Source organism: Salinimonas chungwhensis DSM 16280, from assembly GCF_000378185.1.
Lineage (GTDB): Bacteria > Pseudomonadota > Gammaproteobacteria > Enterobacterales > Alteromonadaceae > Alteromonas > Alteromonas chungwhensis.
The window spans coordinates 1-115343 of the sequence record NZ_KB899383.1; the positions used below are offsets into that span (position 1 = coordinate 1).

General features: G+C 46.9%; 96 protein-coding genes and 1 rRNA gene (1 of these 97 running past the window's edge). 37 read left to right on the top strand and 60 right to left on the bottom strand.

Going from position 1 to position 115343, the window contains the following annotated elements; translation table 11 throughout:
• Nucleotides 1-155 (bottom strand): 16S ribosomal RNA (locus tag F458_RS0112135); the annotation flags it as partial.
• 513 nt (nt 156-668) lie between these two features.
• Between F458_RS0112135 and F458_RS0112140 the strand changes: the two genes are divergently transcribed.
• Together F458_RS0112140 and trmA are read left to right on the top strand one after the other, a co-directional pair.
• Nucleotides 669-1136, top strand: coding sequence for an RNA recognition motif domain-containing protein (locus F458_RS0112140; protein WP_018983699.1), 468 nt, complete (start codon nt 669-671; stop codon nt 1134-1136).
• A gap of 190 nt (nt 1137-1326) precedes the next feature.
• Nucleotides 1327-2430: a tRNA (uridine(54)-C5)-methyltransferase TrmA gene (trmA, locus tag F458_RS0112145; RefSeq protein ID WP_018983700.1), complete on the top strand. Its 1104-nt coding sequence runs from the start codon at nt 1327-1329 to the stop codon at nt 2428-2430.
• 1 nt (nt 2431) lies between these two features.
• On the opposite strand, the gene fabR is transcribed toward trmA, so the two are convergent.
• Complete coding sequence (gene fabR, locus F458_RS0112150) at nt 2432-3031, bottom strand: HTH-type transcriptional repressor FabR (protein WP_026294658.1); 600 nt, start codon at nt 3029-3031, stop codon at nt 2432-2434.
• A gap of 201 nt (nt 3032-3232) precedes the next feature.
• Here fabR and F458_RS0112155 point away from each other — a divergent pair, with 201 nt between their 5' ends.
• The 4 genes from F458_RS0112155 to sthA all read left to right on the top strand — a co-directional run bounded on the left by F458_RS0112155 (nt 3233) and on the right by sthA (nt 10202).
• Complete coding sequence (locus tag F458_RS0112155; RefSeq protein ID WP_018983702.1) at nt 3233-4360, top strand: acyl-CoA desaturase; 1128 nt, start codon at nt 3233-3235, stop codon at nt 4358-4360.
• Nucleotides 4361-4580: 220 nt separating this feature from the next.
• Complete coding sequence (locus tag F458_RS0112160; protein WP_018983703.1) at nt 4581-6830, top strand: EAL domain-containing protein; 2250 nt, start codon at nt 4581-4583, stop codon at nt 6828-6830.
• Between the two features lie 9 nt (nt 6831-6839).
• Nucleotides 6840-8714 carry a sensor histidine kinase gene (locus F458_RS0112165; RefSeq protein ID WP_018983704.1) on the top strand — a complete coding sequence of 625 codons (1875 nt, stop codon included), beginning with the start codon at nt 6840-6842 and terminating at the stop codon, nt 8712-8714.
• Nucleotides 8715-8771: 57 nt separating this feature from the next.
• A complete protein-coding gene (sthA, locus tag F458_RS0112170) occupies nt 8772-10202 on the top strand; it encodes a Si-specific NAD(P)(+) transhydrogenase (protein WP_018983705.1) in 1431 nt (476 codons plus the stop codon).
• A 52-nt stretch (nt 10203-10254) separates the two neighbouring features.
• On the opposite strand, the gene F458_RS0112175 is transcribed toward sthA, so the two are convergent.
• On the bottom strand, nt 10255-10566 hold the full coding sequence (locus F458_RS0112175) for a hypothetical protein (RefSeq protein WP_018983706.1): 312 nt from the start codon (nt 10564-10566) through the stop codon (nt 10255-10257).
• A gap of 133 nt (nt 10567-10699) precedes the next feature.
• Between F458_RS0112175 and F458_RS0112180 the strand changes: the two genes are divergently transcribed.
• Nucleotides 10700-11302 carry a uracil-DNA glycosylase family protein gene (locus tag F458_RS0112180; protein WP_018983707.1) on the top strand — a complete coding sequence of 201 codons (603 nt, stop codon included), beginning with the start codon at nt 10700-10702 and terminating at the stop codon, nt 11300-11302.
• Here F458_RS0112180 and F458_RS0112185 read toward each other — a convergent pair.
• From F458_RS0112185 to F458_RS0112260, 16 genes are all read right to left on the bottom strand, one after another.
• Nucleotides 11280-13505, bottom strand: a complete 2226-nt coding sequence (locus F458_RS0112185) for a two-component system response regulator (protein ID WP_018983708.1) — start codon at nt 13503-13505, stop codon at nt 11280-11282. The two genes, F458_RS0112180 and F458_RS0112185, sit on opposite strands and share 23 nt — an antisense overlap.
• 556 nt (nt 13506-14061) lie before the next feature.
• Entirely contained in the window at nt 14062-14808 is a 747-nt protein-coding gene (locus F458_RS0112190) for a phosphoadenylyl-sulfate reductase (RefSeq protein ID WP_018983709.1), read from the bottom strand.
• Entirely contained in the window at nt 14801-16519 is a 1719-nt protein-coding gene (cysI, locus tag F458_RS0112195) for an assimilatory sulfite reductase (NADPH) hemoprotein subunit (RefSeq protein WP_018983710.1), read from the bottom strand. Before cysI ends, F458_RS0112190 begins: the two co-directional genes overlap by 8 nt.
• A complete protein-coding gene (locus F458_RS0112200; protein ID WP_018983711.1) occupies nt 16519-18336 on the bottom strand; it encodes an assimilatory sulfite reductase (NADPH) flavoprotein subunit in 1818 nt (605 codons plus the stop codon). The genes cysI and F458_RS0112200 overlap by 1 nt, the downstream gene beginning before the upstream one ends.
• Nucleotides 18337-18447: 111 nt before the next feature.
• Nucleotides 18448-19203: a TIGR04219 family outer membrane beta-barrel protein gene (locus F458_RS0112205; protein WP_018983712.1), complete on the bottom strand. Its 756-nt coding sequence runs from the start codon at nt 19201-19203 to the stop codon at nt 18448-18450.
• Nucleotides 19204-19206: 3 nt separating this feature from the next.
• Nucleotides 19207-20199 carry a DUF2333 family protein gene (locus F458_RS0112210; RefSeq protein WP_026294659.1) on the bottom strand — a complete coding sequence of 331 codons (993 nt, stop codon included), beginning with the start codon at nt 20197-20199 and terminating at the stop codon, nt 19207-19209.
• Nucleotides 20200-20288: 89 nt separating this feature from the next.
• Complete coding sequence (locus F458_RS0112215) at nt 20289-20654, bottom strand: hypothetical protein (protein ID WP_018983714.1); 366 nt, start codon at nt 20652-20654, stop codon at nt 20289-20291.
• Nucleotides 20651-20857: a PspC domain-containing protein gene (locus F458_RS0112220; RefSeq protein WP_018983715.1), complete on the bottom strand. Its 207-nt coding sequence runs from the start codon at nt 20855-20857 to the stop codon at nt 20651-20653. The genes F458_RS0112215 and F458_RS0112220 overlap by 4 nt, the downstream gene beginning before the upstream one ends.
• Before the next feature lie 34 nt (nt 20858-20891).
• Nucleotides 20892-21554, bottom strand: coding sequence for a phage shock protein PspA (gene pspA, locus F458_RS0112225; RefSeq protein WP_018983716.1), 663 nt, complete (start codon nt 21552-21554; stop codon nt 20892-20894).
• Between the two features lie 240 nt (nt 21555-21794).
• Complete coding sequence (locus F458_RS0112230; protein WP_018983717.1) at nt 21795-22082, bottom strand: hypothetical protein; 288 nt, start codon at nt 22080-22082, stop codon at nt 21795-21797.
• A gap of 191 nt (nt 22083-22273) precedes the next feature.
• A complete protein-coding gene (dusA, locus tag F458_RS0112235) occupies nt 22274-23290 on the bottom strand; it encodes a tRNA dihydrouridine(20/20a) synthase DusA (RefSeq protein ID WP_083928629.1) in 1017 nt (338 codons plus the stop codon).
• A 324-nt stretch (nt 23291-23614) separates the two neighbouring features.
• Entirely contained in the window at nt 23615-26833 is a 3219-nt protein-coding gene (locus F458_RS19520) for a glycoside hydrolase family 88 protein (protein WP_018983719.1), read from the bottom strand.
• A gap of 121 nt (nt 26834-26954) precedes the next feature.
• The gene (locus tag F458_RS0112245) at nt 26955-27854 is read right to left on the bottom strand and encodes an SMP-30/gluconolactonase/LRE family protein (RefSeq protein ID WP_018983720.1); all 900 of its coding nucleotides are present in this window, start codon (nt 27852-27854) and stop codon (nt 26955-26957) included.
• A 13-nt stretch (nt 27855-27867) separates the two neighbouring features.
• Nucleotides 27868-28554, bottom strand: coding sequence for a sulfite exporter TauE/SafE family protein (locus F458_RS0112250; RefSeq protein ID WP_232362664.1), 687 nt, complete (start codon nt 28552-28554; stop codon nt 27868-27870).
• 169 nt (nt 28555-28723) lie between these two features.
• Entirely contained in the window at nt 28724-29494 is a 771-nt protein-coding gene (locus tag F458_RS0112255; protein WP_018983722.1) for an SDR family NAD(P)-dependent oxidoreductase, read from the bottom strand.
• 50 nt (nt 29495-29544) lie between these two features.
• Nucleotides 29545-30255 (bottom strand): FadR/GntR family transcriptional regulator, encoded by a 711-nt coding sequence (locus F458_RS0112260; protein WP_018983723.1) that lies wholly within the window; start codon nt 30253-30255, stop codon nt 29545-29547.
• Nucleotides 30256-30474: 219 nt separating this feature from the next.
• Between F458_RS0112260 and F458_RS0112265 the strand changes: the two genes are divergently transcribed.
• A complete protein-coding gene (locus F458_RS0112265) occupies nt 30475-32103 on the top strand; it encodes a sodium:solute symporter (protein WP_018983724.1) in 1629 nt (542 codons plus the stop codon).
• Nucleotides 32104-32184: 81 nt separating this feature from the next.
• On the opposite strand, the gene F458_RS0112270 is transcribed toward F458_RS0112265, so the two are convergent.
• On the bottom strand, nt 32185-33222 hold the full coding sequence (locus tag F458_RS0112270; protein ID WP_018983725.1) for a glycoside hydrolase family 43 protein: 1038 nt from the start codon (nt 33220-33222) through the stop codon (nt 32185-32187).
• A gap of 129 nt (nt 33223-33351) precedes the next feature.
• Between F458_RS0112270 and F458_RS0112275 the strand changes: the two genes are divergently transcribed.
• Nucleotides 33352-34377, top strand: a complete 1026-nt coding sequence (locus F458_RS0112275) for an arabinan endo-1,5-alpha-L-arabinosidase (RefSeq protein ID WP_018983726.1) — start codon at nt 33352-33354, stop codon at nt 34375-34377.
• Nucleotides 34378-34609: 232 nt separating this feature from the next.
• Here F458_RS0112275 and F458_RS0112280 read toward each other — a convergent pair whose 3' ends face one another.
• From F458_RS0112280 to F458_RS0112295, 4 genes are all read right to left on the bottom strand, one after another.
• Nucleotides 34610-35044 (bottom strand): FKBP-type peptidyl-prolyl cis-trans isomerase, encoded by a 435-nt coding sequence (locus F458_RS0112280; RefSeq protein ID WP_018983727.1) that lies wholly within the window; start codon nt 35042-35044, stop codon nt 34610-34612.
• Nucleotides 35045-35120: 76 nt separating this feature from the next.
• A complete protein-coding gene (locus F458_RS0112285) occupies nt 35121-37619 on the bottom strand; it encodes a glycoside hydrolase family 127 protein (protein ID WP_018983728.1) in 2499 nt (832 codons plus the stop codon).
• Nucleotides 37616-39022, bottom strand: coding sequence for an MFS transporter (locus tag F458_RS0112290; protein WP_018983729.1), 1407 nt, complete (start codon nt 39020-39022; stop codon nt 37616-37618). Before F458_RS0112290 ends, F458_RS0112285 begins: the two co-directional genes overlap by 4 nt.
• Before the next feature lie 270 nt (nt 39023-39292).
• Nucleotides 39293-42109 carry a TonB-dependent receptor gene (locus tag F458_RS0112295; protein WP_018983730.1) on the bottom strand — a complete coding sequence of 939 codons (2817 nt, stop codon included), beginning with the start codon at nt 42107-42109 and terminating at the stop codon, nt 39293-39295.
• Between the two features lie 696 nt (nt 42110-42805).
• Between F458_RS0112295 and F458_RS0112300 the strand changes: the two genes are divergently transcribed.
• From F458_RS0112300 to F458_RS0112320, 4 genes are all read left to right on the top strand, one after another.
• Complete coding sequence (locus F458_RS0112300; RefSeq protein ID WP_018983731.1) at nt 42806-43771, top strand: glycoside hydrolase family 43 protein; 966 nt, start codon at nt 42806-42808, stop codon at nt 43769-43771.
• Nucleotide 43772: 1 nt separating this feature from the next.
• Nucleotides 43773-45311, top strand: a complete 1539-nt coding sequence (locus F458_RS0112305; RefSeq protein ID WP_018983732.1) for an alpha-N-arabinofuranosidase — start codon at nt 43773-43775, stop codon at nt 45309-45311.
• 721 nt (nt 45312-46032) lie between these two features.
• Nucleotides 46033-46221, top strand: a complete 189-nt coding sequence (locus tag F458_RS0112315; protein ID WP_018983734.1) for a hypothetical protein — start codon at nt 46033-46035, stop codon at nt 46219-46221.
• A 1039-nt stretch (nt 46222-47260) separates the two neighbouring features.
• Complete coding sequence (locus F458_RS0112320; protein WP_018983735.1) at nt 47261-47593, top strand: YnfA family protein; 333 nt, start codon at nt 47261-47263, stop codon at nt 47591-47593.
• Nucleotides 47594-47946: 353 nt separating this feature from the next.
• Here the strand turns inward: F458_RS0112320 and F458_RS21160 are convergent, their stop codons facing one another.
• From F458_RS21160 to F458_RS0112355, 7 genes are all read right to left on the bottom strand, one after another.
• On the bottom strand, nt 47947-49254 hold the full coding sequence (locus F458_RS21160; protein WP_018983736.1) for a methyl-accepting chemotaxis protein: 1308 nt from the start codon (nt 49252-49254) through the stop codon (nt 47947-47949).
• Nucleotides 49255-49659: 405 nt separating this feature from the next.
• Nucleotides 49660-51570, bottom strand: a complete 1911-nt coding sequence (locus F458_RS0112330) for an RICIN domain-containing protein (RefSeq protein ID WP_018983737.1) — start codon at nt 51568-51570, stop codon at nt 49660-49662.
• A gap of 68 nt (nt 51571-51638) precedes the next feature.
• Nucleotides 51639-52814: an aldose epimerase family protein gene (locus tag F458_RS0112335; protein WP_018983738.1), complete on the bottom strand. Its 1176-nt coding sequence runs from the start codon at nt 52812-52814 to the stop codon at nt 51639-51641.
• A 62-nt stretch (nt 52815-52876) separates the two neighbouring features.
• On the bottom strand, nt 52877-53482 hold the full coding sequence (locus tag F458_RS0112340; protein ID WP_018983739.1) for an HAD family hydrolase: 606 nt from the start codon (nt 53480-53482) through the stop codon (nt 52877-52879).
• Between the two features lie 152 nt (nt 53483-53634).
• Complete coding sequence (gene araA, locus F458_RS0112345) at nt 53635-55134, bottom strand: L-arabinose isomerase (protein WP_018983740.1); 1500 nt, start codon at nt 55132-55134, stop codon at nt 53635-53637.
• Nucleotides 55135-55163: 29 nt separating this feature from the next.
• The gene (locus F458_RS0112350; protein WP_018983741.1) at nt 55164-55856 is read right to left on the bottom strand and encodes an L-ribulose-5-phosphate 4-epimerase; all 693 of its coding nucleotides are present in this window, start codon (nt 55854-55856) and stop codon (nt 55164-55166) included.
• Complete coding sequence (locus F458_RS0112355) at nt 55853-57511, bottom strand: ribulokinase (protein WP_026294662.1); 1659 nt, start codon at nt 57509-57511, stop codon at nt 55853-55855. Before F458_RS0112355 ends, F458_RS0112350 begins: the two co-directional genes overlap by 4 nt.
• A gap of 225 nt (nt 57512-57736) precedes the next feature.
• Here F458_RS0112355 and tal point away from each other — a divergent pair, with 225 nt between their 5' ends.
• The gene (tal, locus tag F458_RS0112360) at nt 57737-58690 is read left to right on the top strand and encodes a transaldolase (protein ID WP_018983743.1); all 954 of its coding nucleotides are present in this window, start codon (nt 57737-57739) and stop codon (nt 58688-58690) included.
• A 78-nt stretch (nt 58691-58768) separates the two neighbouring features.
• Here the strand turns inward: tal and tkt are convergent, their stop codons facing one another.
• Nucleotides 58769-60760, bottom strand: a complete 1992-nt coding sequence (tkt, locus tag F458_RS0112365) for a transketolase (RefSeq protein WP_018983744.1) — start codon at nt 60758-60760, stop codon at nt 58769-58771.
• Nucleotides 60761-61166: 406 nt separating this feature from the next.
• On the opposite strand from tkt, the gene F458_RS0112370 reads away from it, so the two are divergent.
• The 8 genes from F458_RS0112370 to F458_RS0112410 all read left to right on the top strand — a co-directional run bounded on the left by F458_RS0112370 (nt 61167) and on the right by F458_RS0112410 (nt 70023).
• Nucleotides 61167-61691, top strand: coding sequence for a hypothetical protein (locus F458_RS0112370; protein ID WP_156824241.1), 525 nt, complete (start codon nt 61167-61169; stop codon nt 61689-61691).
• Between the two features lie 21 nt (nt 61692-61712).
• The gene (locus F458_RS0112375; RefSeq protein WP_232362662.1) at nt 61713-62996 is read left to right on the top strand and encodes a hypothetical protein; all 1284 of its coding nucleotides are present in this window, start codon (nt 61713-61715) and stop codon (nt 62994-62996) included.
• A 21-nt stretch (nt 62997-63017) separates the two neighbouring features.
• Complete coding sequence (locus F458_RS0112380; protein ID WP_018983747.1) at nt 63018-64448, top strand: hypothetical protein; 1431 nt, start codon at nt 63018-63020, stop codon at nt 64446-64448.
• A gap of 36 nt (nt 64449-64484) precedes the next feature.
• A complete protein-coding gene (locus tag F458_RS0112385) occupies nt 64485-66470 on the top strand; it encodes an SUMF1/EgtB/PvdO family nonheme iron enzyme (protein WP_018983748.1) in 1986 nt (661 codons plus the stop codon).
• Nucleotides 66471-66610: 140 nt separating this feature from the next.
• The gene (locus tag F458_RS0112395; protein WP_018983750.1) at nt 66611-67381 is read left to right on the top strand and encodes a MotA/TolQ/ExbB proton channel family protein; all 771 of its coding nucleotides are present in this window, start codon (nt 66611-66613) and stop codon (nt 67379-67381) included.
• Between the two features lie 9 nt (nt 67382-67390).
• Nucleotides 67391-68449 carry a vWA domain-containing protein gene (locus tag F458_RS0112400; RefSeq protein WP_018983751.1) on the top strand — a complete coding sequence of 353 codons (1059 nt, stop codon included), beginning with the start codon at nt 67391-67393 and terminating at the stop codon, nt 68447-68449.
• Nucleotides 68449-69402, top strand: a complete 954-nt coding sequence (locus tag F458_RS0112405; RefSeq protein WP_018983752.1) for a hypothetical protein — start codon at nt 68449-68451, stop codon at nt 69400-69402. Before F458_RS0112400 ends, F458_RS0112405 begins: the two co-directional genes overlap by 1 nt.
• 114 nt (nt 69403-69516) lie before the next feature.
• On the top strand, nt 69517-70023 hold the full coding sequence (locus F458_RS0112410) for a hypothetical protein (protein ID WP_018983753.1): 507 nt from the start codon (nt 69517-69519) through the stop codon (nt 70021-70023).
• A gap of 65 nt (nt 70024-70088) precedes the next feature.
• Here the strand turns inward: F458_RS0112410 and fghA are convergent, their stop codons facing one another.
• Complete coding sequence (gene fghA, locus F458_RS0112415) at nt 70089-70931, bottom strand: S-formylglutathione hydrolase (protein WP_018983754.1); 843 nt, start codon at nt 70929-70931, stop codon at nt 70089-70091.
• Nucleotides 70931-72073, bottom strand: coding sequence for an S-(hydroxymethyl)glutathione dehydrogenase/class III alcohol dehydrogenase (locus F458_RS0112420; RefSeq protein ID WP_018983755.1), 1143 nt, complete (start codon nt 72071-72073; stop codon nt 70931-70933). Before F458_RS0112420 ends, fghA begins: the two co-directional genes overlap by 1 nt.
• 104 nt (nt 72074-72177) lie before the next feature.
• Here F458_RS0112420 and F458_RS0112425 point away from each other — a divergent pair, with 104 nt between their 5' ends.
• From F458_RS0112425 to F458_RS0112435, 3 genes are read left to right on the top strand one after another with little or no spacing between them, the layout of a single operon-like run.
• Complete coding sequence (locus F458_RS0112425; RefSeq protein ID WP_026294665.1) at nt 72178-73077, top strand: acyltransferase; 900 nt, start codon at nt 72178-72180, stop codon at nt 73075-73077.
• Nucleotides 73078-73082: 5 nt separating this feature from the next.
• Nucleotides 73083-73976: an acyltransferase gene (locus tag F458_RS0112430; protein ID WP_018983757.1), complete on the top strand. Its 894-nt coding sequence runs from the start codon at nt 73083-73085 to the stop codon at nt 73974-73976.
• A 1-nt stretch (nt 73977) separates the two neighbouring features.
• Nucleotides 73978-75309 carry a mechanosensitive ion channel family protein gene (locus tag F458_RS0112435; protein WP_018983758.1) on the top strand — a complete coding sequence of 444 codons (1332 nt, stop codon included), beginning with the start codon at nt 73978-73980 and terminating at the stop codon, nt 75307-75309.
• A 17-nt stretch (nt 75310-75326) separates the two neighbouring features.
• On the opposite strand, the gene F458_RS0112440 is transcribed toward F458_RS0112435, so the two are convergent.
• On the bottom strand, nt 75327-75518 hold the full coding sequence (locus F458_RS0112440) for a hypothetical protein (RefSeq protein WP_018983759.1): 192 nt from the start codon (nt 75516-75518) through the stop codon (nt 75327-75329).
• A gap of 287 nt (nt 75519-75805) precedes the next feature.
• Here F458_RS0112440 and F458_RS0112445 point away from each other — a divergent pair, with 287 nt between their 5' ends.
• Nucleotides 75806-76597, top strand: a complete 792-nt coding sequence (locus tag F458_RS0112445; RefSeq protein WP_018983760.1) for a DUF2884 family protein — start codon at nt 75806-75808, stop codon at nt 76595-76597.
• Nucleotides 76598-76651: 54 nt separating this feature from the next.
• The gene (locus tag F458_RS0112450; protein WP_018983761.1) at nt 76652-77461 is read left to right on the top strand and encodes an NAD-dependent epimerase/dehydratase family protein; all 810 of its coding nucleotides are present in this window, start codon (nt 76652-76654) and stop codon (nt 77459-77461) included.
• Here the strand turns inward: F458_RS0112450 and F458_RS0112455 are convergent.
• The 3 genes from F458_RS0112455 to F458_RS0112465 form a co-directional block, all read right to left on the bottom strand.
• Complete coding sequence (locus F458_RS0112455) at nt 77458-78900, bottom strand: sodium-dependent transporter (protein ID WP_018983762.1); 1443 nt, start codon at nt 78898-78900, stop codon at nt 77458-77460. The two genes, F458_RS0112450 and F458_RS0112455, sit on opposite strands and share 4 nt — an antisense overlap.
• A gap of 187 nt (nt 78901-79087) precedes the next feature.
• Nucleotides 79088-79822, bottom strand: a complete 735-nt coding sequence (locus tag F458_RS0112460; protein ID WP_018983763.1) for an SDR family NAD(P)-dependent oxidoreductase — start codon at nt 79820-79822, stop codon at nt 79088-79090.
• A complete protein-coding gene (locus F458_RS0112465; protein ID WP_026294666.1) occupies nt 79815-80198 on the bottom strand; it encodes a thiol-disulfide oxidoreductase DCC family protein in 384 nt (127 codons plus the stop codon). The genes F458_RS0112460 and F458_RS0112465 overlap by 8 nt, the downstream gene beginning before the upstream one ends.
• 117 nt (nt 80199-80315) lie before the next feature.
• On the opposite strand from F458_RS0112465, the gene msrA reads away from it, so the two are divergent.
• On the top strand, nt 80316-80855 hold the full coding sequence (gene msrA / locus F458_RS0112470) for a peptide-methionine (S)-S-oxide reductase MsrA (RefSeq protein ID WP_018983765.1): 540 nt from the start codon (nt 80316-80318) through the stop codon (nt 80853-80855).
• A gap of 2 nt (nt 80856-80857) precedes the next feature.
• Here msrA and F458_RS0112475 read toward each other — a convergent pair whose 3' ends face one another.
• Nucleotides 80858-82051, bottom strand: a complete 1194-nt coding sequence (locus F458_RS0112475) for a hypothetical protein (RefSeq protein ID WP_018983766.1) — start codon at nt 82049-82051, stop codon at nt 80858-80860.
• A 184-nt stretch (nt 82052-82235) separates the two neighbouring features.
• On the opposite strand from F458_RS0112475, the gene F458_RS0112480 reads away from it, so the two are divergent.
• The 5 genes from F458_RS0112480 to F458_RS0112500 all read left to right on the top strand — a co-directional run bounded on the left by F458_RS0112480 (nt 82236) and on the right by F458_RS0112500 (nt 87170).
• Nucleotides 82236-84116, top strand: a complete 1881-nt coding sequence (locus F458_RS0112480) for a DUF7800 domain-containing protein (protein WP_040610443.1) — start codon at nt 82236-82238, stop codon at nt 84114-84116.
• A gap of 20 nt (nt 84117-84136) precedes the next feature.
• Nucleotides 84137-84676, top strand: coding sequence for a flavodoxin FldB (gene fldB / locus F458_RS0112485; RefSeq protein WP_018983768.1), 540 nt, complete (start codon nt 84137-84139; stop codon nt 84674-84676).
• Nucleotides 84676-85464, top strand: coding sequence for a CLCA_X family protein (locus tag F458_RS0112490; protein ID WP_018983769.1), 789 nt, complete (start codon nt 84676-84678; stop codon nt 85462-85464). The genes fldB and F458_RS0112490 overlap by 1 nt, the downstream gene beginning before the upstream one ends.
• A 130-nt stretch (nt 85465-85594) precedes the next feature.
• Nucleotides 85595-86002 carry an ExbD/TolR family protein gene (locus tag F458_RS0112495; protein ID WP_018983770.1) on the top strand — a complete coding sequence of 136 codons (408 nt, stop codon included), beginning with the start codon at nt 85595-85597 and terminating at the stop codon, nt 86000-86002.
• Between the two features lie 157 nt (nt 86003-86159).
• The gene (locus F458_RS0112500) at nt 86160-87170 is read left to right on the top strand and encodes a choice-of-anchor A family protein (RefSeq protein WP_018983771.1); all 1011 of its coding nucleotides are present in this window, start codon (nt 86160-86162) and stop codon (nt 87168-87170) included.
• 12 nt (nt 87171-87182) lie between these two features.
• Here the strand turns inward: F458_RS0112500 and F458_RS0112505 are convergent, their stop codons facing one another.
• The 7 genes from F458_RS0112505 to F458_RS0112540 all read right to left on the bottom strand — a co-directional run bounded on the left by F458_RS0112505 (nt 87183) and on the right by F458_RS0112540 (nt 97156).
• Nucleotides 87183-89540, bottom strand: a complete 2358-nt coding sequence (locus F458_RS0112505; protein ID WP_018983772.1) for a cellulose synthase subunit BcsC-related outer membrane protein — start codon at nt 89538-89540, stop codon at nt 87183-87185.
• Nucleotides 89537-90565, bottom strand: coding sequence for a glycosyl hydrolase family 8 (locus F458_RS0112510; protein ID WP_018983773.1), 1029 nt, complete (start codon nt 90563-90565; stop codon nt 89537-89539). Before F458_RS0112510 ends, F458_RS0112505 begins: the two co-directional genes overlap by 4 nt.
• Entirely contained in the window at nt 90565-92835 is a 2271-nt protein-coding gene (locus tag F458_RS0112515) for a cellulose biosynthesis cyclic di-GMP-binding regulatory protein BcsB (RefSeq protein WP_018983774.1), read from the bottom strand. Before F458_RS0112515 ends, F458_RS0112510 begins: the two co-directional genes overlap by 1 nt.
• Nucleotides 92832-95000, bottom strand: coding sequence for a UDP-forming cellulose synthase catalytic subunit (gene bcsA / locus F458_RS0112520; RefSeq protein WP_269745207.1), 2169 nt, complete (start codon nt 94998-95000; stop codon nt 92832-92834). The genes F458_RS0112515 and bcsA overlap by 4 nt, the downstream gene beginning before the upstream one ends.
• A gap of 46 nt (nt 95001-95046) precedes the next feature.
• Complete coding sequence (locus F458_RS19530; protein ID WP_018983776.1) at nt 95047-95532, bottom strand: hypothetical protein; 486 nt, start codon at nt 95530-95532, stop codon at nt 95047-95049.
• A 265-nt stretch (nt 95533-95797) separates the two neighbouring features.
• On the bottom strand, nt 95798-96469 hold the full coding sequence (locus F458_RS20170; protein ID WP_018983778.1) for a tRNA1(Val) (adenine(37)-N6)-methyltransferase: 672 nt from the start codon (nt 96467-96469) through the stop codon (nt 95798-95800).
• Between the two features lie 57 nt (nt 96470-96526).
• A complete protein-coding gene (locus tag F458_RS0112540; protein WP_018983779.1) occupies nt 96527-97156 on the bottom strand; it encodes an NAD-dependent epimerase/dehydratase family protein in 630 nt (209 codons plus the stop codon).
• Between the two features lie 56 nt (nt 97157-97212).
• On the opposite strand from F458_RS0112540, the gene F458_RS0112545 reads away from it, so the two are divergent.
• Nucleotides 97213-99420: a S9 family peptidase gene (locus tag F458_RS0112545; protein WP_018983780.1), complete on the top strand. Its 2208-nt coding sequence runs from the start codon at nt 97213-97215 to the stop codon at nt 99418-99420.
• 228 nt (nt 99421-99648) lie between these two features.
• Nucleotides 99649-101499 carry a S8 family serine peptidase gene (locus F458_RS0112550; RefSeq protein WP_018983781.1) on the top strand — a complete coding sequence of 617 codons (1851 nt, stop codon included), beginning with the start codon at nt 99649-99651 and terminating at the stop codon, nt 101497-101499.
• A gap of 49 nt (nt 101500-101548) precedes the next feature.
• Here F458_RS0112550 and F458_RS0112555 read toward each other — a convergent pair whose 3' ends face one another.
• Nucleotides 101549-101923, bottom strand: coding sequence for a PH domain-containing protein (locus F458_RS0112555; protein WP_018983782.1), 375 nt, complete (start codon nt 101921-101923; stop codon nt 101549-101551).
• A gap of 345 nt (nt 101924-102268) precedes the next feature.
• Here F458_RS0112555 and F458_RS0112560 point away from each other — a divergent pair, with 345 nt between their 5' ends.
• Together F458_RS0112560 and F458_RS0112565 are read left to right on the top strand one after the other, a co-directional pair.
• Nucleotides 102269-103270 carry a serine/threonine dehydratase gene (locus F458_RS0112560; RefSeq protein WP_018983783.1) on the top strand — a complete coding sequence of 334 codons (1002 nt, stop codon included), beginning with the start codon at nt 102269-102271 and terminating at the stop codon, nt 103268-103270.
• A 7-nt stretch (nt 103271-103277) separates the two neighbouring features.
• Nucleotides 103278-104930 carry an amidohydrolase gene (locus tag F458_RS0112565; protein ID WP_018983784.1) on the top strand — a complete coding sequence of 551 codons (1653 nt, stop codon included), beginning with the start codon at nt 103278-103280 and terminating at the stop codon, nt 104928-104930.
• Nucleotides 104931-104936: 6 nt separating this feature from the next.
• Here F458_RS0112565 and F458_RS0112570 read toward each other — a convergent pair whose 3' ends face one another.
• The 13 genes from F458_RS0112570 to F458_RS0112630 form a co-directional block, all read right to left on the bottom strand.
• Complete coding sequence (locus F458_RS0112570; RefSeq protein ID WP_232362663.1) at nt 104937-106013, bottom strand: MBL fold metallo-hydrolase; 1077 nt, start codon at nt 106011-106013, stop codon at nt 104937-104939.
• An 82-nt stretch (nt 106014-106095) separates the two neighbouring features.
• Entirely contained in the window at nt 106096-106959 is an 864-nt protein-coding gene (locus F458_RS0112575; protein ID WP_018983786.1) for an MBL fold metallo-hydrolase, read from the bottom strand.
• A gap of 66 nt (nt 106960-107025) precedes the next feature.
• Nucleotides 107026-107253 (bottom strand): DUF1653 domain-containing protein, encoded by a 228-nt coding sequence (locus F458_RS0112580; RefSeq protein ID WP_018983787.1) that lies wholly within the window; start codon nt 107251-107253, stop codon nt 107026-107028.
• A 1-nt stretch (nt 107254) separates the two neighbouring features.
• Complete coding sequence (dinB, locus tag F458_RS0112585) at nt 107255-108331, bottom strand: DNA polymerase IV (protein ID WP_018983788.1); 1077 nt, start codon at nt 108329-108331, stop codon at nt 107255-107257.
• A gap of 175 nt (nt 108332-108506) precedes the next feature.
• Nucleotides 108507-109010 carry a GAF domain-containing protein gene (locus tag F458_RS0112590; RefSeq protein ID WP_018983789.1) on the bottom strand — a complete coding sequence of 168 codons (504 nt, stop codon included), beginning with the start codon at nt 109008-109010 and terminating at the stop codon, nt 108507-108509.
• A 181-nt stretch (nt 109011-109191) separates the two neighbouring features.
• Nucleotides 109192-109425: a (Na+)-NQR maturation NqrM gene (nqrM, locus tag F458_RS0112595; protein WP_018983790.1), complete on the bottom strand. Its 234-nt coding sequence runs from the start codon at nt 109423-109425 to the stop codon at nt 109192-109194.
• Between the two features lie 21 nt (nt 109426-109446).
• The gene (locus F458_RS0112600) at nt 109447-110445 is read right to left on the bottom strand and encodes an FAD:protein FMN transferase (protein ID WP_018983791.1); all 999 of its coding nucleotides are present in this window, start codon (nt 110443-110445) and stop codon (nt 109447-109449) included.
• A gap of 84 nt (nt 110446-110529) precedes the next feature.
• Nucleotides 110530-111759, bottom strand: a complete 1230-nt coding sequence (nqrF, locus tag F458_RS0112605; protein ID WP_018983792.1) for an NADH:ubiquinone reductase (Na(+)-transporting) subunit F — start codon at nt 111757-111759, stop codon at nt 110530-110532.
• Between the two features lie 19 nt (nt 111760-111778).
• Nucleotides 111779-112387: an NADH:ubiquinone reductase (Na(+)-transporting) subunit E gene (nqrE, locus tag F458_RS0112610; protein WP_018983793.1), complete on the bottom strand. Its 609-nt coding sequence runs from the start codon at nt 112385-112387 to the stop codon at nt 111779-111781.
• Nucleotides 112388-112390: 3 nt separating this feature from the next.
• The gene (locus F458_RS0112615) at nt 112391-113023 is read right to left on the bottom strand and encodes an NADH:ubiquinone reductase (Na(+)-transporting) subunit D (RefSeq protein ID WP_018983794.1); all 633 of its coding nucleotides are present in this window, start codon (nt 113021-113023) and stop codon (nt 112391-112393) included.
• 11 nt (nt 113024-113034) lie between these two features.
• Nucleotides 113035-113799, bottom strand: coding sequence for a Na(+)-translocating NADH-quinone reductase subunit C (locus F458_RS0112620; RefSeq protein ID WP_018983795.1), 765 nt, complete (start codon nt 113797-113799; stop codon nt 113035-113037).
• The gene (locus F458_RS0112625) at nt 113789-114994 is read right to left on the bottom strand and encodes an NADH:ubiquinone reductase (Na(+)-transporting) subunit B (RefSeq protein ID WP_018983796.1); all 1206 of its coding nucleotides are present in this window, start codon (nt 114992-114994) and stop codon (nt 113789-113791) included. The genes F458_RS0112620 and F458_RS0112625 overlap by 11 nt, the downstream gene beginning before the upstream one ends.
• 3 nt (nt 114995-114997) lie before the next feature.
• Nucleotides 114998-115343, bottom strand: the 3' portion of a protein-coding gene (locus F458_RS0112630) for a Na(+)-translocating NADH-quinone reductase subunit A (RefSeq protein ID WP_018983797.1). 995 nt of this gene lie beyond the right edge of the window; only the last 346 of its 1341 coding nucleotides appear in the window; the start codon falls outside the window, past its right edge; it ends in the stop codon at nt 114998-115000.

Below are 115343 nucleotides of genomic sequence, written 5' to 3' on the forward strand. Positions count from 1 at the left end.
AGTGGTTATCCCCCTCGCAAAGGCAAGTTCCCAAGCATTACTCACCCGTCCGCCGCTCGTCATCTTCTAGCAAGCTAGAAATGCTACCGCTCGACTTGCATGTGTTAGGCCTGCCGCCAGCGTTCAATCTGAGCCATGATCAAACTCTTCAATTAAAAATCGAAAATCTATCTATGAATCGTCGGTTGACACTCTTAACGAGTGCCCACACAGATTGTCTTGTTATAAATTGTTAAAGAGCAATTTGTCAGTCAACACTGTTGCCTGACACGCTTTTCAGTACTTGCTAAAAGCAACCTTACTTCGCGTTTGCTTCAGGCTTTACCCCGAAGCGGATGCGCATTTTACGCATTTCACTTTCTACGTCAACACTTTTTTGAAATCTTTTTCTAAAAGGTAACTGCTTGAAAGCTATGTTCCGAATGTGCTGTTGCCCTCTCGAAACGTGGGGCGCATTCTACATGAGAAAATGTTCCCGTCAACACCTTTCTTACGATTATAGGACACTTCTTTGCAATCTTCGCTGAACGGCCTATTTTATCCACATAACTATTCACAATGTTACGTCTTTAGTCTACCTGTTAAACATAAAGTTGTTCTAATTGTTTCAAGTGAGTAAACTATGAGCAGCCTCCAAGTACTATCAATAAAAATTTTAAGGAAGGTTTATGAAAGTTGGCTTTATCCATTGCGTTGTTATCAGCGTGGTATTAGCTGCAGCCGGGTACTTTGTTTTCTCGTCTTCTGGTATGAATATGAGTTTACCTTTGTCTGTTGCAGCATCATTACTTATTGGTGGCATTGTTACGCCATGGTTGGCATCACTATTAAGTAATACATCTGATTCTCAGGAAGATACTGATATGGTTGCGAATGAAACCGCAACGTTATATGTCGGAAATCTGCCTTATAAGGCGAATGAAGAAGCAGTTAAGGATTACTTTAAAAGTTATATCAATGTGCAGTCAGTCCGACTTATGAAGGACCGCCGCACCGGTAAACGAAAAGGTTATGGCTTTATAGAAGTTTTAACCGATGATGTTGATTCAGCTATTACTCAACTGAATGACAAAGTTTTTCTTGAGCGTACATTGAAAGTTCGGCCTGCCAAGGAAAAAGGCGAAACTGAGCAATAATAACAAAACCCGGCAACTGCCGGGTTTTTACTTTCTGACACGCTTACCGTACCTCATTATCACAGCTGCACCATAAAACAACATTGGTTAAATACTTAACCCAACTCCGGTAAACTGATTGCAGCGCAAGATAATCCATCTACAATGCGTTGCTTCGAATTCTTACCCAAAAAATGATGTGGAGACATTCATGGCTGATCAGTCGCAACGACCAACAGAAGAAGCCTACCGAAAACAGCTAAGTGAAAAGGTTAAGCGTCTAGATGACCTCTTAGCGCCTTTTAATGCGCCTGAATTAACGATATATCCCTCCGCCACAGAGCATTATCGGATGCGTGCCGAATTCAGAGTCTGGCATGACGGCGATGATCTCTACCACATCATGTTTGATCAGCAAACAAAAGAAAAATACCGGGTAGATACATTCCCGCCGGCCAGTGAAACGATTAATACAGCTATGGCTGTGCTCATAGAAAAATTGCGCAGCAATACAGTACTCAGAAACAAACTCTTTCAAATTGATTATTTAAGTGGTCTTAGCAACGAGCTGGTGATCAGCCTGCTTTACCATAAGCCGCTTAGTGATGAGTGGCAGCATGAAGCCACCAAACTCAGACAGGAACTGGCAGACATTTTGCCCGTGAATATTATTGGTCGCGCCCGCAAACAGAAACAGGTTATTGGTAATGACTTCATCATTGAAGCGCTTCCTGTGAAAGAAACCACCTATTACTTTAAACATATAGAAAATAGTTTTACCCAGCCAAATGCCCACGTTAACTGTGGAATGATTGAATGGGCAATGGGTGTATGTGAAAAAAATCAACGTGATCTTCTGGAGCTTTATTGTGGGTCGGGCAATTTTTCAATTCCGTTAGCACAGCAATTTCGGCGTGTGATCGGCACTGAAATCGCAAAGCCGTCTGTCGCAGCGGCGCAATACAATATCGATGTGAATAAAATTAATAATGTAGATATCGTCAGGCTTTCTGCAGAGGAATTTACGTGCGCTATGCGTAAAGAGCGCGCCTTTAGTCGTCTACAAGACATTGACCTGGACAGTTATGATTTTGGAACAGTGTTGGTAGATCCGCCCCGGGCTGGGTTAGACGACGATTCACTCGCTATGATTCAGCAATATGAGCATATTATCTACATTTCCTGTAACCCGGAAACGCTCAGCAAAAACCTTGAAACATTAAGCAAAACCCATGATATAAGTCATGCAGCGTTGTTTGATCAGTTTCCTTTCACCCATCATATTGAAGCCGGTGTAAGGCTGGTAAAAAAATAAGTTACTCTGCACTATAAACTGAGGCCCCCAGCTGCACAAACCGCAGCTGGGCCTTTACTCGTTCGCCGATTTCGGCTCTAGAGCTGCGTTCTGCTTCGAGCGTTTCAGCACCAGCGCTAAACACCAGCCTTACCATGGCCTCTGCTTGCAGGCTGGCAATACTGTGTTCGGTTTTTTGCTGTTCAGCAATATAGTCCGTCAGTTCCTCAACAAAATGCTGGATTTCACGCAACACAGCTAAGCGATACGCAGCAGACGTTCCCGTATGCTCGCGTAATAACAAGCGAAAAACATTGCTATTGGCACAGATAAATTCAATAAACGTATCAACGGAGGTGTCAATGACTCCGCCGCCAGAGGCGATACGGCTTCTGGCCTGACGCATTAATTGTCGTAACGCTAATCCCGCTTCATCGACCAGGGTAAGTCCCAATTCATCCATATCTTTAAAATGGCGGTAAAATGAGGTAGGCGCAATACCCGCTGCCCGGGCGACTTCTCTAAGGCTAATAGCAGACAAGCTTCTGTTTTCATCAAGCAGTGAAAATGCGGCCTGGATAATACTTTGCCGGGTTTTTTGTTTCTGCTCCTGACGACTCAACATTCTCTCCCACTTGTTTATACTTCTCTATTCTAATTGAAACAGCATCTTTCGTCGCTGTAACTTTCACATCGTTAACTGCAAATTCGGTGAGTGCAATATTAAATTTCTTATACTTTTTCATTAAAATGCTGTCTGTAGCTTTACTAACCAGCCTCTAGCATATAAATTAGCGAACAGTTGTAAGCTGAGTTATGTTGAATGAAAAAACCACCTTTAATCCTCACAAATTTACTTGTCTTTATCATCACTGGCGCTATCGCGTTCGTGGGAGTCCCCCTGTGGGCTGCTTACATTGGTTTTGATACAGCAGAAATTGTGACCGCTATTGTTCTGTTTTATTTTACAGGCATGTCTATTACCGCTGGGTATCATAGACTCTGGTCGCACAAAACCTATGACGCCAATATTGTTGTGCGCGTTGTGCTTGCTATTGGAGGCGCAATGGCATTGCAAAACAGTATTTTACACTGGTGCTCTGATCATCGGATTCATCATCGTCACGTTGATGATACCGAAAATGACCCCTATTCGGCGAAGCGCGGGCTGTGGTTTGCTCACATAGGCTGGATGTTAAGAGAGTACCAGGCTCATCGCTATGGTGATTACCGTAATTGCAAAGATTTGCAAAAAGATTCAGTGGTAATGTGGCAGCATAAGTATTATTTACCTCTGGTATTGGCTACTAATTTGGGTATTCCTGCTTTTCTGGGCTGGTTAAACGGGGATATATTAGGAATGATGCTCATTGCCGGCGTTTTTCGGTTGGTTATGGTTCATCATGTAACATTCTTTATCAATTCTCTTGCTCATTTTTGGGGCCATCAGCCCTATACAGATGGTAATACTGCCCGTGACAACGGCATTTTAGCCTTTTTCACCTTTGGCGAGGGTTATCACAACTACCATCATATTTTTGAGTACGATTACAGAAATGGTATCCATTGGTGGCAGTTCGATCCTACTAAGTGGCTGATTCGCGGGTTATCGTTTGTTGGCTTGACTCGTAACTTACGTAAGGTCCCAGAAGAGCGTATTCAAAAAGCACGTGCAGCGATGCAATTGCAAAAAGCCAGTGCCAAGATATCTCATTTACCTAATGCCGATGAACTTATGCAAAAAATTCAATCGGAGTATGATGTACTGATGCAGAAAATGTCTGACTATTACGCTGCTAAGAAACGTCTGATGCGGGTACGTCAGGAATGTCTTAAACGTAGCGTTGAGCGACTTGAGTTAGATTATAGTTACAAGGAGCTTAAAACCGCTCTTGCCTTACAACAGGAAAAATGGGTAAGGCTACTTCAGCTAAACTTTTCAATGGTATGAAGAGAAAGCAGCCAAATGGCTGCTTTTTTTGTGCTAAAAATTATCCCTTTGCACTTTTTTTGTATAAAGTTAAACTCATAAATGCTTAAAGCCTGCATTAAACAATCATAATTTGAAAAATTGTTTTCTTGAATAATACTTTACTCAACAGCAGATTTTACGAGGTGGACCATTTAACGATGGCCGGCTTGCAAGGAAGAATCTAGAACACAGGGTTGATATGAATGATAATGAACTGTTTCAGTTTGCAGACGAGGAAAATGTCAGCTCGTACGCTGAGGATAAAAAACCCTGGATTGTTCTTAGCGTCGAAGACGATCCCGGCTATCAGCAATCATTATTAATTGGTTTAAAATCACTTATTGTTACATCCCGTCCGATTCGGTGTATAACGGCCTCTTCGGCCACAGAGGCAGCTGCCATTATCGCTGATCGCGCTGACATTGCGGTTATTTTGCTTGACGTTGTAATGGAACATGACGATGCCGGTCTATTTTTAGTTAATACGGTTCGCAACATATTGGGTAACAGTGAAGTTCGTATCATTTTGTTAACCGGGCAACCCGGAATGGCGCCGCGCCTGGATACTATGCGCGACTTCGATATCGACGAATACTGGAACAAAGTCGACCTTACTCAGGACAAACTGAGAACGGTGGTCGCCAGCAACATCCGCACCTGGCACTCTTTAACTCAGTTAACCAATGCCCGCCGTGGTCTGCAAATGATTGTCGATGCTTCCAGGGCAATCACATCCCGTCACGATGTTAATAGCTTCACACACACAGTACTTTTTGAGATTTCACGCTTGATTGGTGTGCCAGATAGTGGTGGCCTTGTCTGTGCTTACCTGTCCGGCAAGCAGCAATTGGAAGAGGGAAAGCTCATCGCTGCCACCGGTAGATTCAGCCGCCCTTCGCAGAGGTCTGTTAAAGCGCTTTTAAACAGCTTTCCAGAGGAAAAAGAAGAAATAACATTACTTTTTCAAAAAGCTGTAGCATCAGGTGAACATCAGTTTGATGGCACCTGGTCAGCGCTCTATTTCTCTACTGAAGATATTAATGAGCATCATTATCTGTTCTTAGTAAAATCCCCCTGCCCATTGAAGCCGAATGACGTCTCATTGCTCACAGTATTTAGTGAGAACATTGACCACGGCTTTACCAATATTGCTCTGATGGATAAGCTTTCTTCTGTGGCTTACAAAGATTCGGATTTAAATATTGCGAACCGCAACTGGTTGAAGCGAGAATTCCAGAATTCAGCTAACTTCGATCGGCAAAATACTGCACTTGTACTGGTAAAGGTCGCCGATTTTTCGACCTGTGAAATTCTACTTGGTGAAGGCTATGCTATCGGCATGCTTAATGAAGCTCTCACTCAATTGCGACAGCGTCTGTCGCCGTGTTTTGCCATTGCCAGATTGGAAGAGGACACGTTTGCATTTTTAATCCATCATTCTCAACTACCTGTTTATAGTGAGCTCGAGGAACTTACTAGCCTGTCGATAACCCTCGAAGGCATCACCCACAAGTCTGAGTGCTTTATCGCGGTACTGAATATGGCAGATATTGACAATAATGAACCCGAGCGTGCAGTGAAGCTGGCCGAAGCAACATTACGCGCGGGGCATGCTGCCGGTGTAACAGTCCGTTATTATTCACCAAGTCTGCGCACTGACCTCGCCGCCCGCTACTTGCTGTTAAAAGAACTTCATTGTGCACTAAAAGACAACGCCGGTTTAATAGTTAGGTATCAACCCAAACATGACATGCTAACGGGTAAAATCGTAGGCGCAGAAGCGTTAGTTCGTTGGCAGCACCCGTTAAGAGGAGAGCTTTCTCCAGGTATATTCATGCCCGTTGCAGAAACATCAGGCCTTATCAACAAAATTGATATTCTGGTAATGCAGCAGGTTGTTAAGGATATTCAGAGTCTTACCATGGACAACTTGTCTATTCCAATATCGTTTAATGTATCAATTAAAGATTTTGATACGCCGCTATTTATGGACTCATTTCAAGCCCTCATTAATAAGGGCGATATTGATCCTGCGTTATTAGAGATTGAAATTACTGAAACGCAGGCCATAGAAAATTACGAAAATATGGCAGAAATTTTAAAGGTTATATGTGCCAGTAAAGTACGCATCAGTATCGATGACTTTGGGACCGGTTACTCATCGCTGGCGCATATCTCTAAATTATCGGCACACACGTTTAAAGTTGATAAAACCTTTATCGACCAGTTAACAGGGGATAAACCCAACACGGGTTTAGCCGTCATCAGGATGATGAAAAAACTGGGTGAAGAATTGAGCATCGGTCTTGTGGCAGAGGGCGTAGAAACAGAAGCTCAAAAAGCTATTTTGGTTGACGCCGGGTATGAAGTTGCACAGGGCTTTTTGTTTTCAAAACCGATGCCGTTGTCAGAGTTGATAATGCTTTTAAAACACCAGCGACACCATTAGACAAAGTCAATGCCATCTTTAAAAAGCGTGCTGTTCACTCACTCCCGAATTTTATGGTGGGTTATATCCTTTGTCATTTTAGCATTTCTGGCCGGCTTGATACGATACGAAAGAAAAATTGATTCACAGCTTGCGCTACTAAACAACGAGCACCTTAATTTGCTTGCATTGGGCAATACTGAATTTAATCGTCAGCTAGGTGATATTCGAAACAGTACCCGTTTGCTTAATTCACATGTACACGATCTGTTAATACAAAACAAAAATTTGCAGGCAGAGAAAGTTTTTCTCAGAGTTGGTGCAACGCTGGACAATTTGTCTCAATTGCGCTGGCTTGACCTACAGGGAAACGAAGTCATACGGATAAACTATTCGGGTTTTACAGCCAAAAGCGTACCGCAAAAAAAACTGCAAAATAAAGCACACAGACCCTATGTAAATGCAATACGGTCAACGCTACCCGGCTCACTGCTGCTTTCTGAATTAAGCTTAAATAGGGAAAGTGGTCAGGTTTTTTTACCCTACCAGCCAACCATCAGAGCCATGCTTCATGTGCCCGCTACTCACCCGCTTGGAGAGGGATTTTTGATTGTTAATTACCGTCTCACTGAATTGATGGAATACATAAAGGATTTGAGATCCCCCCATGCTGCTCTGTATATGGCAGATGACACACCGCAGTGGCTGGTCTATAGCGACCCCGCAAAAGAGTGGTCTGGAACAGCAGGCGGGCCCCCAGTCGATATTCCTGATACCTGGCAACAGTTGGATAAAACCAATGCCGTATCGATTTATGTGGCAAGGAACCTGGAAATTTTCAGTATCAGCAAACTGTCCATCCAGCTCAGTGAGCGTGCTTCAGATATAAAAACGCTTTATTTTATCGCCAGAACCCCGGCAGATTTTTATCAAAACTTGCGCAAAGAGGCGTTGTTGCCCGCCCTGCTTACTGCTTTACTAATTCTGATGGTCGGCGCTGTTGTAGTTTATCGTGAGCTTCGCGCTAGTCAGCGAATACAAAGATTGAGCCACAGGCTTGCCGCAGAGAAACAAGAGCTACAGGCCGCATTAGCCATACAGAAAAAATTACAAAATGAGCTGGTCGAAATAGAAAAGATGGCCTCTCTGGGGATGCTTGTGGCGGGGGTTGCCCATGAACTGAACACACCTTTGGGCGCTGCAATAATGTCTATAAGTAGTCAGCAGCATCGTTTGTATGAACTAAAAGAGCAGCTCGAAAATGGATTACGTAAATCACAATTAGACCAATTCATCATGGATAATGATGCCTCATTGCAATTGGCCTTATCTAACTTGCAACGAGCCAGCGGCCTTATCAAGCGATTTAAGCGGCTCTCTGTAGATCGCGGCAGCGAACAGCTTACTCGCTTTCATCTTCGGCAGAACGTCAACGATATTGTCAGTGCTATGGCCCCCCAGATAAAGCATTCATTGGTCGATATTCGTATTGATATTTCGAATAGTATCTACCTGACTAGTTACCCGGGAATCTTGTCTCAGGTATTGCAGAATCTTTTAAATAACGGGCTAAGTCATGCGTTTTCAGCAGGCCAACACGGTATAATCACTATTCGCGCAGAACGGAGTCCTCAAAGAGTAAAATTGATGGTTGAGGATAATGGCAACGGTATTAGCAGCGAGGTGGCTGACACGTTATTCGATCCATTTGTGACATCTGGACGCGGTAAAGGCAACTCAGGTCTGGGACTACATCTTGTTTATCAATGGGTAACTCAAATATTGGACGGCCATATCGATGTAGTTGAGACGTCAGGAGGAGGAACCACATTTATCTTAGACCTGGCGCTAACAGCCAGCAGCTCCAATACTGTCAATACGCCGGTCGAGGACGATATGATCTGAGGTGTTCTGAGCCCGTAGATTTAGCAACAAGGTTAAATTCAACAAGAGTGAACAGGCATGACAAAAAAAGCGTCCGGTACGAGCAAAAAAACCGCCGACTATAATTTCGACGCTGTGGTGGTTGGAACAGGTCCTGGGGGTGAAGGTGCAGCGATGCAGCTGGCCAAGGCCGGCAAGAAAGTTGCCGTTGTAGAACGTTATAAGTCGGTTGGTGGTGGCTGCACGCACTGGGGCACCATTCCATCAAAAGCATTACGCCATTCAGTCAGCCGGTTAATTGAATATAATAACACTCCCCTCTTTTCACAAAACAATCTGAATCAGAGTGTCGAATTTCAGGATATTATGCGCCATGCCAGTGGTGTTATTCAAAGCCAAACAAAACTACGTGCTTCTTTCTATGATAGAAATCGTGTAGATATGTTTTACGGTATTGCCAGCTTCGTTGATAAAAATACACTTAAAATAGCCAATAATGACGGCTCTGAAGAAACAATCACCACTGCCCAGGTTTTGCTAGCCACCGGATCACGCCCCTATTGCCCGGACGATATCGATTTTACCCATCCGCGAATTTATAACTCCGATAGCATTCTTGCACTGAAACACCAACCCCGTTCTATCATCATTTACGGCGCGGGAGTGGTAGGTTCTGAATATGCCAGTATATTCAGAGGAATGGGGGTTAAAGTCGATTTGGTAAATATGCGCGACCGGCTGTTATCATTTCTTGATGCGGAGATTTCCGATGCGTTGAGTTACCACCTTTGGAATAATGGTGTGGTTATCCGCAATAACGAAATTTATAAGTCTGTTGAGGGTAAGGACGATAGTGTCATCTTAAACCTGGAATCAGGTAAGCGGATGCGAGCAGACTGCTTACTGTTCGCAAACGGACGCACCGGCAACACTGATTTGCTTAACCTGGATGCCGTGGGCTTAAAAGCTAACTCTCGGGGCCAGTTGAATGTGAATGAAAACTATCAAAGCGATGTAGATAATATTTTTGCTGTTGGAGATGTTATTGGTTACCCCAGCCTGGCTTCTGCTGCCTACAATCAGGGACGGTTCGCCGCTGAAGCGATGCTGCACGGCAAGGCAAATGCAGGCCTGGTGGAAGATATCCCTACCGGTATTTATACTATTCCGGAAATAAGTTCGGTAGGCAAAACGGAACAAGAACTGACCGAGCAAAAAGTACCCTATGAAGTTGGCCGGGCTCAGTTTAAACATCTGGCGCGAGCGCAAATTGCCTCTACGACGGTAGGAAGTCTCAAGATACTCTTTCACAGAGAAACAAAGAAAATCCTGGGTATCCATTGCTTTGGAGAGCGAGCTTCAGAAATCGTGCATATCGGCCAGGCGATTATGCAACAAAAAGGCGATGGTAATACGCTAGATTACTTTGTTAATACTACATTTAATTACCCGACGATGGCGGAAGCCTACCGTGTTGCAGCATTGAATGGTTTAAACCGAATTTTTTAAAGCTCAGAGACAAAAAAACCGGTCACTGACCGGTTTTTTTATGGGGAGCAATCTAATTTTTGCTGGTGACCCGATTCATTGCCTGCAATGCATCACGATGGGCAACGATATCAATCTGCATCTTACGGGGGTCAAACGTCATCGTTGCTATTGCATAATCACCCTGCGCTTCATTTGCGTGATTGATGACCTTTTGTTCGGCTTCTTTAAAACGCATGTTGCTGGTGATCTTACTGGACATACATTCGCTATTTACTTCAAACGTCGAACGATCCATACAATCAAAAAGCTGATTCTCGTTGGATTCCGCATGCGCAATGCCAGTAATTGTCAGCAGTGCAAGACCTAAAATTGATTTACGCATGTTCATCTCCTTACTCACTAATAGCTAAAGTAATAACTATTTATTACTGTATAAAATAGCATACGGTATTAACGAGAGAAGATCAATTAGAGATCATGCTTTTGTGACAACTTTGTGACAAAGGACGCAATTTTTGAAAAAAGAAAAAGAAAATTTCTCAAGTCTCATGGAGCGGGTACGTCAATGCACGCTATGTGCTGCTGATCTCCCACAAACGCCAAGGCCTGTGCTTGCAGCCTCTGAACAAAGCCGTATCGTTGTCGTGGGGCAGGCGCCTGGTATTCTGGCTCACGACAGTGCTACCCCGTGGAATGACAGAAGTGGAGATCGACTGCGAAAATGGATGGGTATTGACAAAAATACGTTCTACAATGAACAACTTATCTCACTTATTCCCATGGGATTCTGCTTCCCCGGTTATAAAAATGGTGCAGATGCGCCCCCACGCAAAGAATGTGCGCCGACATGGCACCATCAGCTTATGCACCGGATAAAACCATCTCTTACTCTGTTGGTGGGGCGTTACGCCCAGCAATATTATTGCCCGGGCTATAAGACGCTTACCCGTGCAGTTGAAGAAGAATCAATGAATCAGAGTCATTTAATAATTACTCCCCACCCGTCTGGACGCAACAACCGATGGCTGGTTAAAAACCCCTGGTTCGAACAGTCGGTTGTGCCGAAATTACAAAGCCGTGTGGCTGAAATTCTGGCTACTGAGTATCATCCTGCCTAAGATAGTCCAACAACTGAGGATAAGGCATGGGATGAGCAAAAAAGTACCCTTGTGCCTCATCGCACCCAAGTTTCATCATATAATCTGCCTGAATACGGTTTTCAACACCTTCTGCAATAGTTATCAGACCAAGCTTGTTACCTAAACCAACAATGGTTTCTGCAATCACGGCATTTTTGCCTGGTGCGATATCCCCGATAAAAGAACGATCCACCTTAAGTCTGTCCAATGGCAAACGCTGTAAATAACTCATTGATGAAAAGCCTGTACCAAAATCATCAATCGCTATAGCGACCCCATGAGCCTTTAGTGCGGCCAGAGCATCAATAACAATTTGCGGTTCATCCATTACTACGCTTTCGGTAATTTCAAGCTCCAGACTGCCCGGCGGACACGAAAAGCGATCTAACGCTGCTTTTACCTTTTCCACAAAGTATCTGTCTCGAAACTGAGGAATGGAAATATTGATCGCTACCCGCAAGTGTCCATAACCTTCGGCACGAAGCTGATTTATACGCCGACATGCCTCTTCCAGTACCCAGTGACCGACTTCAACAATCAATCCTGAATATTCCGCCAGGGGAATAAATTCTGAAGGCGGTATATATCCCCCATTCCCATCTGGCCAGCGCAATAGTCCTTCCAGACCGACTGCTTGCTCCGTTATTAATTCCACCTGTGGCTGGAACCATAGCTGTAATTTACTATCCGCAAAATCATTGCGTAATTTACGAATCATCCCTAGTTGCGTTGTGGTGCTCTCTTCTATCTCAGGCGCATAAAACGCGAAGTTTTCTATGTGATGTCGCTTGGCTCTATTGAGCGCAATGTTGGTCCGCTTGAGAACTTCAAGACCGTGGAAACATTCCTCTTTTACTTCACACATTCCGATACTGACGTTTAAAGGTATCGTGTGGTCAAGCGCCTGGAATGACGCACTGAAAATACTATTGATAATCTCAGGATTTACTTCCTTTGAAGGACCTACCAACGCAAATACATCACCACCAATTCGCGCCTTGATAACCTGCTCACTGGTCATCGTGTCCAACCGGCTGGCCACGGCCTGTAAAACCGCGTTACCGGTTTCCTGACCCAGCCCGTCATTAATATCTGAAAAATGGCTAATATCAATCAGTGCAGCACTTGCCCCCTGATGTTCCGGTCTTTTCTGATCCAGTACATTGATCAGCTCATTTCGGTTAGGCAACCTTGTTAGCCAGTCACGAAAAGCGGCATTTCTTAATTGATGGAATAGATGCACATTTTCATAGCCCACTGAAATGCTGGATAAGAAAACTTCCAGTAACTGACGATCTATATCACTGAGCTCTTTCTCCATGTTGATATACACAGCGGCTTCAAAGCCGGCTCGATGCAGATAGAGAACAGAAGTACCATTTTCGAATATATGCTGTTTCTGTCTCAAACATCTGGCAATATTTTCGCTGATTGCCGGATTGTTAAGATGGCTTACAGGCTGATTGATAAGGCGTGCGAATTCGCCAGCCGCCCCTATAACGTAAATTTCATCGCTATCTTTATCCAGCATAGAGCCGGCTTTTGCGCACACCAAGCCTTCTTCGTTTAAGCCAATCAGTGAACCCAGCTGGATAACAACACCCTCGCAAAAAGAATTTACAGAGTGTTCCTCCAGCAAATTTGATGCGGAATCAATGATTTTCTGTAGCCCCAAACGGCTTTGATTAATGGTGAGGATTTGCTGATAACAACGAATCGACGCAATCACAGTGGTGACCAGTTTGCTGCGAGTCAGCTCGGTTTTGGTCTTGTAATCGTTAATGTCGTAATCTTTGATAATAGTTTCTTCAGGCGCATAGCCAGGCTGGCCAGTACGTAAAACAATTCTTGGCTCTTGCAGCGCCATTGCTTCACGAAGATGCTTTACCAGGTTTAAACCCGCATCATCTGTCTCCATAACGACATCCAGCAAAATAATGGCGATGCGTGAACCGTATTCTGTTAATACGTCTTTCGCCTGCTCGGCTGTGTATGCGTGTAGAAAATTAAGTTTCCTATCGTTTACCACCAAGTCGGCCAACGCTAAACGTGTGACCGTATGTATTTCCTCATCGTCATCGACAACAAGAATATTCCAGTATTGATAGTTTTTTACCGGCGTATCGTTCTGAGTATCTTCGTCCAGAAAGACCAGCTCGTCATTTTCGTAAGATTGCGTCATTGTCGGAGGAGTCCTTACTACCGCATTTTTCAATCCTACTCCTTGCAGGTTAAATTGCAAAGCCTTGTTGAATCAGGAATTAACGAAAGCATTTAGCAGGTTTCTACTTGACGAGGCATCTACACCCTAATCCCTTCACATATCAATAAAAATTTATTTATAAGCCATTTTTTTGTGCACGAAGAGAAAATCTGATAAGACCAGTTACAAAAACACACTAGCCTAAAAATCAATCAAAACAGGTAGTTTGAACATTTTGCGCTTGAGCAAAATGCTGCTTGCGAACTAAATTAATTAGAATGATAGCGTCAAGGGGTGCTGGCGAGGTGAATGCCCAACTGTCTCACCTGAGTAATGACTCTGGCTCAGAGCAGAAAGGGCCGGGGTTAAAAACAAATAAAAACCGAAGTTTTTATGCTGGCTACGTCCACAACATAAAGAAGAATATCGGAAACATTTGCGTTTTAGTAAGACAGGGTTGTCGTGCAATAAAAAACCAGTGACGTCCGGGACATTCACTGGTTTTGCATTTGTACAGCGTGAAAGGAGCGTTAGCTCAGATCCCATCACCAAATTCATGGAGGCCACATTCACGTTTAAGGCCGAAAAAGCGTGTATCCTGTTCGCTCATTCCTTCCTGCAGCGATTGAGTGGTGTGCCAGTCGCCGATAGAAACATAGCCTTTCTCCCATAACGGATGGTAGGGCAAGTCATGTTCTTTGAGATAGTAGTGCAAATCCTTGTTAGTCCAGTCGATGATTGGATACAACTTAAACTGGCCCCCTGCTTTTTGCAGCACCGGCAGCTTTTCCCGACTGTCGGACTGATTGCGGCGTAACCCGGCAAACCAGGTTCCTGCCTGCAGTTGTTTAAGAGCCCGCTGCATCGGCTCAACTTTATTTATCTGATTATATTTTTCCAAACCTTCCAGCCCCTGCTCCCAAAGGCGGCCGTAACGGGCTTCCTGCCAGGCAGAAGATAAAGCAGCACTGTAAATCTGCAAATTGAGATTTAGCCGCTCGGTCATCTGATCAATAAATTGATAGGTTTCCGGAAATAGATAACCGGTGTCAGTTAACACCACCGGAATATCCGGTTTTTGGCTAGTGAGCAAATGCAGCATTACAGCAGACTGAGCGCCAAAACTGGACGAAACCACAGGATCATCTGGCAGATTTTCCAACGCCCATGCCACCCTTTCGACAGCCGTCATTGACTCCAGCTGGGCATTTATCGCTTCTATCTGTGAATCGCTGGCATCCAGCGGCAACGGCTGTTCGGTTGTAATATCTGCGTTAGTCATAAAAGTCTCTCGCTGAGTCAACCACGGGTTTTACCACGCCGGTGCGAATGACAAAGTCGCCAAATGCCTCCTCCGGCTGGCGCTCGTCTGCCCACTGCCCGACCAGGCTATCAATTTCAGCAAAAATCTCGTCCTCGCCGATATTTTCCCGGTACATTCTAGGAATACGTGTCCCTTCACGATCGCCGCCCAGATGCAAGTTGTACTTACCGGGGCCCTTACCGACCAGTCCGATTTCTGACAGCATGGCGCGCCCGCAACCATTCGGGCAACCCGTTATACGAAATATAATGCTTTCATCTGCCAAATCATGTTCTGTGAGAATATCTTCCATACGCCGTACAGCCTCAGGCAAATATCGCTCTGCTTCGGCCATTGCCAGCGGACAGGTTGGTAGCGACACACAGGCCATGGAGTCTAACATCTGTTGTGAGGTATCAGCCTCGATCAACCCATGCTCGCGCGCCAGACTTTCAATTACCTCTTTCTGGTCAGCAGGTACGCCTGCAATAATCAGGTTTTGATTAGCAGTCAGCCTGAAGTCACCCTGGTGGACTTTTGCAATTTCCAGACAACCGGTTTTTAAAGTACGATTTGGAAAATCAAGGATCCGGCCATTTTCTATAAAAACAGTAAGATGGTGCTTACCATCAATGCCTTCCACCCAGCCGAACCGGTCGCCGCGGGTGGTAAATGTATAAGGACGACTTTCTGCAAAAGTAACGCCCGCTCGCTTTTCAACCTCGGCTTTAAAGTTATCCACGCCAACACGCTCAAGCGTATATTTGGTCTTGGCATTTTTGCGATTGACCCGATTCCCCCAGTCACGCTGCGTCGTTACCACTCCCTCGGCAACAGCCAGCGTATCCTGTAATTTGATAAATCCGAAATCATCAGCTTTGCGCGGATAGGTTGACGTATCACCGTGGGTCATCGCTAACCCGCCGCCCACCAGCACATTGAAGCCGATAAGCTTGCCACCTTCTTCAATGGCAACAAAGTTCAGGTCATTGGCATGAACGTCTACGTCATTGTGAGGTGGGATAACGACTGTAGTTTTAAACTTCCGGGGCAAATAATTGTCACCCAGAATTGGCTCCACATCGTCTTCTGTACTTTCTACTTTTTCCCCGTCCAGCCATATTTCAGCATAAGCACGTGTTTTAGGCAGCAAATGTTCACTAATTTTTTTCGCCCATTCGTAGGCTTCCAGATGAAGCGATGATTCTACGGGGTTAGAGGTACACAAAACATTGCGGTTCACGTCACCAGCGGTGGCAATTGAATCGATACCTGCTTTGTTCAGCGTCTGGTGCATTGCCTTTATCTCAGGCTTCAGCACGCCATGAAACTGAAAAGTTTGGCGCGTGGTCAGCCGGATACTGCCATAGAGGGTATGATCTTCGGCAAACTTATCAATTACCTGCCATTGATCCGGCGTGATAATACCACCAGGCAGACGGGCTCTTAGCATAACATTATGCAAAGGCTCCAACTTCTGTTTAGTGCGTTCAGGACGAATATCTCTGTCGTCCTGCTGGTACATGCCGTGAAATCGAATTAACTGAAAATTATCAGCGGTGAAACCACCGGTCAGATCGTCTTTAAGATCTTGCTCAATAGTCCCGCGCAAGTGGCGGCTTTCAGCTTTCAATCGCTCGTTGTCAGACAGTTTGCCTTCAACGATGAATGGTTTTTTCTCATTACTCATTAATAGACATCCTTCTGATAACGTTTTGCTTTGCGCAAAGCCACCAAATAGGCTTTAGCGTCTTGCTCTGATTTGCCACCGTACTCCTGGATGATACTCAGCAACGCAGCTTCAACATCTTTTGCCATGTAAGTCGCATCGCCACAAACGTAAAAGTGCGCGCCTTGCTCAAGCCACTCATACACCTGCGCCCCCTGCTCCAGTAAGCGGTGCTGTACATAAACTTTTTCCTTCTGATCACGGGAAAACGCCAATGTAATCTTATCCAGCAAACCACTTTTCACATAACTCTGCCACTCAACCTGATACAAGAAATCCTGAGTGAAATGTGGATTGCCGAAAAACAGCCAGTTCTTACCCTCTGCACCCTGCGCATCTCGTTCTTGCATAAACGCTCTGAAAGGTGCAATACCTGTACCCGGCCCTACCATGATAACCGGGGTGTCCGGAGAATCAGGTAAGCGGAAGTTATCATTTTTTTCTACAAATACACGTACCTCACCGCCTTCTGCAACACGCTCGCATAAAAAGCCGGATGCGCCTCCCTGGTGTCGGGTACCAAAGGCTTCATAATCAACATGAGCAACCGTCAGATGGACTTCATCTTCCACCTCACTTTGACTCGAGGCAATTGAATAGAGTCTTGGGGTCAAAGGGCGCAGAGCATCAACCAGAACCTGCGCAGATAGCTGACCCGGATGATCGCGGACAATATCGACAATCTGCCGTTCTGCCATATATGTTCGCAGCGTTGCCTTGTCTTCCATCAACCCGGCCAGTGTTTTTGAACCTATTGCAGCTTGATATGCTTTGATGAAGTTAGGATAGCTTAGTGTTAATTCAAGCTTGTTCAGCAGTGCTTCTCGCAAAATCATCGTGTCGTCTGCCACTTTGACCTCTTCGGTGCCCGCTAATCCGGTCAACGACAAAAGTTCATCCACCAGCACTTCACTGTTGGCAAACCACACGCCAAGCGCATCACCGGGTGCGTAGGTAATACCCGAATCTTCCAGACTAATCTCGATATGACGAATATCTTTGGTTGAATCACGTCCGGTAATCTTCTGCGCCTCTAACAATGTTGCCGTAAAGGGCGCCTTTTTCGTATAGGCTGATTTTTCTGGCTGAGCGGCACTGCCAGTTTGTGAGGCCAGTGCCTGAGCAGGCGCAGCGGAGATAAGCTCATCTTGCAACGATGCCACTATTTTGTCAGCAAAACTTTCTGCCTGGGCATCGTAATCCACATCACAATCTTCTCGCGGAATAATTGCGGTGGCCCCCTGCGCAGCAAGACGGCTGTCGAAATCTTTTCCTGTCTGGCAGAAAAACTCGTAACTACTATCGCCAAGGCTTAGCACGGCATATTTTAAATCTGCAAGCTTAGGTGCCTTTTTGCTGCCCAAAAATTCATGCAACTCGATTGCATCATCAGGCGCATCACCTTCACCGTGTGTACTGACAAAAATAACCAGATGTGTTTCATTTTTCAGCTGACGAGGCTTATAGTCGCTCATACTGACTAATTTGCTAGTAAAGCCTGCTGTCTCTGCTTTGCCCTGAAAGCTTTCAGCCAGTCCTTTTGCATTGCCGGTTTGCGAACCATAAAGAATTGTCAGCGTAGGCGTGGGTGATGAGCCCACTGGCGCTGCGGGCGCAGCCGCTGAACCAGCGGGGGCTCCTGCCATGCCGGCAAAATAACCGCTCAACCAGGTAAGTTGATCCCGGTTCAGGCCAGACACAGCCTGGGTGATTGCATTGACTTGTTGCTCACTGAGCACCGCTGGCGGCGTAAAATTTTGATTGGAATTGTTTGACATAACTCGTTAGCCTCAATTTGATATGCTAAGGCTAACGAGTCTTGGGCAGAAGAGAAAAGAATTATTCTTACTTTTTTATTACTGAATGTGCTTAAAACCTTAGATTTTAATCTAGAAGTGTAATTCCAGCCCTACAAATGCACCGTCATAGGACATATCAGCATAGACATCGTCCAGGTCTTCAATGTCCATTTCCACCGCCCGATAACCCAGTTGCAAAGTCATATCTAACGCCAGACTCTCAATAAATGAGTAGGTAAGTGCCAGTTGATAATCGCTTAGCGTATGGTCATCAAAGGATAGGTAGCTACCTTCGGCATAAGCACCAAGACCAGAGAAAGGCAGACCAAACTGGACTTTTGAATAGGCCATGGGAACGACGCCGGAAAAGTCGGCATTGCCCTGAGTATTACTGGCCGGATCATTCACCAACAAGCTGCCATCAACATACTTGCCATTAACGCCGAGATCAAAGCTGACAATGTCGTTATCGAAAAGCTCGTAGTAAAGAATGAAGTCAGTTGTCGTCAAATCGACGCTGGTAAAGACATTACTTTGAGCGGTGTACAAATTTCCATCAAAGGTAAAGTTTGACTGAAGCTGCGTATTACCCTGAGTATCTAAAGTAGTATGCCCTACTTTGATGTTAGGAATGAAGGGAACCGGATGTTCAACAGCAATATAAGCCGCCCCCTGGGCGTCATTGTCAAAATTGAAATCAGCCGTAGCACTGGAATCAGCAAAACCACCATCCGGGTTAGCCTGCCATCCCTGTGCACCAACGTAAACACCGGCAATGGTGTCGCCATATACCGGAGTTACTGCAAATGCGCCTATCACTGCTAAGGCCGACATGCATTTTTTCATGGATTATCCTTGATTCATTAATTCGTTGAGTTCAATAAGAGCTGCGTTAGCGCGTGATATATAGTTTGCCATGACCAGCGAGTGGTTGGCCAGCATTCCAAACCCGTCGCCATTTAAAATCATCGGACTCCATACGGTTTGCTGTGTCGCTTCCAGCTCACGGATGATCTGACGCAGACTAACTAACGCATTTTTGTCTTCCAGTACATCAGCGAACTCTATCTCTACAGCACGAAGATAATGCAGCAATGCCCAGCTGGCACCTCTGGATTCATAGAAAACATTGTCAAGCTTCCACCAGCTGGTACGAACGTGCTTTTCTTGTCTTTCGGGCGATGTCTGACGCGCCTTGCGCTGGCCCGCCAGATCAGTATTAATACGCGAGGAGCCAACACTGGCACTTAATCGTTGCGAGTAGCTACCCAGTCGCTTTTCAACAAGCTTCAGCCATTCCCGCAGATTATCCGCACGGGTGAAAAACTGACTTTGGCCGTCAGCAGAATCGACCAGCTCGGCGCGATACTTATACAGCAAATCGATACCCTTCTGGTAGCTGGATTCTGCGGCAGGAAACATCCAGGCCTGATTGTCCATATTTAACTGGGGCACCGCTTTAGCGATATGCGGATTTTCGATTGACTGGGATTGCGAGCGGGAAAAATCTTTGCGCATAGCCAGCGCCAGGTCCCGGGTCATTTCAAGCACACCAAATTCCCAGCTCGGCATATTATCCATTAGTACACCCGGGGGTAACATGTCATTAGAAAGATAACCGCCGGGCTTGTTTAGCAGTGCCTCGCCGACCATAATCATGCTGGTGGTCATGGTGTACCCTGGCACATCTAAATGCGCGGCTTGATCAGCCTGCGCCGTGACGCGTTTTTTCACACTGAATGTGTTGGGCGTCATGCTCCAGTACCAACCTACCAGACAGAAAACAATAAGCAGCAGGCCAACTGCTGCTCCAATCCACTTTGCGTTGAGAGACTGTTTTATACTCAATGTTGTATTCCTTTTGATGGTCAGTTGTGCCCGTCAACCTGGCGGCTCACAATGGGTTATTACGGACATTCTGACGGTATTGATTACTCCTGCATGTAAGGCGAGTTACCGTAGTTACTGCGTTCAGCAGAGCGCTTATGATGGTGCCGCCATGCGATTACAAGAGCCGCCACCACCAGTACAGGCCAGAACATACTTATGCCAAAGACCAACAGCCCGGCTGCGCCTGCCATTAAACTGATAACTACTGCTCCGACCACACTAACTGCCACTATAAAGCCTACAACTACAAACACAACGGCCAGGACTAAAAATAACAACAGGTTTTCCAGTGGAGACAGTAATGATTCACTAAAATAAACGGAGATATCCAACCACTCCCACAATGCGCTTCCCAGGCCACTAACTAACACTAATGCAATTAAAATTGCTAACAGTAACTGCCTCATAAAGAGAGTCTCGGTAGCAGAACCACCGCGGCCAGATAAGCAATCACTGTGATGCCCGGTAACATGAACAGACTAATAACTGCTGCCACACGTACCCACATTGCATCTATACTAAGCCAGCGAGCCAGACCGGCACAAACACCACTGATGACAGATTCATGCATAATACGGTAGATGCGTTTTTCTGAATTAATTGTTTTCATTGTATATCTCCTGCCCAATATTTTAAGACGATAGCTACGCTACCTGTGCTTTTTTCATTCGAGCCAACTCTTGCTCTATATCGGCATCTTGCTCAAGCTGCGCAAATTGTGCGTTCAATGAGCAATTACCGCGGCCCAGTTCATAAGATTCCACTTCCGCTTCCAGGCGTTCGACCTTTTGTTGATAGGACTCAAACCGCGCCATAGCATGTTGTACCTGAATATGATGCCCCTGGTTTCTGACTTTAAGCTGGGTTGACAGGGCAGACTCACGCTGCGCCAGTGCTCTGGCTTTTTGTCGTGCATCACTGAGTTTTTGATAAAGTCGTTCGATATCATCAGTCAGCTTCGCCAGCTGTTCATCAATCACACTTACTTGATCATTGATTTGCTCACGTTCACGCACAACACGTTGCTTTTCACTCAGCGCTGCCCGCGCTAATTCGTCACTGTTTTTTGTCACGGCGAGCTGGGCTTTTTGGTGCCAGCGTTGCTCACTTTTCTGTAATTCCTGCGCTTTTCGGTTTAACTGTTTCTTCTGCGCAATGTACTGAGCAGAAATACATCTGGCCTGGGCCAATGCTTCTTCCATTTCCTGGACCATCAGACGGATCATTTTCTGCGGATCTTCCGCTTTGTCTAACATGGCGTTGATATTGGCATTAATAATATCGGTCACTCTTGAAAACATGCCCATGGCACTCTCCTTTTAAGTCAACATTCATTGTTTCACCTAAATATATTTCAATTGCCATACCAACTTAATAACGTACTGATTAAAAACAGGTTTTCATAAAACACCAGGTCCTGACGTCAGTAGTATTCATAAGTGACGTTAAAATTTCGTCAATTTAACTATTTACATGGTGTTTTTAACCAAAACTAAACGGCAGATACAAAAAAAGCAGCGTTCGCTGCTTTTTTCTCGCATGATTATTTACTGCACTTGTTCGTCTTCAGGGTCTTTCTCAGACTGTTTTGAAGCGGTCAATTCTGTAACTTTAACCGCACCTCCAGGCGCCATTGACGCATCAGGTTCGAAAAGATAAATAGCATTGGCAACAGCCTCATTGACCTCTGTTTTGATTTCATTGGCAGTGGTCGCAACCAGCTGATCTACCATTTGACTAACAGCGTCCTGAACAGACATAGTGTTGGCAGAAGCAGGCGTACTGACAAGTGCTGCGGTCATAAGGGTTGATACTAGAATGGCTGGGGCTTTCATGATAATTTCCTTGGCTTTGCTATCAATAATTAAGTGAAACTCGGTGAACACTTGTATGATAGCGAAAGCCGTGCCATGCTAATAAACCCCTTAATAATCAAAAACTTAAAATAAAACCCGTGATTATTGTCGAACTAAAGCCACTGCTTTGAAATAATATTTAGTTAATTTAACCATTAATAATAGTCATTTTAGCCAACTTTATTTTCGTTAAATAAAGCGATGTCTGATTGCGCGATCTCTACTTTTTCCAGTGCGTTTTTCAATAGATTTGGGTCCGGGGCTTTCCCCGTCCCGTTTTCACTAAGATATCGACGCCAGATTTTGCCGCCACCCTGACCGGAAAACAGCCCTAACATATGTCTTGCTACATGCCAGGGTTTAAAACCTGGCTCATCGATGGTCTCAATATAAGCCTGCATTTTCAGCACGACTTCCTGGCGCGTAAGCGGGGTATTCTGCTGACCAAAAATGAGTTTATCGACAGAAGCCAGCAGATAAGGGTTCGCATAGACCTCTCTGCCCATCATGACCCCGTCTACTAAAGCTAATTGCTCTGTCACCTGCTCCAGTGTTTTAAGACCACCATTTATACTGATATTCAATTCCGGGTAAGTGGCCTTCAATTGGTGAACCCGCGGATAGTTAAGAGGCGGTACTTCACGATTTTGCTTAGGACTAAGCCCCTGCAACCAGGCTTTACGGGCATGCACAATAAACGTATCGCAACCGGCCTGGGCAACGGTGTCTATAAACCTAGAGAAATCTTCGTATTCATCCATATCGTCGATACCGATGCGACATTTCACCGTCACCGGTATATCTACTGCCGCCTGCATCGCTTTTACCGATTCCGCAACAACATTTGGCTGAGCCATCAAACAGGCACCAAAACTGCCATTCTTTACCCGGTCAGAAGGACAACCTACATTGATATTGACTTCATCATAACCACGTTCCTGCGCCATAACTGCGCAGCGCGCCATGTCCGCCGCATTAGAACCTCCAAGCTGAAGGGCCACCGGATGCTCTTCTTCATTAAACGCTAAATAATCACCTTTACCGTAAATCAGGGCGCCAGTTGTTACCATTTCTGTATATAGCAGAGTGTTTTTGGATAATAAGCGCAAAAAATAACGGCAATGGCGATCAGTCCAATCCAGCATTGGCGCGACTGAAAATTTTCGGTGTATGGCAAGAGATTGCATAATGTATGAGGCCTGTTGAATACTTCTTTGATTGTTTTGCGGGAAATCATCCACGTCATTAAAGATTACTGCTGCAAGTAAGAGTTGGGGAGTTTATCACATATAAGACGAATATAACTAAACCCTGATATGGGTGTTGAGGCGGAAAGTGTGGCGCTGCCTTAGTGGTTTGTGTTGACGGTATACAGTGTAATCGTCATATGCATAATATTTATACATATCCCGCCGGTCTGGATGCATTATCCACAAACGAAGTCAGTGATCACGCGCTATACGGGATGAGCTCGTAGAAACAGCGCGTGATAATGGCTCTCGCTAATTTAATCAGTAAACAATACCGGTAGCATCCAGATCATAATCGGTATAAGTGTTGTATTCACCGGATAGCCAGAGAATCGCGTCTTTGTCCTCGCCGTGTACAATCAGCGGTCGGATATTGTCGCTTTCTTTATCGTGTGACAGCCGTGTCCACTGGATGCTCTCAATATCATCGGATAAGGTCATGTCTGCTCGATATATTTGAAAAGTCCCGTCTTTTTTCTCACCAGTGGTGGGATCTACGTTAGTGGCGATAACTACATGACCAGGATCTGACGGATCCAGAGTAATCAGTCCGGTATAACTTGCTTCTCTGGGATATAGGTGCTCACCAGCATGAGCAACTTCCCGGTCATGCCATTTTTCACCATCCCATGAGGCGATGCGATAGCGCTGGTCCTGATTATTTAGGTAAACGGAGTACGCAATGTGAGGAAGCCCGTTCTCATCCACAACCATAGAGCTGGTCCAGGCACTGTTCTTGGCGCTTAAATCCATGCCTCTGAACTCACCGCCGCTACCAGTAAAGATCTTTTCAGCCTCTGACGGTTTTAAGGGACCATCCTTGCTAAGATTTTTAATTAACTTTCCACCGGCAGTGTAGAAATTCCCATTGCGAAATGCCGCGTAATAAAGACTATTACCAAAATCTCTGGGATGCGCATCAGTAAATGAAATCCCAATGGTATCGACATTGTCTGATGCGTAGCGTGCATATGGGCGCTGTGTACCATTTAATTCATCCTGAATGAGATGAACCGTATCACCCCATGTCTTGCCGTTGTCGGCAGAAGCCACGAAGCTAGGATTCCACTGAATCCCCCGATAGAGATTGTAAAGTAAACCCTCTTCTTTAAGATGAAACAAATTCATGTAAGTGACAGGCTCGGACGCCTCAATTTTTTGTTCCTCACCCCATTCTAGGTAATCTGTGGTGTCTGAAATCCGAAAATAATGATGATTTTCAGTGCTATGACGAGCGTACACAGTAAGCAGGGAACCATCTGGTCTGGCATAAAAAACCGGCGAATTATGGTCATCATGATCAAAGTTAGTATGAAGTACTGAGGTACCTTGTATTTTCTGAGCCTCGGTATCAAATACACTGACCACCGCATCGCCGGTTCCGTTACCCTGTACACCACCGATGATGAGTTTACCGTTGTGCATAATCGCTCTGGGATCCTGAAACCAGCACCAGCCTGTATTTTCCATCATAGTTACCGGCGAAGCGGCTGCGATGGCGTCATTCCTTTCTGCTTTAAGCATTTTATAAAGTTCACTGCCTGCGGCCAAAAATGCACCGACACCGTAAACCTCAGTGTAATCGGGATAAGAATCGCCCGGTGCGGCGCCCACAGGCTGAACATAAGTAAGCATTCCCTCATGGTTCACGGCGAGCTTTAGCGCACGCCACGCTTTTTCAATCACAGGGCGATACTCTTCTTTGTCTAACAGACCATTATTAACGCCCCACGCCAGTCCAAATGTAAAGAATGCAGTGCCGCTGGTTTCTACTTCCGGATAGCCTTCCGTGCCACCCAGCAAGCCCATCGACCACGTACCATCGTCACGCTGAATCGTTTTTACTCTGGCTGCCATGTCTTTATACAGGTCAACATAAAACTCACGTCCCTCCCAGTCTTTAGGCAAATCAGGGATCATAAGCGCCAAACCGCCAAACACCCAGCCGTTGCCGCGGGACCAGAAAATATCTTCGCCGTTTTGCTCACTTTTACTGAAATAGCTCGAATCACGCCAGAATAGCTGGTCTTCTTCACTCCATAGTAAATCGTAGGTGGCGTGATATTCCTGATCCATGAACTCGAGGTATTTGTCTTCGCCGGTTAATTTGGCCAGCCTCGCCCAGACGGGAGGCGCCATAAAAAGTGCATCACTCCAGCCCCAGCGGTCATGAGCGTGTGTGTTTTCAGCTTCCCATTCCAATGTACCTTCTTTCGGATTTTGCAAAATCCAGTCAAAACGCTCCTTTGTAGGCATCAGCATGGATGAATCTTGAAATTCGCTGTACAAGGAAAGGTAAAACTGTCCGACAGTATGATCATCAGCATGATAAGGACGTTTGTGCAGTTGCCACTGATTTTTCTCGCCAATATCTTTTAACCAGCGGGTGTATTTAGCATCGTCCGATACCTTACGCCACTCATTCATTCCTGCGTATAGCGCGCCGTGATGCCACTCAAGATCGTGGTAACGCTCTCGGGTCGCCCAGTCTGGCGGATCGGTCGGTATCGCCCTGTATTCGCCCTGCTCTTCGTGATGCGCTATCTGCCAGTCAGCAACCTGCTTAGTTAACTGTTTAACCGACTGCATAGTGATGGCCGACGGCGCCTCATCCAGATAATTGGCAAGATATTGCTTCCACTGGAAATAAGTTGTTATATCCTGCGCTTTTTCCCACGCAAATCCGGCGTAATAGGTCAGTTTCCCGTCATCGTCGGTGGAGGTGACCAACACCGCGTTAGAGCGATCCTGCTGGTCGCTTTGTTGTTCGTGAAAGGTAGCAATATAGGCCTGAGGAAGGACAACCGCAGTGCCCACATGACTATCGTCTATTTTCTCCCAGGTACTGACTACGCTTCTATCATCGTTGACATCTACCAGTGCTTTACCATCATGTGTAGATACCCCCACCGCTACATCCAGCTTTATGGGTTTACCATTTTTGGTAAACTGACTTTGTGCCTGGTACAACTGGCTACCACGGCGCAGCGTGATCTGTTTGACTTCCTGAATTCCCTGATCTTCCCAGCGGTATGTCAGCTCAAAAGAGACTTGTTCATCTGATTTTTCAAGCACTTTAAAAGACTGATAAACATTGGGTTGAACCAGCTTATCGTCCTGCCCGGGTTGCCAAAGCGCGACAGCGCCGCAGCCTAATGAACTTCCAACATGGTAGGGGTCATACCCCTCGCCATGGTCCTCATGATAAGACTTTCCCTGAAAATGTGCTGCATACCACCTGTTGACCACCGGCTTATCGGTTCGTTTAAACCAACAATCTGTCCCGTTGTTCTCATTTGCCCTGGCTAATGCAGGCCCATAAACGCGAAATGCCACTTTGTCGTTCTCAAAAGCAAAATCATCTTTTCGCTCGGGAATCTGTCTTGCCTCGTAATTGTCCTTAATCGCTGCTCCCTGATTCGTACACCCTGCGATAACAACTGCCAGTGCAAGAGAAGGTAATAAGGTATGTCTGCGCATAGCTATTCCTTAAGAAAATACTGATATTATTGTAATACAATTAACGCAAACTTTACATTGTCTGCATTCTGTTCACAACCATAAATTAAAATTTTCAATGAGGGCGAAGCGAGGGACTAGGTTAGGCAATTCTGAGGTTTGCAGGCTTATCTATTATTCCATTTGTGTTCGTTTTAAATAAAAACGTATCGCCGCTTAACGGAAAAGCGAGTAAGTCCGACGGTGACAAGCCGGTTCGCGCTGAGGTAATAACGAGAAAATCCAATTCTGGGCCGGCAAAAGTGACACTGGTAATTCGTGGCACCGGCAGTGAATAACTTTGCACCAGGCTACCTTCCGTTGAATAGCATAACACCGCACTGCCATCCCAGGCACATACCCATAAATACCCGTTAGCATCCACAGTAACTCCATCCGGATGCCCCTGAGATTCGCTGAGTCGGATAAATGGTATTTTGGAAGAGGGTTGTTTATTGCACCCCAGATGCAGGGCGTACACTATGCGTGGTTTAGAGGAAACCGAGTAAATGATGTTCCCATCAGGACTAAATGCAGGGCCATTGCTCACTACATAGCCTGTATCTATTGGGATCGCGTTGTTGGGCTCATGAAGTTGGTAGAGTTTACCCGAGGCGTTTTTTTCTGAAATATCCATTGTGCCAAAATACAAATTGCCGTGGCGGTCGACTTTGGCATCGTTAAGGCGGTTACCAGCGGCGTCCCCTGGCAACTGCCATAATTTGTGTTGGGGTCTGCACTTTTCGTCGAGTATGAAAATTCCCGTTACGAATCCGGCAATCAGCTGTCCGGAGACAATTTCTTTTACCCAGCAAACGGGCTCTGGGGTAGAAAAGGTTTCAACACTATGTGAGTGCCAGTCCATTACGTGAATTTTGCAGCCATAGATGTCTACCCAGTATACTTTTGCCCGAGCCTGACTGTAAAAAACGCCCTCGCCCAGCTCGGCCTGGCTTGAAAAACTTTTTACTAACTTAATATCGACCATTTCTGTATTTGCCACTTACACGAAATTGCTACTTAGTAACACTAAAAGTGGCCGCCATGATGAGCACAAGTGCTGAGCAGCTGGCCACTAGCAAAATAAGTTGTCTGATTCGATTCTCGTTAATGTTTTGACTGACAAAATAAGACAATCCCCATCCGATGAGGATGGCAGGAATACATTTTAAAAAAAGCGTAAAGTCCTTTTCCGTAGCACGCCCGGTCCACCACAAGACAAAAATGCCGAAAAGATTAATATAAACAAAAAAGACGCTCAGATTAGCTTTAATCCGGCTTTGCTCCGCCGATTGATACAACAGGCCCATGGGTGCACCACCGGCTGATGTAGTAGTGCCCAAAAAACCAGACAACGACGACGCAATAATATTGGTAAACGCGGAAACTTTGGGGGTCATCCCCATGACAGAAAGGCCCACCGCAATCAGAATAGAAACCCCGAAAAGAAGCTGGTATTGCGCTGAATCGAGATAAAACATCACCGTCCCGGCGATAAGAACGCCAATCGTGCCACCAAACACTGAAAACCCTGTGTGGCGAATATCAATCTCTGCCCGGTGCTTAACCGATAGCAGTGAGGTAAGCAGTAATGCATTAAGAATCATTGGCGCTGGAACCAGTTCGGGCATCAGGAAATACACTAAAGGCGCTGATAACAACCCCAATCCAAACCCAATCACACCTTGCAGACATGCACCCACTATAAGTATGAGGTAAATAAAAAAAAGACTCAGCAACGCCTGCGGTTCCTCTAAAGTAAAATCATCGCCAACACCCCAAATAAAATATTATATTACCAAAGGGTTATAATATCGTTAACGAAATCTACCAATGCGTCAATGAAAATTACCATTGCGATGATTAAGAGGATCAGGTCCAGCCCGCATCAATCGTCAATGTTTGGGCTGTCATCATGCTGCTGTCATCAGAAGCAAGAAATAAAACTGCGTTAACAATGTGTCCAGGTTCCAGGGTTTGATGGATACATTGTTGTTGTTTTACTGTTTCTACAATATCCGGATCAAGCCAATGGCTCATCTGCCGCTCGGTCATGACCCAGCCGGGGACCAGGGTATTAACGCGAATATTGTATTTGCCGTAAGCACTTGCAAGGGAGCGAGACATACCTTCAATAGCAGCTTTAGCAGATGTGTAAGCCGGCATACAGCTTTGCTTAATACGCCAGCTGGCCGACCCCATATTGATAATCGATCCGCCATTAATTTTTTTCATTTGCTCACTTACAGCCTGTGCTGCAAAAAAGCCCGGTCGCAGATTTACGGCAAGTCTGTCATCCCAATATTCTACCGTGACCTCATCAATATTGTGACGCGTGTCGTCAGCCGCATTATTGATCAAAATACTGATAGGCCCCTGGGTTTCACCGGTTTTAGCAATGATTGTTTGCAGATGAGCAATGTCTCGCAAATCACAATATTTAAATGTTACATTATTATTGGCCAAATCCGCGACGAGCTGTTCGCTTGGTGTTGAGGCCTTATCCACAAATGTGACTCGCGCACCTTGTTCAGCAAAACGCTTGACCATAGCTGCACCGATTCCAGTGCCACCGCCGGTAATAAATACGCTTTTATCCCGTAGACTTGGATAGCATGCACTGTACTGATAATTTTCAGTCATTGATTACCTCTCGCCTCACTTCTCACACCGCCAGGAAAGAACCTGACGTATCATGCCTCGGCTATTTCTTTTTCAATCACAGTCATTGCCTCATCAATTAGATACATCATCATATTTTTGGCGCGCTCGGCCTGTCCCTGAGCAATAGCGTTATAGACTTTTTCATGCTCTTCAACAATGGCACTGTTATTACTTTTGGCGGGAGTCGTATGCTGAATACTGACATTTAAAGCGGTTGTGATAAATTCACGGAGCTGATAAAAGAAACGGTTGCCGGAGGCGTGTAAAATGGCTGTGTGAAACTGCAAATCGGCGTCATGTAAGCTACCTTGGCCCTCTTCCACCGCACGTCGCATTCCTTCAAGAGCAATGCCGATCCCTGCTATCGCCTCTTCATTTTGCGCGTTAGCAGCAAGTGCTGCAGCCTGGGGTTCAATGGCCAGGCGCATCTGCAAAAACTCTTTTAACACAAGTAAAGATGGGCTACTTTCCAGCATCCAGCTAAGGACGCTCGTGTCATATAGATTCCAATTTTCTGGCAATTCAACCCGAATTCCCTGGCGCGGACGAGAAGAAATAAGTCCTTTCGCTGCCAGCATTTTAACCGCTTCCCGCACTGCAGTGCGGCTGATACCATACTCTTCACACAACTTTGCTTCGGTTGGGAATGCTGCTTCGGGGCTATACCTGCCTTTGACGATTGCTTTGCCCAACTCATTAGTCATTCGTTGTGAAAGATTTAGATTTTCAATTCGAGCCATATTTTTCCCCTGCCGCCTCTGGCATCACTATACTACGATAATACCAGTGCGTCATTGATTCAGTTTGCGATGACGATTAACCTAATCAGATTGATTTTACTATACTTTCCCTTTTGAGTTTAACTATCTGTTAACACCCCCTTTTCTTTCTCACTTTTGTAATATAATATTTCAATAACAATTCACTGCTGCTAAGCCACAAAATTTAGTTGAGAAGAAATGGTTGATTTAAGCACTTTGGACTGGCTGGTTTTAGCCGGTTTTTTTGTTCTGCTGTTGGGCGTTGTAGTTATGTCCATGCGCCAGAAAGAAGAAGATACTGCAGACTACTTTCTGGCAGGTCGCAACGCGAGCTGGCTCGTAATAGGCGCTTCTATTTTTGCCTCAAATATCGGCTCTGAGCATTTAGTTGGTCTCTCTGGGTCGGGCGCACAGTCTGGTATGGCGCTGGCACACTGGGAGTTACAGTCATGGATAATACTGTTGCTAGGGTGGGTATTTGTACCTTTTTACTGGAGCAGTAAAGTGTATACCATGCCTGAGTTTCTGGAGCGCAGGTATAATTCTTCCTCACGTACATTCCTGTCGGTAATATCGCTGGTCAGCTACGTGCTAACAAAAGTTGCTGTGACCGTATATGCCGGGGGGGTCGCTTTCAAAACAATCCTGGGTATTGAAAGTATCTGGGGCATCGATTTCTTCTGGATTTCAGCACTGGGACTGGTGATTATCACCGGTATTTATACGGTACTTGGGGGGATGAAAGCTATCATGTGGACATCGGTGTTACAGACACCGGTACTGATTATCGGCTCGCTGGTCATTCTTGTGGTAGGCCTCGATAAGGTCGGTGGCTGGTCGGAAGTCGAGCGGCTCAACGCAGAGCAAATGCATCTGATCAGGTCAGCGTCTGACTCTGAATTCCCCTGGCCGGGGATCATCTTCGGGTCATTTATTATCGGTTTTTGGTATTGGTGTACCGACCAATATATTGTACAGCGTGTCTTGTCAGCTAAAGGGATAAAGGAAGCGCGTCGGGGCACTATGTTTGCCGGTTATCTTAAGCTTTTACCGGTATTTATCTTCCTGGTACCAGGTATGATTGCTTACGCGCTTAATGCCAAAGGTATCATTACTTACGATAGCCCTGATCAGGCTTTCCCCATGCTGGTTTCTGAGTTACTTCCTTCCGGTGTCAAAGGTATCGTAATCGGCGGTCTGGTCGCTGCCCTCATGAGCTCACTGGCTTCGCTGTTTAACTCATCTGCCACCCTGTTCACTATCGACTTTTACAAAAAGTTTAAACCTGAATCAAGTGAAAAGCATTTGCTTCGGGTTGGTCGTATCGCAACCATCGTGATTGTTGTGCTCGGTATTCTGTGGATTCCGGTTATGAGCTTGATTGCTGATGTGCTTTATGAATATCTGCAAAGTGTACAATCATTAATTGCACCGGGCATTGCTGCTGTTTTCCTGCTGGGTCTGGTAAGTACCCGTATCACGCCGGCAGCAGGTTTTACTGGTTTGGTCTCCGGTTTCGTGCTGGGTATGATCCGGCTGGTGTTACTGCCGTTCAGAGACAGTCTGGCCGGTACACCTTTTGAGTGGATCGTTACAATGAATTGGCTGTACTACTGCATGCTATTGTTTGCTTTGGTTGTCATTATCATGATTGTTACCAGCATGTTCACCAAAGCGCATTCTCGTGAGCGTCTTAGCGGTCTGACCTTTTCTACGCTTAGCAATGATACATTCAAAGAGGTCGTAGCAGGCCTTGATAAATGGGATTATATTCACACCGTCGGTATTTTGGGTATCACAGCTTTGATCTACATGCGGTTCTGGTAATAATCTACGCGCTTCTTTGTAAGCAAAAGGCCGCCTGCACTGGCGGCCTTTTTTATTCACTAAGCAGTAACGCTGCGAAACTTAGTCTGCAACAGAAGGGTTAAAAACCGGGAATCCTTCTGCATCCCACTGGAGGATCCGTGCGCGGGTATGGCGATTAGGATCGGTAAGTGGTGAGCCCTGTAACTCTTTGTAGTCCCGGCTATGATAAATCAGCAAATCGGTTTCTCCGTCGCTGGCCTTTACAAAGCTGTTATGACCGGGACCAAACCGACCAAGACTGGGGGCAGACTTAAATACCGGTTCCTCTTTTTTATGCCAGGAATCAGGGTCGAGCAAATCCGCATCTGCGTCCGCCCAGAGCAAGCCCATCGCATAACGATGATCAGTGGCACTGGCTGAGTAGGTCAGAAACACCTTATCATCACCTTCAATAAACGCCGCCCCTTCATTAACCTTATAGCCGCGAACTTCCCAGTCTAGCTTAGGCTCAGTTAATAGTGTGGCAGGTAGTTCAAGTGTTGTTGGCGATGTCATCCGGGCTATCCACAATGCTGAATTGTAGGTTTTCTCTTTATCCTGCTGCGCCCAGACATAATAGCGCTTGCCGTTGTGCTCAAAGGTTGTCCCGTCAAGAGCAAAGGAGTCCCACCCGCTATCAATTTTTCCAACCTCTTCCCACTTGCCCTGCATGGGGTCATCATGGGTGTTTTTGAGGGCGTACATTCGAATACTAAACGGTGTATCAGCCTCACCGGCAGCAAAATAAATGTACCAGTCACCATCTACCTCATGCAGTTCTGGGGCCCAGATATTTGCACTCATTGGGCCGTTCTTTTTTTTCTGCCAAATCACTTTTGGCTTTGCCAACTTGAGATCATTAAGCCGGCATGCCTGACGCAGCTCTATTTGGTGAAATTTGGGCGAAGTTCCGATAAAGGTATAGCAGCCTGTGTCTTTGTGCCGTACCAGCATAGGATCTGCTCTTTGTAGGACAAGAGGATTATCGATGGGAACCAATGAGTCATTGGCGTTAGCATCGGCGGCGTGCGCTTCAATAGTAGCTGCACTGCCAAGCAGTGCGGTTGTAAACAAGGCGATTATTGAACACTTTTGCATAAATTTATTTCCTTTACTGAATTATACTGACAGCACAATTGCCAATATATTGTTAATATTGTATTACATATTTAACACGATCCCTGATAAACTGTGCAATTGAAATCGAATGAAAAAGAGAGAATGACAATGGTCAACAAATTAAAACAACTTGCCTGGTCATCTGTTGTCATGAGTATAGTCGCGTGTAGTCCGTCTATCGCCAGGCAAGTAGAAGTGCATGACCCGGTAATGACTAAAGAAAATGATACTTATTATGTCTTTAGTACCGGCCCTGGTATTACTTACTATGAATCTACCGACCTGAAGAACTGGCAGCTTACCGGGCGGGTGTTTGCTGATGAACCAAGCTGGGCAAGACGCGTAGCACCGGGTTTTGGTGGCCATCTCTGGGCGCCGGACGTGTATGAAAAAAACGGTAAATTTTATCTTTACTATTCTGTTTCTGCCTTTGGTAAAAATACGTCGGGCATCGGTGTGACAGTCAACGAAACCCTCGACCCGGATTCAGACAATTATCGCTGGGTAGATCAGGGTATCGTTTTACAGTCAGTCCCGAATCGCGATTTCTGGAATGCTATTGATCCGGCCATTGTTGAAGATGACGACGGCACACCATGGATGAGCTTTGGGTCGTTCTGGGGTGGCCTCAAACTGGTCAAGCTCGATGACGACATGACGCGCCTTGCCGAGCCGCAGGAATGGTACACAATCGCTAAACGTCCTGGGCGGGATACTAATGATGATGCCAACCCAGGTGAAGGTGCGATAGAAGCACCGTATATCTTTAAGAAAAACGGTTATTACTATCTGTTTGTGTCTTTCGACAAGTGCTGCCGTGGCATGGATAGTACCTATAACATTCGGGTTGGCCGCAGTAAAAATGTGGAAGGTCCGTATGTAGATCGTGATGGTAAGTCATTGAATGAAGGGGGCGGGACACTTGTTTTAGAAGGCAATGAGAATTGGGTAGCGTTGGGCCATAACGCCGCTTATACCTTCGATGGCAAAGACTATCTGGTATTCCATGCCTATGAAACAGCGGATAATGCTGTTCAGAAGTTACGGATTTTGCCCATGCATTGGGAAAATGACTGGCCTCAGGTAAACGCTGAAGATCTCGACCGATTAACCACTAATTTAATCGAAAAATAGCCAGGCTCCGGAGTCCGTCTGAATAAGCAGACGGACTTTATGTCACAAAAGTTATTTTTAAACAGTTATCAAGCGCTTTTAAGCGGTGCACTGAGCAAGCTAATTACCCTTTCACAGTTGGTCCAACACCACCACATCCGTATGACCAGGCATATCCACAAGAGAGGCTTGTACACAGTTTGAGAGAACAATAATAGTTAACGCAGTTAAAAATGAAAATGGAGATTGAGATTTATGCTGTGTCAGTATCTATTAACCTGACATCAACAACCATCACTGCGTGAGGGCCGATTTTTTCGCCATTGCCCTTCTTTCCCCAGGCCAGTTCAGGCGGTATGACAAACTCATAGCGCGCCCCAATGGGCATCAGCATCAATCCTTCCTGCAACCCTTCTATTGCCTCGTTAAGTGCAAAGTTTTCGGGCGGCCCTTTTTTATAGGTATCATCAATAACACTACCGTCGGCCAGTAAAATACGCTGATGAACTTTTACAACATCATCGGCTGAGGGATGCGCACCCTCAGCATTTTCGATAATTCGGTACATGAGCCCAGAGTTTGTTATTCTGACATCGTCCTGCGTCAAATACCGTTCAATGAAGGCAGCAGTTGTATTTCGATTCTGCCCCGCCGAGCCTTTCGCCTGCTTGCGTTTATTTTTCGCCATAAGTTATCATTTTTTAGCCAGTTTCTGTTAGCCATCGATGCTATCAGCACCACACTACTGCAGCACCGTCTGACAATTATTCCGAAAGCAATCTGACGCCGTAGAGTCCGCCGGCAACCGAGCCCGCTTGCGCTTCAAACCTTATCGTAAGGGATTCAGATTTACGCATACTGTCAGTAAGCGGATAATCAACCGTGTAAAACCCCTCGGCATTTTCTTTAGCAGGCAAAGTTTCATTACTTAGTACTTCACCATTGATGTAAATAGTGAAGGTTCTGTCCTTATCACCACTGAAATAGGTTAACCGTATGGTTTGTCCGCGGCGCTCGTTATTATTCAACACGTAGCTAAACCATCCGGATGCATCTCGCCAATGATGCCCATCGTTAACACCAGCCTGGGTCTGTTCACCTTTAAAGTTGTGTTCAACTTCCGGCTGTTGTTCGCCCGGGCTTACAGCGTCCACGGTCATTTGCCGTAATTGCGTCTCACGCGCTGCTTTTTGCTGCGCATTGCTAACAAAGTCTTTAAAACCTGCCTCGCTAAGCTGTGGCCAGTACACTTCATACCGACTATCATGCAGACGGAAAAATGGAATAAGTGTCACACTTTCCAAATCAGGCTGATTGGCGATAGCAACGTTCGAGGAAGCTTTAAAAGCCAGCTGATCACCCTTTACCCTGGATAACCCTGCTAAAAACTTCTCAGGCTCGCCCAGCATCACGGGGAGCGCTTCGGGTGGACAGACAGGACCAGCTGCAATATGCCCCATGCGACTGTCATCGGCGACAAAATCCAGCGACTCGTTATTAAATGCCTGTACCTTTGTAGCCAACACAACCGGCCCGTATATCACCGAGTAGTAATCCTGCCCGTCAGGTAGCTGTTCAACCGTAGGGCGTGCAGGCAGTGAAAACTGAATCTTATCACCATCTTGCCAGGTGTGATTCAGTGTAACAAAACCATCATCGTTATCTTGTGCATTTACAGCCTTGCCGTTAATCCTTAGCTGCATATCACCAGCTAACCACGATGGCTTTCTCAGGTGCAGCGTGAAAGGCCTGGCTTTACCTGTAGTACTTAAGTTGATCGTAACTTTACTGTCATCAGGAAATTGCGTTTGCGCCTCTAACTGCCAGCCTTTTTCCGGCCATTCTAATTCAGAAGGAATGAACAGGTTGACCCAAAGTTCATCACCTTTGCGCGTATAAGCAAGCTCACCATACTTACTGTGATTTTCAATACCCGATCCGACACAACACCACATTGAGTGCTGGATAGAGGAATACATCCGGTAATGGCCCGGTCTCATCGATGTGAAATAAACCAGTCCACCATGGTCAGGGTGCTGCGAGGACAGGATATGGTTGTACATCGCGCGTTCATAAAACTCGAGATAACGTACTTCACCGGTGTGCAGATAAAGCATTTTGCTTAGCTTCATCATATTATAGGTATTGCAGGTTTCCGGCCCTTCAACATCTTCTACCATGGCCGTGAAATCATCTTTTTCATGAAAATGTTCACGTACACTGTTGCCGCCTATTGATACGCTTCGCTCCTGAGAAACCGTTTTCCAAAAGAATTCTGCGGCCTCTTCCCAGGCTTTATCATCAGCAGTCTCAGCAACTTTCAAAAAGCCGATAACCTTGGGTATCTGAGTATTAGCATGCAAACCAGTAAGTTTATCTTGCCGCTTTTTGAGTGGGTCTAAAAGAGTTCGGTGTGAAAATTGCCGGGCAAGATGCAAATAACGCTTGTCCTGACTAATCAACGCCATATCTGCAAATATTTCGTTAAGGCCACCATGTTCAGAGTAAAGCATTTGCTGTATCTGCTCATCACTGAGGTTTTCAGTGATACCCAGCATCCACTCACCCAAGGTAAGTAGCATGGTTTTTGCCTGGGTCATACCTGCTATTTCATAGGCGTCTCGCAGACCATGGAAAAGTTTATCGATATTGTATAGCGGTACCCAGCGATCGTTTAGCGAGAATAAATCAGCATTAATCTTTCCGTTTTCAATTTCCTCCCACATGGCTTGACCATCCGGAATGCCACCCAGATACCCGCCGTTAGCGTTCTGTGCACGGGCAAGTTCATCGAGCATGTAAGATAAACGTTCTTTAAGCTCAGTTTGGCCGGTTGCCGCCCAGGCTAAGGCAAGCGCTGACAAGTAGTGCCCGCCTATATGCCCATCCAGGCCAGAGTCTTCCCAGTTACCGTAATTATCAGCTTTAGGGGTTAGACCGGCTTCCCGTAAATAGGGAGCGAGCAGGCGGTCAGGCTTCATAGCCAGTAAATAATCTACATTTTTTTTCTGAGCATGGGCAAAGGGACCATGGGTTAAAGACACTTGATCCCGACTAAACATATTTTGCTGGTTTACAGTGGGGTTAATTTCATCGTGATGCCCCGCCGCATTCGTCTCAGACGAGCCACTGACTGATTGTGACTGCGCCTGATTACAACCACTAAGCAACACGGTGCTCATCGCAACATACAAAAGCGTGCGTCGAAGGCTTATCAAAGCGTTATTACTGCCCTTTCCCGCTGCTTTGTTTACTGAATTCATCGCTGCGTTCCCTCTGCCACACCCCCGCTATGTTTGAGATCATCGACCATGTCGGGATGTTCATTTACCGCATCCAGCGTTAATGCAAGACGCTGGTACTCTTCATCGGTGATGCGATAACGCTTCATCAGTAAACCCACGAGAAAATGAAATAGTCCCGGAATAACAGTAAGCATCAGCGCAAGACCAGTAAGGGTGAATTCGCTTTGAACCTGGTCAGCCTCATAGTTGAAGTAAGTCAGTAGCCAGCCAACCATCGCGCCAGCCAGTCCCATGCCGGCTTTCTGACAAAATGAAATGCCGCCAAACGATAAGCCAGCAACCCGCTTGCCTGATTGGCTCTGTCCGTAATCTACTGCCTCAGCAATCGCTGACCAGAAAATCGGTGCATGCAAATCGACCACAAATGAAATAAGAAAGTAGAGCACAAATGCCAGTAAGATATCGCTTTGACCGACACTGAAAAACATTATTGCGCTTAACAGCCCTACCGCCATCTGACTAAAACGGAATAACTTCACTTTGCACCAGCGTTTGGTGATCCAGGTGGATGCCACCATCGCCAGGATAGCAGCTACCACACCAGTAGCCATGAAATTGGCCTGCATATCGGGGCCGCCACCCAGGTAGTATTTAGCGTAATAAATAGCGACCGAACCACGCACAACGTAACCAATAGTGCCCAGGACACAGACACCACATAATGTCATCCACTGATCATTTTTTAACAGCAATTTGAGTTGTTCTTTAAAAGGCTTCTCGTCAACCTTATGTTCTAGCCTTTCCGTGGTGGTGAAAAAGCAAAAAAGAAGCATAAAAACCGCTAGTACAGCCATCAGTCCCATCGCGGCCCGATAGCCCTCAGCCATATTTCCATCCCAGTAATCTGCACCGGCCAGTTTAGGCACAATAATGGTTACCAAAAATGCAGCAACCTTAGCAAAAAACAGACGATAACCATTGGCGGACAGCTTTTCTTTAGGGTCAGCGGTCATCACGCCGATTAATGAAATATAAGGGATAGTCACTGCGGTGAACATCAATGTAACAAAGATATAAGTTGAGTAAGCCCAGACCAGCTTAGCGTTATAATCAACATCTGGAGTGCTGAATGTCAGAAAGACTGAAATACCGAACGGAACACATAAAAACAGAAAGTAAGGCCGGTACCGTCCCCAACGGGTAGTAAATTTGTCCGTAATGGTGCCCATCAGAGGATCGCTGACGGCATCAATAAAGCGTACCAACAAGAACATAATAGCGAGGTCAGAAGGTTCGAGCCCGAAAATGTCGGTGTAGAAAAACGTGATGATCAGCATCATCGATGAAATCACGACATTTACCGCCATATCTCCTGCGCCGAATCCGATTTTTTCTAATGTAGATAACTTATTTGAGGTCATACAGCCTGTTCCGGTTTGCGAACCACTCGCGCCAGGCAATGAGGTTCGAATAAAAGTTTTGACGATGGTCTCCTGACTCGACAGTCAGTGACGGCGGAATACAACAATTTGCAAACCAAATGTTAATTTTTAAATATACTATTATCATACCATTAGATGCGCAACCTTTGTCTTACATTTATCCGTTATCCCGCCCGAAGAATAAGCGTTAGTTCCTGAAAGGCCAACAAAAAAACCCGGCGTATAGCCGGGTTTTTTATAACATTGCAATTACATCCGATACCGGAAGCCTAGGGCAAAGGTCCGGCTGTAAAGCGCGCTACCAAAGTTATGGGTAGTTGGGTACTCATAATAGCTTTGATAAATTTCTTCTGTCAGGTTGGTTGCATCAAACGTAATTGTCAGATCTTCTGTTGCATCATAGCTTAACTGGAAGTCCATGGACTTTTCAGCCTCCCTATATACGCCAAGCGGGTTCGCGAACAGACGATCTTCGTAATTATTCAGGAAGTCGTCACGCCATACGTAGGATAAACGCATGCTCAGTTCTTCATTATCGTAGATAAGTACCGCTGAATAAGATGAATCAGACACACCAAAAATTGGCCGGGTATCATATTCGTCAATTCCACCGTCTTCATTGAATAGCGGAATGTCCTGCTCAGAGTCCAGGATGGTATAGCTAGCCTGTATACCTAAGCCATCAAGTATACCTGGCAGATTTTCGGGGAAGTAAACGGTACCAAACTCCCAACCATCCAGCTTACCATTTGAGGTATTCGCCGGTTTAGAAACAATATAAGTACCGGGTGCATCATCAGTTGGCGCCTGATATTGCTCTGCGACAATTGAATCAAAGACGATGCCTTCAATGTCCCGGGTAAAGTATGTTGCATATAGTGAGCTTTCCGGCGCAAAGTACCATTCAAGGGCAAAATCCCAGTTTTGCGATTCCACTGGCTCCAGGTCTGGATTTCCCCCAGTACCTGTACCATAACCAACATCGGTTATATCAGGGAAATACTGCGTATAGGCATTCAATTGATCAAACGCCGGGCGACGGATTGTTTCCGTGTAAGCAACGCGTGCCAGTAAATCTTCAGTAAGATGATACCGGGCCACTAAACTAGGCAACAATGTATTATCGTCACGTTCGGCAGTACTTTGTGGGGCGAGTGAAGCGTCTCTGGTAAAGAATGTCATATCCGCTTCGTTCATTTCGTAACGCAGACCAATTTGCCCATCCAACACTTTACCGAACAACTCAGTGTTGTATTCCGCCTCAGCGTATAGAGCGATGGTGGTTTCCTCGATATCGAAATTGGTTCTGTTTCGAGGCGCATCCTGACCAAATTGTTCCTGGTAGGTTCCGGTCAATCCGGATAGCTCACGATACCGGTCACGATTAGCAAACGCATAATAGCCATCTGCTGCTACCCAGGATTCAGGGAACGTGGCATTGCCGTCGAAGAAATCGCTGTTACGATATTGCAGGTTTTCATCGTAGTCACTCAACAAGCCACCGATTGCAGCGCCGGTAAAATCGTAGTTGCCCTGCTCGGCTGTACGACGGTCAACAAAACTACCAAACTGTACTTTGGTAAAAAACGCATTATCGACAAAATACTCTGCATCAATTGTCCAGGTAATCGAGTCACCTTCGGAGGTTGAACCATTTTCAAATGTTTCACCTACATTATAAATGGAAGCATTTGTTGGATCTGAATTCTCATACACCAGTGAAGGGATATCGTTGCCGTCGTTTGCTTCCATAAACAGACGCGACTGCGATGTCGTACCACGAACTGCAAAAAACTCCGTAGTGAATTCAGACTGTTGATAATAAACTTCTGATTTTACGTTAAAGAAGTCATTGATCTGCCAGTCACCGCCTAACGAGAACAAATAGCTGTCCGTTTCACCTTTCGTCACATCACCGGATGTGAAGTTGAACGCGTTGTTTACAAACCGCGACTCAATAATATTGGTGCCGTCAATCAGGCCGACTGGATCGTTCGGATCGACATTGCCCCAGGCATCGACGAATTGAAAGAATAATGAGTTGAAAGACTCCTGCTCATAACCATTATAAAATGCTTCAAAGGTATAGTTAGAATAGTCATTTGGCGCCCATTGCAGCGACAAGTTGACCGCAGGACGTTCGCGCTCACCCTGAAAATCAGAGCCAAAGATAGCATCACGACTCAGATAATAAGGTTCGTCTGTACCATTGAGATTCAATGTTGAACCGGCCGCAAACGGCAGGCCGTTTTCCATACCCGGTGTCCAACATTCTGGTGAACACTGGTCCGGAAAAATACGCTGCAAAGGCGTGTAGTCCGCACCACTTAACATTTGCGCAGAGGGATTTTCCGTTACAAACGGCAGCATTGCGCCCGCTGTAATACTTTGGTCACGGAAATTAGTCCGGGTATAAGCAACGTTCAGCAGCGCGCCAACATCACCGCCACCAACTTCCCAGGTGTCCGTAGCAAGGAAACTAAACTGTGGATCTGTTTTATCCGCCTGTTCCTGATGGATAGCACGACCTGCTAGTACAAATGTACGTTCGTCAAAATCAAACGGTCGTTGAGTTTTCACATCAATCTGACCGGCAATACCGCTACCAATTTGAGACGCCGAACGTGTTTTATAAACATTTACTGCTTTTAACAGCGCTGCTGGAATATCAGCCAGGGCAACTGCACGGCCAGATGCGGTAAACACGTTACGGCCATTAATTGTCGTTGTTACATCTGTCAAACCACGGACAGTAACAGTATTGACTTCACCTGAAGCACGATCGGTAACCTGTACACCTGTAACGCGTTGAAGTGCTTCAACCACGTTGTTGTCAGGAAATTCGCCAATATCTTCTGCAACAATTGAGTCAACAATCTGAACATTCTGACGTTTAACATCTATCGCTTTACTTAAGCTGGCACGTACACCAGATACCTCAATTATTTCAACATCTGAACCGTCCTGGGTCGATGTGGTCTGGTCATCCTGATTTTCTTGCGCAATCGCAAACTGGCAGGACATAGCAACGAGGACAGCACTGGCAAGGTGTGTTCGTTTAAACATACGTTTCTACTCCGGTTCTTATGGTCCTAGTCAACAACGTTCCGAACTGCTGATCAAGGCTACAGTTGTGAACTGACATTGAGTGTGTGAGGCCTGAGCCTCTCTGTTAATTATTTGTTATTCTCACTTGATATTATTGTATTACATTTGATGTGTCAATAATAAACCGTTAACGATTATTATTAATTTTTTACAGCGTAAGCCGGAGAGAAAATACGTTTTTGGCGGCGGTCCGTTGGTGCAAGGGTAAACAATCAACACTCCAAATGACAGCTTGAAAGTATTGCTAAACGGTGAAATCTTGCAGAGATTGCGGCAATGAGGCTCCCAAACCTCTTGCTAGTACGCAGCCAGACTGGGTGGTAGTCAAATTATTCGCATATAGCAAAAGTAATATTTCTTCTCTGCAATTTATACAAGTGTTGACGACGTGCCAAGACAACACCTTCATTAGAAGTGGAATATTGAGATTCATAATAGAACAGGATCCACTACCATTATTAATACAATATTACTCTAAACTGGTTTACATTCTGGCTGGCATTACAATAGTATTAAAGATCTGTTTACATTTTTGTGCTTTTTGGGCTGCAACAAATTCGCGTTGACTGATGAACTTCGTCAACAACAGAGCCTCGGGTGAGGCGATGATGGCAGCTTTGGACGTACATCAACATTTTGTGGGAAGAAACTAGCATGAAAAAACTATTGTTATCTTCTGCGGCGCTTTTATTAAGCGGGCAGGCTTTTGCAAAAAACCCAATTATCACCGATGTGTTTACTGCAGATCCAGCCGCCTTGGTACATAACGATACCGTCTATCTTTATACTGGACACGATGAAGCACCCAATAATGATGTGTTTTTTGAAATGCATGACTGGCTGGCTTTTTCATCTACCGACATGGTGAACTGGAAATCCCACGGCCCGATTATGAAGGCGACTGACTTCAAGTGGGCAAAAGGTGATGCGTGGGCCTCGCACATGATTGAAAGAGATGGCAAATTTTACTTTTTCACCACCGTTCGTCATAACGAGAAGAAACCCGGGTTTGCTATTGGTGTAGCGGTTTCCGACTCCCCAACAGGCCCTTTTAAAGATGCTATCGGCCACGCGCTTGTTACCAACGACATGACCACCCAAACGCCTAACGACTGGGACGATATCGATCCTGCCATTTTTGTCGAAGAAAATGGCGATACGTATATGTTTTTCGGAAATCTTGTACCTAAGTACGTCAAGCTGAAAGATAACCTCACAGAGCTAGATGGTGAGATCAGGGTCATAGATGTACCTAAATTTACCGAAGCGGCCTGGGTACACAAAAAAGGTGAAAACTATTATTTCACGTACGCCTGCGAGTTTCCCGAAAAAATCTGCTATGCCATGAGTAAAAGCATTCATGGACCTTGGGAATATAAGGGCATTCTCAATGAAGTGGCCGGCAATTCGGAAACCAACCATCAGTCCATTATTGAATACAAGGGTAAGGACTATTTTATTTATCATACCGGCGCGCTCCCCCCACAGGGCGATGAGCCAAGTGGCGGCCGCTTTCGTCGCTCGGTGGCCATTGACCCGCTTATTTATAACGATGATGGTACGCTCAAGCGCGTTGTCATGAGTACGGAAGGTATTACAGAAGCCGCACAGGAGAAATAGCATGAACTACAGGTTTATTAAAGCATCTTTGCTGAGCGTGGCGTTGTCGACCGGGATGGCCTCGGCAGCCCCCCATCAGGTCACAGTAACTGCAGACTTAGAGCAACAGGGTCCAGTCATCAACAAAGACATTTACGGGCAGTTTGCCGAGCATCTGGGCCGGGGTATTTATGAAGGACTCTGGGTTGGGCCCGACTCATCTATTCCCAACACCAAAGGCTTTCGCAACGATGTAATTGACGCGCTCAAAGAAATGAGCGTGCCTCTGGTGCGCTGGCCTGGTGGCTGTTTTGCCGATGAATATCATTGGCGCGACGGTATCGGTGCAAAGAATGAACGTCCTGTAAAGGTTAATACCCACTGGGGTGGCGTTGAAGAAACTAATGCCGTGGGGACCCATGAATTTTTTGATTTAGCTGAGCTGTTAGGGGCGGAGGTTTACATCAACGGTAATCTCGGTAGCGGCAGCGTTCAGGAGATGGCCGAATGGATGGAGTACATGACCTCGGACAAAAACTCTACCCTGGCTAACCTGCGTCGCGAGAATGGCCGCGAAGACCCCTGGGACATCAAATATTTTGGGATTGGCAATGAATCCTGGGGCTGTGGCGGTCATATGGAGCCAGATTATTACGTCGATCTTTATCGTCAATACGCCACGTTCCTGAAAACACCTCCGGGGAAAAAACCCCTATTAGTAGGAAGTGGCGGCCATACGGAAGATACGCAATGGACAGACGTACTGAGCAAAAACATTGAACGTAACATGGATGGTATCAGTTACCACTTTTATACGCTTCCCACCAGTGAGTGGGAGACTAAGGGGCATGCTACCGAGTTTGGTAAAGACATGTGGTTTGCGACCCTTGAGCGTACATACAGAATGGATGAATATCTGCAAAATAACATCGCCATTCTGGATAAAAATGACCCTGAGGGCGAGCTTGGCTTCTATGTCGATGAGTGGGGTACCTGGTATGATGCAGAAGAAGACCGCGAGCCCGGTTTTTTATATCAGCAAAATACCTTGCGCGATGCTGTAGTGACTGCCATCAACCTTAACCTTTTTCACAAGTACGCTGAACGCGTGCACATGACTAACATTGCACAAATGGTGAATGTGCTGCAGGCCATGATTCTGACCGATGGTCCGGATATGCTGAAAACGCCTACATACCACGTTTATGATATGTACAGTGTCTTTCAGGATGCCACTGCTATCCCTGTAGAGTTAGATACATCTGACTATACAATGGATGATAAAGCGCTCCCCGCCGTAACCGGCTCGCTGGCCAAGAGCAAAGATGGCAGTACTTATCTTGCGCTGGTCAATCTTGATCCTGAAAACGTAGCGGCCATTACACTGGACCTGGAGGGTGATTCGAATAAAACGCTCAAAGGCGAAATTCTTACTGCTAAAAATATCACTGACAAAAACACGTTTGAACAAAAGGATGTTGTTGCACCAAAGCCTTTTGAAACTAAAGCCAGCAATTTTCAATTGCCAGCTAAATCAATTGTTGTGGTAAAAGTTAACTAGTTTTTCCCGCAGGGCTGGGATGGTTTTTCATGTGGCCATTTCAGCCTTTTTATTTCACACTGCTGATACGCTCTAACAAATCCTTTTTTCTTTATTTCAAACATTATTATGATACTCCCCACCGGGTCAGCACCTAACGGCCTATAACGTCGAAACGGTTCCCCTGAACAACGTTAATAGTCCGTGGAGCGGTCTAATAAAGCAAAATCGCCACTAATTCAATTCATAACAGCCTTCACTCATTATTATCAATAACGACTAATAGCCCACAGTACAGTTGATAGCATCACGTGGCGCGATAAAGTATTTATGTCTTTAACCGACCCAAGACATAAATTAGTTACCATTATATAAGGAAGTGATATGCAAGTTATTGAACTATAAAGTAAAGACATGGATTTAGTAAGTGGCGCCGTTTTGCAAGGAGCTGCGTTAGGAGCAGGTGTTTACCTGTTAGGTTCGGCCTTTAATGGCAGCTTTTCGTGAGGCGGACTTGCAAGAGCGACTGCAACCGGGCTGGTTACAGGCGGGTTTTCCGCTTTAGCCGGTGGCGCCAGCGCGCCAGGAGCTTTGGGCAGAGGCGTTGTCGCCATTAATGGCGCGGCTATAGGCGGAACCACACAGCAAATCATAGACGGGACTTTGACTAAAGCGAAGTAACGTCTGAGTAGCCCGTTTATAGATTTGTCGGGCAGGCTTCATCAAATTTTAAGAGACTATAATGAAGACTAATTACGTTAAGTTTGTGGTGTCACTTCTGGCACTTTCTACTTTAATGTTCATTATATGGCTATTCGTGGCGGGTATTGAAAATGCCAGAGAAATGCTTTTTGTTATTACCGTATTTGCTGCCTGCATTTCAGCAAAAAGCGCTATCTATGAGGCATTTGAGCGTGGAAGAAATAAGTAATTTAGCGAATAAAGAAGACAGATTACGCCTGAACACTTCTCAGCACTGTTGAGTGTGGGCATAAACCTTGCCCATGTTGGAAAAAAGAGGCCAGAAAAAGGTACAGAAGATCCGCTTAAGTGTTGGGCTACTGTCCTGCTGTATTTTTCACCACTATCAGCTGCGTGGTACTTGCCCTTAAACGTTGATCATTTCTGTGCCACAAAGCGCGGCTAATTCCTGTAGCGTTTAAATATGAATAAACATGTTTAAGTAGGTGAGCTATCTAAGGTTGGTCACCCGATTTTCTCCCCCCGTGCGTAGTATATCGATAATTATTACGTCAAAACTTAATTTCAATCTATGTACACACCACCAAAATATACTATAGTATTACATTATAATGTTAGTGTGGCATTGGTTAGAGTGACCTTAGACGATAAGGTTGTTCAGATATGACTCCCACGGGGCAATGTGCACAGAGATGTGATCGCTTAAAAGTAGCAGAGAGGTCGCTCACTAGACTGGTTAATGACTAAGTCGGACGCTAATACCGAGCTTATTGGGTCACATATAGACGTTAACCATGAAGCTTTTGTTTAATCGATAAGAATAGCCACGCTTTGAAGCGTGCGAAGTAGTCCTGATTATCGACTATAAAATTTTATACAGTTTCTTGCGTAGCTGGAATGGTTTTTCATGTGGCCATTCCAGCTTTTTTATTGTTGATCAAAACTGATTCTGTCGAAGATAGAACCAAACTTCCCCATCCTGACTTGTGACACTTTCAGTTGTGTACTGACTGAACGGGTATAGTGTGACCTTCCTATGAGTAGCAATGATATCCCAGAACGAAGGTCTGCTTTTGAATTGATGGTAAGACGTCTTGTTTAACAGAGAAAAGAAGACATCTCTCGGTTATAGTGCTTAGCTATTAAATGTGCAGCGTGCAAACGGTGTGATAATCAAAACCCCGAAACATTTCTCAAAGAAAGAAAACTATGGATAGACTGCAAACTGCATTTTTTTATTGTCTGATTAATCTTCAGGGGGAAGGATTTTGCCGGAAATTAAATTAGTCGGGCTGTTTTTTCTTACCGCACTGGCCGAGATTGTGGGCTGTTATTTGCCCTATCTATGGCTTCGGGAAGACAAGTCGGCTTGGCTTTTACTCCCTGCGGCACTCAGTTTGGCCCTGTTTGCCTGGTTACTCACATTACATCCCACAGCTGCCGGTCGTGTCTACGCAGCGTATGGTGGGGTCTATATATTTACCGCTATCTTATGGCTCTGGTTTATCGACGGTGTTCGCCCAACATTCTGGGATCTCGTTGGATCTGGACTGGCGCTATTGGGCATGGCCATAATTATGTTCGCGCCGCGGGATGTTTAGCGTAAATAATTCAGATGCCGCTATCTCCCTATCTGTTTAGAAAACAACGGGCAGATTCGTCACAACGCAATCAGATCTTGGCTTGCCTAAAGCCAACGTCACGCACCCCTCCTGTAGTTTTATTCATTGGCTAACAATCACACAGCACATCATAGTTGGCGCGTCCTTCTCGAAAACGCAATGGTACTCGTCGGTGGTAGCTGTGCGTCCCCGGGAGCTTGCGTGTAAGTGAAAATCACTTAAGTAAATGTGAAGTCATTAGCGTTCGCAGCTCGCTCATACGCTCATTTCTCCACGAACAGCCTTTGCCCACCACGGTAAAAATAACAGTTTCATATCTGTTGCAACGCATCTTACTCAAGACGGTTCGAAAGCTGAGAAACCGCCTCTCCCACTTTTTGTGCCCCTTCATGAATATTGTTAATTGTCTGGCTGGTTTCCTGAATATGGTTCATCACATTCTCTGCGGTTTTCAAACTCTCTTGTATAGAGAGCACGGACTCACCGGTTAGCTTATCAGTTTGAGCAAAAACCCGAATAATTTCTTCGGTAGAGCGTGATGTACGCGAGGCCAGTTCGCGCACCTCGTCAGCCACCACCGCGAATCCTCTGCCCTGATCACCTGCCCGGGCCGCCTCAATAGCAGCATTTAACGCCAACAGATTGGTTTGGTCTGCAATGCCGCCAATAGAATTAACCATACTGCTTACTGATTTTGACTGTTCTTCCAACGAATTAATTTGCTGCGAAGCTCGCTCCATTTGTGAGGCTAATCCAGCCATCGCAGCTTCGGTATTTTTCATAAGCTGCTGAGCGTGAGACGCAAAGTCTCCGGTTTCAGACGATGTCTGAGCCGCAAATTCTGCCGCGTCATTGACAAGCATCTCACGTTGAACTTGCGCTGTAATATCAGTGGCAAACTTAACCATTTTATAGAGCTTGCCGTATGCATCGAAAATAGGGTTATACGAAGCCTCAAGCCAGATTGTCTGACCACTTTTGTTGACCCGCTTAAACCTGGATGCCACAAACTGTCCCTGGTTAAGACGGTGCCAGAAATCCTGATATTGCTGACTATTTTTCTCCTCTTCGGTACAAAAAATCCGATGATGCTTTCCTTTTATTTCATCGAGCTTGTAGCCCACTGTATTTAAAAACAGATCGTTGGCATGAGTTATATAACCATCGGGAGTGAATTCAATAACGGCCATTGAACGTGTAAGCGCCGAAATCATATTTTCGTTCTCACGGGAAGTTTCGATGGTCCGGGTTAGGTTACTACCAAAAATATCGATGGACAGGCATTTCCCACTGACATCAAATACCGGCTGCAGAATGATCCGAACCCAGTGGTTTTTGCCATTATCTATTTCAACGGCACCCGACCAATGTTCTTGCCTGTTGATTGCATCACACATTTGCTGATAATGATTGGTAGAGCGGGAACGTTCTGGCACCAATTGCGTGAATGTCTTACCGAGAAGCTCATTCTTTGAAAAGTTCAGCTCATTGCAAACCCATTCGTTTACTGCATTTATCTCACCGTGTGGCGATAACGTGAGATGAAGCATTTCACTTTTCAGGCTATCTATTATTTGACGGTACATGGCATTTTCATTCTGACTTGAAAACAATGCCTCTTTGAGTTTCTGATTGAACATAGGGGATCCCAACTTCATAAGTAATATAATTTATCGGCACCATATCTAGAGGCTTTAGTTGTAGAAACCTGTATGTGATACGTTTTCAGCATGATCGGGGTCGAGACTAAGTAATTTTACTTAACAATAAAAGCTAGTATTGTAAAACTTATATTTTGGCTGGTTATTACCATTGACGATGATTCTAGGTTTGCTAAATGGTCTTATTATCACTAGGTGTCATGCAATGTCGTTTTGTGCTTATGCATTGTTTTATTTTGTTTGTCGCTTATTTACCCGCCGGAATATTAGGCAAACTTTTTTGCCTTACATCCGTTAAGCAGGCGTCATCACCGAACTAGGCTGCACTTATAAGCCAAAAAGCCCGCTTTTTATGCGGGCTTGGTGATTACATGCTACTGACAGTTAGCGAGGCTCCCTGAAATGAAAGACTTGGCACTTTGTTTCCATGTCAGGTTGTTGGGCGATATTAGTTCCATTCGCCAGGCCACAGTCTGAGACGCCCATTGCCTGATTGTTGTAACGATTCAATAGCATAACTCCACCACCCTGCGCGGGACGTATCTTCCATTGCGCGGTAGACTGTGAGCATTCAACCATAGACAGGTTAGCGCCGGGCACTACTGCATTGTCATCGGTGCCAATACACATTTCATCGCCGGCATTAAGCTTCAGACTGACATAGCCGGTATTGGTAGGAGTTATCTGCCACTGCTGGTTTTGCGCATAGTTGAATGCCTGTTGCTCAACGTTACGATCTTCGTCTGCCACACTAACGGCCTTACCGCTTTGCTGGCTAAGTATAACCACCTCGCCTGTGGGGCGTAGTTGCCATTGTGTACAGGCACTGTCAGCATTCTGTTGCAAAACGGCCTGATTGGCAGAGGAGGAACATCCGGCTATCGCAATAGGCTTCTGTGAATAGCGGTTAGTGATGGTGATATTACCGTCACTGCCACTTTCCAGTTTCCATTGTTGGCAGAAGTTGTTGCGCCAGGCCGCTGACTGAACACGAGCATTATCTGCGGTGGCACAATCAGCAACTTCTAAAAACTTGCTGTCTTCCCGGTTGGCTAATCTGACGAATCCGTCAGTAGTAGGGTCGAGCACCCACTGCCCGTTAGTACCAGTACACTGACGCTGCATTGCCCGGTTATCCTGAGGATCAGAAGAGATATCCAGACACAGTTCACTGGTTGCATTGACCAACTGATAGCGCTGCCCCTGCACGCGGGTTACCAGCGGGCCATGTTCACCTGACGGTGGCGGCACTTCTACGCCTGGCGTTAGTGGTTTGCCAAAATCTGGCGTGCCATCCTCATTCCATTCAAACTTTTGCGCGCGAAGTGAGCGTGTGGCAGAACAGCCATGTTCGACAGAATCGTTGCCATGATAAACCAACCAGTCTTCTGAACCGTCTGGTGAGGTGAAAAAGCCGTTATGACCAGGGCCAAATACTTCTTCTGTACGTTCAAAAACAGGTTCATCAAATTTTTTCCAGGCGTTGGCGTCCATTGGGTCGTCGCCCACCAACTCCAGCAGCCCAAGTTTGTAATCAGGTGTATTACAAAAACTTGCTGAATACGTCATGAAGGTGCGCCCGTTATGCTGTAAAATTTCAGCGCCCTCTGTCACTTTACGACCACTGATTTCCCAGTCGAGCTCAGGACGTGTAATAACTGTATGCTCCTGCCCTTTTTTAAGGGTCCAGGGGTTCTCCATTTCTGCAATGATATTTAGTTGCTGATCGCCCTGCCATTGAGAGTAAATTACATAGAGTTTATCGTCATACTCCAGATAATTCCCATCAATGTTCCATACATCCGGCATTAACGCGCCTTTATACTGGTATGGGCCCATAGGATCATCGCCGGCGCTTTCCAGCACATTTAAATGTTGATTATCTAACGTACCATCCTTTCCGGCGGTATACATCATATACCAGCGGTACCCATTAGGGCCTTTAAGACGATGAAATTCAAACGCCCAAAAGTTACAGCACCGCTCCGGATCCGTTGATGACCATACATTCACGGGTGTCGCATCAGCGAGTCCGGCTAGTGTAGGCGCTTTGCGCATGACGAGCTCTGAAGTCCATGTGGTTGTGGTCAGGTAGTAATTCCCATCCCAGTACTCAAGCCAGGGATCTGCGCCATTGGGAAATAACGGGTTGCTAAAAGTGCCACTTTTACTAATGTCGCTTTGTGCCTGTAAATCAGAGGCTTGCTGGCGGCTTGCTGATGAGGACTGACAAGCTGCCAGCCCAAAAGACAACAGCACTACGGTAGCCATTGTCTGAATAGTTTTTATATTCATTTTCTTTCTCTTGATAACAGTAAATGGCTGGCCCCGCCGCAGACGTCGGCAGAGCCAGTTTTGCTGTATTAACGAGTTCCGAACTCGTAAACAATGCGGGTTGAGTAAACTTCACCCGGATTAAGCGTGGTGCTGGCAAAATCGGGCTGGTTTGGTGAGTCGGGATTATGCTGAGGCTCCAGGCAGAACGCGCTGCGCTTCTCGTGCACCATACCGCTTTGACGTGTATTTCCATCCAGGAAGTTGCCCGAATAGAACTGCACAGCAGGCTCTTCGGTCAAAACTGTCAGAGTTCGGCCTGAATCCGGCTCGTAGACATTTGCCGCTTCAACAAGCTCATTGTTCGGTGATGACTTAATAACAAAGTTATGATCGTAACCTTTGCCTCGAGCCAGCTGGGTATTATCGGCATCAATATCTTTACCCATTGCTTTGGGTTGCGTGAAATCAAACGGTGTACCTTTAACAGACTTGACTTCACCAGTAGGAATAAGCCCCTCGTCTACCGGCGTAAACGTGTCGCCATTAATTTGCAGAACATGGTCAAGAATACTGCCCTCACCCTGCAGATTGAAATAGGTATGCTGGGTTAGATTCACGATAGTCGGCTTATCAGTGGTCGCCATAAACGCCATATCAAGCGTATTATCTTTGGTTAGCGTGTAAGTTACCTGGGTGTCTAGCTGACCAGGATAGCCCTGATCGCCGTCCGGACTGATAAGCGATAACTTAACGCCGGCCGATGTTTTGGTCACAAAAGGTTCCATCTGCCAGACTTTTTTATCAAAACCCTGGATACCACCGTGCAAATGGTTGTCGCCGTCATTGGTTGCCAATTGGTACTCTGTACCATTTAAAGAAAATTTACCCTGGGCGATACGGTTGCCATAGCGGCCAATAATGGCGCCAAAATATGGATTAGCGTCGACGTAATCCTGCAGATTATCCATACCCAGCACAATGTTGCCAGCGCGACCATTAGCGTCCGGAGTAACCAGTCGGGTAATGATGCCGCCATAGCTAATTACATCAGCTTCAATACCATGGCCATTATTAAGGGTAACTTTATAAACTGGTGTGCTGTCAGGCATATCACCGTAGTGTGTCATTTTAGCTGACGGTTGATTATTCATATTATCGGCTCCGTGAGCGTGGGTCTGGCTGGAAAAGAACAGTAAAGAAAACGCCGCGGCAACGAGACTACCGGTAACGCGATATTGGGGGGCGAGTGCTGAAACAGGCATAACTTACAATTCCCTAATAAAATTTATACTTTTATATTACAAAGAGACTGTGTATTGCAAGCTTAGTCGCCCTGCCGCTTTACTTTACCGTCGATTACCAGGTAGCAATCCATACCTGCCCGCTCTGCAGCCTGACGGCCTATCTCTGTATCTTCAAACACGACACAGTCCTCTGGTGCAACATTCATCAGTTTAGCGGCGGTTAGAAAGGTTTCAGGATGTGGTTTGCCATGGGTCACGTCTGACGCCGTCACCATCGCATCCAGCTTAGACATCAAATCATGATGATTGAGTAAATGCTCAGCATGAGGACGCTCAGAACCCGTGCCTATCGCAACTTTCATGCTCGGTCGATAATGATGAAAGATATCCGCTGTCTCAGCGATAAGCGCCGGAATAAAATCCATGGTTTCCCAAACCTCTCGTTTGCGCATCGCAACATCAGCAGGTTCATGATTCATTGCGTACTTTTCATTAAGCATTTCAACGGTTTTTTTGGTGGGTACACCGCCCAGTCCGTGCATGTATTGCCGATCGAATGGGATCCCAAAACTGTCACAGGTTTGTTTCCATGCCTCCATATGTGCGCCCATGGAGTCTATGAGAGTGCCATCCATATCAAAGATAATGGCTTTGTACGCGCTCAGATCTATTCTATTTGCTGTCATTCTCCAGCCCTTCTTTCGCTGCTTCTACATCAGACTGTCACATCTTACACGGGGTAAAAACAACAAAACTGATCACATGGGATCAGTTTTGCAATATTCGGCAGACTGGACTGTAATTTATCAAAAGCCCGCTGCCTTAATTACTGCGCCTTTTACAAGCCTTGCTTAAGCATATAATAAGCGGCATTGTTGCGTAGCTCTGACTTAAAGTGGCGAATCGATGTATCGTCATCAATGATGACAGTCTCAACACCGGCCATCTCCGCAAAGTCGACCATCATGTCAGTAGTTACGGCCTGGCTGTAGGAAGTATGATGGGCGCCACCAGCATGGATCCATGCCGCCGCAGCCACAGAAAGATTTGGCTTAGGTTCCCACAGCGCTGAGGCAACGGGCAGATGCGGCAGATCTGCAGGAGGTGCCACGGTGTCGACCTCATTAATCAGCATCCGGAAACGATTACCCATATCAATTGGCGACACGTTGATTGCCGGGCCAGGTGCGGCAGTAAACAGCAAGCGGCCAACGTCACAGTTCACCCCGATTGTATGATTGTGAACTTCCAGCGTTGGCTTAGAGGCTGCGATACTCGGGCAAACCTCGAGCATGTGTGCGCCTAAAACCTGATCACGCTCGCCAAGGTTATAGGTGTAATCTTCCATAAATGAGCAGCCGCCTTTGCGACCTTCACCCATGACTTTCATTACACGCACCAGGGCGGAGGTTTTCCAGTCGCCTTCGGCACCATAGCCGTAGCCTTTAGCCATCAAACGCTGCGTGGCCAAACCCGGTAACCCGCTAAGGCCTGCCAAATTTTCAAAGCAGTTGGTAAATGCTTTGAAGTTGCCGTCATCTAAAAAGCGTTGCATGCCAAGCTCAAGACGTGCCTCGTTTTCAAGCATCGCTTTATTGTGGCTGTCCTGCCAGGTTGCGTCGCTGATAATGTAATCATTGTGATAGGCATCAAGCTGTGCAGCAACATCTGCATCGGACACCGAGTCAACACGCTCAGCTAACTCAGCTGTACCAAACGCATGCACTTCATAACCAAACTGGATTTGCGCTGCAACCTTATCGCCTTCCGTCACAGCTACTTGACGCATATTATCGCCGAAACGCGCCACTTTAAGGTTCTGACTTTCGTTCCAGCCAATCGCTGCACGACACCAGTCATCAATTTGCGCCTGAACATCCGCACGCTCCCAATGGCCTACAACCACTTTACGTTCTTTGCGCATGCGCGTGCCGATAAAACCAAATTCACGATCGCCATGAGCACTTTGATGCGTGTTCATGTAGTTCATGTTGATTGAGTCCCATGGCAACGCTGCATTAAATTGCGTATGCAAATGCATCCATGGTTTATTCAGCTCATTAAGTCCTGCAATCCACATCTTAGCTGGCGAGAATGTGTGCATCCATAAAATCAAACCAACACAATTGGCATCGTTGTTTGCCTGACGGCAAACATTATGAATTTCATCGGCTGATTTAACAATTGGCTTAAAAACAATCTCGGCGGGCAGTTTGCCGGCGCTGTTAAGACCTTTAACAATACCTTCGCTGTCCTGGGCAACATTCTCAAGCACCTTAGGACCATAAAGATGTTGTGAGCCTGTGACAAACCAAACTTCTTTCGTCATCGTGGTCATAAATAATTCCTCTTAGTTCTGCACGGTGCTTAGCTTTGCCCGTAGTAGGCATTTTTACCGTGTTTGCGTAAATAATGTTTGTCCATGACAGCCTGCTTTAGCGGGGCTGCTTGTGGATCTAACGTTCTGGTTAGATACGCCATCCGGGCAATTTCTTCTAGTAGCGCTGCGTGATAAACGGACTGAGCAGCATCTTTTCCCCACGTAAATGGCGCATGACCCGCCACGATAACCATTGGCGCTGCGTTAGGGTCTCGCTCAGCATAGGCATCTGTAATCTGTACACCGGTTTCTTCTTCGTAATCACCGTTAACCTGATCATCGGTTAAATCCCGGGTGCAGGTAATGTCACCGTGTACATAATCAGCATGTGTTGTGCCAAGACACGGGATACTCTGGCGTGCTTGCGCCCACGCAGTGGCATAGGTACTGTGGGTGTGGGTCACACCACCAATGCTGTCAAATGCGCGATAAAGGTGAGTATGCGTTTTGGTATCCGATGAGGGGCGCATTTCGCCTTCGACAATGGTATTTTCAAGATCTACCACAACAATGTCGTCGACCTTCATATCCTCGTACGCTACGCCACTGGGCTTAATTGCAACCACGCCCTTGTCTCTGTCGATTTGCGACACATTACCAAAGGTGTAAATCACCAGATTACGACGCTGAAGCTCCATATTGGCTTCAAATACTTCTCGCTTTAATTCCTTGTAGCTCATGGGTTTCCTCCATCTACAAATGCACCAAGCGTTTTGTATTTTTGATACAGCACATCGTACGTCGATGCGCGCTCAGCATCAGGTAAATATTGCTTACACACTGGGGAAGCCATCACCGTCTGCGCAGCTTCAACTGTATCGAATTCGCCAGCAGCTACTGCCGCCATAATAGCAGCGCCCAGTGCGCAGCTTTGTTCACTCTCCAGTACGTCAATCGGGCAATTCCAAACGTCTGCACAGGTTTGCATGACATAATCAGACTTTTTAGAAATACCGCCGATAGTGACCACCGAGTTGATAGGAACACCTTCATCTTCAAATCGCTCAGTTATGGCACGCGCACCGAAGGCAGTCGCCTCTACCAACGCTTTGAAAAGTTGCGGCGCATCAGTTCCCATTTTGATACCAGCCATTGCCATCGCAACACTTTGGTCGGCATCCGGTGTACGCCGGCCGTTGACCCAGTCAAGCGCCACCGCGTCGGATTCTTTAACCGGTAGCAATGAGGCTGCATCAGATAAGCGTACCAAGGCACTTTCTTCAATTTTTTCAACCAGTTCGCGCTGACCTGATTCGGTTAATTCGCTAAGTAACTGACGGGTGGGCCAGAGCACCACGTTTTTAAACCAGGCATAAAGGTCACCAAATGCAGATTGACCGGCCTCTAGACCAATCATTCCAGGCACCACTGACCCATCAACCTGACCACATATTCCTTTAACGCAGGTATCGCCTAATTGTGACTGAGAAGTCACCGTAATATCACAGGTTGATGTACCCATAACTTTGGTAAGCACACCCTGACGAACGTTGGCAGCAACCGCCCCCATATGACAATCAAAAGCGCCATACCCAATTGCGATACCCTCAGGCAGCCCCAATTTTTCAGCCCATTCGCCGGTCAGGTCACCTGCTTTTTCATGACTTGAATACGTATTAGGATTGATATGCTCGACTAATCCATCCAGCAGTGGATCAATTTGTGTGAAGAATTCGTTAGGCGGAAAGCCGCCCCATTGCTCATTCCACATCATCTTATGGCCTGTAGCACAGCGACCAAAGGTAAGCTCGGATGGATGTGTTTTGCCGCACATCAATGCTGTCATCCAGTCACAATGTTCAACCCACGCATGCGTCGCTGCTTTGACTGCTGCATCATTACGAAAGATATGCAGTGCTTTGGCCCAGTACCACTCGGATGAATAGATCCCGCCCATATAGGCCAGGTAATTAACATCATTATTGGTTGCCGCCTGGGTAATTTCATTTGCTTCGTGAAGTGCTGTATGGTCTTTCCACAATACAAACATTGCATTGGGGTTTTCAGCAAACTCTGCAGTCAATGCCAGGGGCGTTCCCTGGTCATTTATGGCTACCGGCGTTGAGCCAGTAGTATCAAAGCTCATGCCGATGACATTTTCAGCGGTGCCGGCAGGAACTTTTTCCCACAGCCCCCTGACAACGGCAATTAAACTATCAATATAATCCTGCGGATGCTGACGATACTGATCATTAGAAGGCTCACAGAAGCGGCCTTCTGTCCAGCGAGGATAATTTATTTGATGACTGGCGAGTTCGGCGCCCGTGCTTACGTCTACCAGAAGAGCACGTACCGAGTCCGAACCATAATCCAATCCCAGCGTGTAGCGAGACATAGAGACCCTTTTCGATAAACTGTTAACAAAAATAGTTACAACATTTATTTGTATGATAATATCAACAATACCGAATTGTAAAGGTAATATAAAAAGATTATTAACAGGATGGTCTATCCAGCTCGACATGAACTGAGAAAAACCCACCTTCAGTTCGGCTCCTCGGCTGTTATCTGTAGATAAAAGTCAGCGTTTAACCTGAGTAAATTATTTTGTGGAATGCGTATGCCTACTCAATTAGATCAACTTAAAACAATGACCACAGTGGTTGCTGATACGGGAGACTTTAATGCTATAGAGCGTTATCAGCCCCAGGACGCCACCACTAATCCATCCCTGCTACTTAAAGCAATGCAGTCTGATACATTCCGCCCTTTAGGCATCGATGCAATAAACTGGGCAAAGTCACAGACAAATACTCAGCATGCTATCGCCCTGGCGGCAGACAAACTTTCTGTATTAATCGGCTGCAAGCTGATGGGACAAGTGCCCGGTCTGGTCTCTACAGAAGTCGATGCACGCCTTTCTTTTGACACGATGGCGACGTTAGAAAAAGCCCTTTCCCTGATTGCCATGTATGAAGACGCGGGCGTTGACAGCTCCCGGGTCCTGATAAAAATCGCCGCGACCTGGGAAGGTATTCAGGCTGCTCATATTCTTGAATCCAAAGGCATTCACTGCAACGTCACATTATTGTTCTCTTTTGCTCAGGCCAGAGCCTGCGCAGAAGCGGGGGTCTACTTAATCTCACCTTTTGTCGGGCGCATACTGGACTGGTATAAGGCAAATGAGCCAGAAGGCGATTATACCGGCGCGAATGATCCCGGCGTCATGTCAGTAAAAGCAATATACAACTACTTTAAGAAACATGACTTTTCGACCATTGTTATGGGCGCAAGTTTTAGAAATATCAGCGAAATTCAGGAGCTGGCAGGCTGTGACAGGCTGACCATCAGCCCTGTTCTGCTGGAAGAACTGGCTCAGTCCGAGGCACCGCTGGAACAAAAATTATCGGATTCGGCCAGTGTTTCAGCCAGAGAACCCGTGTTGGATGAACAAACATTCCGGTGGCAGATGAACCAGAATAAAATGGCCAGCGACAAACTCGCTGAAGGTATCCGACAGTTTGCTATTGATCAGGAAAAACTGGAAAGCCTGCTTAAAAAATTGAGTGGCTAAAGGCGAAAATATCAGATTGCCAGAAACAACAAAGCCGGCAAAAGCCGGCTTTGTTGTTTCTGGCGGAATGTCATTTTATTACTTTAACAGAGCTTTTGCTTTTTTGACCACATTGTCTGTGGTAAAGCCGAAGTGCTCCATTAAGACGGCACCGGGTGCTGACTCGCCAAATGTAGTCATCCCCAGGATATCGCCTTCACTACCCACATATTTGTACCAAAAATCAGTGTGCGCAGCTTCAACGGCTAGCTTAGGTACACCCGCTGGAAGTACAGATTTTTTATACGCCTCGTCCTGCTGATCGAAGTAAGAAGTAGAAGGCATTGATACAACACGTACTGCTATACCCTCTTTTTCCAGTGCATCAGCGGCATCAACTATCAGGTTAACTTCCGAACCGGTGGCGATTAGTATGACCTGCGGGTTATCGCTGTCTTTTAGTATGTATCCACCTTTGGCAATGTCACGAACCTGGGTTTCGTTGCGTGAAATTGCTTTCGTTCCCTGGCGGGTAAACACCAGTGCGCTCGGGCCACTTTTGCTCAGAGCCTGACGCCATGCCTGGGCTGTTTCCGTCGCATCACAAGGGCGCCAGGTGGATAAATTGGGCGTCATGCGCAGATTAGCCAATTGCTCGACAGGCTGATGTGTGGGTCCATCCTCACCCTGCCCGATTGAATCGTGGGTGTACACAAAGATATCTTTTGCATTCATCAGTGATGCCATGCGCACAGCGTTCCGGGCATATTCCATGAACATCAGGAACGTGGCACCGTAGGGAACAAACCCACCATGCAGCGCAATACCATTCATGATGGCACTCATCCCAAACTCACGTACTCCGTAGTAGATATAATTACCGGCAGGATCGTCCTGTAACCCTTTCGCATCCGGCCACAATGTCAGGTTCGACCCGGCCAGGTCGGCTGAACCGCCTAATAGCTCGGGTAGCTCGCCGGCAAAAAACTCAATGGTATTTTGGGAGGCTTTACGCGTGGCAATATCTGCCATGTCATTTTGACAAGACTGTACAAAGGCATCAGATTTTTGCTCAAAGTCGTCAGGTAGCTTGCGGTCGATTACGCGACGCTGAAATTCTTTAGCTTGTTCCGGGTAAGCATCCTGATAGCGTGAAAATAAGCTGTTCCAACTTTCTTCTTTCTCTTTACCCGCGGCTTTGGCATCCCACTGCTCATAGACATCATCGGGGATCGCAAATGCTTCGTCTTTCCAGTTCAGAAATTCACGCATCTGTCTGATTTCATCAGCACCTAACGGTGCACCGTGACAGGAGTGACTCCCCGATTTAGTAGGAGAACCAAAACCAATGACAGTTTTACAGCTGATCAGTGTCGGTTTGTCAGACTGAGATTTTGCTTGTTCAATTGCCGTGGCAATTGCCTGGCTGTCATGGCCATCCACATTGTGAATGACGTGCCATCCGTAAGATTCAAATCGTTTAGCGGTATCGTCGGTAAACCAGCCTTCCACCTCACCATCTATAGAGATGCCGTTATCGTCATAAAACGCGATAAGCTTACCCAGCCCCAGTGTGCCTGCCAGTGAGCAACATTCATGGGAAATACCTTCCATCAGACACCCATCTCCAAGGAAGCAGTAGGTGTAATGATCGACTAGCGAAAAGTCCGGTTTATTGAACTGCGCCGCCAGTGTTTTCTCAGCAATGGCCATGCCTACTGCGTTGGCCACACCTGCACCTAACGGCCCGGTCGTAGTCTCTACCCCCGGTGTGTAGCCATACTCTGGATGGCCAGGTGTTTTTGAGTGCAGTTGACGAAAATTACTCAACTCTTCAATGGGTAAGTCGTAACCAGATAAGTGCAACAGCGCATACTGGAGCATTGAGCCATGGCCGTTGGAAAGTACGAAACGGTCTCGGTTTGGCCATTCAGGATTGGCCGGATTATGATTCAAATATTGCTGCCATAATACAGCCGCAATGTCAGCCATGCCCATCGGGGCCCCTGGATGCCCGGACTTTGCTTTCTCTACCGCGTCAGCAGCCAATACGCGAATGGCGGCCGCTGCTTTAGTACCTGTATATTTCATGAAGAACCTTATACGTAGTATTGTATTATAATTAATTGGGCCAGAATTTGGCCGCTTATTCAAGCTTTAAGATCGGAATTTGTAATATTTATGTGAATATTGCAGAAAGCAAAGCCAGCCACGTCGGTAACTCCAGACCTAAACATACTGATTTATAACTTTAATTTTATCTTAAGCTCGTGTATAAAAACGCACTGTATCAGGGTTTCACAAATCCAGATAACATTAACAATACGCCCTTTTTATTCTCGCTTTATGGAAGAAGCTTTTTGCCCGCATTTGTTCAGGTCAGGTTAAGCTGTAAGACGGCACGCTATTATCCGGTGACAATACCAGGAAAGTCTCGGTGTTGTAATTATGCGTTTATACTGTCGAGATATGTCGTCAGGACGGAAACAGGAATCGAATGATGCAAAGGTTTATCAAACATTCAATAATCCTCATTCTTTCATTAAGTACTGCTGTGGCGGGTTTGCCTGCCTTTTCCACAGAAGCGGAGCCCATTTATTACAGCGACTGCGCATATATCGAGTTTGAAGATATCGACAGTTCGACCATGACCCGCGAAGAACAATTGGCTGCGCTGGATGCAGACTTTGAAGATAGCCTGAACGCCAGCGAAACCTGTATGACCGACGCCGTTTCCAGCAACGCCGAAAAGCTGGCTAACGCTGGTGGAAATAGTGGTAGTAACGGGCAAGGTAGCAATACCGGTGCTGGCCAGGCAACGCAGACAGCCACAGCTTCACAAACCACTCAATCGGCGCAAGACCAGTCCACGACACCACCCTCGCGTGAGCACGTGACAGGTGGAGGTCAACAGGGTAGTTCAGCAGTTTGTGATGCGGTAAAACAGGGCTATGAATCAGCCACCACGGAAAATGAGAAAAAGCATTTTCAGGAACTTATGACTGAATATGGATGTCGTTAACTCGTTATGGGAGACAAATACGTGAAACGCAATGAAACTATCAAGGGACTGACACGCAAAGCAGGCGTTGCAATCATAACCGCGGCTATCGCCCTGGCCGGCTGCCAGAGTACCCAGACCAATGTTACCAGTGTGGGACCAACGTTGGGCGGTCCGCAAACTGGCAGTGAGCTTGGCAATGCCAAGAAGAGTTACAACTACACCTCTAATATTTATTTAGATGTGGCGGTACCGGTATTTGATCCAGGTCTGCCAATGGATGAATATGGCAATATTGATGATGAAGAAGTGGTTGAACAGGATATCTGGCCCCAGGTACGTCGTTTGGAAGCGAATCGATTTGCCATTAATACCAAAAGAGCCTTGCAGGAGACTAAGGCATTTGGGTCGGTAAATGTGACGCCTGATGCTAATGCCAGTGCTGACGTTTATATACTCGGTAAAATCAATTATTCGGACACTGAGACTGTAGAAATCGGTGTGCGCATCATGGATGCATCAAACAAGGTCTGGAGCGAAGAGGAATTTGAATATCGCGTTAGTGAAGGTTTCTACCGTGATGCATTTCGCAAAGATGGTAATCCTTATGCGCCGGTATTCGATCAGATCGCTGCCCATGTATACGATGTCTTAATGGAAAAATCTGAACGAGAAAAACGGCAGATCGAGCAAATTGCTGATTTACGGTATGCCGCTATGTATTCACCTGAAGCTTTTGCACCGTTCCTGGAAAAAGAAAAAAGCTGGGGATCTTCTCAGCCCCACTTTGAGCTAACGGGCGCACCCTCCCAGCAAGACCCTATGTATCAACGCGTTCAGCGCATACAGGCAAAAGACAATCAGTTTGTCGATTCGCTGCAGGACAGCTACGAGACGTTTTATGCCGAAACACAGGATGTTTATCGCACCTACCAGAAAGAAACGCTGCCTATCGCAGCAGACATTCGGCGTAAGAAAGAAAAACGTACCCAGGCTCAGGCGCTGGCAGGCATTGGTTTAGTCGCTTCTGTGCTGTTGGGGAAAAATTCCGGCTCGACGGTTGGTCAGGTAGGAGCAGCGGTTGCAGGGGTTGCAGCGGCGGTCTCGTTGGCAGAGGCCGTAAAAACCAATAAAGAACTGCACGCGGTAAGGGACATTCTGGAAGAAAAAGGCGAAAATCTGGATATAAAAATTACCCCTCAGGTGGTTGAGTTCAATGACCAGAATATAGAACTTACTGGCACCGCGTCAGAGCAACATACACAACTTCGGCAGCGCCTGTACGAAATTTATCAGGTCGAGTCCACGCCTGATCAGCAGTTGTAAAGCAACAGTAAGGACTTTCTTGTGAGCAGTATCGACAAGGAAATTGATCAGGACAAAAAAACGCACAAATCCACGCTGATAAAAGTCAGCGTGGGATTGGTGTTAGCGGTAGTAACTGCGCTTCTTCTGTATTGGATAACACCCTTGCTGCTAAGCGGAACATCCCAAACCACTTCCGCCCTGCCAGCCTCTAACGGTCAAACGGCTGAATCTGCTAAAAGGATGAGTGAACAAGCCAGAAGCGTATTACAACAGGATTTAACCGCGGTTAAACAACAGTTATCCGCCATGCAGCCTCATCAGCGGGACTGGCAGCCTGCAACGGTGAAAGCATTAGATGAGAGCCTGGAAACTGCCTATTCTCTATACGGTCAGGGCAAATTTCAAAATGCACGATCTGAGGTTGATTCACTCAGTGAAAACCTGACAGCCTACGAAACAGCATTTAAAAACGCCTACCAGGCAGCCTATGAGCGTGCTGAACTTGCCTTCAATAAAGGGGAAATCCACCCAGCGCGGGCAGCCATAGCGGCTTCTTTGCAGGTAAAACCTAATTTTGATAAGGCGCTGGCGCTGAAAAAGCGTATCGATGTTTTTGCGCAGGTACAGGCTCTGTACGAAACAGCACGTATCGGTAAAACAGAAAACAATTTGCAGAAACAGTACCAGGCACTGTCGCGGTTAGTGACGCTGGATCCTGAACAGGAGACAGCGCAAAAACAACTGGTCGCTATTGAGCAAGCCATCGCCAGTGCGGATTTTAGCAAAACCATCAGCCAGGCTCTCAGCGCAGTAGAGGCAAAACAATATGATGCGGCCAGACAATTACTGAAACAAGCCTCAGCCCTTAAACCACAAAGCCCTGAAATCCTTACCCTGCAAACACGTATTGAGCAAGAACAACAGGCCCAGGGGCAGGCAGGCCTCGAGGCACAGGTAAAAGTGTTTGCCCAGGCCGATGAATGGCGCACTGTTAAGATGTTGGCCGATAAAGGCCTGAACACTTACCCGGCCAGTCAGGTACTGCAGCTGGCAGCCAAAAATGCGGCAAAATTAATTGCCGCTGAAACAACGCTTAATGATTACCTCAAGCGCCCTGAAAGGCTATCTGATAGCCGCATTCATGATAATGCCCGCCTGGCGATAGAGAGCACCAAAGCACTCGCGCCGCTAAGTGCAACATTGCAGGCCACCATAAGTCAGTTACAACATGCGCTGGCGGACTACAGCTCTCCCTTACCAGTGACTGTTTATTCTGATGGCAAAACACTGATAAAAGTACTCGGTGTGGGGGTCGTCGGTAAAGTGGATGAAAAAACCATTTCGCTAAAGCCCGGGAATTACCGGTTTGAGGCGAGTCGCGAAGGCTATCGGTCGAAAATTGTATCGATAACCGTGAGTCAAAATGCGTTGCCCGTTTCAGTTCGACTGGTATGCGACCAAAAGGTGTAACACAGACATGAATAATCAACACAAGGAATACAAGCGGTGAGTCGCATCGATGCATCCATAGAATCTGACCGCAGCAAAAATCGCGTTGTTGTGCTATCCAGTGCCGTATTGCTGATTATTGCGTTAAGTAGCTATCTCGTCTGGCTTTTTTTGATTGAAGGCTTTACCGTCGCAGTGACTCCTGAGCAGGCTGGCAAAAGTGCCCACTATCAGGTCGACAACGGCACTGGCTTTTTTATTGATAACAAGCTTTATGTGTTAAGCCTGCCGGTCAAAATCACCGTCGGCGCGCCTAAATATCAATCTGAGTCAGTTATAATTAATAGCGATGCGCCATCGACTATTGCTGTTGGACTCACGCCTAAGCCAGCAACCGTGAGACTGAGTACCTCTGAAAATGAAGAGCAGATTGAGTGGCTGGTTAATGACACCCCCTATGCTACGGCTGAGTCTATCGAAATTTCTCTGCCACCGGGTACGCACTCGGTTACCGCAAGGCATCCGTCATACGAGACAGCAAGATTACGTTTGGAAACTGAGATTGCTCAGAAAATAGAAAAAATTATCACGCTTACGCCCATCAGTGGAACCCTGGACCTGCGCTCTGCGCCCAATGGTGCAGACGTGCTGGTAAATGGGAAGTCTGTGGGTAAAACGCCGATTAATCTGGCGTACGCAGGCGGTTCGCATGATGTGAAGATCCAGTTAGAAAGTTATGAGCCTGTCAACGACAGCATTAGTCTTACCGCTAATCAGCCTGTCGCCAGGCGCGATTACCAGCTTATACCGGTTCAGGCGACACTAAACATACAGACTCAACCCGCCCAGGGGTTATTGACAGTCAATAGTAAAACTGTCAGTGGCACCACCATGAGCATTGACGCTAATACTGAGCACGTCATTAGTTTCAGTGCCCCGGGGTACCAGACTCAGCGTAAAACTATAACTGTGGCACCGGGTAAATCAGCCACGCTGATGTTTGATTTGGCGCCCCAAACCGGCAAGGTAAATATCAGGGCAAATCTACCGGCTGAAGTATACATCGACGGCCAAAAAGCCGGTGAAACGCCGCTGACAACAGACCTACAGACGCTAGCTCATACCATTGAGGTGAAAAAGGCCGGCTACCGAACGATAAGCCAGAAGGTCACGCCAACTGTCGACCGGCTGACCTCAGTAAATGCAAAATTGCTTACCGAATTTGCTGCCAGACGCAAAGAAGGCCGGCCTTTATTTGCCGAAACCATAGGCATCTCACTTTTAATGCTTAACCCGGATACAGTCCAGGTAGGCTCAGCGCCGAATGAAGTTGGCCGCCAGCGCAATGAGCATCAGTATACGGTGCAATTCACCCGGCCATTCTGGTTATCCCGACATGAGATTACAGAAGCGCAATTTGCTCGTTTTAGTGGCCAGAATGGCGGCTCTGAAAAACCCGTAACCGGGGTCAGCTGGCTGGACGCTGCCAGGTTCACTAACTGGTTGAGCGAGCAGGAAGGATTACCTTCATTTTATATTATTGAGAATGGTCGGTTACGCGGTATTGATCCCGCGTCAAACGGCTACCGGCTGCCGACTGAAGCGGAGTGGGAGTTCGCCGCGAAACAAAACCGGCGGGCAGCGGCAACGAAGTACGTGTGGGGCAGCCAGGACAGGCTACGCGATAAACAAGGAAATTTTGCCGATGAATCTCTCAAGGGCAAGCAAACCTTCATATTAAAAGATTACAAAGACGGATTCACCGGTAAAGCACCCGTGGGTAGCTTTAAAGCCGAACGTGGTGGTTTTTTTGATTTAGATGGCAATGTCAGAGAATGGGTTCACGATTTTTATACCGTGCTGCCTCCTGAAAGTGATTCGATATCACCCGACTATCGCGGCAGTACCCCCACCTCATCCCACGTGGTAAAAGGTGCATCTTTTAAAACCGGACGTCTGAAACGACTGCGCGCAAGCATTAGAACTGGCGAATCCGAGCCTCAGGATGATATCGGCTTTCGCATCGCGCGATACCAGAACTAAGGACATAGCTGATGAAAAAGAAAATAATTCTCGCCGCCTTGCTGCTTGTGCTGACCGGCTCAGCAGCTGCGTATTTTGTGTCGCTTGATGCGCCGCAAGATTTTCCTATCAATATTTGATTGCACATAACGGCAGCCACTATGATTAAAAATACCAATGCATCAATGAACCCCGGCCTGCTTCCCAGCATAATTGTTCTGGTAGCGAGCTTCACCCTGGTTCATCTTTTTTACGCTGGCGTGGTGAGACCAGCCGCAGACAATATTCTGGCGAGTCAGGGTACCTCTTCACTCAGTTCCATATGGATTATTCTTAAAGATCTTGAGCAGCAAATTTGTATATCTTTATTGTTCTTCTGTATTTTTCTGATGGTCTTCAAGCTGTGGCGGCTGGTTGACGAAGAGCCCTTGTATACCCGCGATTTTCTAAAGGATCATGATAAGTCACAACCGCTGGATGTGGACGAAGCGTTGCGCGAGCTCAATGCTTCGTCCTACAGTGAAAATCCCGCCATGGCAACGTGGATAAACTGCATCCGTCGCTTTCGCAATACTCAGAATGTTCAGCACGCCGCGGATGCGATTGAGTCGTCGGTGGATAGCCTGGCCGCGCAGCTGGAAAGTGGCAACAATATGATTCGTTATATCATCTGGGCCATTCCCTCTATTGGCTTTGTTGGTACCGTTCGGGGTATCGGTCAGGCTTTAGCGCAGGCAGATGCTGCGCTTGCCGGTGATATCTCAGGTATGACGGCCTCATTGGGTGTGGCTTTCAACTCTACCCTGGTAGCCTTATTTATCTCTTTAATTCTTATGTTTTTCATGCACTTGCTCAATGCACGCCAGGATGCCATGGTGCTGCGGACGCAAGAGTCGTGTGAAAGACATTTGTTGTCTCACTTGCATAACTAAGTCAGCCCCATGAAGCTTAAACGTCGCACCGAAGATGGCTTTAACATGTCCTTTCTGGATGTTATGGCCTGTGGCTTGGGTGCCGTTATCCTGATTTTCATCCTGGTGGATTTTCAGGCGTTTACACAAACGCCTGCACCTGAACAACAAAAGCTGGAACAAGAATTGGCCGCGGCTGAAAACGCGGCTCAACAGTTGCAACAGTCTATCGATGAAATTAATCAAAAAATTGCTATGGAAGCTGGCAAACAGCAGGAATCAGAAGAAAACCAGGATGAAACAACCCAACAACAAGAGCAACTTTTGCAGGCTATCTCTGATCAGCTTGCGGTGGTTGCCGATCTGGAAAATCAACTGGCGGCAGTAGCCAGTGTGCCTACTCCTGATGCCAACATTGCATTAAGCGGCACCGGTGAACAAAACTACATCACGGGCATGCGGGTAGAAGGAAAGCACATCGGTATATTGATCGATAAAAGCGCGTCTATGATGGGCGACAATTTAGTGGATGTGCTGGGCAAACTTGCTCTACCGGACAATCAGAAAATCGCCGCAGCCAAATGGCGACGCACCCGACGTGTGGCTAACTGGCTGCTGGCCAGACTTCCACAAACCTCGAAAGTCTCGGTGGTCGCTTTTTCTGAGCAAGCCCGTGTATTAGGGATGCGGCCGGTCAACAGTGCTGGTGCAAGCGGGTCTTTGAAGGCTATTGCTAAAGATTTGGGTGGGATTGTCCCGGAAGGAGGAACAAACCTTCAGGAAGGGCTCTCGGCTATAATGACAGCAAACCCTGATCTGACGGATCTTTATCTGATTACTGATGGTCTTCCTACTCTTGGCAAAGGATTACCGCTCAAGTGTCGAAATTTTATCAGCAGTAAAAAATCCATATCCTCGGAATGCCGTCAGTTATTATTTCTGGAAACAGTTAAGCGAGGCCCACGAGGCGTCAGTGTGAATGTTATTTTGCTGCCTATAGAAGGTGATCCCTTCGCGCCTGCTCTGTACTGGAGCTGGACCAATAGTAACGGTGGCACCTTTTTATCCCCGGCTCCGGAGTGGCCCTGATGCGTCGCCTCAAACGTCCACCTATAGAAGTGTTCAATCTTTCTTTTCTGGATATCATTTCCTGCGCATTCGGCGCGGTCGTGATGCTGGTTTTGTTAGCCAAAAATGGTGAGCAGGAAACTGAAAAAGGCGCTGCAGATTTATCCGTGCTGATTGAAAATGTATTGGCTGCCCGTCAGTCAGTTGACAATCTGCAGGGCGCCTTATCAGACAAACAAAAACAATTACAGGCAGCAAAAGCACAATCAGCATCTGTCACGCAACAACAAAAAAACTTAGAGACCTCCATCCCGCGCGCTCAGCAGACCCTGGTTCAGTTACAGGATAAGGCCCAGTCTCTGCGAGAACAAGTTCGTCAGGAAAATGCCCGGCTGAATGTGCCTGACACTACAGATACGCCTGACGACGATGTAGGCGGTATACCAACCGATGCCGATTACGTGGTGTTTGTCATTGATAATTCCGGCTCTATGTCGTCAGGCAGTAGCTGGCGAAAAGTGATGCAGGTGGTTAAGGATATCATTCAGTCTCACCCGCAAATGAAGGGGTTTCAGATTATGGCAGCTGATGGTACGCACATGTATCAATCACAGCGTGGGCAGTGGCTCAGCGACAGTCAGTCAATGCGTGATAAAGCAGTAACCCGGCTGGCCGGGTTTCGTGGTGGTGCCAGCGCGCCTGAATTAGGGATCAATGAGGCGCTTGATCTCTACAGCAATACACAGGGAAAGGTCAGCTTATATGTTTTTGGCGACGATTACCGCCCCGCTAACCTGGACACCATTGTCGGCCAAATTACCGGCAAAAACACCGGTACCGATGGCAAGCCGAAGGTTCGGATACATGGCATCGGATTTAATCGCCCCCGTAACGGCAATGCCCAGCAGTTTGCGGCGTTTATGCAGGCTGTTGCCAAACGCAACCGCGGTGCATTCGTAGGGTTGTATTTTTAATTATTTTAGCCTGCGGCTCAGGGGCCAGCCATCGCAGGAGTGTGACGACTCCCCGATATCCGTTGAATCTAATAGTGAATCAGCGATAGCATACTCGTGTTTCAGTAAAACAGCATGATTATGACAGAATTTGAAAACGCAATTAAGCAACGGGAAAATGGCATCAGGCTGGTCGTTGCGGTAATTATTATGACTTTTGTTCTCATCGCAGCGCTGGGCGTGACAACCTACCAAAACTTCGACGATATATATGCTCAGCGTCTTAGTGCCTTTCCCACAGTCAGCGCCGTGGCCACCCTACCCAATGTGTTTGCCGCGGTGTGTTTAGTGCTGGTTAACATTGCGGCTGTGTCTAAGTTGCGTCGGGCCAACCAGACATTAGCATTAAAAGCATATTCATTATTGATGGACAGCGGATTTAGTGAAGCAGACCCTCAACAAGAGGCTATGAAGCAGCGATTTCTTAGTGCAGCCGGGTTACCTCAGAATTATTCACTGGCTCGACTGGCGAAAATGAAGACATTTCACTTTGTTAACGTAGCCAGCCCGGTAAGTCGTGCGATTCATAAGCAACGCGCAGCCTGGATAGCTCTTAGCCGCAAGGTTGAAAAAGAAGTATGAAGCAACGAGAAAGTGAGAGTCAAAACGCGCAAATAAAAAGGGGCTGATATCAGCCCCTTTTTTAGTCAGATAAGCCCAAGGTGACTGGCGTGAAATTGTAAGTGCTCTTCAATGAACGAGGCGATGAAAAAGTAGCTGTGATCATAGCCTTCATGCATATTGAGCGTAAGTTGCGTGTCAGACTGTTGGGCAGCGTTCACCAACGCCTCTGGTTTAAGCTGCTCGGTCAAAAACTGATCGCCGCGCCCCTGTTCCACTAACAAAGGAATATAATGCTGCTTTTGCGCAAGTAAGTAGGCAGCATCATATTGTTGCCAGTTGGCCTTATCCTCGCCCAGATACGCACTAAATGCTTTTTCACCCCATGGGCAATTCATGGGGTTAGCCACTGGACTGAAAGCCGACACTGAAACGTAGCGCTCAGGTTCATTCAAACCGACCACCAATGCACCATGACCACCCATGGAGTGACCGCTGACAGCCCGCTCGCCGGTCACCGGGAATTCAGATTCCACCAACGTCGGCAACTCTTTGGTTACATAATCATACATCTGATAATGATCTTTCCACGGTGACTGCGTGGCATTGACGTAAAATCCTGCGCCAAGCCCCATATCGTAAGCGCCATCTTCATCATCAGGCACATCGTCACCGCGAGGGCTGGTATCAGGGGCGACTATCGCCATGCCTAATTCTGAGGCAAGTCTCATGGCGCCAGCTTTCTGCATGAAATTTTCATCTGTACAGGTCAGGCCCGATAACCAGTAAAGCACCGGAACAGGATTCTCCTGAGAGGCAAATGGCGGCAGAAAAACAGCAAACGTCATTTCGCAGTTTGTTGAATCCGAGGCATGTTTGTAACGGCGGTGATGCCCGCCAAAAGCCCTGTTTTCAGAAATCAGCTCCATTAACTGGCCTCCACTTCATCAAAATACACTACTGTGCGGATGCTTTTTCCCTCGTGCATTAGGTCAAATGCTTCATTGATATCTTTAAGCTGTTTGGTATGGGTAATAAAGGTTTTTAACGGAATTTCGCCATTCAAATATTGCTCCACCATTCCAGGTAGTTCAGAGCGTCCTTTTACGCCACCAAACGCAGAGCCGCGCCATACTCGACCGGTAACTAGTTGAAACGGACGGGTTGAGATTTCTTTGCCGGCACCGGCCACACCGATAACGACAGATTCACCCCACCCTTTGTGGCAACATTCCAGCGCCGAGCGCATCACATCAACATTACCAATACATTCAAAAGAGTAGTCGACACCGCCGTCGGTCATCTCCACAATGACTTCCTGAATAGGTTTGTCGTAATCTTTAGGATTAATGACGTCAGTGGCACCAAGCTGTTTAGCCAGTTCAAATTTATCTTCGTTGATGTCGATGGCAAGAATTCTGCCGGCCTTAGCCATCGTAGCGCCAATAATTGCAGACAAGCCGATTCCGCCTAGACCGAAAATGGCAATGGTCGCGCCCTCTTCTACTTTGGCAGTATTAAGAACTGCACCTATACCGGTGGTCACGCCACAGCCCAGCAAACAAACCTCATCAAGGGGAGCTTCTTTGTTTACTTTGGCCAGCGAAATTTCCGGCAGCACGGTATACTCAGAAAACGTCGATGTGCCCATAAAATGGTAAATCGTCTCGCCATCTTTAGAAAAACGCGTGGTGCCGTCGGGCATCAGGCCCTTGCCCTGTGTGTCACGAATCTTGCCGCATAAGTTGGTCTTGCCCGACTTACAGAACTTACATTCGCCACATTCAGGGGTATACAGGGGAATAACATGGTCGCCCGGTTTGACTGACGTAACCCCTTCTCCTACAGACTCTACAACGCCGCCGCCTTCATGACCCAAAATTGAGGGAAACGTACCTTCAGGATCATCACCGGAAAGCGTGAAAGCATCGGTGTGACAAACACCACTTGCCAATACTTTAATTCTTACCTCACCCGCTTTTGGCGGCGCAACTTCTATTTCTTCTATAGAAAGCGGCTTGCCGGCCTCCCAGGCCACTGCTGCGTTACATTTAATTGGTTGACCTTCCATCGTTCTCTCCGGTGTTTATGTATTTGCTTATTACCAGTAAACGGTCTATCGGCTTTTGGTTCAAGTTCGTTTACACTAAGCGCCAAATAAAAGAGGTGAATGCCATGCTCAAAAACCTTAGCCATCATTTACTTGGCGTTGTTTCGGTAACAATTTATTTTATCAATACTGTTGTGTGGGCCACGCCCATTATTCTGTTTTCGGTTTGCAAACTGATTCCTGTGTCATGGTGGCAGCGGTTCATTACTTATCTGCTGGATAACTGTGCCACCGCCTGGATAGGCGTAAACAATTTGAATCAGCGTTTGTTAAGCAACACGACATGGCACGTCAATGGCCTTGATCAGTTGACGCTTCACGACTGGTATCTGGTAATTGCCAATCATCAGTCGTGGGTCGATATTTTGGTGCTCCAACGGGTTTTCAACCGCAGGATACCGTTTTTAAAGTTTTTTTTGAAAAAAGAGCTCATTTGGGTACCTATTCTTGGACTGGCGTGGTGGGCGCTGGATTTTCCATTCATGCGTCGTTATACCAAAACGTTTCTCGCTAAAAATCCACACATGAAAGGCAAGGATATGGAAACCACGCGCCGCGCCTGTGAGAAATTTCGCTATAAACCGGTCAGCATTATGAACTTTGTCGAAGGCACACGTTACACCAAAGCCAAGCATGATGCGCAGGCTTCGCCTTTCGAGCATCTGTTAAAACCCCGCGCCGGTGGTATTGCATTTGTGCTTTCTGCCATGGGTGACCAGTTGCACAAACTGGTTGATGTTACCATTGACTATCCTGATGGTGTCCCCTCTTTCTGGGACTTTGTCAGTGGCAAAGTAAAGCAGGTTCGGGTAGAGGTATCGGTGATGCCGATCAAAGAAATTGTAGAGGGCGGCTTTTTCAGTGACTCCTACTTTTCTGACCCTGAACAACGCGCACAGTTTCAGCAATGGCTCAACAGCCGCTGGGCTGAAAAAGACGCGTTACTGAAAACACTAAATTCATAAATATTATGTTAAGAGATGTACTTGCCCCTTTTATCTTCGTGCTTCATACCACGCTGCAAATTTTAAATCTGGCGCTATGGGGTTCGGTGATTATCGGCCTGGGGTTACTAAAGCTTTTAGTGCCCTTTAAGCGCTTTCGGCACGCACTTGCCAGCGTCATGCATTTTTGTATGTTTGCGTTTAGCAAAATAAGTGTCTGGATGATCTATTTTTTCAATCCTGTCACTATAGAGCGCCGCTTCAGTGCCCCAGTTTCATCGCAAAGCTGGTACCTTATTGTCGCTAATCATTTGAGCTACCTGGATATCATTGTGCTCATTGAGCTTGCCGCCGGTCGCTTTCCCGCGCCTAAATTTTTCCTGAAAAAAGAGCTTATCTGGCTGCCATTTGTTGGGCTGGGCGCCTGGGCACTGGATATGCCATTTATGCGACGTTACTCGCGAGACTATGTCGCCCGAAACCCGCATTTGGCCGGAAAGGATATTGAAACCACGCGCCGGTATTGCGAACGGTTTATCGAAACACCAACTACCGTCATTAACTTTGTCGAAGGCACCCGGTTTACGCCGGCCAAACATGCAGCGAAACAAAGTGTATATACAACATTACTTCCGCCTAAAGCCGGTGGTATTGCATTTACCATGGCGACAATGGGTGATCTGTTTACCAACATTCTGGATATTTCACTGCTGTACCCGGATAACCGCAAACATCCGATGATGGCTATGCTCAGCGGCAAAATGCGACGTATCGTTATTGACGTCAACGTGCTTGAAGTGCCACCACATATAAAGGGCGATTACTTTCAGGATGAACAGTTTAAAAGTCAGTTCCAAAGCTGGCTGAACCGGTTGTGGCAGGATAAAGACCAGCGTATTAAACAATTTATGGAGAAATAGCGTGGATTTAAGTGAATCGGCCCGGGATTTATTCCTGACAGTAATACATAAATTGTTGCCTTCGGTGACCCCAGATGACCCGCTTTTCAATCTGATTGCGACAGGTACGATTGTGCTTGCTGCCATGGCCATTTATCTGCCTATTCGGATTGTGTTTCGGCTTTATATTGAGCGGCTGGTTAAACGAACGCGCAGCGGCTGGGATGATGCTCTTTACAGGCATGGCTTTTTCAGACGTCTGGTTCACCTGGTACCGGCACTTATCATTTTCTCGTTCACACCCGTTCTGATTCAGGAAGAAAGCGCCTTTTTCGGACTCCTGATCAAGCTATCTTTGCTGTATATGATGATGGTGGCGCTGCTCGCGATATTTGCTGTGCTGTCTACTCTGGAAGACATGTATAACGCTTCCTACCTGGCTAACCGTGCGCCCATTACCGGCTTCATTCAGGTTGCAAAGCTTATCTTTACGATTATTGTGTTGCTGTCGTGCGTTTCCATCATCATCGAACGTAATCCACTGTTTATTTTATCCGGTGTTACAGCGTTGGCAGCGGTGCTATTGCTTATTTTCCGCGATACCATATTAGGTTTCGTGGCGGGTATCCAAATTGCCGCCAACCGCATGTTCAAAAACGGCGACTGGATTCAAATTACAAAGTTTGAGGTGGATGGCGAAATCAGAGAGATAGGCCTGACCAATGTAAAAGTACAGAACTGGGACATGACCATTTCAACGCTGCCTACTTACTCATTAACGAATGAAGCTGTTCGCAATTGGCGCGGTATGCAGGAGTCGGGCGGCCGGCGGATTAAGCGGGCGATCCACATAGATATTCACTCGGTGCGTCTTTGCGATAAAGCTATGCTTTCCCGCTTCGCCAAAATCCGCCGTCTTACCGACTATATCAATGGCAAGATGGAAGAGCTCAGGGCTTACCACAAAGACGAGAACATTGATGAAACCGATTTACTCAACAGTCGTAAGCTGACCAACATAGGGACATTTCGCGCTTATCTCACCGCGTATCTTAATCAACATCCGAAGGTTAACCACACCATGACCATTATGGTTAGGCAGTTACCGCCTACTGAATTGGGGATACCGCTTGAGCTGTACTGCTTTTGTACCGAAAAAGCCTGGGTGGATTACGAAAGCATACAAGCTGAAATTTTCGACCACGTAATGGCAATGTTGGATTTATTCGATCTTCGTGCCTATCAGCGGGACAGTCACTTACTTGCCTGGAACGCAAACCGGGCGATGCCGGCTAAACAACTTGACCAATACAAAATGACCGACGAGCCTGACAAGCAAAAGAGCGACGCGTGAACGCGTCGCGCTTCTGATCAGGCGAGTGCGTAACCCATAAGTAATGAGACCACCAGCCCTGATATACCAAAAAAACCATATTCGATCTTATGTTGCATACCTTTTGCGCCCGCTCCGCCACCCATAAATCCCATAATTATACTGGTCATGCCCAGTACAAAAGCCAGCAATCCTATACCAAAGCCTATGGCACCTATCCACTCACTCATAAATCTGCCTCACATGTAAAAGCACGACCAGACGTGCATCTAACTCATTAATATTGGTGCTTTATTATGCACTATCGTAGTTAATTTTAATATTTTACCGAGTGAAATCTTTATGTTTTTTGCGTTAGCGCAAAATTTCACAATTTAGTGAATTTGGCCAACTTATTCGCTCACTATCAACCTCTCACATTGAACAGAAACGTATACCTTTGATAATTATAGCTTTTAAATATGGCACGTCACGTGCTCTGTAATCCTGAAAATGGGTTTGTTAAAAAGGATATGAAATGAAACTTCGCACATTAACACTAGCGCTATCAACACTACTTTCGACTACCGCAATGGCACATGACAACGAATGTAATGTCGATATTCAGGGGAATCTTGAGTACAACGATAAACTGATCACGGTTGAGATGGACAATGGTCGCATTATGAAGATTTCACCCGACAATACGCTGACTCTGGATGGCCAAACGGTTTTATTGAACGACGATCAGCAGGATGATGTAGAAGACTATCGCGAAGCTATTGATGAAGCGGTACCCATGACCGTTAACCTTGTTTCAGACAGCATCGAACTGGCCGGCACCGCTGTGGGCGAAGTATTCGGCAAGTTGTTGGGTCCGGATGATTCAATGGTAACTGACTTTAAAGCAACCCTGAGCGATATGCGCAGTGAGATGGAAAACCATTTTTATACCGACAACGGCAGTATCCGGGTTACCAAAAATGATTTTGACGGCGATGGCTGGTTTGACAGCACCTGGGAGAGCAAATTCGAAGAACGTATTGAGGACATGGTTACTGAAGCCACCGGTAAGCTGCTAGTGGCAATTGGCTCTCAAATAATGAGTGGTGACGGCGACATGGATGATTTTGAAACACGCATGGAAAACTTCGCGGAAAACCTCGAAGAGCAACTGGAGAGCAAAGCTGAAACCATTGAAGACCAGGCTGAAACGCTATGTCGGGTACTGCGTGAGGCTGATAAAGCTGAAGGCCGCATGCAAGCCTCCATTCCCGGACTCGAAGAGCTTGATTTGCTGAATATCAAATACGACAGTGATCGTATGTAAGCAAACGCTGTAAACATGCTAGGATATCAGTACAACTGACGAGCGTTGAATAGCATGACTACACTCACTCTTTGCGGATGCGGCTGGCTGGGTAAACAACTGGCTGCCGCCAATCCTGATGCCACGCTGATTGGAACGACACAAAGTGCTGATAACTTTGCTGCATTGTCTGATTACAATGTCAGACCTTTGCAATTTTACTTAGGCGACAATTCCGCTCCAATTGCCCAGGCAGCCAGTGGTAGTACGGTGGTCCTCAATATCCCGCCTGGCGCACGTAAAAAGCATCTGGATCCGAATTTCCTGCCAGCAATGTTAGCCCTTATCGACGATTTTTTTTCCTGTGGCGCGCAACGTCTGATTTTCATCAGTACCACAGCGGTTTATGGGGAACAGGATACAACGGTCACCGAAGAAACTCCCACTGATGCGGTCACCCCTTCTGGCAAAGCCCATGTGGCTATCGAAAATCATCTTATGGAGCATTACCGCCAGCAATCAGCAGTCTTTAGATTAGCTGGTTTGGTTGGACCGTCACGGCACCCGGGCCGCTTTCTGGCCGGACGTCAAATGGACAAAGGTGAACAGGTAGTGAATCTTGTCCATGGTGAAGATGTTTGTCGGGCAATCAACCACTGGCTTGCTAAACCCCGCTATGGTGAGATATTTCACCTGTGTAGCAATGAACACCCCAAAAGAGGGGATTATTACCGCGATTACGCACTGCACTGGTCACTGCCGCCACCTGAATTTAATCCGGATTACAGCACATTAGCCCCAAGCGGTAAGACCATCGATGCGCACAAAAGCTGGCAGAAACTGGGGCTGACGCCAACATTTGCCAGCCCCTATGACATGCTTTAACTAAACAGTGACGAAATGCCTGCATACAACGAGTAGTCGAAGTATTTCAGACATACTGTGTTGATGAAAATGGCTAACAGTATTACCGGAATAAAGGTGCCAAGGGATATATCCACATAGCGTTCAAAAAGGCTACCTTTATAGTTGGGAGCGCCTTCGTGCAAAGCCTCATTGAAGTTATGGCGCTTCCATCGATAAATAACAAATATACATATCAAAAAGCCGTTGAGCGGTAAAATAGTGTCGTAGAAAACATCGTATATCACATCAAAAAATGATTTAGATGTTCCGGCATAGGTGGTAAATGAGGTAAAGAAATCCACAAAGCCAAACGACAGAGCGCAGAAGCAGCCAAGCGCTATCAGTAGGATCCCCAACAGACCCAATGCCTTTTTCCGACTCACGCCCTTTTCATCCATTAGAGCAGCAACCGGTACTTCAAAAATCGACACCAGCGATGTAATTGCGGCAAAAAATACCAGTAAAAAGAATACGCTGGCTACAATTGATGCGCCCAGATACCCAATACTGGTTTGCATCGCCAGAAATATCTTTGGCAGGAATGTAAAAATCATACCGATAGACGAGTCGCTTAATTCAGCAGGATTTGTGTCGGGATTAAAAGAAAAGATTGCCGGCAAAATCATCAGGCCCGCGGTAAAAGCTACCGCTGTGTCAGTTATCGCCACCAGCTTAGCAGAGTTGGGCACATCGGCTTCTTTAGCGATATAACTGCCATAAGTAATCATAATTCCCATACCCAGAGATAATGAGAAAAACGCCTGAGCAAGCGCCCCATTAATTACGGAGGCATTGATTTTGCTAAAGTCTGGAATCAGATAGAATTCCACACCGGCCATGGCGTTATCTCGGGTAAGTACAAAAATCACCAGCACCAATAGCATAATAAATAATGAAGGCATGAGCAGTTTGGCTGCTTTTTCGATACCTTCTTTCACCCCACCTTGCAAAATGAGGTAAACCACGCCCGCCACACCGGCCATGTACAAAAATATTTTGGGAGAGTTAATAAAGTTACCGAATGTTTCCGGGCTCGCCAATACATCCAGGTCGCCCGTGACCGCTTCAAACAAATAACCAAATATCCACACGGTAATAACCAGATAAAACACCGCGATCATGAAAGGCGTGAGAATTGATAGCCACCCGGCAATTTTCCAGCCGGTTTTGTTGCCACTAAGTTCATTGTAGCTGCCCAATGGGTCTTTGCGAGCATGCCGCCCTACGGTCATTTCGGCCAGCATTACGGGCAAACAAATAGCAAAAACAAATATGGCATACATCAGTAAAAATGCACCCCCACCGTTTTTCGCTGCTCCTACTGGAAATCCCACGAGGTTTCCTATGCCCACGGCTGATCCTGCTGCAGCAAGAATAAAACCGAGGCGCGATCCGAACTGTTCTCTGGCGCCGCTCATATACAGCTTCCCCTCAACGTTTGTTATTTGTTGTTTTGTTTTTCCCGGCCTGTTTTTTTGTTTTTAAGGATACGTCATTACTGGGCATACGCCCCGCAGGCTCGCTCCGGCCAGGTTGTTCAAAATGGTAACAGCAGTCAATGAAAAAGTCTTGAGTTATAGCGCACTCTTGGCGGCGCTAAGCGTATCACCAGGTTACCACTTTGTGGTCCCAGTCGAGAAAATAAGGGCTTTGCTCGGCGCTAAGGTCAGGCAATACAGACAACAGTTGGGATACGGTAAACGCAGGCGAAAACAGCTTTTCTGGCTTAACATTACGTTGAAAGGGTTCAGAAAGCCGGGTATCCACCGTGCCCGGATGATAACTCAGCAAGGTGGTAGATTTTGCCCGCCGCCCGTATTCAACCGCCGCGGTTTTCAACAACATATTCAGCGCCGCTTTTGAAGCCCGATAGCCGTACCAGCCGCCCAGCTGATTGTCACTTATACTGCCTACCCGGGCGCTAAAGCAAACGATCTGGCTGGTGTTATCACTCATACGATCCACCAAATGCTTCAACCACAGTGTAGGCACCACACTATTGACGTGAAAATACCGGAGCAGCTGGTCATTATAAATATCTTCCAGGCGCTTTTCCGGCTCTATATTGTGACCATCCACCTCACCGTGAAGGATGCCAACGGTACTAATAGCTGTCCGTACTTTTTCATTATTCTCATCTAAGCGACGACAAAAGTCGTCAATGGCTTTCTCGTCATCCGTACGCATATTGACGCAGATGACATTGCTGGCGACATCAGCAGATTGTGATTTGCGCGATAATGCATAAACAGGCGTGTCAGTGTGTTTTTCAGACAGTTGTTTCACTAGCTCGCGGCCAATACCGCCAGAAGCACCTATTACAATTATTACATCATTCATCTTTACCTCCACATTCGCATCCGCGTTTCTGGCCCGTTACCCAGTAAGAAATTTTGTAACGATGTTTGGCAAACAGTAAGTATGCCTTGTCCGCCACGTGGCGAATAACCGGCCAGCGCAGTGGTGCATACAGCCATCCCTTACCCACCTTTTTCCACGCAGCATGAGTCGCATCCAGCCCTTCTATCATAGTGCCGTCAGGCTGTCTGACATGGATTCGATTATTTAAATCATCCCAGTTTAAGTCAGGATAACGCTGGGTAAAGTCATCTTGTTGTATGTCTTCAAACTGAATTTCAGCGTGTTTGTCATGATGGCGTAAGTGGCGCATCTCGGTGCGACACAGCGGACAATGTCCATCGTAGAAAATTATCATTACCTGCACAGTTTTGGCGAAGTGGAACCATGTTATACGAATTAATTATTTGCCCGGATGACTTGTGAAGTAATAGGTTTGCCTCCACGTTGAGCGTAAAGCAACAGGAGAAATAAAATGGCAAATATTCAACAGGCAACGCTCGGTGGCGGCTGCTTCTGGTGTATCGAGTCTGCCTATAACAATGTAGAAGGTGTAGAACGCGCGCTCTCAGGCTATGCAGGCGGTCATACTGACGAGCCTACCTACAAAGCGGTATGCTCTGGTACAACCGGACATGCTGAAGTGGTGCGGGTAAATTATGATGCTGATGTAATCAGTTACCGGGACATTCTGGAAATATTTTTTGCTCTGCATGATCCCACTCAGCTTGACCGTCAGGGCAATGACGTTGGGCCGCAATACCGAAGCGTAATTTTCTATCATGACGATACGCAAAAGGCCGAAGCAGAAGCGATTATCGAAGAAATTAATCGTGATGAAATCTGGCCCAACCCGGTCGTTACCGAAGTGGTAGAGTTAAACAACTACCACCAGGCCGAAGATTACCATCAGGATTATTTCAAAAATAATCCCCAGAACCAGTATTGCGCCATGGTACTTGCGCCTAAGCTGGCGAAGTTTAAAAAGACCTTCGCCGACAAGCTACGTAAATAACGTCAGCTGGCTGCTGGCTTATCAAAGCCAAGCGCTTTCAGTGGAACTGAAAATAACAGTGGTGCCATCGCTTCATAGCGTGTTTGATTGCTTTGGCACTGCAAGTTTTTCATATAATTCACTTTCCAGGGATCGTTAATCAGCCATAATTTATCCTGCATGATGGTGATCCCTTCAATTGATGCATTATCCATGACCTCATGGGCGTCACACTGGTCGCTGAGCGTTGGCGCTGTAAACTGCATGGAAATTTTTCGCGGCATCTTTTCGCCCATGGGATCAAGCACCCACAGAACATCGTCATTGCGTGCCATCGCAAGCAAATAACCGCGCTCATCCACAGGATTATGATAGTACTCTAGCCCATTGAATGGATGGTTCCCCTGTTGCCATTGGGGCATCTGTATCGCTGGCTCATCGACACTGATAAAGTCGGTGGTGTCCCAAAAATCGTCATCCATGGTGACACTAAAAATACGTGGCTGCCCCTCGCTATCCTTCTCCAGCGCCAGATAGAGTGTGCCATTGGGGGCCAGAGCCATACCTTCAATGCCATCGTTAGGAAAATCCCCCACTTTCATCTGCCTGGAAAATTGCAATGGGCGCACCCGGGACATATACAGGTCGCCTTCACTGGTACGCTCAATCCTGACCAGTAACGTTGGATAATCGGTTGAGCCAGTATCCTTGTAACGCTTTTGACACCGGGGTGACAGAGCACCAGTGCGGGTGGCATCTTCGGTTACTGTATAAAAATAATCCGGCTGTTCGGGATCAGCGACTAATGCCTCAAGATCAGGCGCATCGGCCAGATAATCAGAAAAACAGCTGCGACGGACGCGACTTCCGATACGCATTTTTTCTGTTTTGGGTAACAGTGTGGCGTCGGCCGAATTGATTATATGTAACCTACGCTGTTGGTCACTGTCCGCGCTGGCGTCTGAAATTGAAACCAGCCTGCCCTGAGACACAGACAATCCTGAGGTTTGTGGATTACGCATGATCTGCCCATCGGCTTCGGTTATCCAGCGGCCTTGCACAGAGAGTGTTGACGGCGTTTCCGGGGAACTCGCCGACGCCGTTTTCGCCTGTTCAGGCTCTGAGCAGCCTGTCATCAGCACAAGGCCGAGCAAAGATGTAAATACCGAATACTTCATAGACATTGCTAATCTTAAATCTGAAATAATATTGATCATCGCCTTTTTCCGGCGTCTGCACAACCCGGACGAAAAAATCTTCTGAAAAGGCCTGCCAGCATCAGCGATGGTGCTCCTATGATGTAAATTTCGTAACATTATTAATGACATTGCCTGATGACAGAACGATGGCACTGACGGTAAGCTTCAGCAGTCTGATATTTTGTAAACGAGGAGCCCGGCTATCAGCAATTCATCCCTACCCTGTGTTGTCGCGGGGCCGATTTTGCGCCATGTAAGTCAGCAGTCGGTCACGGTCTGGCTGGTGACTTCTCACAGTAATGCGGCCAGTCTTACTGTCAGTGCGCAACAGACCGTGGCAGGCCAGTGCGAATCTCACCAGATAAGGGTGGGAGAATGTGCCTATATTCAACAAATCACAATGGTCATGACTGACCCACTCACGCCCGGTAAGTTGTATGAATATGCTATTTCATTTGCCGATAGTGAGGTCCAGCAACAGTGGCAAAAAGAATTGCCCGCTCTGCTTTATGAAAATCAACATGCTCTGAATTTCAGATTACAAACAACGCTTTCCAATGTGCTTCACGGCTCCTGTCGAAAACCGCATCATCCGGTTGATGATGCGTTGTTACGCGTCGATTCGCTGATTGCTGAAGAAAATGAACAGACCCCGCGCCCCGATATGCTGCTGATGACCGGCGATCAGGTTTATTGTGATGATGTGGCCGGCCCGATGCTTCAGGCTGTTGAACAGGTAGTAGAACGACTGGGGTTGTTTCACGAAGATGTAGACGGTGCGGTTATCGAAAATACCGCACAGCTGAATGCGCATCCGTCCAATTACTACGAGCGGGAAAAGTTGCTGCCGCAAATTGAGCTGAATACAGCCTTATCTAAATTATTTTTCGGGGCCAAGAAAAAGCCGGTATTTACCTCCACCAATGCGCACAACCATCTAATTTCACTCTCTGAAGTCATCGCCATGTATTTACTGGTATGGTCCGATGTACTGTGGAAAGATATTACGCTGGATAAGACCAGAGTTGCTGAAAAGTATCAAAGTCAATTTGCTGACGAACAGTCTGCAATTGAAGCGTTTGCGCAAGGGCTAAAACGTGTCAGAAGAGCCTTAGCGCACATTCCTGTCTACATGATTTTTGATGATCACGATGTCACTGACGACTGGAATCTGACACGCGGCTGGGAAGAGCAGGTTTATGGAAACCCGCTGTCTCGCAGAATGGTAGGTAATGCATTAATTGGCTATTGGCTTTGTCAGGGCTGGGGGAATCAGCCAAATAAGTTTGACGCTATCCTTACTGCAGCCAAACAGCAGTTTACCGACCAGGGGCTGCAAAATCATGATGACTTCATTGATACATTGCTGGATTTTGAACACTGGCATTACACCCTGAACACGTCACCACCACTATGTGTACTGGATACACGAACCCGTCGCTGGCGCTCGGAGTCAAGCCTGAATAAACCTTCCGGTCTGATGGACTGGGAAGCGTTATGCGAGTTTCAGCAGGAAATAATCGGTAAAAAGTCTGTGATCGTGGTCTCTGCTGCCCCCATTTATGGGGTGAAATTCATCGAAGCGGTACAAAAAATCTTTACCTTCTTCGGTAAGGCATTGACTGTGGATGCAGAAAACTGGATGGCGCATAAGGGTACAGCCAATGTGATACTGAATATTTTCCGCCATTACAAAACGCCACCGTCATTTATTATCCTGTCCGGCGATGTACACTACTCGTTTGTTTACGACGTGCGCCTGCGCTTTAGCCGAAATAGCCCGCATATTACTCAGTTTACTTGCAGTGGACTAAAAAATACCTTCCCTGACAAACTGCTGCAAAAGCTGGAAACGCTCAACAGCTGGCTGTACGGCAGACGTTCCCCACTGAACTTCTTTACCCGGCGCCGGCAAATGTCAATCCGTCCACGGGCGCTGGAGGAAAAAGGCGCAGATACATTGCTAAATCACAGTGCAGTGGGCCAGCTCATTTTACAAAGCGACGAAGAACCCGTAATTTGCAGGGCTTTGTGTGGCGACCAGGACACGGTAGAATTTCCGCCTGGCCACGACAGCGATTAACAATTAAAGAGAGAAAGATAATGAGCGAACCTGCCCTTTCTATCGGTTTATTTTATGGCTCTACCACCTGCTATACAGAGATGGCCGCGGAAAAAATTCAGGCGCAACTCAATAGCCTGTTTGATGAACAAGTAGTCAGTATTCACAATATTCAGGAGGTGAATCTCAACAAGTGTGAGCAATACGATATTCTCATATTTGGCATCTCTACCTGGGATTTTGGTGAACTGCAAGAAGACTGGGAATCTCATTGGGAAGAAGTTTATCAGCTCGCGCTGGGTGATAAGATTGTGGCGCTTTACGGTCTGGGTGACCAAATTGGGTACACTGACTGGTTCCAGGATGCGTTGGGCATGCTACACGATGCCATCCTGCCAAGTGGCTGCACTATTATAGGCTACTGGCCAAATACCGGTTATGAATTCGCCCAGTCCAAAGCCCTTACTGAGGATAAAAGCAGTTTTGTGGGTTTGAGCCTGGATGACGAAAATCAGTACGATTTAACTGACGAACGCATTGAAACCTGGTGCCATCAGTTACTTGAGGAACTGGGACAGTAGTGAGCGTTTCAGGTCGCCTGCATCGCGAATATTTTCGCAATGGCCCTTCCCACCGGGATGGAGCGGATGTCAGTTTTCAGGATATTCGAAAACTGTTCAACTTTGCCAGTATCACCGTTGGACGCTGGGTAACGCCTCAGGAACAGCAACTTGCGGCCAATTTATTTTTTGATGCTCTGTATGATTTAGCCGATATTTTGCAAGTCTCCGAACCGGTGATATCACTTAATGGCTCACTTGCACTGGCATTTGGTAGCGGCGGGCAAAAACACAGCAGCGCCCATTATAATAGCCAGAAGCGCCAGTTGGCTCTGGCCAAAAATGCCGGCGGTGGTGCATTGGCACATGAGTGGTTTCACGCCTTTGACCATTATATTGCCGGCAAGGTCTTTGCGGGCCTCGACCACGGCCATTTCGCTTCTCAATCCTGGTTAGACGATGTACAAGTGGTTGACCATCCGCTTAATCATTTACTCTGCGGCTGCTTCAAATTATTATTTTTAAACGATCAGGGATCCCCCAGCGATTATGTAAAGCGATCTATGGAAGCTGACCGCGCGTTAAAAATATATTATTATGCTATGCCTCAGGAGATGGCGGCCCGGGCGTTTGAAGCGTGCATTCAGGACCAGTCGGTTAAGAATGCGTTTTTGGTTCAGGGCACAAAAATGTCAACAGAGGCTAGACTTGGCATTTATCCTCATGGTAATTTGCGATCTCAGGTAAACCAGCAATTGATGAGTTACTTTTATCAGTTGGGTAAAGCGATAGCCCGAAAACCTTCATAGAGTGTTTACAAACGGGTGTTAGCCAGCAACAAGTGTTAATCAGACACACAAGTTTTCACAAAAAGGTTAAAATTTTTGTGAGCAGGCAGTATACTAGTGTGTTCAAACTTTAGAGAAGAAAGAAGACAAGATGAAAAGAAAAAAGCATACATCTACTGAGGACGAGGCTCAGGTTGACATGACCCCCATGTTGGACATTGTGTTCATCATGTTGATCTTCTTCATTGTTACCACGTCTTTTGTTAAAGAGAAGAGCCTGGACGTTAGCCGTCCGGAAGACAACCAGTCGAATAACAACGAGCCCTCAAAATCGCTTTCTATTCGAATAGACGAAACCGGTCAGATTTTTATGGGTGGCCGAGAAGTAGATATTCGCCGAGTGGTTGCTAATGCGCAAACATTCCTGGCTGAAAATAATACTGACACTGCTGCTATTCAGGCTGCAGAAGACACCGAGGAAGGTGTGGTTGTTGAAGTGATGAACCAGGTGAAAATCGCGGGTATAGACAAAATTTCTGTACTGGTGAAAAAAGGCTGATCTTAGCTTTTATAACCTGCAAAAAGCGCAGCCAAGGCTGCGCTTTTTTTGTTTATACTGATTAAAAAATCTGGCCTTTCATCTACTTAACTATTAAAATCTCAAAAGCTTAAAATTTGTACGCCGGCTGATTTTATCTCAGCGGCAGGGAGTTGTTATGAACGCTTTTAAACAAGGGATCGTTTCTGCGGCGCTTGCCTTGGCCTCCTTTACTGCATCAGCCAGTCCGTTTTATTTAGGTGAAGCCGCTGACTTCAATGCCTATATTCTTGAAGATATGCAAGGATATTCATCAGATGTAGAAGGCCGTCTCGCTGTAGGTGGTAACCTTACTCTTAAAGATTACGGACTTGGCCTACAACTTTCTGATAACAGCTCAAAACCGGTTCTGGTTGGTGGTGGCGATGTTACAATGCGGAACGCCCGGATATACAACGGCGCCGCCACTGCTGCTGGCAATATTGATATTGATGAGTCCGTAGGTCTTTATAACGAACCGGGCACGCCCGGCACTCAGCAATTTTACCAGTCTAACGCTTTCGATTTTGCCGCAGCAAGTGCTGAGGTTGTGTATAAATCGTCGTTGTGGGGAGCTTACAACACCACCGCTGATGTGATGGTAGGCGCTAATGGCGACGATGTTTACGGTCTTAGTTTCAGTGGCACTAATGATATTAATATTTTTTCCATCGACGCCCGGACGCTTTCAGATCCAAACAAACGTATTATGATTGATGTGCCTGAAACCAGTTACACCATTATTAATGTTACCGGCGAAATGGTAGAGCTCTTTAATACCGGCTTCCACTTGAGCAATGGCAATAAATTTCCGGATAATGATTCCAATGGTCCGGCGAGTGAGCGTCATAGCGGCCTGTACAATGAGAGTGTCTTATTTAACTTTGTCGATGCAACATCTCTGGTTATGCATGGTATTGGATTTAAAGGCAGTATTCTTGCTCCCCTGGCGGACATGACATTTTATAATGGTCATATAGACGGCAATCTTATTGTGAAAAGTCTGCGGTCGGATGCTAATCAACAAACCGGACAAATTAACAACTACAGCTTTTTGGGTTTTAGTGAAATAAATGAGCCTGCTACGGCAGTAATATTGATGGCTGGCGGAGTCTTATTGTTGCGGCGCAAGAAAAAGACAGCAATTTAAAAGCCAGAATATTTAGAAAACAAATCCGGATTCTGCCGGGTCGTTAAGTAGCAGCGTGTCGCTGGTTACCCCCTGGACGCCTCCGGCATGCCAGCGGATCTCTACGCCGGCCCGGGTAGACTGATAGGCCACTGCATGAGCTCGTTGCAGATAACCTGCCACCAGCCAGTGAGGCGTAATCTGATACTGCCCTTGCGCAGTCAACTGCCCTGCCATTCCCTGGCTTGTGTTTTTTTCGATTACCCGCTCCGGCATTTTGGCTCTGGTCTGGCGCAACGGGAAACGTGATGCCTGCGCTTCGGTTATCCAATTGTAGCCAGCATTAAGTGAAAGTTTGGCCTGCCACTGTTGGCCTTCTGTCGTGAGTAATTCTGTGAACAATCCCACGGACCATAGATTCCGGGGACTGAAATATCCTCCGTGTCCCCGTGTAAACCCTGAGCGGTTTTGGTCAAAGCCAGTCCAGCTTACATAGGGGCCCAACCTGAAATAATCGAGCTTCCCCGGAGCCAGAGCCGCTAAGTTCCTGCTTATGTCTAAGCGCAGACCATTATGTGTATTGGGGCGTGAGTACTTTCCCTCATACTCATCCCAGACAGCGCTTACCGACACCGCGTAATCAGGCTGTACCTGTTGCGAATAGAGCCATTTGGCCCCGGTTTTGTGGACGCCGCCAAATCCATTATCAGATGACTCTGTATAGGTTGACCCCATACTTAACAAACTATCCTCCACACGCAGGCGATAAAGGTTAACTGCGGTGACTGCTTCTGCTAAAAACCAGGTTGCCGATAATTGCCCTGTGACTCTGGCGGGGACAGGTTGTGAGAACAAAGCGTAATTGAGTTCCCCATAAACAGTTAAGTTCGGCATCTCATGCTGAACACTGGCGTGTAACCCGGTGTCTTCGAAACCAGAGATACCATTAAAAAGGGGCCCAGAGGGGCCATCTCCAAACCAGCTACCCGCCTCAGGCGCACCGCTGTATAACTGCTCATAGTCAAGCCGCACATCCCATCGCCACTGATTGAGTGTATCGCCAAAACCAATATTCCCCTGCAGAACACCGAAGTTACCAAGCCCCGGCCGCCCGGAGCGCTGGCGTGCGCGAAGACCAGAATACACCGTACCCCCATGATGAGCTGGTGTGGTAACAGGCCCAGCATCGTATTGACCGGCCAGAATAAACTGTTTTCGCGCCCAGGCTTCATTGCTACGCTGTTTTTTTACCAGATGCTCAATCAGCGAAAAGCGATTAGCTAATGCTGGCACCTGTGCAGGCGCTGTCACATTGAGCAACGCCTGGGCAAAATCGTGGTTGTCAGGTTCATCTTCTAATAGATGTGTAAATGCATGGCGAGCTTGTTCAGCATCACCGGCCTCATAGGCCGCCCAGCCCACAAGAGCTTGCTCTGAGGCAGTCAGCGCTCTGATCTGTGCTAACTGTTCAGCAGGAGCCAGGCTAGGTTTGTAAGCACCGCGTTCGAAAAGCGTTGCCTGCTGACTGGCCCAGTAGTTTGCACATGTGGTAAGTAAGGTGGAATTACTGGTATGTTGGCAAGCCAGCTTCGCAGCCTGTAGCGACTGGCCTGAGCGCTCCAGACTGAACACCTGACCTTCTATGTAGCCAGACAATTGAAACAGCGTTAGTGCTTGTGGATAGTTGCCATGGTTAAACAGTTGCCACGCCTGACGGTTGATTTTTTTGTTGATGGCCAGAGCTGGATAACGGTGCCTAAGCGCTTTTATTTTTTCAACATCAAATTGAGACAAAGCCTGACTAACCAGCCCCATTACCGCCAGTGTAATGCCTTCACGAGACTTGACACCAGCTGTGAGGTGCAATGCCGCCTCGAATTGGGAAAGGGCTAAGTTAAACTGCTCACGGGCCAGGTATGTCCACCCCAAAAGATCATGCGCCTCAGCGTCGTCGGATACACTAGCCTCCTCATTAATCTGGCGAAGCATGACGTCATCTACATTTATTCGTTCTTGCGCAGGCATAGCTGCCAGTTGCTCAAACATCGTTCTTTTTGTCTGCATGCTCGCCTGCCCAGTCCCGGCCTCTGACCGTTGCTTTTCCGGCGGACTTTTAAGAATTGCCAGCGCAGTTGTAATGTCCTGAGAGGGTTGCCAGCCAGGATGCATATCAACCAGGCGTTCAAACTCCCGGACTGCAAGACGTTGCTGTTGCTGTCGAATGTGATACCACAGTCCGGTGGTGTCCGGCTCCTGGGCAACATTTTTTGCTGAGACTGGTGTGCTTTGATCTGTTATTACATTATCTTGCTGATAATCGGTTATAACTTGCGCAGTGCAAGGCTGTACGGCCAGCCATAGCGAAACCGCCACCAGGCAGGGGCGACTCATGGCGATTCCGTATCCATCAGCGCCAGCTGGCTGAGCATAATCAGACTGGCTGAGTAATAATCCTGCTCATCGCCAAGCATAATTTGCGGCTTCCTGACTGATTTTCCTGCCCGATAGGCAACCACGTCGGCCACAGTAGCCATACCTTTAGACCAGCTATGATCGGCGGTGTTGCCATTTTTGACATCCACGGTAGCTGGCACGGCTTGCTGATCGTAAAAATTTAGAAAAGAGCTTAACAGTGAATTATCAAACTGTTTTTGCCAGACCACATGCAATGGGATGCGACAGGCGTTATAACCATAGTCTGTATGCAGGGTGTTTTGCAGATGCAGCTCACCGTCTTTATAGCTGACCCAATCAGCCGGTAATTTCCAGTTGCCCCACCGGGCCTGCTTTAACAGGATTTGGCCCTGTTCACTGAGCTGCTGCCAGACTGGCTGGTTAGTAAGTGCGTAAAAGTCGGAAAATGCAGGAAAAATCCAGTACGACAAGTTCAGTTGCAGACCATCATCGTTCATAAACCCGGCTTCACCAGGCAACAACAAAGGTTGTCCCTGCCGGGTCACTATCAATTTGTCTTCTATGGCATTAAGGATCGTTATAGCCTGTTGGCGATAGGTTTGGCTCCCCCATACCTGGGCGGCACGGTAGAGGGCCCAGGCAATCAGCACATCGCCGTCGCTGGCGTTATTCGGATCATCCACGCAGGCTGCGCTATACTCAGGACAAGGCCGGTATCGCCAGCTGAACAGCCCATCATCACGTTGCAGGGTGACCCGTGTCCAACGCCATAGTTCATCAAAGCGGGTTTTATCTCCGGCAACGGCGGCAAACAGCATTCCATAGCCCTGCCCTTCACTATGGGATATACCGTCATTCCCCGTATCCACAATTCTGCCGTCTTCATAAAACCGCTGCGCAAATACCTGCCAATCCTTGGCAAAGGGCGTTTGGTTTTTTTCACTGCAACTAGTGAGCACGAGCCCGGCAATGATGATCAGCGCATAATTAAGCAACCGCATTACCACTGCTCCGTGATGGTCTGGTTACGTCGGCGCAGCAATACGGCGGCGATAAGTGTACTAAAAATAATGATGAGAGCCACACCGATTAACCAGTACCAGGGATTATTCGACATCCACATCCTTAATGCCAGCCAATCACTTCCCGGTTCACCCACTTCGAATTGTTCAGCAACCTGCATGGCTAGCAATGGCCTGTCCGCACTTCTCCAGCTGAAAAAATCACCGGCTAGTTGCCCCCATAAGCTCAGGCTCACCAAGTCATCGACTCGCTGAGTAAGCACAGCTGGTGTTTCTGCAGCAATAATATACACACTACCAGGGTCATCGGCAGCCGGGTTTTTTTGCGCCACCAGCACAGCCATATCGTTTAGACCGCTTTGTTGTTCTGTCATTCCCTGTATCCGCAGCGGTGAATGGTCGGTATCTTTTGTAACTTCTCGGATCCGGTTGTGCAGCTCGTTTTGCAAACGATAGGGCCAGCGTTTGGTAGCCGCTACTGACGCGTTATAGGTTGATGAAAAGCTATCGGGCAGTGTATCTGGCGTGGCCAGCACAATAGCATTACTGGTCAGCGTTTTCGGGAACTCAGCAAAAAGCTCAATATCAGGTAGCGGCGTGCCGGCGGTTTGAGCCAATTTAGCGATAAGTGTCAGCGCCGCGCCGGTCATGGCTTGATCGGTGAGATAAACACCAACCTGATTGGGATCGTTATATCGGGCAAATGGATAGGCGGTATCTTTAAACAGCTTAAGACTTGGCTGTGTGGCTACCTGACCAGCCGCCGGCAACGTGACGGAGGAGCTGTTGCTAATTTGAAAAATCAGGTGAGAGCCACTGATATTATCGCACGCCTGGCCGGTGACGGGCGCACGCTGAGTAACCACGAACGCAATATCGTTCATCCCGCCGTGCAGATGACGGGCCGGAACAGTCACTTGATAATCCTGAAAAAACTCACCATTAGGGGTATCTAGTGTTAATCCATGCACCAGTTCATCGTTTACCAGAATATTCATCATAGAACCTGGCCCAAACGCAGCGCCGTAACCAAAATCAAGGGTAAGATCTAAGCCAGCGTTTTCTGGTACGTAAAAGTCTGCCGGCAGCAATAGCTTAATGTGCTCAGAGAAACTGTTCTCACCGCGCATCGTAATATCGGCCTGCCCCAGCCGGGCGAATGTATAGGTAAAGCCAGGTTGTAGTATGTTGGTAGGCAGCGGCGATATGTCGGTGGTTTGTCTTAAGATAGTGGTATCTTCATCGGGGTTCAGCGTATCGTCCATCAAACCCAGCGTAAGCGCAGCCTGTTGAACCTGCTGAGCATTTTGACCCGAAACCACCAAACGGGTGGACGCTGCAACCAGTGTCTGGGAGCCGACTTTCAGCGCAGGTGTCTTTTCGATGCCTACAAATGCCCCGGTGATTCTTTGTTGAATTTCATTACCCAGGAAGGGCTTAAGGGCAGCCTTGGTGCCTATCAGTACATGCAGCCGCTCACCAGCCCCACGATTCCCCAGGTACCAACTGCTTTGGTAGTAGTTTTGAGAAAGCGCCTCATCCCATTGTCTGTCACCTGGCAGTTCAGGCGCCGGCGACGTTGCATCGACGCGCTGATAGCTGACCTTTAATGGCTTATATTGATTGCGTAGTGCCAGAGCCTGGGCAACCAAAGGTACACTCTGCGTGTAGCTTGCTTGTGTATCCCCCGCGGCGGTTACTAAAGTGACACTCTCCTGCCCCCCAATACCCGGTGAGAAAAACCCTGATAAATCCCTTAACAAAGGTTGCTCAACAGTATTTTCAGTAGTAATCGATAATGATGAGGCGTAAAGATTAATCTCACTCCATAGTTCCGGGGCGGAAGCGTCTACGCACTGATTCCCATAATGCTGGCTGACTGCAAAGGTCAGTGCGTTGAACCCTGACCGCCACAATTCTGTGGGGATAGCGACATCTGCACTGATATTGGGGCGCTCTGGATCCATATTGATCTGCCCGATAGTCGCATTATTAAAACGGACATTTAAAATGGAACGCGGTTTAATCAACGCCCGGGAACTTACTGCTTTAATTTTTATCGAGCTGGTGGTAACCGACTGCCCGGCCGCCAAGGGTATCGATAAGGTTGCAGCGGCCTGTTGTCCCTGTAATCGTAGCGTACTGTCTCCGGGGTAAAATGAAGACAGACGCTCTGATATAGTTTGCTCAGCAGCGGCGGCAAAACTCATCCACACCGCCAGTAACGCCCCTGTAAGTATGACTTTCATTTATTTGATCCCTGCACTTCTTTGTTTTGCGTCCAAAGACGCCTGAGCTGCATCCAGCTATGTTGAATGACAGGCCTGAAGCTTACTTTAAGCACATGTCTGAACCCGAACCAGTAGGAAATGGGACGCATTCTGCGCCGCTGGAAACTCTGCCAGCGACGGCTGTCCCCCATGGTATAAGCGATAATACTGTCCCATATTTTATCTGACTCACGGATAAACTGAAATCGCACGATGCCCGTTTCTCTATCATAAAATAGTAACTGACAGGGCAATATAACATTGGCTCTGGCCGATTCAGACCAACTGATGAGCGACACAAATTCAGGTAGCTGCTGCCATTTTGCCTGCAACCTGACTCTGGCTCCGCCTAACGACATATCCTGAATGTGCCCTACCCAGGCCCGCCCATCTTCACTTTGCAGCGTGACCTCGTCACTTGCTGGTAGTCGGGACTGTGCTCTGACCTGGCGGCGCTCCACCAGCACCCCCAGCACACTGATTAACAATATCAGATTGAACACATTCCATAGTAATACAACAACCGTCAGTTCCCGCGTGAGTGATTCATTAATCAGCTTATCAAGCCCGGCAACCGTGCCGGCCAATGTCAACGCTATAAGGGCATAAAATACTGAAGACAACGGCGAGATAAAGTTATCTTGCAAGCTGGCCCCTTTCGGCGTTACCACAAAAGAGGGCGCCTTACGATTGCGGAATACTTTGGTGAGCGCCCGAAAAGTGAAGATACACTGAAGTATTTCATAAAGCTCTGATACCAATGGCCATCGCGTGCGGCCAAAAAGTAAGGTCGACAACTGATAAGTCGCAATCACATGGGGAATTGTATAAGCCAGTATTTCCATCAGCGAGGCGCGATATATTTGTAATCCAAACACCAGATAGGCCAATGGCATGAACAAAAATATGATACGAGCAAAAGGAAACAGCCAGAAAAGAATCGAACTCAAATATCCAAAACGCTGAAACCAGGATAACCCGGTCGCGTTGTGAGGCTTTTTAAGTAGCAGAATTTGTGTCATGCCTTGCGCCCAGCGCATGCGCTGCTGAATAAATGCATCGAGGGTTTCGGGCGCCAGGCCACTGACCATTGGACGGTTAACATACACTGATTCATAGCCCCGGGCGTGCAAATCAAATGCGGTTTCGGCATCTTCGGTAACCGACTGACCAGACAGGCCTTCGACTTCATTCAGATGCGCCCGGCGTAGGACTGCCGCCGAACCACAAAAAAAAGACGCGTTCCAGAAATCGAGTCCACGCTGTATGGTCCCGTAAAACATATCGTTTTCTGACGGCATGCGCGTGAATGCGGAAAAATAATTGCGCTCAACCGGATCCGGATTAGCCATAAAATGGGGCGTTTGCACCAAAAATGTTTTCGGATTAGAAAGCATCCACGGCACGGTATAATTCAGGAAATCTGCGGTAGGAACATGGTCAGCGTCCAGTATGACGATTAGCTCACCACTGGTGAAATGCAGTGCATGGTTTACATTACCGGCTTTGGCTCGCTCATTTTTATCACGGCTCAGATAATTCGCCCCCACCCGCTCACACAGCAGTTTTAGTTTTTCTGCCCGCTGCGTCGCTTCTTGTGCAGCCATTTCATTTTGCTGTGAACGCTTTTGTAATGTTCCGCCATCATCCAACAGATAAACACGCAGCTTATCCGCCGGGTAATGCATTTGCTTCGCTGCCCGCAGCGTCACTTCAATGATATCTTCAGATTCATTATAAGTAGGCACCAGAATATCCACCGAAGGCAAGGTCTGTGGGTCTGTCTGGTCAAGAGTTTTATCTGGTCGGGCAAGGGGGTGAATATTGACCAGACAACTGATAAGGTGGGTAATCCCTGCGTATATTTCAGCCAGAAACAACAACCACATCCCAATCATGGAAAGAATGTCTGTCGTTTCCAGAGAGTAAAGTCCCCGCCACATCAGATAACGCAGCGTTAATGACAGACCCACCAGCAACGCAAACAAACGAAAATAGTGGCGATATTTATGGTAATGAGAGGATTCGATAGCGCAGAAATGGATAAGTAGTATCAGGCTGTAAGAAGCCACAATTTGCCCTGTCGAATCCATGGGAATCAACAACGCGATACTCAATACTATAAGGCAGAAAAGGAAAAACACATTAAAGCTTAAAAAAGCCTGCTTTCCTTTGTGGCTTCTTACCAAATCAGATGTCCGTCAGTAACACCCTGGTAACCGTCGTGTAGGTGCTGCGATTGATAAGCACAAGCGCGTCATCTTTATATTCAACTTCGTGATTGCTCTCGTAAAATTTACGGGACAGATAATCACGATGGCGGCGGCACTCCTTGCAAAAATAGAGACTGGCAGGCAGTGTAAGTATTCCCAGCAATATCACACTAACCTCTACAGCGAATACCCACGGCGGCAAAACAGGTGCTGTGTAAAGAGAAAAACTCAGCATTAATGTGGCTATCACTATAAGGGTGAGTGAAAATGCACGCAAGCGATTCGCCCGGTGGAGCGAAATTTCAGCCTTTAGTAGTAGGCTTAGCCTGCTTTTCCACCGCTGTTGAAGACTTTTCCCGGATACCTGACCATCATGCAGACGCACCCGTTCGCGGCGAAATAATGGTGTAACATTATTTGGCGATGTTACCGGTGTTGAATGCGATGTTCCATCACGTTGCATGAAGAAGTACCCTGACTTTACCTGCAACAAGTTTAAAAAAGATCTGGCTGACTATAAATTGCACAGGCAATACGCGGTTATAGCTTTCTATACCCGATTACTACCTTTGATGTATTGCCCTGTTGAACGCATCATAGCGGTTAGACGAATGATGGCAAAAGCTGATAAAAAATCAGAATTGTGACCCGCACAATCAAATAGCTGAATGATAAGTCATCTAAGTGTATGGCGCTAACCAAGCCGCTAACAGCCCGTCACTGCCTACTCAAAAGGCCAGATAAAATGGCTGACAGAGCGTTTTATATTGCTGCGTATACTGTCCGTTTTCGTCTCTTATGATCAACACCTCATGCTGCGGGATAGCCAGCTCTTTGCTAAAGCGATAGGCGGTCACGTGAGGTACAGCTCCAGCGTGATTATACACTGTCAGTTCGCGCGTTAAATGCCAGCCCTCTTGTTGTGCGGCCGACAATGTAACGGCACGCTGAGCGCAAGGGTATAAACAGTACAGACTTGCGGTTGGCATAGAAACACGTGCAGCATGGGCAAACAGCATTTCGGGAGTAAGGCTGGGTTGCTGGCGTGCCAGCTGTCGCTCATGTGATTGGCGCAGATGAGGTTTAGTGCCTGCATTGGTATCACGGAAATAAGGCGGATTACATATGATGGCATCAAAAGGTTCATCGAATACCGCATTTTTAAGATCGCACCGAAAGACTGAAATACGTTGCGGCCACGGACTGTTACCCACATTCTGTTTAGCTTGAGTGACCGCGTTATTATCAATATCTATAGCGGTAATATGGCGCCGCTGGGGGTTTTCCTGGCAGACCATGAGAGAGAGAATTGCTGTACCACAGCCAATATCCAGTACCCGGCAGGTAGGCGGCATCGTCGCCCAGCTTCCTAAAATAAGGCTATCTGTGCTGACCTTCATAGCACACATATCCTGGGCGATAGAAAACTGTTTGCAGCGAAACCCCCGTCCCATGAACTAAAACCGGTGTAATTGAATCATCTTTGATGCTACCTCTGGCGCATAGGCTGGCCGGTACTTTTTCAACCGCCCCACCAGCAACCTGCGTAGCACAGGCGCAAACCTTTGACCCCAATCCTCCAGCCGGCGAGACTCTTCGCGCTTGCCAAGCAGAAGTGAAGGGCGAACGGCAACCGCGTGGTTAAGTTGTGGCATACGCATGATGGCATTTTCCAGCTCGCCTTTCACTCTAAGATAGAAATGCTTACTTTTGGCATCTGCGCCTACGGATGAAATCCAGACAAAGCTCTGGCAACGCTGGGCACGGGCAAGTTGCGCGGCAATATGAACATATTCAAAGTCGACTTTTCGGAATGCCGCGCGGCTCCCTGCCGCTTTAAGCGTAGTACCCAGGCAGCAGTACACATGATCGACGCTGAAGTACCCCTGATAATCCTGTAACGCGGCGAAATCAATAACTATAGGTGTAAGTTTTTTGTCAGGGTCATCAAAAAAACGATCGGACAGTGGCCGCCGCACCAGACAAATAACCTGTTCGTAGCGGCTGTCTTTTAAGAGTTGTTGTACCAGGGCCCGGCCAACTAAACCGGTCGCGCCCAGTACTAAAGCTGTTTTATTGCCACTCACGTTATGTCATCCTGTATCGCATCAAAAACCATCCACAGCGTAAAGCGTAGATAATAATGAAAAAAGCGTTAATGATTGGAGCCATTATGCTCAGTAGTGCCGTTTCGGCTAACACGCTCACTATCGAGCGAATTTTTGAATCACCGTCTTTAGATGGTAATGCCCCTCGTGATCTTAAAGTATCTCCTGACGGACAGCGAGTAACTTTTTTGAAAGGCAAAGAGTCGGATTACGACCAGCTCGATTTATGGGAGTATCATATTAAGTCGGGCAAAACACAGATGTTGTTTGATTCTCAGTCCTTACAGTCTGGCGATGAAGAGCTCTCTGACGAAGAAAAAGCGCGGCGCGAGCGTATGCGTTTGTCTGGCTCAGGCATTGTCAGCTACCAGTGGTCACAAGACGGCAAGGCACTGCTTTTCCCTCTTGGCGGAGATGTTTACTACCATCGGCTGGGTGAAGAAGGCGCAAAACAGCTACTTAATACGGAAGCGTTTGAAACCGATATTAAGATCTCTCCCAAAGGAACATACATCTCGTTTATCCGCGACCAGAACTTGTTTATTAAAAATGTTCGCACCGGTGAGGAACGCGCTATCACCACCGAAGGCGGGGATACCATAAAAATGGGCATGGCGGAGTTCGTGGCGCAGGAAGAGATGGGTCGTATGACCGGTTACTGGTGGGCGCCGGATGAAAGTCATATCGCATTTACCAAAGTCGACGAAGCCCCCGTTGATGTCATCACACGTTCTGAAATTTACGCGGACGAGATAAAAACGATAGAACAACGCTATCCTAAAGCCGGCACCGATAACGTAAATATCAAACTTGCAGTTGAAAATATTAAAACAAAGAAACGGCAGTGGATCGATCTGGGTGAGGATGAAGATATTTATCTGGCTCGCGGAAAGTGGATGCCTGACAGCAAAACATTTACCTACCAGTGGCAAGCTCGCGACCAACAAACGCTTGAACTTCGCGCGTATGACGTGAGCACCGGTAAGCAAAATGTCCTGTTAACTGAATCCAGTGACACCTGGGTCAACCTGCACGAAGATCTGACCTTTTTGAAAAATTCTGATCAGTTTATCTGGGCCTCTGAACGTGATGGGTTTAAACATCTTTATCTGTATACAAAAAGCGGCGAGTTAGTAAAACAGCTTACACAGGGTAACTGGGTAGTCGATAAAGTTCGGGCAGTGAATGAAAATGACGGATTGATTTACTTTACCGGGCGCAAAGACACCCCACTAGAACGTCATTTGTACTCGGTCGATTTGCAGGGTAATGATGTTAAACGTATCTCGCGTCGCGATGGTTATCATGAGATAAACTTTGCTACCGACGCGTCCATCTATGTTGATGAATTCTCTACGGCAAATCGTCCGCCTCAGGTTAGCTTGCATAATGCCAGCGGCGAACAGATTACGTGGCTGGAAGAAAATAAACTGGACCAGAATCATCCGCTAACCCCCTATCTTGACAGCTGGAATGAACCTGAGTTTGGTACCCTGACTACCGATGATGACGCAACGCTGTATTACCGTCTTTACAAACCGGCAGATACCAGCAAAAAACGCCCGGCGATTGTCTATCTGTACGGCGGCCCGCACGCGCAGGTAGTTACCAATAAATGGGGCGGTAACCGTGGGTTACTCATGCAATACTGGGTAGATCAGGGATACGTCGTCTTTTCGGTGGACAATCGCGGTTCAAATTATCGCGGCAAAGCCTTTGAGGATCCGATCTATAAAAAAATGGGTACCGTTGAGGTAGACGATCAGGTGGCCGGCGTAAAATTCCTGCGTTCACTTGACTATGTCGACCCTGAACGTATTGGTGTTCATGGTCATAGTTACGGCGGCTACATGACCCTTATGACCATGTTCAAGGCTGGTGAATACTTCAAGGCCGGCGTTTCCGGCGCCCCGGTAACAGACTGGCGGTTGTATGATACACACTACACTGAGCGCTACATGGGTAACCCGGCTACCGATGAGCAAGCCTATACTGATTCTTCTGTTTTTCCCTATGCTGAAGGGCTTAGCGGGCCGCTGCTGATATATCATGGAATGGCGGACGACAATGTGCTGTTTACGCACAGCACACGTCTGTATAAGCATTTACAGGATATGGCCAAGCCCTTTGAAACCATGGATTATCCGGGTAAAAAACATAGTATACGGGGCAAGCAAACAGGCACGCATCTGTACAAAACAATTACCAACTTTTTCAACCGGAATTTACATCCTGAGAAATAAATTTTTCTCTTTTCAGGAAAAAAGGCAAAGGCATCACAACCTTTGCTTTTTTTTTGTTGTAAACAATACACTTATCATCATATTAGATCTTTTGTACTTGCGCCTTCCTGCATGATTCCATTATGTTGGTTATGGGATTCACCCATCGAAGTCATTCGGAAACACAAATAAGATCGGTCTGAGCCGGCACCCGTTTGACGCAATTCAATAAGTGAAGAAGAAAAATATATGTTTAATAAAACAATCAAACCCACCCTTGCAGCATCATTAGTTGCGCTTAGTTTTTCAGCTCTGGCGAATAATAACGATAATGAAAGCCGCTACATCATTCAGGTTGACAATAACGGCAAGGGGATCGTAAAAGCGCTGGCCAGGCAGGCCGGTGGAGACATCAAGGTTGATGCAGACGGCTTCATTGCAGCTACATTTTCCGGTAAGTCTCTTGCTGAGGTAAAAGGATTATTAAACAACCCTCACGTGAAATTGATAGAACAGGATCAGGTTCGTCGCCCTATGGCATTATTCAATGACGATGCAGGCGACCCGTCGGCCACCCAAATTACGCCTTACGCTGTCTATCAGGCTCAAGCAGACCAGGTGACTTTCAATGCCAGTGCTGGCATGAAAGTCTGTGTTATCGACTCCGGTCTGGACAGTTCCAATTCTGATTTTGTCTGGTCGGCCATCACAGGTGATAACGATCCTGGCACAGGTAACTGGTATGACAATGGCGGCCCTCACGGTACCCACGTTGCAGGTACCATTGGTGCAGCCGATAACGGCTTCGGTGTGATAGGTATGGCACCTGGCGTTGATATGCATATCATCAAAGTTTTTAATGAAAGCGGCTGGGGATATTCTTCAGACCTGGCTTATGCAGCACAAAAATGTTCACAGGCTGGTGCAAATATAATCAACATGAGCCTTGGCGGTGGCGGTGCAAACAGCACTGAAGAAAATGCTTTCATCGACTTTGTTCAAAACGGTGGCTTGGTCGTAGCCGCTGCAGGTAACGATGGCAACAATGTTCGTTCATACCCTGCTGGCTATCCCGCGGTGATGATGATCGGTGCTAACGATGCGGATGACAATATTGCAGATTTCTCTCAATACCCAAGTTGTACAACTGGCCGCGGCAAGAAAGTAACCACTGATGAAACTATCTGTGTAGAAGCAACGGCTGGTGGTGTAGATACACTTTCTACTTACCCTGCAGGTGGCGCAACAATGGCATCATTAACCGCAGACGGTGCAGGCGTTGACGTCTCCTCGATGGAAAATGGCGGTGATGCCTCAGGCAGCGCCTATTTCATGGGTATCGGCGATAGCGTAGATACCAATGCAGCAGGTAAAATCTGTGTGATTGACCGGGGTAGCGTCAGCTTCTATGACAAAGTAAATAATTGCGAAAGCTCAGGCGGTATCGGTGCTGTCATTATCAACAATGAGCCAGGCATACTTTACGCAACGCTGGGTGAGACTAATGATACAACTATACCGGCAGTAGGTGCTGCTCAGGAAGATCGCGATACATTGGTTGCTGCGAGCACTATGGATATTAGCATTGGGACCAGCGATTACGGCTTTATGAGTGGTACGTCAATGGCCACACCTGCAGTTGCAGGCGTGGCTGCACTGATATGGTCTAACCACCCTCAGTGTACGGGCGAAGAAATCCGTAGTGCGCTCAAAGCAACTGCACGCGATGCAGGTGCGGCGGGTAAAGATGTTTATTTCGGTCACGGTATCGTGCAGGCCGCAGACGCAAGTGCTTATCTGACAGCTAACGGCTGTTCAGGCGGTACTAGCGATGGTACTGGTGAGGAACCAACGGGCGGTGATCTGTCATTGTCAGCGACAGGCTTTAAGTCTAAAGGTACCAAGTACGTTGATCTGGCTTGGGGCGATGCAACCACCAGTAACGTGGATGTTTATCGTAACGGCACCGTAGTTACATCGACAGCTAACGATGGTGCATACACTGATTCTATCAACACCAAGGGCGGTGGCACGTATCAGTATCAGGTGTGTGAAGCATCCAGCACGGTGTGCTCTGCAACGGTTACTGTTACGTTTTAAATTCAAAGTCGCTTATAAAAAAGGCCAGCATTATGCTGGCCTTTTTTGATTACCCAAACAGACGATTTGCCAGGGTATGCTGCACACCCGCAGCGGCTTTTTTATTTAGCTCAATAGTAACCGGGCCATCCTGCCCTGAAACCCACACCCGCAATTCTGAATCCATGTCAAAATGTCCGGCGGTTTCCACGCTAAACTGGGTGATGGACTTATATGGAATAGAGTGATAGTTCACTTTACGGCCGCTTAACCCCTGCTTATCAATAAGTACGATTCTGGCAGTGGTGAACACGATCAAATCCCGTACCAGCCGGTAAGCCGTTGATACTGACTCATTGTCCGCCAGCATAGGCGCCAGTTGCTCCTGAATTTCTTCAATACTGACCTCGCTGGCATTACCCATTAGTGCATCTAATAATCCCATTTTCATCTCCCTGCGGTAACTAAAATATCTAATTGAATTAACGTTATTACGGCTACCAGACAAATTAAATTCACCTGATAATCAGCAATATTAAGCGTGCCCTGGTCAGGCCTGAAATCTTGCCTTGCAAAGGTCAAAGCACCGGCAAAATAAAAAGACGGCCAGAATTATCAACATGCTAACTGCTAGTATATAAATCTTTGTGAAGTCACGCTCGGTCAAGTATCACTACTTAGCCTGTTGGGCGGTGGCAGCTTATATTTACTGTGTGACTGTATTTAGGAATTCGCAGCCGGGCTGCGACAATGGTAAGGTTGGTAAATTATCCTTATTAATAACGTATTTATGAATTTACCGACTTTTGACGATGTTCTCGATGCAGCAAAACGCATTGAGGGAAAAGTACAAAAAACACCGGTGGTTGAGTCTTCATTACTGAATAAGTGGTTGGGACACCGAATTTTATTCAAAGCTGAATGTTTGCAAACCGTAGGTGCATTTAAATTACGTGGGGCGGTTAATGTTCTGGCAAAACATGCGCAAGAAGGTACGTTACCCAAACGTGTTGTCGCCAACAGCTCCGGTAATCACGCGCAAGCGGTGGCCTGTGCAGCAGCACTCTATAATATACCGGTGACTATTTTTGCCGCCGACAGCATATCGGCCATCAAGGCCGCCGCCACCCAAAGTTATGGTGCTGAATTACGGCGATTTGACACCCGCACCGAAGCAGATAAGGCGGTTAAAGCCGCGGCGCAGGAAACCGATACCTTGTGGATCCCGCCATTTAATGATCCCGATGTAATTGCTGGCCAGGGTACCGTAGCATTAGAAGCGATTGAGGAGACCGGCCCGGTTGATGCTGTTTTTGCCCCCTGTGGCGGAGGTGGTCTGCTTAGCGGTACTTTTTTAACAACCCGGGCAATGTTACCTGATGCCCAGGTCATCGGTGCCGAGCCTGCCAACGCAAATGATGCAGCCATGTCATTGCAAAGTGGTGTTATTGAATCACTTCCCGGACCTGCGCAGACGCTGGCAGATGGCGCGGCGACGCCAAGCGTGGGTGAATACACCTTTGCTTTTTTACAGCAGCTTGATGATTTTTATGAAGTTGATGAAATTCAGATAGCCTACTGGACACAATGGCTGCAGCATTTACTTAAACTGCATGTGGAGCCTACGTGTGCCATGTCCATGGCTGCAGTCGCCGCCTGGGCGGTAGAAAATGAAACACCGAAAACCGCGTTGGTTATGTTGTCCGGCGGTAATATCAGCGCCTCAAGCATGCAAAAAATTTGGCAGCAGGATTATTTGCTGCAACCCCCGATGATTGGCCCACAGGAATAAAACACTAATGAAAAATGTTTACACCAAACTGCATATTGCTGCTGCGTTGATATTGAGCGCATCGGCTGCCATGGCAGACACCTTACTGGTAAAGAATGTTAATGGTTACACCTTAGATGATGACGGTGAGCTCATTACTTTTTCGTCAATAGCGATTGATGACGGTAAGATCTCCGCGCTGAATCCTAGCAAGAATACCGATTATGATCGCACCGTAGATGGTGAGGGGAAAACCCTGTTACCCGGTATGATTGATGCCCATGGCCACTTACTGGGCCTGGGAAGTAATCTGCTTGAAGTGGATTTACGCGATACTGCCAGTAGTCAGGAGGCTGTTTCACGGGTCGCAGAGTATGCGCTGGCCAATAGTAAAGGTCTGTGGATTACAGGACGAGGCTGGAATCAGGAGTTGTGGTCGGACAGAGCCTACCCCAAAGCGGCTGACTTGGATGCGAAAATCAGTGACCGCCCAATCTGGCTGACCCGCGTGGACGGGCATGCTGGATGGGCCAATACCCGCGCCCTTAAAATGGCCGGTATTGATAAAAACACAAAATCACCGAAAGGTGGCCAGATCATAAAGGATGACCAGGGCAATCCTACGGGAGTGCTTATCGACAACGCCATGGCATTGGTTGAAAAACATATTCCGGATACCGGACCGGAGCAGCTAAACGCGCAGCTTAATGCTGCTGGTCAGCATTTACTTTCCCAGGGCATCACCACAATGCACGATGCTGGGGTTAGTCAGGCAGTTTATAATTTTTATCTTCGACGCGCTGTTGAACAAACCTTGCCAGTACGCATCTATGCAATGATCAGCGCCACCGATCCTGATCTGTCAAAAATGTTGGCGGCGGGTCCGGTTCGGGGTAAACAAGACTACCTGTTTATTAACAGTGTTAAGGCCTACGGTGATGGCGCACTGGGAAGCCGCGGCGCAGCGCTACTGGAACCCTACAGCGATGCGGCCCATCAACGTGGTTTAATGGTGACTCAACCAGAAGACTTTGAGGCATTATTTAATGAAGTAATCAGTGCCGGGTTTCAGCTGAACTTCCATGCTATTGGCGATCGGGCAAATCGCCTGGCGCTAGATCAGTTTGAGGCAACCTTCAAAGAAAAAGGTGGTAAGGCATTACGCAACCGCATAGAGCACGCTCAGATTGTGGCACCTTCTGACTTAAAACGATTTTCCTCACTGGAAGTATTGCCCTCTATGCAACCCACCCATGCTACCAGTGATAAAAATATGGCGGAAGACAGAATCGGTAAAGAACGCATGGAAGGCGCCTATGCCTGGCAGACGCTACTGAAATCAGGTATTGCGGTACCTCTTGGCTCTGACTTTCCGGTGGAATTAGCCAATCCTTTTTTCGGCATTCATGCTGCTGTAACACGTCAGGATCGTAATAATAATCCGGTAGATGGATGGTATGCCCATGAAGCGTTAAGCGTCAGGCAGGCCTTCAAAGGCTTTACACTGGATGCAGCATATGCCGCTCATATGGAGGATTCTCTGGGAACGTTAACACCCGGAAAATGGGCTGACTTCATACTGGTCGATCAGGATATTTTTGCCATTGAACCGCGTAACTTATGGAAAACCAGTGTCGAACAAACCTGGGTGGCTGGTGAAAAAGTCTTTGAAAAGCAATAAATTCAGTTAACGATAGCGTGGCAGCATCACTTGTTTCCACCACTTGGGGAAAGTACCTGGTTGTTGAATATTAATCACTTCACCAAACCGTGGGGTTAGTAATGCAACTCTGGCTTGCTGCGCTTTATCACTGACTTTCTCCAGTGGCTCAAACCATGGATGAAATGCCAAATCGAACGTACTATTGTGGATGGGTACCAGATAGCGACTTTTGGTATCCAGCGCCGCCTGGACTGTTTCTGATGGGGTCATGTGTACACCTGGCCAGTAAGCCGCATACGCACCGTTTTCTATAAAGCCCATATCGAAGGGACCGTAACGCTTTCCTATCTCTTTGAAGGTATCAAAATAGCCTGAGTCTCCACTGACAAACAGCCGAGTATCGTTTATTTGCAAAACCCAGGAACCCCACAGGGACTTATTTCTGTCGGTAAGGCCTCTGCCGGAGAAATGCTGCGCCGGAGTAAAGGCAAGTTTCCCATTAGATAATGTTTGTTCATCCCACCAGCCAAATTGATTTATCTGCTTCGCTGGTACCCCCCAGCTCTGCAGCTCTGCGCCAACTCCCAGGGGTACAAAATATTGTGGGTCAGCGGCCTTGAGCGCCTGAATGCTCTGCCTATCCAGATGGTCGTAATGATTGTGCGTAAGCAACACATAGGAGATTTCAGGTAACTGACTAAGCGAAAGCGCCGGTGCATGAAAGCGCTTAGGTCCAATAAAGGAAAATGGTGAGGCCCGGTTTGAAAACATCGGGTCGACTAACCAGAATTCGCCATTCATCTTCAGCAGTAAAGAAGAATGTCCCAGTTTTACAGCAAACATGCCATCATCCGGCAGGTCCAGCAGATTTGCTTTGGTTAGGGCTACCACCGGAATAGGGTTAGCAGGCCGGGCCGCTTCTCGCGGCTGGGTAACTCGTCGGTACAATATTTTAAAAAATGTGAATGGTGAATCTTTATCTAAATTTGGTTGGTTTACAAAAACGTCGTTCTGAAAATAATCCACATCATAGGAGCGATTGGCGACAGTCACCAGCGTATGGTTGATAGCAACTCCGATAGCTGTTATTCCAAACACCACTATTAGTATACACAGGACAGTTTTTCTCAGCAGCTTCACGGTTTATTACATACCTGAGCCAGCACACAACGCCAACGCATGATTAGCCGTTGTAAAGGGTGCGGATCCATTTTTCTTCATTTATGAAACCCCAGCTCCAGGAATTAAATTTGTCGGTCAGCCCTTCTTTGACCACCTCTTCTACTGACATACCGTTTTGTTTATGGCTATCAACTATGTCGCGGGTTTCTTCCAGCATAGACAGAAAAGCCTCATAATCTGCCTTCGTCGCTAATGGTCCATGGCCAGGAATAATGGTCGTGTCACTGTCAATTTTTTTCAGCAAAGACTTTACAGCACTTATATAACCAGCTACTGAGCCACCTGACTGAAGATCAATAAAGGGAAACCGCTCGTTAAAGAACAAATCCCCGGTATGTAAGACATTTGGCTCTTCAAACCACACGACTGAATCACCGTCTGTGTGACCATTGCTAAGATGCCATACGTGGAGGGTTTCACCATTAAAGTGAAGATTGACACCCTCCTGATAGGTAATTACCGGTAAAGCCGTTTCATTGTTTTTATCATTACTGAGTAATCTTACTCTCACATTTTCATGAGCAAGGATCGTGCTATCTTTATTTTCATGAAACCATCCATTACTGCCGGTATGATCACCATGAAAATGGGTATTGATAATAAATTTGGGAGCATCTGAACCCAGCTTGCCAAGTGCGGCAGCAATCTTTTCGGCCAGGGGCTCAAACTGATCATCGATAATCAAAATTCCATCTTCACCGGCGGACACTCCAATGTTACCGCCCTGCCCCTGCAGCATATGCACTGAACCGGCCAGCGCAGTATTTTTCATTGTAACGTCGTCAAAGCGACTCTGGGCCGGAACTGCCATACTCGCACTTAGTGCTATTGCACCAATCAGATAGCTAATTGAAGATTTAAACATACGGATTCAGATTCCTGGTGTGGTGTAACCTGTATGTGCAGAAACTTTAAACAGATCAATCTTATCTCAATCTGAAGCAGGCTTAATATATTTGAACCTTGGCAAGCTTTCTCCATTGACCTCGACCGTGTCACAAAACATGGTCAGCGGGCGTACCCACAGTCGCCGTTCGCCGTAGTCGGGGCGATACACAACATAAAGTGTTTCATCTTCAGAATGTTGGGCTACTTCATAAACCCGATAGTACTGGCCTTTATAATGCAGATATATGCCAGGTTTGATGGTGTTTTGCATATTAGTCATCCAGGGGTAATGTAAGTTGTTCTACCGGGGTCGCATCGGCTAAACCAATGTGTACACCGACTAGTCTGATCCCTCTGCCTGCTGCGCGTAGATAAGCCTGCTGAAGCAGTTCGTCAAAAAAGGCTTCATCCAGTTTGTGATGGCGATTTTCCACCGTGGTGAGTTGAAAATCATTGAATTTTAACTTAACGCCCTGTGTTCGAATTCGCACTGCCTTACCGCGGGTATGTTTGGCCTCATGGGCTTTAATCCGTTGGTAAAGCTTCTCCAGCAGTGTTGGCAACATGTCACGGCAGTGTTGTAATGAATGAATATCCTCATGCAGCGTTCTTTCTACGCCGATAGACTTGCGTTTGCGGCTAACATTTACCGGTCGATCGTCCACCCCATGGGCACGGTCCCATAACACAGCACCGAACTTCCCTAACTCTTTTTGAATGCGCTCAAAAGGATATTGTCGAATATCTCCGCAGGTGTTCAGGCCCATCCTCTGCAACTTTTGTAAGGTTACTTTGCCCACGCCGGGAATTTTGCCCAGAGGCATTGTTTTCACAAACTCATCGAGCTTATCCGGAGTAATGACGCAGATACCATCCGGCTTATTCTCATCGCTGGCAACTTTTGCCACAAATTTACACGACGCAACCCCAGCGGATGCAGTCAACCCAAGCTCAGAATGGATACGTCGGCGAATCTCTTCAGCGATGAGCGTTGCACTGCCATTACAGTGGGTAGAACCTGAAACATCAAGATAGGCTTCATCTAACGATAAGGGCTCAATGAGATCGGTATAGTCAGAAAATATAGCTCTTATTTTCTGTGATTCCTGGCTATACAGCTCCATACGCCCTTTGACCAACACTAGGTCCGGACACAAGCGCAGAGCATACGCGGTCGCCATCGCCGAGCGAACACCGTATTTGCGGGCAGGATAGTTACACGTAGAGACCACTCCCCTGTGTTCTGAACTGCCTCCAATGGCAATCGGAACATCTCGCAAAGCAGGATTATCGCGCATTTCTACGGCAGCATAGAAACAATCCATATCTATATGAATAATTTTACGCAAGACAAAGCACCAGACCTGTATAAATAGACAGCAATTGTATAACGAGTGGGGTTACATTGCATTATTCAGCCAGACAAAATTGGAAAAGAAATAAGCGCCGGGCCCATTTCTACGAGATTGGTGAACTCAAGCGGAAGCTGTCGGGTCATTCATAACGCACTACATTAAACGCGAATCAGCTCCGGCTAAACTCTGGGTTGGCGGCCATTTCGAGCTCTACGATACGTGCATATTGCTTTAACCGCTCTATTTGCGCCTCACTGTAGTGTTTTACATCGTCATGTAATAAGCAAAACGTACCGATTTCATAGCCGTCCGGGGAATGTAGGATGACCCCTGCATAGGAACGAATGTAGGGCTCCCCGACCACAAGCTTATTATTTTTAAAGCGAAAGTCGGCGAGTGCATCCGGCACAATAAGGTATTCTTCTTCGGCAATCGCATAGGTACAAAACGAAATATTTCTGGGCGTTTCAGTGTTACTCAATCCCTGTCTGGATTTGAACCACTGACGATCTTCTGCAACCAGACTAATTAAACAGGTTTTGCAGTTAAATTCTTGCATGGCCTGGTGAGTTATAACATCAAACCGTGCTTCAGGGGGGGTATCAAGAATATTCAGATTTCGCAAAGCTTCAATACGTTCAGCTTCGTTGGGCATTTGAGGTATTTCAGACATTGAATATAGATCCTGAAGAAGTTGCGGCGCCGGCAACGTCTTTTAAACCAAAAATATAACTACTAAATGGATACCAATACGCTTGAAAAAGAACACAAGCAAACCTATACAAGCGAAATACTAACTGTTCATCAAACACAATGGACTGCACTGTACAAGGCGGGCGAACCCGCTCTTTGGATTACAGAATTTGATTCTCTCTCCATTCCTGGAGCTTTTTCTCTCGAACTGCCTGCTTCTCCTGTCGTGCTTTTTTGCGGTCACAGGCTTCAGGACAGTCACATGCTTTCTCAATTCCCAACGCCCCTAGTCCACCGCAACTGCCAGAGATAGTTTTACGCTGTACCATGTAACCTACCGCCATGGCTAACACCATAGCAAGAAAGAATACAAAGGCTAAAATAAAGGTACTCATCATTACACCTTTTACCTTCTGTTAGTTTCTGACGTCAACCACCTGCTCAAAGGCAGATGATGTAAATTCTTCAAATCCGTTTTCCGTTTTGCGAATCAGCAAGACGGCTAACGCTTCTTTTTCAGCAAGTGCTTTCGCCTCATCCCATCCCATCACAATAAGGGCTGTAGCAAGTCCGTCTGCGGTCATTGATGACGGTGACACCACGGTCACTGCCACCAGGTTGTGATTGATCGGTTTACCGGTTCGCGGGTCGATTAGATGGGAATACCGTTTGCCATCCTGTTCATAATAATTGCGGTAATCACCTGATGTGGCTATCGCATTGTCACCCACGGATAAAATCTTTTGCACTGCACGTTCCGTGCTCACAGGTTTTTCGATTGCAACCAACCAGTCATCACCATTTCCGCGATGCCCTCTGACGCGCATCTCTCCGCCAATTTCGACAAGAAAATTATCAATTCCTGCTTCTCGGAGTAAATTGGCGACTTCGTCTACGCCATAACCTTTGGCAATGGTAGATAAATCTACATAAACCATAGGGTGAGATTTTATTAACGCATTCTGCGTAGTGGCTATTTTATCAAGCCCTACGTATTCTCGCACGTTGTTTATTTGCTGCTCAGTGGGCACTGTTTCAGGCCGCTTATTGGGGCCGAATCCCCATAAATTAACCAGTGGACCCACGGTGATATCTAACACACCGTCGCTCATCTTACCCAGTCGCAGCGCTTCATTGACAACGGTCAGTGTATCTTCAGACACCGGATACGATGTAGTGTAACGATTCTGGTTAAATCGTGAGAGTTCAGAACCCGTGTCATAGGTAGACATCAATGCATTTATTTCATTCAATCTTTTATCAATTTTCTGCTTCAGGCCGGCCTCAGGCTGGCTATCCTCTGGTACTACATACTTAACATTATACGTTGTACCCATAGTTTCGCCGCGCAAATGCACCACTTGCTGCTTATCATCACTGCAGGCAAAAAGCACTGTCACCATGATCAGTAACATTAACGAATAAACTGACTTCAACACTTCATTTCCTCAAACAAAAAAAGGGGCGTCGCCGCCCCTTTATCACTTCAGTTGTTCGACCTACCCGCCGAAATCATCAAGCATGATATTTTCGTCTTCAACACCCAGGTCTTTTAGCATATTAATAACTGCTGCATTCATCATAGGTGGACCGCACATGTAATATTCACAATCTTCAGGCGCCGGATGGTCCTTCAGATAGTTTTCCAGCAATACCTGGTGAATGAATCCGGTGTCGCCTTCCCAGTTATCCTCTGGCTGAGGATCAGAAAGCGCTACATGCCATTCAAAGTTATCATTTTCTTCGGCGAGTTCATCGAAATCTTCACTATAGAACATCTCGCGCAATGAACGAGCACCGTACCAGAATGAAATCTTACGATCGGTTTTAATCCGACGAAGCTGATCGAAAATATGTGAACGCATTGGAGCCATGCCTGCACCCCCGCCCACGAAAATCATCTCATTGTCAGTATCTTTGGCATAAAACTCACCAAATGGGCCTGAAATCGTAGCTTTATCACCTTCTTTCAGGCTCCAGATGTACGATGACATTTTACCCGCCGGCAAACTTAAGTTATTTGGCGGTGGCGTAGCAATACGCACATTCAGCATTATGATGCCTTCTTCTTCGGGATAGTTCGCCATCGAATAAGCGCGAATTACCTCTTCATCGACTTTTGATTCAATGTCGAAGAAACCAAAGCGTTCCCAGTCGCCATGATACTCATCAGGAATATCATAATCTTTATACTTAACATGATGGGGTGGCGCCTCGATCTGGATATAACCACCGGCACGAAACGGTACACTTTCACCGTTTGGAATCTTCAGCTTCAATTCTTTGATAAAGGTAGCCTGGTTTTCGTTAGAAATAACTTCACAGTCCCACTTCTTAATACCAAAGACTTCTTCTGGCAGTTCAATTTCCATGTCTTGTTTGACTGCAACCTGACAGGATAAACGGCAACCTTCCCGTGCTTCGCGTTTAGTGATGTGATCAAGCTCAGTGGGCAACACATCGCCGCCACCTGACTTAACATCTACCCGGCACTGACCACACGAGCCGCCGCCGCCACAGGCAGATGACACGAAGATACCTGCTTCAGCTAATGCCCCAAGCAGTTTACCACCTGGTTGTGTCTTGATGGCCTTGTCCGGATCATCGTTTATCAGGATTTCTACATCACCACTGGGTACCAGTTTTGACTTGGCGAACATGATGATAAAAACCAGCGCCAGTACGATGACAATAAACATGCCGACACCAAGGAATATTTCAATACTCATCTTTACGCTCCTTAGCTAATTACAGCGCTATACCGGTGAACGACTGGAAGCCCAGCGCCATCAATCCGGCAATCATAAATACGGAGCCAAGCCCGCGCACACCTTCAGGCATATCCGCGTACTTCAGTTTTTCGCGAACTGCAGCCAGCAGCACGATAGCAATCGCCCAGCCAACACCAGAGCCGACACCGTAAACCACACTTTCAGTAAAGTTGTACTCTCGCTGCACAGCAAACGCCACACCACCAAAGATAGCGCAGTTAACCGTAATCAGGGGCAGGAAAATACCTAATGCGTTATAAAGCGCAGGGAAGAACTTATCCAGACTCATTTCAAGAATTTGTACCAGCGCAGCAATAACGCCGATAAAGGTAAGAAAGTTCAAAAAGCTAAGGTCTGCATCGGGAAAGCCAGCCCAGGCCAGCGCGCCTGGCGCGAGGATATTTACATAAATAACCTGGTTGACCGGAACCGAGATACCCAGCACTACAACAACTGCCGCGCCAAGACCCATGGCTGTTTTCACTTTCTTGGAAACCGCCAAAAATGTACACATTCCAAGAAACAATGACAACGCCATGTTTTCAATAAAAATTGAGCGAACAAATAGAGAAATATAATGTTCCACGTTTTACTCCTTAGGCTCTACTTGCTCTGGACGGATTGTGCGGATAAACCACACCATGCCACCGATCAGGAAGAACGAGCTAAATGGCAGGATTAACAGACCATTACCCTGATACCAGCCACCATTTTGGACAACCGGCAGAATTTCAAAGCCAAGAATCGTACCAAAACCAAACAGCTCTTTGACTATCCCGATACAAATAAGTATGAACGAGTAGCCCAAACCGTTGCCAAGTCCATCCAGGAAGCTTAAAAGAGGCGGACTCTTCATTGCGTAAGCTTCAGCGCGTCCCATAACAATACAGTTAGTAATGATCAAGCCAACAAATACAGAGAGCTGTTTAGACACCTCGTAGGTATAAGCCCGCAGTATTTGATCCACCACAATTACCAGCGACGCGATAATCGTCATCTGAATGATGATTCGAACGCTGGATGGTATCTGATTTCGAATAAGCGAAATAAACAAATTTGAAAATGACACTACGGTGGTAAGTGCCAGGGACATCACTAATGCTGTTTCAAGCTTGGTCGTAATCGCCAATGCTGAACAGATACCCAATACCTGTAAGGCAATCGGGTTGTTGTCGAGAATCGGTCCAAAGAGGACCTTTTTCATTTCTTTTGCGTCTGCCACGATAATACCCCTTATGACCGCCAGGCTTGATTTTTCAGAAACTCACCAAAGCCTTGCTCACCAGCCCAGTAACGAATTGTATTTTCAACGCCATTACTTGTCAGTGTAGCGCCAGATAATGCATCAATTTCGTATGGGTCGCTTGGGTCAGCGCTTTTAGTAACATCAATGGCTACTTCACCGTTATTATATAGCTTTTTGCCATCCCACTGTTCCTGCCAGCTTGGGTTTTGTACTTCACCACCCAATCCCGGTGTTTCAGCTTGCTGGTAATAAATAAGTTCTCGGATTGTTTTGCCATCAGCATCGACTGCCAGAAAGCCATACATGAGATCCCACAGACCGCTGCCGTGTACAGGCAGAATCACACGAGTCACATTATCGCTTTCATCTTTTACCAGCCATACACTGGCAACGTTCGCCCGACGCTGGAAACCCACATTACTATTTTCAACCGTTTTGCTCATTTCAGTTTGCTTAGCGGCCTTGTACATATCGTAATCAGGAGCTGGTTGGTCAGTAAACTGGCCTGTCGCTAAGTCAACATATCGACGCTCAACCTTTTCCTCATAGGTAGAGCGGATTGTATCGCTGCTCATCCCTGATTCATATAAACCCGCTGCAGTAAGAATGTTGGTTTGTTTGTCCAGTTCTTTATTTGCCTGTTGTATCTGGCGCAGGCCTACCGCCGCACCAGAAACCACAATAGAACACACCAGACAGACCGCAACAACTACGCCTACGGTCTTTGCAAGAGATTCTTTTTTAGCTGACACGAGCTATCCTCCGCTTAATATTGCTTTGCGCGACAAAATAGTCGAACAGTGGCGCCCATAGATTGACAAACAGAATCGCCAACATAACGCCTTCCGGGAAGGCAGGATTCAACACACGAATCAATACCGTCATAAACCCTACAGAGATACCAAAGGCCCATTTTCCGGTGTTGGTAAATGCAGCAGAAACCGGGTCTGTGGCCATAAAGAACATTGCGAACGCCAGGCCGCCAACCACAAAGTGGAAATGTGCCGGCATCGCGAACATGGCATTGGTATCACTGCCAATAAGATTCAGCAACGTAGCAAAGAAGGCAACTCCCAACGCCACCCCTGAAACAATTCGCCAGCTGGCTATGCCCATATAAATGATAACCAGACCACCAATCATGATAGCAAGCGTAGAAACCTCGCCCGCTGAACCAGGAATGGCACCAAGGAAAGAGTTCCACCACAAATCCATATTGGTGTAATCCATTTCACCAGAAGCAGCTTTATTCAGCCAGGTCGCGCCTGAGTAGCCATCTGCAGCAACCCATACTGTGTCGCCGGTGATTTGCGCAGGGTATGCAAAGTACAGAAAAGCGCGCCCCGACAAAGCAGGATTCAGGAAGTTTCTTCCGGTCCCACCAAATACTTCTTTGGCTATAACCACACCAAAAGTAATACCCAGTGCTACCTGCCAAAGCGGGATAGTCGCCGGTAATGTCAAAGCAAATAGCACTGAGGTAACGAAGAAACCTTCATTTACTTCGTGCTTACGTACTGATGCAAAAAGTACTTCCCAAAAGCCACCTACAATAAACGTAGTTGCATAGATGGGTAGCCAGAAACAAGCGCCGTAAAACATCAGCGTTGCCCATCCGGCGTCCGGGCCAAGCTGGCCACCCAATGCCGCGAATAATCCAGCCTGCCATGCGTCAGGCAAGGTGCCTGCACCGGCGGCGATAGCTTGGTTCGCCTGGTTACCAATGTTGTACATGCCGTAGAACATTGCCGGGAATGTTGCCATCCAGACGGTGATCATAATTCGCTTCAGATCGATACTGTCACGAACATGAGTGCTGGCTTTATTAACTTTACCTGGCGTATAAAAAATAGTTGCTGCTGCTTCATACAGTGCATACCATTTTTCGTGTTTTCCGCCTGGCTCGAAGTTTGGTTCGATTTTTTCTAAATACGCTTTCAAACCCATGACTTAACCCTCTTTCTCAATAGTGGTCAATACATTGCGTAGAATCGGACCATAATTATATTTGCCAGGGCACACATAGGTGCACAGTGCTAAATCTTCTTCATCCAACTCAAGGCAACCCAACGTCTGAGCACTGTCTGTATCACCTGCTATTAAATCTCTTAATAACAAAACAGGCAGGATATCCAGAGGCATAACGCGTTCATAGTGACTACCAATCGGCACCATAGAACGCTCGGAACCGTTGGTGGTTGTTGTCATTGCAAACTTCTGATTTGTGACGTGACCGGCATAGGCACGGGTAACAGAATGCTTATCTTTACCAGGTGCCAGCCAGCCAAAGAGCTTT

What these genes read in the sequence shown, in the direction of transcription:
- F458_RS0112140 (WP_018983699.1), top strand. Translation starts at nt 669, where the DNA reads ATGAAAGTTGGCTTTATCCATTGCGTTGTTATCAGCGTGGTATTAGCT.
- trmA (WP_018983700.1), top strand. Translation starts at nt 1,327, where the DNA reads ATGGCTGATCAGTCGCAACGACCAACAGAAGAAGCCTACCGAAAACAG.
- F458_RS0112155 (WP_018983702.1), top strand. Translation starts at nt 3,233, where the DNA reads ATGAAAAAACCACCTTTAATCCTCACAAATTTACTTGTCTTTATCATC.
- F458_RS0112160 (WP_018983703.1), top strand. Translation starts at nt 4,581, where the DNA reads ATGAATGATAATGAACTGTTTCAGTTTGCAGACGAGGAAAATGTCAGC.
- F458_RS0112165 (WP_018983704.1), top strand. Translation starts at nt 6,840, where the DNA reads ATGCCATCTTTAAAAAGCGTGCTGTTCACTCACTCCCGAATTTTATGG.
- sthA (WP_018983705.1), top strand. Translation starts at nt 8,772, where the DNA reads ATGACAAAAAAAGCGTCCGGTACGAGCAAAAAAACCGCCGACTATAAT.
- F458_RS0112175 (WP_018983706.1), bottom strand. Translation starts at nt 10,566, where the DNA reads ATGCGTAAATCAATTTTAGGTCTTGCACTGCTGACAATTACTGGCATT.
- F458_RS0112185 (WP_018983708.1), bottom strand. Translation starts at nt 13,505, where the DNA reads ATGACGCAATCTTACGAAAATGACGAGCTGGTCTTTCTGGACGAAGAT.
- F458_RS0112190 (WP_018983709.1), bottom strand. Translation starts at nt 14,808, where the DNA reads ATGACTAACGCAGATATTACAACCGAACAGCCGTTGCCGCTGGATGCC.
- cysI (WP_018983710.1), bottom strand. Translation starts at nt 16,519, where the DNA reads ATGAGTAATGAGAAAAAACCATTCATCGTTGAAGGCAAACTGTCTGAC.
- F458_RS0112200 (WP_018983711.1), bottom strand. Translation starts at nt 18,336, where the DNA reads ATGTCAAACAATTCCAATCAAAATTTTACGCCGCCAGCGGTGCTCAGT.
- F458_RS0112205 (WP_018983712.1), bottom strand. Translation starts at nt 19,203, where the DNA reads ATGAAAAAATGCATGTCGGCCTTAGCAGTGATAGGCGCATTTGCAGTA.
- F458_RS0112215 (WP_018983714.1), bottom strand. Translation starts at nt 20,654, where the DNA reads ATGAGGCAGTTACTGTTAGCAATTTTAATTGCATTAGTGTTAGTTAGT.
- F458_RS0112220 (WP_018983715.1), bottom strand. Translation starts at nt 20,857, where the DNA reads ATGAAAACAATTAATTCAGAAAAACGCATCTACCGTATTATGCATGAA.
- pspA (WP_018983716.1), bottom strand. Translation starts at nt 21,554, where the DNA reads ATGGGCATGTTTTCAAGAGTGACCGATATTATTAATGCCAATATCAAC.
- F458_RS0112230 (WP_018983717.1), bottom strand. Translation starts at nt 22,082, where the DNA reads ATGAAAGCCCCAGCCATTCTAGTATCAACCCTTATGACCGCAGCACTT.
- dusA (WP_083928629.1), bottom strand. Translation starts at nt 23,290, where the DNA reads ATGCAATCTCTTGCCATACACCGAAAATTTTCAGTCGCGCCAATGCTG.
- F458_RS19520 (WP_018983719.1), bottom strand. Translation starts at nt 26,833, where the DNA reads ATGCGCAGACATACCTTATTACCTTCTCTTGCACTGGCAGTTGTTATC.
- F458_RS0112255 (WP_018983722.1), bottom strand. Translation starts at nt 29,494, where the DNA reads ATGACTGAAAATTATCAGTACAGTGCATGCTATCCAAGTCTACGGGAT.
- F458_RS0112260 (WP_018983723.1), bottom strand. Translation starts at nt 30,255, where the DNA reads ATGGCTCGAATTGAAAATCTAAATCTTTCACAACGAATGACTAATGAG.
- F458_RS0112265 (WP_018983724.1), top strand. Translation starts at nt 30,475, where the DNA reads ATGGTTGATTTAAGCACTTTGGACTGGCTGGTTTTAGCCGGTTTTTTT.
- F458_RS0112270 (WP_018983725.1), bottom strand. Translation starts at nt 33,222, where the DNA reads ATGCAAAAGTGTTCAATAATCGCCTTGTTTACAACCGCACTGCTTGGC.
- F458_RS0112275 (WP_018983726.1), top strand. Translation starts at nt 33,352, where the DNA reads ATGGTCAACAAATTAAAACAACTTGCCTGGTCATCTGTTGTCATGAGT.
- F458_RS0112280 (WP_018983727.1), bottom strand. Translation starts at nt 35,044, where the DNA reads ATGGCGAAAAATAAACGCAAGCAGGCGAAAGGCTCGGCGGGGCAGAAT.
- F458_RS0112285 (WP_018983728.1), bottom strand. Translation starts at nt 37,619, where the DNA reads ATGAATTCAGTAAACAAAGCAGCGGGAAAGGGCAGTAATAACGCTTTG.
- F458_RS0112290 (WP_018983729.1), bottom strand. Translation starts at nt 39,022, where the DNA reads ATGACCTCAAATAAGTTATCTACATTAGAAAAAATCGGATTCGGCGCA.
- F458_RS0112295 (WP_018983730.1), bottom strand. Translation starts at nt 42,109, where the DNA reads ATGTTTAAACGAACACACCTTGCCAGTGCTGTCCTCGTTGCTATGTCC.
- F458_RS0112300 (WP_018983731.1), top strand. Translation starts at nt 42,806, where the DNA reads ATGAAAAAACTATTGTTATCTTCTGCGGCGCTTTTATTAAGCGGGCAG.
- F458_RS0112305 (WP_018983732.1), top strand. Translation starts at nt 43,773, where the DNA reads ATGAACTACAGGTTTATTAAAGCATCTTTGCTGAGCGTGGCGTTGTCG.
- F458_RS0112315 (WP_018983734.1), top strand. Translation starts at nt 46,033, where the DNA reads ATGAAGACTAATTACGTTAAGTTTGTGGTGTCACTTCTGGCACTTTCT.
- F458_RS21160 (WP_018983736.1), bottom strand. Translation starts at nt 49,254, where the DNA reads ATGTTCAATCAGAAACTCAAAGAGGCATTGTTTTCAAGTCAGAATGAA.
- F458_RS0112330 (WP_018983737.1), bottom strand. Translation starts at nt 51,570, where the DNA reads ATGAATATAAAAACTATTCAGACAATGGCTACCGTAGTGCTGTTGTCT.
- F458_RS0112335 (WP_018983738.1), bottom strand. Translation starts at nt 52,814, where the DNA reads ATGCCTGTTTCAGCACTCGCCCCCCAATATCGCGTTACCGGTAGTCTC.
- F458_RS0112340 (WP_018983739.1), bottom strand. Translation starts at nt 53,482, where the DNA reads ATGACAGCAAATAGAATAGATCTGAGCGCGTACAAAGCCATTATCTTT.
- araA (WP_018983740.1), bottom strand. Translation starts at nt 55,134, where the DNA reads ATGACCACGATGACGAAAGAAGTTTGGTTTGTCACAGGCTCACAACAT.
- F458_RS0112350 (WP_018983741.1), bottom strand. Translation starts at nt 55,856, where the DNA reads ATGAGCTACAAGGAATTAAAGCGAGAAGTATTTGAAGCCAATATGGAG.
- F458_RS0112355 (WP_026294662.1), bottom strand. Translation starts at nt 57,511, where the DNA reads ATGTCTCGCTACACGCTGGGATTGGATTATGGTTCGGACTCGGTACGT.
- tal (WP_018983743.1), top strand. Translation starts at nt 57,737, where the DNA reads ATGCCTACTCAATTAGATCAACTTAAAACAATGACCACAGTGGTTGCT.
- tkt (WP_018983744.1), bottom strand. Translation starts at nt 60,760, where the DNA reads ATGAAATATACAGGTACTAAAGCAGCGGCCGCCATTCGCGTATTGGCT.
- F458_RS0112370 (WP_156824241.1), top strand. Translation starts at nt 61,167, where the DNA reads ATGATGCAAAGGTTTATCAAACATTCAATAATCCTCATTCTTTCATTA.
- F458_RS0112395 (WP_018983750.1), top strand. Translation starts at nt 66,611, where the DNA reads ATGATTAAAAATACCAATGCATCAATGAACCCCGGCCTGCTTCCCAGC.
- F458_RS0112400 (WP_018983751.1), top strand. Translation starts at nt 67,391, where the DNA reads ATGAAGCTTAAACGTCGCACCGAAGATGGCTTTAACATGTCCTTTCTG.
- F458_RS0112405 (WP_018983752.1), top strand. Translation starts at nt 68,449, where the DNA reads ATGCGTCGCCTCAAACGTCCACCTATAGAAGTGTTCAATCTTTCTTTT.
- F458_RS0112410 (WP_018983753.1), top strand. Translation starts at nt 69,517, where the DNA reads ATGATTATGACAGAATTTGAAAACGCAATTAAGCAACGGGAAAATGGC.
- fghA (WP_018983754.1), bottom strand. Translation starts at nt 70,931, where the DNA reads ATGGAGCTGATTTCTGAAAACAGGGCTTTTGGCGGGCATCACCGCCGT.
- F458_RS0112420 (WP_018983755.1), bottom strand. Translation starts at nt 72,073, where the DNA reads ATGGAAGGTCAACCAATTAAATGTAACGCAGCAGTGGCCTGGGAGGCC.
- F458_RS0112425 (WP_026294665.1), top strand. Translation starts at nt 72,178, where the DNA reads ATGCTCAAAAACCTTAGCCATCATTTACTTGGCGTTGTTTCGGTAACA.
- F458_RS0112430 (WP_018983757.1), top strand. Translation starts at nt 73,083, where the DNA reads ATGTTAAGAGATGTACTTGCCCCTTTTATCTTCGTGCTTCATACCACG.
- F458_RS0112440 (WP_018983759.1), bottom strand. Translation starts at nt 75,518, where the DNA reads ATGAGTGAGTGGATAGGTGCCATAGGCTTTGGTATAGGATTGCTGGCT.
- F458_RS0112445 (WP_018983760.1), top strand. Translation starts at nt 75,806, where the DNA reads ATGAAACTTCGCACATTAACACTAGCGCTATCAACACTACTTTCGACT.
- F458_RS0112450 (WP_018983761.1), top strand. Translation starts at nt 76,652, where the DNA reads ATGACTACACTCACTCTTTGCGGATGCGGCTGGCTGGGTAAACAACTG.
- F458_RS0112455 (WP_018983762.1), bottom strand. Translation starts at nt 78,900, where the DNA reads ATGAGCGGCGCCAGAGAACAGTTCGGATCGCGCCTCGGTTTTATTCTT.
- F458_RS0112460 (WP_018983763.1), bottom strand. Translation starts at nt 79,822, where the DNA reads ATGAATGATGTAATAATTGTAATAGGTGCTTCTGGCGGTATTGGCCGC.
- F458_RS0112465 (WP_026294666.1), bottom strand. Translation starts at nt 80,198, where the DNA reads ATGATAATTTTCTACGATGGACATTGTCCGCTGTGTCGCACCGAGATG.
- msrA (WP_018983765.1), top strand. Translation starts at nt 80,316, where the DNA reads ATGGCAAATATTCAACAGGCAACGCTCGGTGGCGGCTGCTTCTGGTGT.
- F458_RS0112475 (WP_018983766.1), bottom strand. Translation starts at nt 82,051, where the DNA reads ATGATCAATATTATTTCAGATTTAAGATTAGCAATGTCTATGAAGTAT.
- fldB (WP_018983768.1), top strand. Translation starts at nt 84,137, where the DNA reads ATGAGCGAACCTGCCCTTTCTATCGGTTTATTTTATGGCTCTACCACC.
- F458_RS0112495 (WP_018983770.1), top strand. Translation starts at nt 85,595, where the DNA reads ATGAAAAGAAAAAAGCATACATCTACTGAGGACGAGGCTCAGGTTGAC.
- F458_RS0112500 (WP_018983771.1), top strand. Translation starts at nt 86,160, where the DNA reads ATGAACGCTTTTAAACAAGGGATCGTTTCTGCGGCGCTTGCCTTGGCC.
- F458_RS0112505 (WP_018983772.1), bottom strand. Translation starts at nt 89,540, where the DNA reads ATGAGTCGCCCCTGCCTGGTGGCGGTTTCGCTATGGCTGGCCGTACAG.
- F458_RS0112510 (WP_018983773.1), bottom strand. Translation starts at nt 90,565, where the DNA reads ATGCGGTTGCTTAATTATGCGCTGATCATCATTGCCGGGCTCGTGCTC.
- F458_RS0112515 (WP_018983774.1), bottom strand. Translation starts at nt 92,835, where the DNA reads ATGAAAGTCATACTTACAGGGGCGTTACTGGCGGTGTGGATGAGTTTT.
- F458_RS19530 (WP_018983776.1), bottom strand. Translation starts at nt 95,532, where the DNA reads ATGCAACGTGATGGAACATCGCATTCAACACCGGTAACATCGCCAAAT.
- F458_RS20170 (WP_018983778.1), bottom strand. Translation starts at nt 96,469, where the DNA reads ATGAAGGTCAGCACAGATAGCCTTATTTTAGGAAGCTGGGCGACGATG.
- F458_RS0112545 (WP_018983780.1), top strand. Translation starts at nt 97,213, where the DNA reads ATGAAAAAAGCGTTAATGATTGGAGCCATTATGCTCAGTAGTGCCGTT.
- F458_RS0112550 (WP_018983781.1), top strand. Translation starts at nt 99,649, where the DNA reads ATGTTTAATAAAACAATCAAACCCACCCTTGCAGCATCATTAGTTGCG.
- F458_RS0112555 (WP_018983782.1), bottom strand. Translation starts at nt 101,923, where the DNA reads ATGGGATTATTAGATGCACTAATGGGTAATGCCAGCGAGGTCAGTATT.
- F458_RS0112560 (WP_018983783.1), top strand. Translation starts at nt 102,269, where the DNA reads ATGAATTTACCGACTTTTGACGATGTTCTCGATGCAGCAAAACGCATT.
- F458_RS0112565 (WP_018983784.1), top strand. Translation starts at nt 103,278, where the DNA reads ATGAAAAATGTTTACACCAAACTGCATATTGCTGCTGCGTTGATATTG.
- F458_RS0112575 (WP_018983786.1), bottom strand. Translation starts at nt 106,959, where the DNA reads ATGTTTAAATCTTCAATTAGCTATCTGATTGGTGCAATAGCACTAAGT.
- F458_RS0112580 (WP_018983787.1), bottom strand. Translation starts at nt 107,253, where the DNA reads ATGCAAAACACCATCAAACCTGGCATATATCTGCATTATAAAGGCCAG.
- F458_RS0112590 (WP_018983789.1), bottom strand. Translation starts at nt 109,010, where the DNA reads ATGTCTGAAATACCTCAAATGCCCAACGAAGCTGAACGTATTGAAGCT.
- nqrM (WP_018983790.1), bottom strand. Translation starts at nt 109,425, where the DNA reads ATGAGTACCTTTATTTTAGCCTTTGTATTCTTTCTTGCTATGGTGTTA.
- F458_RS0112600 (WP_018983791.1), bottom strand. Translation starts at nt 110,445, where the DNA reads ATGTTACTGATCATGGTGACAGTGCTTTTTGCCTGCAGTGATGATAAG.
- nqrF (WP_018983792.1), bottom strand. Translation starts at nt 111,759, where the DNA reads ATGAGTATTGAAATATTCCTTGGTGTCGGCATGTTTATTGTCATCGTA.
- F458_RS0112625 (WP_018983796.1), bottom strand. Translation starts at nt 114,994, where the DNA reads ATGGGTTTGAAAGCGTATTTAGAAAAAATCGAACCAAACTTCGAGCCA.